This is a genomic window from Paenibacillus sp. SEL3 (genome assembly GCF_054602585.1).
Map to the genome: position 1 here is coordinate 5,990,172 of NZ_CM137725.1, position 115,343 is coordinate 6,105,514.

The 115,343-nt window shown below is 47.5% G+C and carries 37 protein-coding genes, 2 pseudogenes and 1 riboswitch (2 of these 40 cut by a window edge); of the genes and pseudogenes, 32 read left to right on the forward strand and 7 right to left on the reverse strand.

Annotated features, from left to right (window positions below):
• Both ACYCS5_RS27455 and ACYCS5_RS27460 read left to right on the forward strand, forming a co-directional pair.
• Nucleotides 1-4,438, forward strand: the 3' portion of a protein-coding gene (locus ACYCS5_RS27455) for an amino acid adenylation domain-containing protein (protein WP_340885378.1). 188 nt of this gene lie to the left of the window's left edge; 4,438 of the gene's 4,626 nt are visible here — the last part of the coding sequence; its start codon lies off the left edge, out of view; it ends in the stop codon at nt 4,436-4,438.
• A 32-nt stretch (nt 4,439-4,470) separates the two neighbouring features.
• A complete protein-coding gene (locus ACYCS5_RS27460; RefSeq protein WP_459760455.1) occupies nt 4,471-25,473 on the forward strand; it encodes a non-ribosomal peptide synthase/polyketide synthase in 21,003 nt (7,000 codons plus the stop codon).
• A 164-nt stretch (nt 25,474-25,637) separates the two neighbouring features.
• Here ACYCS5_RS27460 and ACYCS5_RS27465 read toward each other — a convergent pair whose 3' ends face one another.
• The gene (locus ACYCS5_RS27465) at nt 25,638-27,023 is read right to left on the reverse strand and encodes an MFS transporter (protein ID WP_459760456.1); all 1,386 of its coding nucleotides are present in this window, start codon (nt 27,021-27,023) and stop codon (nt 25,638-25,640) included.
• Between the two features lie 110 nt (nt 27,024-27,133).
• Here ACYCS5_RS27465 and ACYCS5_RS27470 point away from each other — a divergent pair, with 110 nt between their 5' ends.
• The gene (locus ACYCS5_RS27470; protein WP_029518469.1) at nt 27,134-28,021 is read left to right on the forward strand and encodes a LysR family transcriptional regulator; all 888 of its coding nucleotides are present in this window, start codon (nt 27,134-27,136) and stop codon (nt 28,019-28,021) included.
• Nucleotides 28,022-28,191: 170 nt separating this feature from the next.
• Here ACYCS5_RS27470 and ACYCS5_RS27475 read toward each other — a convergent pair whose 3' ends face one another.
• The gene (locus ACYCS5_RS27475) at nt 28,192-29,034 is read right to left on the reverse strand and encodes a helix-turn-helix transcriptional regulator (RefSeq protein ID WP_209950340.1); all 843 of its coding nucleotides are present in this window, start codon (nt 29,032-29,034) and stop codon (nt 28,192-28,194) included.
• A 149-nt stretch (nt 29,035-29,183) separates the two neighbouring features.
• Here ACYCS5_RS27475 and ACYCS5_RS27480 point away from each other — a divergent pair, with 149 nt between their 5' ends.
• Both ACYCS5_RS27480 and ACYCS5_RS27485 read left to right on the forward strand, forming a co-directional pair.
• The gene (locus ACYCS5_RS27480) at nt 29,184-31,244 is read left to right on the forward strand and encodes a beta-galactosidase (protein WP_340957674.1); all 2,061 of its coding nucleotides are present in this window, start codon (nt 29,184-29,186) and stop codon (nt 31,242-31,244) included.
• A gap of 217 nt (nt 31,245-31,461) precedes the next feature.
• Nucleotides 31,462-32,039 (forward strand): annotated as a pseudogene (locus ACYCS5_RS27485) (glycoside hydrolase family 2 TIM barrel-domain containing protein); the annotation flags it as partial.
• A 122-nt stretch (nt 32,040-32,161) separates the two neighbouring features.
• Here the strand turns inward: ACYCS5_RS27485 and ACYCS5_RS27490 are convergent.
• Nucleotides 32,162-32,503, reverse strand: coding sequence for a winged helix-turn-helix transcriptional regulator (locus tag ACYCS5_RS27490; protein ID WP_029518466.1), 342 nt, complete (start codon nt 32,501-32,503; stop codon nt 32,162-32,164).
• 106 nt (nt 32,504-32,609) lie between these two features.
• On the opposite strand from ACYCS5_RS27490, the gene ACYCS5_RS27495 reads away from it, so the two are divergent.
• The 3 genes from ACYCS5_RS27495 to ACYCS5_RS27505 all read left to right on the forward strand — a co-directional run bounded on the left by ACYCS5_RS27495 (nt 32,610) and on the right by ACYCS5_RS27505 (nt 36,997).
• Entirely contained in the window at nt 32,610-33,524 is a 915-nt protein-coding gene (locus tag ACYCS5_RS27495) for an arginase family protein (RefSeq protein ID WP_341040493.1), read from the forward strand.
• A 739-nt stretch (nt 33,525-34,263) separates the two neighbouring features.
• On the forward strand, nt 34,264-36,657 hold the full coding sequence (locus ACYCS5_RS27500) for a cellulase family glycosylhydrolase (RefSeq protein ID WP_459760457.1): 2,394 nt from the start codon (nt 34,264-34,266) through the stop codon (nt 36,655-36,657).
• A gap of 235 nt (nt 36,658-36,892) precedes the next feature.
• Nucleotides 36,893-36,997, forward strand: coding sequence for a DUF6254 family protein (locus ACYCS5_RS27505; protein ID WP_023988604.1), 105 nt, complete (start codon nt 36,893-36,895; stop codon nt 36,995-36,997).
• A gap of 459 nt (nt 36,998-37,456) precedes the next feature.
• On the opposite strand, the gene dapA is transcribed toward ACYCS5_RS27505, so the two are convergent.
• The gene (dapA, locus tag ACYCS5_RS27510; protein WP_340887089.1) at nt 37,457-38,338 is read right to left on the reverse strand and encodes a 4-hydroxy-tetrahydrodipicolinate synthase; all 882 of its coding nucleotides are present in this window, start codon (nt 38,336-38,338) and stop codon (nt 37,457-37,459) included.
• A gap of 111 nt (nt 38,339-38,449) precedes the next feature.
• Between dapA and ACYCS5_RS27515 the strand changes: the two genes are divergently transcribed.
• The 7 genes from ACYCS5_RS27515 to ACYCS5_RS27545 all read left to right on the forward strand — a co-directional run bounded on the left by ACYCS5_RS27515 (nt 38,450) and on the right by ACYCS5_RS27545 (nt 90,042).
• Nucleotides 38,450-39,322, forward strand: coding sequence for a LysR family transcriptional regulator (locus tag ACYCS5_RS27515; protein WP_340885394.1), 873 nt, complete (start codon nt 38,450-38,452; stop codon nt 39,320-39,322).
• A gap of 380 nt (nt 39,323-39,702) precedes the next feature.
• Complete coding sequence (locus ACYCS5_RS27520; RefSeq protein WP_340885396.1) at nt 39,703-40,725, forward strand: NADH:flavin oxidoreductase/NADH oxidase; 1,023 nt, start codon at nt 39,703-39,705, stop codon at nt 40,723-40,725.
• A 572-nt stretch (nt 40,726-41,297) separates the two neighbouring features.
• Nucleotides 41,298-41,708: a MarR family winged helix-turn-helix transcriptional regulator gene (locus ACYCS5_RS27525; protein WP_340885398.1), complete on the forward strand. Its 411-nt coding sequence runs from the start codon at nt 41,298-41,300 to the stop codon at nt 41,706-41,708.
• 73 nt (nt 41,709-41,781) lie between these two features.
• The gene (locus ACYCS5_RS27530; RefSeq protein ID WP_459760458.1) at nt 41,782-43,545 is read left to right on the forward strand and encodes an ABC transporter ATP-binding protein; all 1,764 of its coding nucleotides are present in this window, start codon (nt 41,782-41,784) and stop codon (nt 43,543-43,545) included.
• The gene (locus ACYCS5_RS27535) at nt 43,538-45,388 is read left to right on the forward strand and encodes an ABC transporter ATP-binding protein (RefSeq protein WP_459760459.1); all 1,851 of its coding nucleotides are present in this window, start codon (nt 43,538-43,540) and stop codon (nt 45,386-45,388) included. Before ACYCS5_RS27530 ends, ACYCS5_RS27535 begins: the two co-directional genes overlap by 8 nt.
• A 121-nt stretch (nt 45,389-45,509) precedes the next feature.
• Nucleotides 45,510-45,818: a hypothetical protein gene (locus ACYCS5_RS27540; RefSeq protein WP_039275163.1), complete on the forward strand. Its 309-nt coding sequence runs from the start codon at nt 45,510-45,512 to the stop codon at nt 45,816-45,818.
• A gap of 2,026 nt (nt 45,819-47,844) precedes the next feature.
• The gene (locus ACYCS5_RS27545; protein WP_459760460.1) at nt 47,845-90,042 is read left to right on the forward strand and encodes a non-ribosomal peptide synthase/polyketide synthase; all 42,198 of its coding nucleotides are present in this window, start codon (nt 47,845-47,847) and stop codon (nt 90,040-90,042) included.
• Between the two features lie 820 nt (nt 90,043-90,862).
• Here ACYCS5_RS27545 and ACYCS5_RS27550 read toward each other — a convergent pair.
• A complete protein-coding gene (locus tag ACYCS5_RS27550) occupies nt 90,863-91,525 on the reverse strand; it encodes a YczE/YyaS/YitT family protein (RefSeq protein ID WP_340885403.1) in 663 nt (220 codons plus the stop codon).
• Between the two features lie 114 nt (nt 91,526-91,639).
• On the opposite strand from ACYCS5_RS27550, the gene ACYCS5_RS27555 reads away from it, so the two are divergent.
• From ACYCS5_RS27555 to ACYCS5_RS27570, 4 genes are all read left to right on the forward strand, one after another.
• A complete protein-coding gene (locus ACYCS5_RS27555) occupies nt 91,640-92,092 on the forward strand; it encodes a MarR family winged helix-turn-helix transcriptional regulator (protein WP_340885407.1) in 453 nt (150 codons plus the stop codon).
• A 26-nt stretch (nt 92,093-92,118) separates the two neighbouring features.
• Nucleotides 92,119-92,637: a GNAT family N-acetyltransferase gene (locus ACYCS5_RS27560; RefSeq protein WP_340885411.1), complete on the forward strand. Its 519-nt coding sequence runs from the start codon at nt 92,119-92,121 to the stop codon at nt 92,635-92,637.
• A gap of 85 nt (nt 92,638-92,722) precedes the next feature.
• Nucleotides 92,723-92,819, forward strand: a riboswitch (guanidine-I (ykkC/yxkD leader).
• Nucleotides 92,820-92,914: 95 nt separating this feature from the next.
• The gene (locus tag ACYCS5_RS27565; RefSeq protein WP_340885412.1) at nt 92,915-93,256 is read left to right on the forward strand and encodes a DMT family transporter; all 342 of its coding nucleotides are present in this window, start codon (nt 92,915-92,917) and stop codon (nt 93,254-93,256) included.
• Nucleotides 93,257-93,259: 3 nt separating this feature from the next.
• Complete coding sequence (locus ACYCS5_RS27570; RefSeq protein WP_023988641.1) at nt 93,260-93,574, forward strand: DMT family transporter; 315 nt, start codon at nt 93,260-93,262, stop codon at nt 93,572-93,574.
• A gap of 149 nt (nt 93,575-93,723) precedes the next feature.
• Here the strand turns inward: ACYCS5_RS27570 and ACYCS5_RS27575 are convergent, their stop codons facing one another.
• Nucleotides 93,724-94,374 (reverse strand): helix-turn-helix domain-containing protein, encoded by a 651-nt coding sequence (locus tag ACYCS5_RS27575; RefSeq protein ID WP_340885413.1) that lies wholly within the window; start codon nt 94,372-94,374, stop codon nt 93,724-93,726.
• A 308-nt stretch (nt 94,375-94,682) separates the two neighbouring features.
• On the opposite strand from ACYCS5_RS27575, the gene ACYCS5_RS27580 reads away from it, so the two are divergent.
• On the forward strand, nt 94,683-94,907 hold the full coding sequence (locus tag ACYCS5_RS27580) for a hypothetical protein (RefSeq protein ID WP_340885416.1): 225 nt from the start codon (nt 94,683-94,685) through the stop codon (nt 94,905-94,907).
• Between the two features lie 324 nt (nt 94,908-95,231).
• Here the strand turns inward: ACYCS5_RS27580 and ACYCS5_RS27585 are convergent, their stop codons facing one another.
• A complete protein-coding gene (locus ACYCS5_RS27585) occupies nt 95,232-98,078 on the reverse strand; it encodes an alpha-amylase family glycosyl hydrolase (RefSeq protein WP_459760461.1) in 2,847 nt (948 codons plus the stop codon).
• Between the two features lie 537 nt (nt 98,079-98,615).
• On the opposite strand from ACYCS5_RS27585, the gene ACYCS5_RS27590 reads away from it, so the two are divergent.
• The 12 genes and pseudogenes from ACYCS5_RS27590 to ACYCS5_RS27645 all read left to right on the forward strand — a co-directional run.
• A complete protein-coding gene (locus ACYCS5_RS27590) occupies nt 98,616-100,712 on the forward strand; it encodes a starch-binding protein (RefSeq protein WP_459760462.1) in 2,097 nt (698 codons plus the stop codon).
• 207 nt (nt 100,713-100,919) lie between these two features.
• A pseudogene (locus ACYCS5_RS27595) lies at nt 100,920-101,036 on the forward strand (hypothetical protein); the annotation flags it as partial.
• Nucleotides 101,037-101,351: 315 nt separating this feature from the next.
• Nucleotides 101,352-104,048: a sensor histidine kinase KdpD gene (locus tag ACYCS5_RS27600; protein ID WP_340885423.1), complete on the forward strand. Its 2,697-nt coding sequence runs from the start codon at nt 101,352-101,354 to the stop codon at nt 104,046-104,048.
• Nucleotides 104,041-104,748, forward strand: coding sequence for a response regulator (locus tag ACYCS5_RS27605; RefSeq protein WP_029515325.1), 708 nt, complete (start codon nt 104,041-104,043; stop codon nt 104,746-104,748). The genes ACYCS5_RS27600 and ACYCS5_RS27605 overlap by 8 nt, the downstream gene beginning before the upstream one ends.
• Nucleotides 104,749-105,007: 259 nt before the next feature.
• Nucleotides 105,008-105,340 (forward strand): hypothetical protein, encoded by a 333-nt coding sequence (locus tag ACYCS5_RS27610; RefSeq protein WP_029515324.1) that lies wholly within the window; start codon nt 105,008-105,010, stop codon nt 105,338-105,340.
• Nucleotides 105,341-105,729: 389 nt separating this feature from the next.
• Entirely contained in the window at nt 105,730-107,436 is a 1,707-nt protein-coding gene (locus ACYCS5_RS27615; RefSeq protein ID WP_029515322.1) for a sensor histidine kinase, read from the forward strand.
• Between the two features lie 2 nt (nt 107,437-107,438).
• Nucleotides 107,439-108,845: a response regulator transcription factor gene (locus tag ACYCS5_RS27620; RefSeq protein ID WP_165150634.1), complete on the forward strand. Its 1,407-nt coding sequence runs from the start codon at nt 107,439-107,441 to the stop codon at nt 108,843-108,845.
• Between the two features lie 47 nt (nt 108,846-108,892).
• Nucleotides 108,893-110,551 carry an extracellular solute-binding protein gene (locus ACYCS5_RS27625; protein ID WP_459760463.1) on the forward strand — a complete coding sequence of 553 codons (1,659 nt, stop codon included), beginning with the start codon at nt 108,893-108,895 and terminating at the stop codon, nt 110,549-110,551.
• Nucleotides 110,552-110,874: 323 nt separating this feature from the next.
• Nucleotides 110,875-112,611 (forward strand): type 2 periplasmic-binding domain-containing protein, encoded by a 1,737-nt coding sequence (locus ACYCS5_RS27630; protein WP_340885428.1) that lies wholly within the window; start codon nt 110,875-110,877, stop codon nt 112,609-112,611.
• A 62-nt stretch (nt 112,612-112,673) separates the two neighbouring features.
• Entirely contained in the window at nt 112,674-113,588 is a 915-nt protein-coding gene (locus tag ACYCS5_RS27635; protein WP_039274897.1) for an ABC transporter permease, read from the forward strand.
• Between the two features lie 13 nt (nt 113,589-113,601).
• Nucleotides 113,602-114,495 carry a carbohydrate ABC transporter permease gene (locus tag ACYCS5_RS27640; RefSeq protein WP_029515317.1) on the forward strand — a complete coding sequence of 298 codons (894 nt, stop codon included), beginning with the start codon at nt 113,602-113,604 and terminating at the stop codon, nt 114,493-114,495.
• Between the two features lie 63 nt (nt 114,496-114,558).
• A protein-coding gene (locus ACYCS5_RS27645) for a glycoside hydrolase family 13 protein (RefSeq protein ID WP_029515316.1) crosses the window boundary here: on the forward strand, nt 114,559-115,343 show its 5' end (the start). Its footprint extends 853 nt past the window's final position; the window shows 785 of its 1,638 coding nt (coding positions 1-785); the start codon lies at nt 114,559-114,561; its stop codon lies beyond the right edge, outside the window.

Below are 115,343 nucleotides of genomic sequence, written 5' to 3' on the forward strand. Positions count from 1 at the left end.
ACTGCGCTCGAACATTTATCATAAATCCGCTTCTCGTTCGCGGCTGATTGTCTTTAAGAAGCGAAACACGGCGATTACTTACGAGAATATGACAGAGCTGACCGGAAAGGAGCAAGCCGATGCTATTCGTAGATTTATGGATGTGGACCGTAACACCCATTACGATTTGAGCAGGGATATGCTCATCCGGATGGCTGTACTTCAAACGGATAAAGATGCTTATACGTTACTTGTAAGTTTTCACCATATTATTATGGACGGCTGGTGTCTTGGCATCATAATGGACGAGTTGTTAACGGCCTATGAGGCTTATCGTACAGGCCGTCCCGTTCAATTGCCTGAACCACGACCTTACACCGGGTATGCCGACTGGCTTGAAGAACAGGATCAGGAGGCGGCCAAGGGCTACTGGAGTTCTGAATTACAAGGTTACGAACAAACGGCTGGACTTCCGATGCTAAAAACTCCAGCTACAACTCCTGAAAAAGGCGGCTATCTGCTGCAGGAATATAGAACGACGCTGACGGAAACAGAGACCAGCACTTTGCGGGCGATTGCTGAATGCAATGGGACCACGCTCAGCAGTCTTTTTCTGGCCGCCTGGGGAATTGTACTTGGTCGTTACAACGGAAGCAAAGACGTAGTTTTTGGCACGGTGGTATCTGGCCGCCCGTCGGAATTGGATGAAGTAGAGCGAATTGTCGGATTGTTCATTAATACCATTCCATTACGAATTAGATTAAATGAAGAAAAGAGTTTTGTTGAATTATTGCGCGATGTCCAGAGAGCCTCTGTCCAAGGAAGGAGGAACGGATACTGTTCACTTGCTGAAATCCAGTCGCAATCTGCACTCAAGCAACGCTTGCTTGATCATATCGTTGTATTCGAGAACTATCCGCTGGAAAACATGATCGGGAGACGGGACTGGCAAGACAAACTCGGATTCATTATTGAGGACGCTCGGTTATTCGAAGAAATACCGTATGACTTTAATATTGAGGTTGAAGATAAGAAGGCAATGAGTTTCATATTGTCCTATAACGGCAAGGTCTATAGCAGTGAAGCGATGAAGCATCTGGCCCATTATTTGAAGCATGTCTTCCTGCAAATTGCCAGTAATGCAGAGGTTTGCCTCCGTGACGTTCGGCTGTTAACAACCGAAGAAGAGGCTAATATGACGAAATTATGGAGCGGACCCGTTGTCCAGTTTCCTGCACTTACTTTTCACGGGATATTCGAAGCGCAGACGGAGCGTACACCAGAACAAGCGGCCGTCATATATGAAGATACGATGCTCACTTACAGACAACTTAATGATAGAGCAGACGCTCTTGCCCATCTTTTGCAGAAGCGTGGAATTACACGGGAGAGTCTGGTCGCTGTCATGGTTGACAGGTCTGTTGAGATGATAGTGGCGGTGCTGGGCATTATGAAAGCCGGAGCTGCCTATGTGCCAGTAGATCCCGTGTATCCAGAAGAACGTATTGAATATATGCTGCGTGACTGCGGAACGACGATTGTGCTTACGCAATCTCACCTGAAGGGCTGGCTGAAAACAATGGATTTTATGGGCGAGGTAGTCGATCTCGCTACCTTGCCACTCCAGTCCGAGATGGATTCGAACAAGCAGTATATCTCCACATATGAGCCCAGCTCTTTGGCGTATGTCATTTATACATCGGGTACCACAGGTAAGCCCAAAGGCGTTATGGTTGAACATCAACAATATGTCAACACCGCACTCGGTTACAGACACAGCCAAGGATTTAAAGATTTCCCTATTAAGCTACTGCAAATTGCCAGCATGTCGTTTGATGTGTTTGCATGCGATTTGGCCAAGGTATTTGTCAATGGAGGTACCTTGGTCATTTGTCCTGAAAACGTGAGAAATGATCCAGCTGCCTTGGCTACACTGTTGGAGCAGCAGGAGATTACTACGTTTGAGACGCCGCCTGTGCTTTTAGCTCTGCTATTGAATTACATCTATGAGCATGGTACAAATATCAGTTCTCTAAAGCTTCTTACTACTGGAGCAGATAGCTTGGCTGTTGCTGATTACCGTAAGATGTTGACCCGCTTTGGCAGCAAAATGCGGATTATTAATACGTATGGAGTTACCGAAGCCGCAATCGAATCTAGTTTTTATGAGGACGAGCTGGAAAAATTGCCTCTGTCCGGTATTGTCCCTATCGGCAGAGCTCTACCTAATCATAAGTTATATATTGTTGATGACAGGATGCGTCCGGTCCCTGTCGGTGTAACGGGCGAGCTGTGTATTGGTGGAGCTTCTGTAGCGCGGGGATATCTTAATAGGCCGGAGCTTTCGGCTGAGAAATTCGTGTCTGATCCGTTCTTGCCCGGTGGACGCTTGTATCGTACGGGGGATCTGGCACGCTGGCAGCCAGATGGGAATATTGATTTTATCGGGCGAGCTGACTACCAATATAAAATTCGCGGATACCGGATTGAGACTGGAGAAATCGAATCTATTTTGCTCGAAACGGAAGGAGTACGCCAGGCGGTTGTTGTTGATCGACTGGACACAGCGGGACAAAAGTATTTATGTGCCTATGTTGCAGGTGCAGCTGAGAAAGACATGCTGCGGGATAAACTGGCTCGGCAGTTACCAGTCTACATGGTTCCAGCCCAAATCATTGTATTGGAACAGTTGCCATTGACCCATAACGGGAAAATAGACCGATCCAATCTGCCCGAACCGGATGAAATAGCACCGTTGGATACCGTATATGAAGCACCACAGGATGAATTGGAAAAAACAATTGCTTTGATCTGGGAAGAAGTGATCGGTGTTAAACCAATTGGATTACACAACAACTTTTTCGAGCTTGGTGGGGACTCGATTAAAGCATTGCAAATTGCAATCCGCTTAAATGCCAAAGGCCTGAAAATGGAAGTAAAGGACTTATTCCGTTACCCTGAAATTCACCTGATAGCGCCGTTTATAAAAAAAATCACCCGTATCATTCCCCAAGGGATTGTAGAGGGTGAGGTAGAATTGACACCCATTCAACTCGATTTTTTTCAGCATCATCGGAGAGATCGTCACCATTATAATCAGGCGGTCATGCTGCAAAATGATGAAGGATGGAATGAATTATGGCTGAAAAACGCCATGGACAAGCTGGTAGCCCATCACGATGCATTACGGCTCATTTTTGTGGAAGAGGAAAAGGGAGCCTCCGCCTATAACAGGGGAGTGAACGAAGGTGAGTTCTTTACATTAACGAGCTATGATTTGACACAATCAAGCCAGCCTGAAGAAGAAATTCGACACATTGGTGATGAGCTGCAAAGCAGTTTGGATCTGCAACGAGGTCCTCTCATACGTTTGGCCTTATTCCATTTATCCGGTGAAGATCATCTGATGATCGTTATCCACCATCTTATTGTAGACGGTGTGTCATGGAGAATTTTACTGGAAGATTTGGGTACAGCCTATGATCAGGTAGCTCGGGGTGAGATGCCGAATCTGCCTGCCAAGACTGATGCTTACAAAGAGTGGGCTTCAGGACTGACTACTTACGCCGAAAGCGTACAGGTACGCCAAGAAATCAGCTACTGGAACCATGTAGATTCACGCAGGATGCGTCGATTGCCAAGGGATCATGAAATCGCGGTTAGCCTGATACAAGATCGACGCCTAGTGGAGGTGATACTCGGCAGGGATGAGACGGAAAAGCTGTTGAAGCATGTACATCATGCCTATCATACGGAAATGAATGATCTGTTGCTTACAGCCTTAGGTCTGGCTTTTTATGAATGGAGCGGTTATAACGAAATCCCGATTTTGCTGGAGGGGCACGGCAGGGAGGAGATCATTAAAGATTTGGACATCTCTCGTACAGTCGGCTGGTTTACCTCTCTGTATCCTTTTGTAATCGAGATCAACAGACCTGAGAACTTGGCCTATCAGATCAAAATGGTTAAAGATAAGCTGCGGCGGGTGCCTAATAAGGGCATCGGTTATGGTATTTTACGTTATTTGACCAAGGACCAGACTAATGCGGCTTCTCTGGTCGCAGCACCATTCCCGGAAATTAGCTTCAATTATTTGGGACAATTCGACGAAGAAAACAGCGCAGACATGCCTTGGCGTATTTCCAGATTAGCAGACTTAGCCAATGGTGAGAGAAGCCCGCGTGCGGAAAAGACGAATACATTTGACATTAACGGCATGATCACGAACGGAATCCTTCGGTTTGGATTTGAATATAACGGGCTTGAATATGGTGCAGCAACGGTAGAGCGATTAACGATCGGCTTTAAAAAACATCTATTAAATCTTATCCATCATTGTTGCACTAAGGATCAGGCGGAGCGCAGCCCTACGGATTTTACCTATAATCAATTGTCTATGGGGCAATTTGAACACATATCAAGCCGATTATCGGATAAGCTGGGAAATCTGTTGAAATAAAGAATATCCGCAAGTGGAAACTCAAATTCTGCATGGATAAAGGAAAGGTGAACGATTTGGCACAGGTAAATATTAAAGATATCTATCCGCTGTCCCCGATGCAGGAGGGAATGTTGTTTCATTCCATCCTCGACGCAAAATCAGAAGCTTACTTTGAGCAGACCGTTATTACCTTTAATGAAGTGCTGGATGTTCATCTGGTTCAGCAAAGCTTGCAGCAGCTCATGAACCGATATGACATATTCCGTACCATTTTTATGTATAAAGAAACAGAACGTCCGCTTCAAATTGTCCTGGAAGAACGTGATGCGTTGCCTGTTCATTTCGAGAATATCAGTGCTTTTCCCGCAGCTGAGAAAAGGGAGCATTTTACGGCCTTTTTAAAGGCAGAGCGCCAAGCTGGTTTCGATTTGGAAAAAGATGTTCCGATTCGGCTTGCCCTGTTTGAATGGGATGATGAGTCTTCCAGACTTGTCTGGAGTGTTCATCACATTATAATGGATGGTTGGTGCATGGGAACGGTGGCCCAGGAATTTTTTACTATGTATACTTCCCTTCGGTCTGGAGTGCCTGCGCAATTGGATACGGTATATCCGTACAGCAGTTTTATTCAGTGGCTGGAGCAACAGGACAAGGAAGAAGCGACAGCCTATTGGCAGGGGTATTTAAATGGGCTGGAAAATGAAACGATTTTACCGGGCTATAACCGTCCATTGAATCCAATCTTCGAGGCAGACCGTTACACATGCAAGCTGGGAAAAGAACTAACTCAAGGAATGGAGAGAATATCTAAACACTACCACACGACAGTCAGCACTGTATTTCAAACGGTATGGGGATTATTGCTTCAAATGTACAACAACAGCCGGGATGTTGTGTTCGGGTCTGTAGTATCCGGCAGACCAGATGAAGTTCCGGGAATTGAAAATATGGTTGGATTGTTCATTAACACAATACCAACACGCATAACCAGTTATGCGGACCAGAGTTTTTCGAATCTGCTTATATCTGTGCAGAACTCCCACATCGAGTCTGCTCAGTACTCTTATTCTTCCCTAGCAGATATTCAGAATCACACGGATTTGAAACAAAATTTAGTCCGTCATATTGTTGTTTTTGAGAACTATCCTTATTCAGAGGAGCTTATTCATGCGGAAAAAGGGCCTGATACACTTCAGGTTACCGACGTAGAGGATATTGTACAGACCAACTATGATTTTAATGTGATTGTCGTTCCTGGATCACAGTATGAAGTTACATTTAGTTACAATCGTCTGGTTTACGATGAAAATTGGATTAAGCTAATTGCAGCTCATCTTAAACGGGGACTGGAGCAGATTGTTCAACAGCCGGATCTACTGATTTCCGATTTGGAATTTCTGACGACAGAAGAGAAAAGTCAGGTTTTATCCGAATTTAGCGGAGTACAGATCTCATATCCTTCTAGTGATACCATCCATCTTTGTTTTGAAAAACAAGTAGAAAAGACACCGAAGACAACAGCAGTTGTCTGTGAGAACTCCAGTCTGACTTATGCTGAGCTGAATGAACGTGCTAACCGATTGGCTCGTACCCTGCGTAGTTACGGCACCACAACTGATCGGCTGGTTGGACTCATGACTGATCGTTCTATAGATATGGTGGTCGGCATCCTCGCTATTCTTAAAGCAGGAGGGGCATATGTACCCATTGATCCGTCATATCCAGAGGAACGTATCCGTTATATATTGGATGATTCCGGTGCAGACCTGCTTTTGACGCAAAGCCATCTTGTGGAAAAGGTCAAAGAGGCCGCCTTTGGAGGAAAAGTCCTAGTATTGGATGAAGATCCAACTGTGTATCACATGGAAGGATCAAATCTAGAGGCCGTATCAGGAGCGAATGATTTAGCCTACGTCATATATACTTCAGGTACGACAGGACAGCCTAAAGGTGTAATGCTGGAGCACCATGGATTGTGTAACCTAAAAACGTATTTTGATGAAACATTGCAGATAAGTCCGTCAGATCATGCCCTACTGTTTGCGAGCTACGCATTCGATGCTGCTTGCTGGGAAATATTTCAGGCGCTATTTTGTGGCGCGACACTTTACGTGCCTACTTCGGAAATCATACTGAACTACAACCAGTTTGAACAGTATATGGCGGATCATAAAATTACGGTGGCTGCATTACCTCCTACCTATGCCGTGTATCTAAATCCAGAACGAATGCCGGATCTGCGTATTCTGTTCACCGCTGGTTCGGCTTCCTCGATGGAGCTCGTAACCAAATGGAAGGATCAGGTCACCTATTTTAATGGCTATGGACCGACAGAAAACTCGGTAGCAACGTCCATTTGGCCAGTGTCGGAACACCCCGGAGCAATCGATACCGTTTCCATAGGACGTCCCGTGCCCAACCACCGGGTGTACATGATCGATGCTTTTGGTCATCTTTTACCTGCTGGAATAGCAGGAGAGTTATGTGTATCCGGCCCAGGATTGGCTCGCGGTTATCTGCACCGCCCGGATTTAACGGCTGAACAATTTGTGAACAATCCGTTTGCAGGCGGGGAAGCGGGCTATGAACGCATGTATCGGACAGGTGACCTGGCAAGATGGATGCCGGACGGCAACATTGAGTACCTAGGCCGGATCGACCAGCAGGTCAAAATTCGCGGTTACCGGATTGAACTGGGCGAAGTTGAGGCGGCTATGCTGAAGGCAGATCGCATGCAAGAGGTCATCGTACTGGCACATGCGAATAGCCAAAACCAACACGAGCTGGTTGCCTACTACGTGGCGGAACGCGAAGTGACGGGGAGCAAGCTTCGCAAGCAGCTGAGTGAAGAACTCCCGAATTATATGGTTCCCTCTCACTTTGTTCAGATGGAGCAAATGCCGCTCACACCCAACGGCAAAATCGACCGTAAGGCATTGCCTGCACCAGAACAGATTTCCCGTTCCACGCAGGAATATAGGGCTCCGCGGACAGCAGCGGAGCAGGCTCTGGCTAGTGTATGGGAGGCTGTGCTGGGCGGCGGTCCGGTCGGATTGACGGATCAATTTTTTGATCGGGGCGGGGACTCGATCAAGGCGATTCAGGTATCCTCACGCTTGCTGCAGGCAGGATACAAGCTGGATATCAAAGAGTTGTTTAAGTACCCTGAGGTTGCTGAGCTAGCTACGCACCTGCGTGTGTCGGATACCCAATTAGCTGATCAGGAAGAGGTTAGCGGAGCTGTGCTGCTGACGCCGATTCAGCAGTGGTTTGTGGAGCAAGGACAGCCTGTGCCGGACCACTTTAATCAGGCGGTTATGCTTCACCGGGAGCAGGGATTCGAGGAAGAGCCGCTACGTCAGGCATTGACGCAGTTGGGGGTGTATCATGATGCGTTGCGGATGGTGTTCCGCAAGGCGGAGCAAGGCTGGGAAGCGTGGAACCGCAGAGCGGAGGAAGGGGCGCTGTATGATCTGGAAGTGGCCGATTTCAAAGACGTGCCGATCGGTCCCGTATTGGGTCAAGTTATAGAAGCCCGGGCCAGTACTATTCAGAGTAGCATCCGACTGGATGAAGGACCTCTGCTGAAAGTGGGCCTGTTCCACTGCGCTGATGGGGACCATCTGCTACTGGCTATTCATCATATGGTGGTAGACGGCGTATCGTGGCGGATACTACTGGAGGATTTGTCGAATGCCTATGAGCAGGCTGTACGTGGAGAAGTCATACAGCTCCCGGCCAAAACAGACTCTTTTCGGGTCTGGTCGGAACGGTTGTCAGCCTATGCCGACAGTCCTGAGATGGAAAGTGAGTACGCATACTGGGAGCAATTGAATGAATTGGAAGTATACGAGTCTTTAAGGCTTACAGAATTGCTGGATTCTAAAAAACCATTGACCATAAATAACACAGCTACTTTGAGCTTGAAATTCACGAAAGAAGAGACTGATCAACTGCTAAAGCAGGCCCATCGCGCGTACAACACAGAAGTGAACGATCTGCTGCTGACGGCGCTCGGCATGACGTTAAGCACTTGGACTGGCAGTGAGCAGGTTGCAATTCTTCTGGAAGGCCATGGCCGTGAAGATATCATGAAGGATACGGATATTTCACGAACAGTTGGCTGGTTCACGAGCCAATATCCGGTACTGCTGCGGATTAACGGGAAAGATCATATATCCGGACACATCAAACGGATGAAGGAGATGTTGCGCAGCATTCCACATAAAGGAATTGGGTACGGCATTTGGAGATATCTCAGTCAGAACGTAGTATCTAGAGGGGCATACGCCGAGCCACAGATTAGCTTTAATTATTTGGGCGAATTTGATCAGACGCTGCGGCACAGCGAAACGCGCATGTCACCGTACTCCAGTGGAGCAGATGTTAACGAACAGACGAGAATGCCGTGTTCCCTGGATGTGGGGGGCATTGTAACGGATGAAATGCTTGAGTTGGATATTCGTTATAACACAAAAGTATTACAGGAAGATAATGTAATGAAACTAGCCAGGGGACTCAAGCAGAACGTGCTGGAAGTGATCCGCCACTGTATATCACGGGAGCGTTCTGAATTGACGCCGAGTGATGTGCTGCTTCCGGGTCTAAGCCTGGAAACATTAGACCGGATGGTGGAGCAGATTCAGCCTGACGGAGAGCTTGAGAATATATACCCTATGACGCCGATGCAAAAAGGCATGCTGTTTCACAACATGCTGGATTCCCAGTCGAGCGCCTATGTAGAGCAGTCCACCTTTGAACTGAAGGGAACGCTGGATCTCGCTGCATTCTCTGCCAGTCTGGACTTGCTGGTACAGCGTCATTCAGCACTGCGAACCAACTTCCGGAGCGATTTGCAGGACGAGCCGCTGCAAGTGGTGTACCGGAATAAACGCGGAGAGCTGTACGTAGAGGATATACGTGAGAAGGAGAAGGTGGCGCAGGAGCAATATATCGAGGAATTTGCGCGTCGGGATAAGCAGAAGGGGTTTGATCTGGCAAAGGATACGCTGATGCGGGTATCCATCTTGCGTACATCAGACGATGCATACCATTTTGTATGGAGCTTCCACCACATCATTATGGATGGTTGGTGCTTGTCACTGGTCACCAATGAGGTCTTTGAAGGATATACCGCCCTTACAGAAGGGAAGCCACCGCAATTACCTGTGGTAACACCATATAGCCGATACATCGAATGGCTAGAGGGGCAGAACCGTCAGGAAGCTGCGGAGTATTGGAACGGTTACCTGCAGGGCCATGAGGAGACTACAGTTTTGCCCCAGGCCAAAACAGGGAAAGCGAAGGGATATGAGGCTGAATATCTGGAATTTGATTTAGGTATAGACCTGACGGCGCAACTTCAGCAGCTGGCAAAGCAGGAACAGGTGACGATAAATACGCTGATGCAAACAGCCTGGGGTGTGTTGCTGCAAAAGTATAATCGCACAGAGGATGTTGTTTTCGGTAGTGTGGTATCGGGACGTCCAGCAGACATTGCCGGAGTAGAGCAAATGATCGGACTTTTCATTAATACCATCCCAGTCCGTGTTCAAGGTAAACCAACAACTGCATTTACTGAATTAATGAAGGAAACTCAGCGACAGGCGCTTTCTGCCAATGCCTATGACACGTTCCCGCTGTATGAAATTCAGGCACTGACCGAGCAGAAGCAGGATCTAATCAAGCACATTATGATATTCGAAAATTATCCGGTGGAGCAGCAGGTAGAGCAGCTGGGAAGTGATGGGCAGAATGCATTCACAATTTTAAACGCGGTGGCTACAGAGCAAACCAACTACGATCTGAACGTCGTCGTGATGCCGGGAAAAGGCATAAATATTCGTTTTATGTATAACGCATTGAACTTTGATCAAACCGGCATTGAGCGTCTGCATGGTCATTTTGCTCGTCTGCTGGAGCAAATTTCGTTCAACCCGCATGTTTGCGTTGAAGAACTGGAATTGGTGACAACGGCGGAAAGACAACAGATTACAGGCGAGTTTAACGACACGGCTTCTGTATATCCGCGCAATCAGACGATCCAAAAGCTGTTTGAGGAGCAGGCTGCGCGTACGCCTGATCATATTGCTGTAGCTTTGGGGCATCAATCTCTAACCTATCGGGAACTGAATGAGAAGGCTAACCGAATAGCGCATACACTACAGACTGCTGGAGTGAAGGCCAATGAGCCTGTCGGCATTCTAACGGAGCGTTCGTTGGATATGATTAGCGGAACGTTGGCTATTTTGAAGGCTGGAGGCGCGTATGTGCCGATAGATCCTCAATATCCGGAGGACCGTATCCGCTATATGCTGGAGGACTCGGGAGCCAAACTGCTGCTGACTCAACAAGATTTACTGGAACGTTGCTATTTTGATGGACAGATTGTCAATCTGAATGATGATACGTCCTACAGTCCAGATACTTCCAATTTGGGAATAGATGGATCAGGCGATCATGCTGCTTATGTCATCTATACCTCGGGATCAACAGGCAAGCCTAAGGGCGTCGTTGTTGAGCATCAAAGTGTCGTGCGCTTGGTGCGTAATACGGATTATGTGCCGTTCGATGAATCGATCCGAATGTTGCAGACTTGCGCGTTTGTATTTGATGTGTCTACGTTTGAAATTTGGGGGGCGCTACTGAACGGCGGTGAGCTTGTACTCGTGCATAAGGATAATCTTTTGGACGTAGATAAGCTCAAGGAGACCATACGGGACCATCGCATTACTATGATGTGGCTGACTACACCGCTATTTAATCAGCTTTCGCAGCAGGACAGTAAATTGTTCGGAGATGTGAAGTATTTGCTGGTCGGAGGTGATGTGCTGTCTGCACCGCATATCAACCGGGTGCTGCGTGATAATCCGGACATGAATATCATTAACGGCTATGGACCAACGGAAAATACTACTTTTTCGACGACTTATCATATTAAGGAAGAACAGCTTGATTCTGTGCCGATCGGGCGTCCTATCCGCAATTCGACGGCGTATGTGGTCGATTCGGCGTTTAACCTGCAGCCGATTGGAGCATGGGGTGAGCTGGTTGTTGGCGGAGACGGAGTCGCACGCGGTTACCTGAACCGTCCTGATTTGACGGCTGAGAGATTCCTTGCCAATCCGTGGGTGGACGGAGATCGCCTGTACTGCACGGGAGACCTTGTTCGCTGGCGTGAAGATGGTACATTGGAATACGCTGGACGGATGGATCAACAAGTTAAAATTCGAGGCTACCGAATTGAGCTGGGCGAGGTCGAGTCGGCTATGCTGAAAATAGATCGTATCCAAGAGGTCAGCGTACTGGCCCATGCGACAAACCAAAACCAACACGAACTGGTTGCCTACTACGTGGCAGAACGGGAAGTGACAGGGAGTGAGCTTCGCAAGCAGCTGAGTGAAGAACTCCCGAATTATATGGTTCCCTCGCACTTTGTTCAGATGGAGCGAATGCCGCTCACACCCAACGGCAAAATCGACCGTAAGGCATTGCCGGCACCGGAACAGATTTCCCGTTCTACGCAGGAATATAGTGCTCCACAGACGGCAGAGGAGCAGGTTCTGGCTCGTGTGTGGGAGGCAGTACTGGGCGGCGGTCCGGTCGGACTGACGGATCAATTTTTTGATCGGGGCGGGGATTCGATCAAGGCGATTCAGGTGTCCTCACGCCTGCTGCAGGCAGGATACAAGCTGGATATCAAAGACTTGTTTAAGTACCCTGAGGTTGCCGAGCTAGCTACACACCTGCGTGTGTCGGATACCCAATTAGCTGATCAGGAAGAGGTCGACGGAGTTGTGCTGCTGACGCCGATTCAGCAGTGGTTCGTGGAGCAAGGACAGCCTGTGCCGGACCACTTTAATCAGGCAGTTATGCTTCAGCGGGAGCAAGGATTCGAGGAAGAGTCGCTACGCCAGGCATTGACGCAGTTGGTGGTGCACCATGATGCGTTGCGGATGGTGTTCCGCCAGACGGATCAAGGCTGGAAAGCGTGGAACCGCGGAGTGAAGGAAGGGAAGCTGTATGATCTAGAAGTGGTCGAGTTCAAAGACGTGCCAATCGGTCCCACATTGGGTCAAGCTATAGAAGCCAGTGCCAACACTATTCAGAGTAGCATCCGACTGGATGAAGGACCTTTGCTGAAAGTGGGTCTGTTCCACTGCGCTGATGGGGACCATCTGCTACTGGCTATTCATCATATGGTGGTAGATGGCGTATCGTGGCGGGTACTGTTGGAAGATTTGTCGAATGCCTATGAGCAGGCTGTACGTGGAGAAGTCATACAGCTCCCGGCCAAAACAGACTCCTTCCGGGTGTGGTCGGAGCGGTTGTCAGCCTATGCCGACAGCCCTGAGATGGAAAGTGAGCACGCATACTGGAAGCAAGTGAACGAATCGGCGGCATACGATTCGTCCCAACTTCCAGCGTCCCAAGAGCATAGTGGTAGGTCTATGCAGCAAGACATGGGTATCGTAAATGTGAGGCTTACGAAGGAAGAGACTGATCAACTACTGAAGCAAGCCCACCGCGCGTACAACACAGAAGTGAATGATCTGTTGTTGACGGCACTCGGCAAGACGCTAAGCGCTTGGACTGGCAGTGAGCAGGTTGCGATTCTTCTCGAAGGCCATGGCCGGGAAGATATCATGAAGGATACGGATATATCACGAACGGTCGGCTGGTTTACAAGCCAATACCCAGTGCTACTGCGGATTAACCAGGAAGAAGATATCTCCGGGCACATTAAACGGATGAAGGAGATGCTGCGCAACATTCCACATAAAGGAATTGGATACGGCATCTGGAGATATCTCAGCCAGAATGGACCGTCCGGGGCAACATATGCCGAGCCACAGATAAGCTTTAATTATTTGGGGGAATTTGATCAGACACTGCAGCATAGCGGCATGCATTTTTCTCCATATTCCAGCGGAGCCAGTACTCATGAACTGACCCAAATGTCCTGTGTTATGGACGTGGGAGGACTCGTTACAGATGGCATGCTGGAATTAAGTATTCAATACAACATTAAGGCACTCCAACAAAATGCTGCTGAGCAACTAGCAGAGCAATTCAAGCAGAACGTGCTGGAAGTAGTTCAGCATTGTGCATCTCGGGAGCACTCCGAATTGACGCCGAGTGATGTACTGCTTTCGGGCTTAAGCCTTGAAGAACTGGACCGGATGGTGGAGCACCTTCAGCCTGACGGAGAGCTGGAGAATGTGTACCCCATGACGCCGATGCAAAAAGGCATGCTGTTTCACAACTTGCTGGATTCTGGGTCGAGCGCCTATGTGGAGCAGTCCACCTTTAAACTGAAGGGAACGCTGGATCTCGCTGTATTCGCCGCCAGTCTGGATTTACTGGTGCAGCGTCATTCAGCACTGCGGACCAACTTCCGTAGTGATTTGCAGGACGAGCCCTTGCAATTGGTGTACCGGAATAAACGCGGAGAGCTGTACGTAGAGGATATACGTGAGAAGGAGAAGTCGGCGCAAGAGCAGTATATCGAGGAGTTCACGCGTGGAGATCAGCGGAGGGGCTTTGATCTGGCCAAGGATGCACTGATGCGTGTATCTATCTTGCGTACATCAGATGATTCATACCATTTTGTATGGAGCTTCCACCACATCATCATGGATGGCTGGTGTTTGTCGCTGGTTACCAACGAAGTCTTTGGAGGATATACCGCCCTAGCAGAAGGGAAACAACCGCAATTGCCTGTGGTGACACCATACAGCCGATACATCGAATGGCTGGAGGGGCAGAACCATCAGGAAGCAGCGGAGTATTGGAGCGGTTACCTGTGGGGCTATGAGGAAACGGCAGTCTTGCCGCAGGCCAAAACAGGGAAGACCCAGGGATATGAGGCCGAATATCTGGAATTTGATTTAGGTATAGACCTGACAAGGGCCTTGCTGCAACTAGCAAAGCAAGAACAGGTAACGATAAATACGCTGATGCAAACGGCCTGGGGTGTTTTATTACAAAAGTATAATCGCACAGAGGATGTTGTTTTCGGGAGCGTGGTTTCTGGACGCCCAGCGGACATTGCCGGAGTAGAGCAGATGATTGGACTATTCATTAACACGGTCCCCGTCCGTATTCAAGGCGGACAAGCAACTGCATTTACAGAGCTGATGAAGCAAACTCAGCGACAGGCGCTTGCTTCGGGAACGTACGAAACGTTCCCACTCTATGAGATTCAGGCACAGGCTGAGCAAAAAGTGGAACTGATTAATCATATTATGGTATTTGAGAACTATCCGATGGATGAACAAATTGAGCAATTAGGTGAAAGGGAAGAAGCTGATTTTAAAATAACCGGAGTAGATGCAGTTGAGCAGACGAATTATGATTTTAACATCGTGGTGTTACCGGGAGAGACGCTACGGGTTCATTTTGGTTACAATGCCCAGGTATATGATTACGAAAGGGTAGAACAGATTCAGGGGCATCTACTGCAACTGCTGGAGCAAATCAAGGTGAATCCAGCTGGCCGGATTTGCGAGCTGGATATATTAACCGCGCAAGAACGCGAGCAAATGCTGGGTGCTTGGTGTGACACGACAGCAGCATATCCACGTGAGCAGACGATTCACGGGTTGTTTGAGGAGCAGGTCAAGCAGACACCGGAGCAGGTAGCGGTATATTTTGAAGGAGCGCAGGTAACCTACCATGAATTAAATGAGCGAGCGAACCGTCTGGCGCGTACTTTACGCAGTAACGGTGTGATGGCAGACGGCCTAGTCGGCCTGATGACAGAGCGATCGATTGACATGATTGTCGGCATCATGGGTATTTTGAAGGCAGGGGGCGCCTACATTCCGATCGATCCGACTTATCCGGAGAACCGCATCCGTTATATGCTGGACGATTCAGGTACGGAACTGCTGTTAACGCAGCAGCATTTGGTTGAAAAGGTGGAATTTAGGGGCAAGGTACTGCTGCTGGATGCAGAAATGGGTGAAGGCAGTGCGGATGCAAGTACGGCTGAGGCAAAAGGAAAAGCCATATCTGCATATCACAGGGATGGTTCGAATTTGGAAGCCACATCCGGTCCTCATAACCTAGCGTATGTAATCTATACGTCTGGAACGACAGGCCAGCCTAAGGGAGTCATGCTTGAGCATCATGGTCTCTGCAATCTGCATACGTACTTCAGGGAGACGTTGAGGATCAGCGGCTCGGATCGTGTCGTATCGTTTGCCAGTTATTCCTTTGATGCTTCGATCTGGGAAATGCTTCAGGCGCTCTTCAACGGGGCCACTTTATGCATCCCGACATCAGAAACCATTCTCAACTATGACAAGTTTGAGCAGTATATGGTGGATCATCACATTACAATTGCAACGCTGCCCCCAACTTATGCTATATACTTGAGCCCAGAGCGAATGCCGGAATTACGCATCCTGTTCACGGCCGGATCGGCGACTAGCACTGAACTGGTCAGCAAATGGAGAGACGGTGTGACCTATATTAACGCCTATGGTCCAACGGAAAATTCCATAGCAACGTCTGTCTGGCCTGTACCTGGAGGTCCCAAAGCAGGGGTGTCCATCTCAATCGGACGTCCTGTACCGAATCACCGCGTGTACATGGTCGATGCACATGGACAGCTTTCACCGTCTGGGGTCCCCGGTGAACTGTGCGTATCTGGCCCAGGACTGGCACGCGGTTACTTGAACCGTCCGGAATTAACGACAGACCATTTTGTGACCAATCCGTTTGCAGATGGGGAAGCGGGCTATGAACGCATGTACCGGACAGGCGACCTGGCGAGATGGATGCCGGACGGCAACATTGAGTACCTGGGACGGATCGACCAGCAGGTCAAAATTCGTGGTTACCGGATTGAGCTGGGCGAAGTTGAGGCGGCTATGCTGAAGGCAGATCGCATGCAAGAGGTCATCGTACTGGCACATGCAAATAGCCAAAACCAACACGAACTCGTTGCTTATTATGTAGCGGAACGGGAAGTGACGGGGAGCGAGCTTCGCAAGATGTTAAATGAAGAACTCCTGAATTATATGGTCCCTTCACATTTCATTCAATTGCAGAACGTACCTCTTACACCAAACGGTAAAATTGATCGTAAGGCGCTACCGATGCCAGAAGGTCGTTTGACTGACCATGTTGCACCGCGAACATGGATGGAAATAAAATTGGCAGACATCTGGCAGGATGTACTGGGACTACCACAAGTAGGCATCGACGAAAATTTCTTTGAAATTGGCGGTCATTCGCTGCGGGCAACGACACTGACTTCTAGAGTTCGCAAAGATTTAAACAAACCGATGGATCTGCAAAACATATTTGATGCACCGACGATCGAGCAATTGGCGGCCTTGCTTGAAGAACAGGTTCAAATCACATATGCATCCATACCGGTGGCGGAAGAACGTGACACTTACCCGCTTTCTTTCGCACAGACACGGATGTATGTGCTTCACCAGCTGGATCCGGATGGAATAAGCTATAACACCACATCAGCACTGAGAATAATCGGTCCGATAGATATGAAGCAGGTGGAAGAGGCATTCCATCAATTAATTTCACGTCACGTGGCCCTCCGGACAAGCTTTGAACTGGTAAATGGTGTGCCGATGCAGCGGGTTCACGAAACGATTCACTTTGAGTTGGAATATGCCACAATATCAGAACTGCGGACAGAATCCAATGAACTTATGCTTGAGAATTTAGCAGAAGAACATGCCCGTTCCTTTGTTCGTCCATTTGACTTGAAGATCGCTCCGTTACTACGTGTAAAGCTGGTCAAATTGGGATTGGACGAAGAAGGACAGGAGCCGCAGCACTTATTGATGCTTGATATGCACCATATCGTTTCAGACGGGGTATCCATTGAAATATTGGCTGGTGATTTTGCCCGCTTATATAGCGGTGAAGTATTATCTCCGCTGCGTATTCAATATACAGACTATGCTGTGTGGCAGCATAGCAAAACTCAGCAGGAGCGAATAAAGAGTCAGGGAGAGTACTGGCTGAATAGATTTAGTGGCGATTTGCCTCAACTGGATTTGCCAACTGATTTTGAGCGTCCGGCAATACGATGTACGGAAGGTGACGCTGTTGAATTTGAAATGGGACAGGAATTGACTCAGTGTTTAAAAGAACTGGCGGTGCATACGGATTCTACGCTGTACATGGTACTTATGGCTGCATACACAGCATTGCTGCATTATTACACAGGGCAGGAAGACATCATTGTGGGTACTCCGATTGCAGGTAGACCACATGCTGACCTGGAGCCTATACTCGGTATGTTTGTCGGCACGCTCGCATTACGTAATCATCCTCACGCTGAACAAACGTTTTATAACTGTATTGAGGACGCCAAGACGTGTGCACTGCAAGCATATGCGCATCAGGATTATCCGTTTGAGGAGCTGGTGGAAAAGCTCGACCTGAAACGAGATATGAGCCGTAATCCGTTGTTCGACACGATGTTTGTATTGCAGAATGTGGAGAAAAAGGAAGTGAAGTTGGACAAGTTGTTCTTCCGCTCTTTTGGGATAGAGCAGGTTTCTGCGAAATTCGACCTGACGCTTGAAGTCAGTGAGGAGGAAGCATCTATCCAGCTCCAATTTCTGTATGCTACATCTTTGTTTAAACGGGAAACGGTAGAAAGCATGGCAAGGCATTTTGTACAGTTGGTCAAAACCGTTGTAGCCGATCCGAATACAAAACTGGGCGAAATGACGCTGATTTCGGAAGAAGACAAAGGGATTCTAAAAAAACATAGGGACACCCTAAAGACTTCTCGCTACTGGAGTACTCTGCTCGAAGGTTATGAAGAAGCACCTCAATTGCCATATGCCAATCTGATGGGGCGCAGTCCATATCAGACAGAGCATCTGGAGATTAATTTGGATGTTGAACGAACGGTGGCACTGCAGCGAATTGCACTGAATGAGCAGGTGACGACAAATACGCTGCTGCAGACAGCCTGGGGAATTTTATTGCAAAAGTATAACGGTACAGATGATGTGGCGTTCGCTTGCTCCATATCAAGTCCTTTGACAGATATGTTGGAACCGAGGCATTCAATTGGACTGGGTAACCACACCTTGCCAGTTCGCATTCGAACTGAAGCAGGAGCGAACTTTAGCGGGTTGATGAGAAAAGTGCAGCAGCAAACCGATGAATCTGCGGTATATGGACATTTGCCAATGTCCGAAATAGTTACAACGAAAGTGAAACAGCTGGCACTTTTTAGTCACAGAATGGTTTTTGAAACTACTTTGGAAGAGGCCAATACTGAGCAAGAAAGCTACGATTTAAGCATCATAGTACTTCAGGGAGATACGCTACGAATTGATTTTTCCTACAATGCCCAGGTATTTGATCATCAGAGTGTGTCGCAGATTCAAGGGCATTTACTGCAGGTGCTGGATCAAATTATAGCGAATCCGGATAGTTTAATTGAGACAATGGATCTGTTGACTAAGCAGGAGCGGGAGCACATCATCCAGGTGTGGGGAAATACCACGGCAGAGTACCAGCGTGAACAAACAATTCACGGACTGTTCGAGGAACAGGTTTTGCAGACTTCGGATCAGACAGCGGTATATTTTGAAGGTCAACAATTGACCTACCATGAATTGAACGAGCGCGCAAACCGTCTGGCCCGTACTTTACGCAGCTATGGTGTGAAAGCCGATAGTCTGGTTAGTCTGATGACAGAGCGTTCCGTAGATATGATTGTGGGCATATTGGGAATTTTGAAGGCGGGGGGAGCATATATCCCGATAGATCCAACCTATCCCGAGGAACGCATCCGCTACATGCTGGACGACTCAGGTACGGAACTGTTGTTAACGCAACAGCACCTGACGGAAAAGGCACAGTTTGGAGGCAAGGTGTTGGTGCTTGACGCTGAACAGGACGGAGTTGCTTCCGATAAAAGAAAAGCGGATATACGCGGGGAAATGCTGTCCGTATATCATCAGAACGGTTCGAATCTGGAGGCTGTATCGGGTCCAAACGATCTAGCATATGTCATCTATACGTCCGGGACGACGGGTCAGCCTAAGGGAGTAATGCTTGAGCATCATGGTCTTAGCAATCTTAAAACCTACTTCGAGCAAAAGTTGAGTATTGGCTTGTCCGATCGGGTGGTCATGTTTGCCAGTTATTCGTTTGATACATCATGCTCGGAAATAATCCAGTCCTTACTATGTGGAGCGACATTGTATATACCTTCCTCCGAGACTATTTTGAATTATGAACGTTTCGAGCAGTACATGGCCGCCTGCAGAATTACAATTGCAACGCTGCCGCCAAACTACGCTGTATACCTGAACCCGGATTGCATGCCTGATTTGCGTGTTCTGCTTACAGCAGGATCAGCCTCTACCGCAGAACTGGTGTCCAAATGGAAGGATCGGGTGGATTATTACAATGCGTATGGTCCTTCCGAGAATTCCGTCGCAACGTCTCTTTGGCCAGTATCGGAAGAAAATTCCCAGTTAGGTGGAATCATATCCATCGGTCGGCCAGTATCTAATCACCGCGTGTATATGGTAGACACACACGGAAATCTTTCACCTGCAGGAGTCCCTGGTGAGCTGTGTGTATCCGGCCCGGGGCTGGCACGCGGCTATCTGCACCGTCCAGAGCTGACAAAAGAAAAATTCGTAGCCAATCTGTTTGCAGCAGAGGAAGTTGGCTATGAGCGAATGTACCGTACAGGTGACTTGGCACGATGGTTGCCAGATGGGAACATTGAATATTTGGGTAGGATTGACCATCAGGTCAAAATCCGCGGGTATCGGATTGAACTCGGTGAGATTGAAGCGCAAATTATCAAGGTGGACGGTGTTAAAGAATCTATTGTCATGGCTCGTGCAGATCAGCAGGGAGACTATCATTTGGTCGCTTACTACGTAGCTGAAAAAGAAATCAGCGGCAGTATGATGTTGAATTTGCTGAATGAGAAATTGCCGAACTATATGGTACCGTCGTATTTTATACAACTGCAGAACATGCCGCTGACACCGAACGGAAAAATTGATCGCAAGGCACTATCGGCATTCGAGGAACACGCTGATTTGACTGCAGAATATGCAGCGCCGCGCACAGCCATGGAGGTGAAGTTAGCACAAATCTGGAGAGAGATACTCGACATTCCGTCCGTTGGAATTCATCATAATTTCTTTGCCATTGGCGGACATTCACTTCGTGCGACTGCATTGGCCGCAAAAATTCACAAAGAACTGAATATTGAGTTACCATTGCGTTATGTATTTGACTTTCCAACAATTGAGCAAATGGCGCAGGCTGTTCATGAATTGTCTCCAAATCCATTCGCAGCGATTCCAGTTGCCGAATTGAGAGACAGTTATCCGGCATCTATAACTCAAAATAGACTATACGTTTTGAGCAGCATGAATAACTACAATATGTCTGCCATGCTTTTGATGGAAGGAGAACTGAATTTTTTAAGATTAGAAAGAGCGCTTAAGCAATTAATTCAGCGTCATGATACATTGCGAACCTCTTTTGAATTCGTAGATGATAAATTGGTACAACGGATTCACGACCATGTCGATTTCAATTTGGAGGTTATGCAGGGACATGGTGAGAACGAAGCAAGAGCAATGATGAGACAATTTATCAGACCTTTTGATCTTGGGAAGGCACCGTTACTTCGAGCTGCTCTGTTGCAAGAATCTCCACAGCGCCATTGGTTTATGTTTGACATGCATCATGTGATTTCAGATGGTGTATCCATGAGTTTATTGCTGAACGAGCTGCCCGCACTGTATGAAGAAAAAACGTTGCCGGCCTTGCGAATTCAATACAAGGATTATGCGGTATGGCAGCAAGGAGACATTGGTAGCTCATGGATGGAAAAACAAGAAGAATACTGGCTCAAGCAAATGAGCGGCGACATTCCGATTTTGGGTATCCCAGTCGACTTTGAAAGACCTGCAACACGTAGCACTTCGGGCAGCACCGTTTCCTTTGCAATTTCACCTCAGAACGTGGACAGTTTGAAACAAATCAGTTTGCAGGCGGGAGCTACCTTATTCATGGTATTACTTGCGGCCTACAAGACCCTATTGTTCAAGTACAGCGGTCAGGAGGATATCGTTGTTGGAACACCTATTGCAGGTAGACAGCATCACGATTTGCAGCCTGTCGTCGGCATGTTTGTCAACACGCTTGCATTGCGGAGCTTTCCTGAAGGGGACAAGTCATTTTACGAATATGTTCAGGAAGTAAAGGACCAGGTGCTTGATGCCTTTGAGCATCAGGATTATCCGTTTGAATTGCTGGTGGAGAAGCTGAATGTACAAAGGGACCTGAGCCGAAATCCGTTATTCGACACTCTTTTTGAGCTAGATAACATGGACTCTGGTACGACGGAATTCCAAGACTTGCAGGTTACTCTGTGCCCAGGCGAACAGAATATGGCAAAATTCGATTTGACACTTACGGCCATGGAAAGCTCTGAAGGTTTGGTTTTCAGCTTCACATATGCCGACAGCCTGTACAAGAGAAGCACGATTAAACGAATGGCCGATCACTTCATCCAGTTGATTAAAGCTGTTGTAGATGAACCACAGACAAAGCTATCTGAAATTGAGATCATTACGCCACAGGAAATCGAAATGATATTGGATGTTTGGGGAAATACCACGGTGAATTACCCATGTGAAAAAACCATTCATCAATTATTCGAAGAACAGGTAGAGAAGACTCCAGATCAAGTAGCTGTAGTTTTTGGTGGTAGCCAGATCACATATAACGAATTAAATGTGCGTGCAAACCAGTTGGCTCGCGTGCTAAGAGCAGAAGGAGTTCAGGCGGATCAATTGGTCGGAATGATTATGGAGCGCTCTATCGAAATGATTGTAGGGATTTTTGGTATTTTAAAAGCTGGTGGGGGATATGTACCTATCGACCCTGAGTTTCCGCAGGAACGTATGCTCTATATGTTACAAGACAGCCATATTAAGCTTATGGTTGCCATGCCAGAAATGGCCGCGAAGGTACCGTCGGATGTGCTGGTCATTTCACCTGATAGTCACAGGCTATCCGCAGAAGACTGTTCCAACTTGGCTGAAGTTTGTGACCCTGGCCATTTGGCTTATGTGATGTATACCTCAGGTACGACGGGCAAACCCAAAGGAGTGATGATTCAACACTCTAATGTCGTGAATATGACAACCGCATTTAGAGAACAAGTATATAAGAAGTACAAATCGCCAATGCGGATGGCATGGCTATCGCCGTATGTATTTGATGCATCAGTGAAACAAATTTTCCCATGCCTGCTTCTCGGGCATGCGCTTCACGTGGTGCCGAGAGAGATTAGCACCAATGGTCATCGTTTGGCTGACTATTTCAGATCCCAACGGATTGATTTTACTGATGGTACACCGGCACACATGCATATGTTGACGGAAATGCAAGACTCCGTTGCAGACCTGAATGTACAGCATTTTATTTTTGGAGCAGAGGCGCTGCCCGGTCATCTCGTTAAAACATTTTTGAGCACCCGACCCGGATATCGTCCGCAAATAACTAATGTTTATGGTCCTACCGAATGCTGTGTAGACACAACTGCATACGACATTGACGGGGAAACGATGACAGCTTGGACACATACGGTGCCGATTGGCAAGCCAATGGCTAACCAGCACGTATATATTATGGATATGAATCGAAAGTTGGTTCCGATAGGAATTGCAGGCGAGATCTACATCGGTGGTGATGGAGTAGGGCGAGGTTATATGGGAAATCGTGAGCTGACTGATGAGAAATTTATAGCAGACCCCTTCAAACCAGGAAAACGTATGTACCGCACAGGAGATTTGGCGCGATGGATGGCAGACGGAAATATTGAATATTTAGGCAGGACGGATCATCAGGTAAAAATTCGGGGTTACCGAATTGAACTTGGAGAAGTGGAAGCGCAAATAATGAACCTGCCTGCGATCCGTAAAGCGGTGGTTATTGCTCGTGAGAATGAATCAGGACAAAAAGATTTATGTGCTTATTTTGTGGCTGATAGCGATCTGACCATTCAGGAACTTAAAACAGCGTTGGTTCCAAATCTTCCGATGTACATGCTGCCAAGCTATTTTGTTCAATTGGAGAAGATGCCGTTGACGACTAACGGAAAAATTGATCGTAAATCGCTTCCTGCGCCGGACGGAGACATTCAAACAGGTGTTGAATATGCAGCCCCGCGAAACGGCATGGAACAGCATATGGTAGATATTTGGAAGCGAAATCTGGGTGTCAGTATGGTTGGCATTGATGATAACTATTTTGATTTAGGCGGACACTCCCTGAAAGCCATTCAATTGGTTTCACAGGCTCAGGCTGTTGGCATTGAAATAGGGATTAATCAGGTGTTTCAATATCAGACTATTCGCCAAATATCAGAGTATTTGCGAGCAGGCACTTCGATGTCGGGTATGTTAACACGTGATATTGCCGAGGCAATCGACATCATCGAAGAGGCTTATGACGTACATGCTCATTTCCAATCAACAGCTGTTGAAGGGCGAGATCAATTAACGTTGCACATAGATCCTTTCGATTCTATACAAGCAGAGGCCCTGAAGAAAGTCATTTTGGCACGCCTTCATCCTAACCTTCATCCACATCATTTGCTTCCTTTTGAAGCAGCTGCTCAAGTACCTGACTGTGAAAAGCTATACACAGATACGATGGTAGACGATGAAGCTGTGAAGCGGCATGCTGAGGAGTGGCTGGAACATCTGCTGCGGATGAATGACCAATGGAACAGCACGATGCTGGCAGGAGAGCCTTTACAACGCTATGCGCTTGCTCCCGCTCAGCATTATCATTTGGAGCATCCGCAATCCTCAGGAGGTGTCATTCCTTTTGATAGTTACCTGCTGGATGTAGAACGGTTATCTGCAATCATGCAACGCCTGATAGAGCGGCATGAACTCTTTAGAAGTGTGTTGGTCCAAACGGATGTCGGATGGGAATGGGAAATGTTGTCCATGAAGGAGCGCATGGATATTCCAATGATAGATTTATCGAACTACGGTGCAGAGATGCAAAATCGTATACTCTCACATATACTGCCTGCATTCTTTATGAACCCTTATGAAACAACCGGAAACTTGTTATATCGTATTGCGCTTGTTCGCCTCAATTTACGGGATCATTTGCTGTTGCTCCCTTGCTCACATCTCATCTATGATGGCATGAGCGGTGAGGTCGTTAAGAGTGAGTTGTACCGTGCATATGATGACATGAGCAATGTAAAAGGGCAACTAGCAGGAAGCTACCGTGATTATGTGAGTCAGGTTCGCAAAGGACCTCAGGGCATGGGCGATCAAGAGATTGTCGACAAATTTCGCTTGTCCGCATTTGCTGCTGCTTCGGATGCTGTAGTTCTCGCAATTGATGAGCGCAACCATACAACGGGTACAGATGTGACAGTAGAACTTGCAAATTGGAATGACTCCAACGCGGTCGGACACATGTGGGACTTGGCTATATGCCTGGCTAACCGCTTTTTCCGCAGATATTTGCAAGTGGACGAGATGCCTATTCTTCTCACTAATTATGGCCGGGCATACGAGGACAAGCAGTATTTTGATATTATAGGTGAATTTATAGACCAAATCCCTGTACTGCTTACAGATGCGGGTGAACATGGGCATGAGATCAGAAATAGTATGCAGTTGGCCGTATCGCATAATTTGAATTTTCTAAATCTCATATACAATGATGAAATGGCATCGTTGTATCCGCAGTCTAACCAGTATCTGAAGCATAGCCTGAATAAGCTACCTATTGTGTTCAATTACCTTGGAGAAGCGTCGGATAAATATCAGCTGTTTAAAAATATCGAGCCAGAAGAGAGGGACATCTATCGGGATTCAATCATTTTCTTTACTGTTCAGCATGTGGAGAACGTATTGCAAATCTCGTTAGAACTTCCTTTTGAAGAAAATCCAGAAACCGTTAAAGCGATGCTGGAAACAGAGCTAGCGAACTTACTAGTAACAGACGGAGATGGGATAATGTCCACCTGATTTTCACTTTAGGCATTAAAAACAAGCTCCGAGTTCAAAATAGGGAAACTGCCCAAAGCTTTCAGATGGCTTTGGGGCAATCTAAACAAACCACAAAAGCCGCAAGTCTCCAATAACCCCGGAGATTTACGGCTTTTGTGGTTTGAATTATGAACTTGGTGAACCTATGACTCATGCAATTGCGCTGACTTCTGGTGCCGCCGACTTATGAATACCAAAGACAATGCAATTACCGTGAGGATAATCCCAAGCATTTGAAATCCCTTGAAGCTAAATGTACCTCCCATTACGATAGCTATCAATAATGAAGAGATAATGGTTCCCAGATATCTTGATGTGCTAAATAATCCGGATGCTACACCGATTATTTCTTTTGGAGAACTTTGGAACAGGGCTGCTTGCATACCTACATTGTTCAAACCATTGCTAATACCGAATGCAGCTAGAGCCAAACACACGCTGATAACCGGTGAATTTGGATTCAATGTCACGAGCCACACTGACCCCAATGTCATCAGAATTGCGGATACCAGCAATGCCGGTCTGGGTCCTGATTTATCGATCCATTGTCCTGCAATGGGAGAAGTAATTAGCGAGCACAAGCCTAAGCTTAGCATGAGAATGCCTGTTTGGAACTCGCTGACATGACGTACCATTTGCAAGTAGGACGGAAGCCCGAAAAAGAGCGAGTAATATAGTACGTTAACGAGCATGAATTCGACATTAATCCAAATCATCGCAGGGTAACTGGCGAATGTGCGTAAAGGAATGAAGGGTGATGTCGCTTTTAACTCATGTCGTACGAATGCCCCCAGCGCAACGAAGCCTATCAGCCCGACAATGACATTTCCTAATGAAATATGCCCAGATGATTTTGCCGAGAGTAACCCAACGAGCAGGGCAACCAGACCCAATGTGAAGAGCAGAATCCCTGTTGCATCAATCAAATCAAACCATTTACGAAAAGACATGTTGCGTGCTACGGATGTTGGCAGTTCGTCCTTAGGAATATTCCTCCAAGCCAATACAAAGCTGGCCACCACAAACGGAATATTGATGAAAAAGATAGCAGGCCAATTCCACCAATGAATCAACACCCCGCCAATAAAGGGGCCAATTGCTGCTGCTCCAGATAGGAATATGGACAAAACAGACAACGCAGTTGCTTGTTTCTCTGTAATATGAATTCGAACAATAGCCATTCCAACTCCAACCATCATGCTTGTTCCGATGGATTGCACAATGCGGAACATGATGAGCCACCCGAAATTTAGTGATAATGGAGCTAATAATGATGCAATGAAGGCTACAACAAGCCCGGTAAGGAATATCTTCCTACGACCAAATAAATCGCTGGCCTTACCCATGACAGGTTGAGCGATGCTACTTGCAATGTAGAAAGAAAAAATAATCCAGGAAACACCTGTAAAGTCAAGATGGAACACATTTTGTAGACTTGGAATAGCAACTGAAACCATCGAAGAATTTAATGGGTTCAATAGTATCCCTAGACCAACTGAAATCATTAACCACCAGCTGCGAACGCTCATTTCTGGTCCCCCCATAGCGAATTAATGTCATCGTACTTGTAATCGATTATTTATTCCAACGCATTTGATGTTATAATCTCATTGACTTGAGGGAATGAATGGAGGGCATAATGGAACTTCTTCAACTGCAATATTTTCTGACGGTAGCTCGTTTGGAACATGTGACCGAAGCTGCACGAAGTCTGCACGTTACTCAATCGTCGCTGAGCAAAACGATTCAGCGTCTGGAGGAAGATCTGGGGGTTCCTCTATTCGATCGAACAGGGAGGAAACTGCGATTGAATGAGTTCGGAAGCAGATTCCTTCACCGTGCAGAGAGGGCTTTATTTGAATTGGAGCAGGGGAAGCAGGAGCTTAGTGATTTATCCAGCCCGGAACATGGCACTCTCGAATTGGCGGTGACCACCGCTAGCACATTACCCAATATCCTGCGAGAGTTTCGGAAAAAGCGACCCTATATTCAATTTCATGTGCAAATGCTGACTACGCAGGAAATGGTAACGCTTCTTCATAGAGGCGAGGTCGATTTTTGCTTGTCCTCACCTCCAATAGAGGGAGATGACATCGAATGCCAAATCGTGTTTATCGACCCAATCCTTGTAGCTGTTCCAAAGGGGCATCGGTTGGCAGATCGAAGCAGTGTAACGTTGAAAGATCTAAGGGATGAATGGTTTGTCGGTGTAAAGAGAGGCTACGGTACTCGCGATTTAGTGGACTCTGTATGCAAATCGGAAGGTTTCGTACCTAAATATGTGTATGAGGGGGATGAACCTGCAAGGCTTAGTACGCTTGTGGAAGCTGAAATTGGCATAGCCTTCATACCAAGCACGGCAAGGAATTCACGGGAACATCTTAAATATCTCCAAGTAGAAAATCACGAATTGGTACGGGAGATCGCTTTATTATGGCACAGAAGTCGGTATATTTCGCGGGCTGCTCTGGAATTCCGTGAGGTAGTTGTAGAATATTTCGGAGCGATATCCAAACAGACAATATAATCCCATAATATAAGCGAAATAAAAAATACATTAACAGAAGCGGTAGCGTAGGACATGTTAATCAAACGTCCTAAGCGGCCGCTTATTCTTTATTCAACTACAAAATTTGTGTTTTCGATTTGTACGCTGCCTACACACCTGCCTAGCTATTAAAGGAGTTCTTGCATTGACTAACCCATCCTTCTTAGCTGACGAAACTGCTCCGGTGTGATACCTGTTTGCTCCCGAAACCTCTTGATAAAATAGCTGCTTTGATGAAAACCAGATTCCAGTGCAATCTGCTTTACAGTGAGTGCCGTGGATACAAGGAGCTGTTTAGCCAGCGTTATTCGGCATTGGAGTAAATATTGAGCTGGGGTACTGCCCATGATCTGATGGAAGAGCCGGCTAAAATGAAAGGAGCTATAACCTGACGTCGCAGCCATTGTCTTCAAATCGAGCATGTTCTGACATTGCATACGAATATATTCCGCCGTATGACGAATCCTCTCATGGACGGTGCCGCCGGGAGAGGTCCCGAAAATTTGGTTGGAATGGTGGACGATCTCCAGAAGAATTTCATAAAGCAGGGAAGAGATCCGTACATCATAGTCGTGACGGTAAGCTTGGGCAAGTTGCAACATTTCTTCCATCAGCGGTTTTAAACGTTCTGGCCGGTGGAGCGAGAACAGATACGGTTCGTGCATGCTTCGGCCTTGTAATAGCGAATCTACATCTTGCCCGTCAAAATGAATCCATCGGACATCCCAGGGATCCTCGGGTTTAGTTCGATATTGCTGTGTCGTATGCTTGCCGAAAAGAAAGCCCATGCCAGGAGTAAGCTCGATTTCCTTCCCATCATGCACAATAGCGCCTTTGCCTGCAAAAATGATATGTAAATTGTATTCTATCAGTAATCCTGCATTCCTTCGCTCCCCATGATTGGGGAAATTCTTGTAATGCCCTAACGATTCGGGAAACAGTATACCTTTATTTAGAATGGGTGAAGGAAGATAACAATCTATTTTAATCATGTATCCATCTCCTTGAGTAAGTTAGCAAAAAAGTAATTCATTTAGCAAAATCGAGTTATTCTAATCCTTTTATTCCTATATTACAATAGATACAATTATAAGAGAATCACATTTTTGTACTATCACTTCTACTGAAGGAGAATTGGAGCATGCCGAAATCCTTATCTTTAGATCGCTTTCATTTGGGAGCTTGTTATTATCCTGAACACTGGGACGAATCGTTGTGGTCGGACGATCTCATAAGAATGAAGGAACTGGGCTTCAGCATCATTCGGATTGGAGAATTTGCTTGGTCGATCTTCGAGCCGGAGGAAGGAAAGTTCGAATTCACGCTGTTTGACCGTTTCTTGGAGCAGGCAGACGCGAACGGGATTCAAGTGATCATGGGCACACCAACAGCTACGCCACCAGCATGGCTTACTTATAAGTATCCCGAGGTGCTGAACGTATCCATGGAGGGGGTCACGTTCCAACATGGTCAGCGTCGGCATTATAACTACAGTAGTCCCATTTATTTAGAGCTTTGCGCACGTATTACAAGAGCGATGGCACAACATTACAAAGATCATCCGGCCATCATTGGGTGGCAAATTGATAATGAGCTGAACTGCGAGATAAACGTCTTCTATGCCGAGGCAGATCATCAGGCTTTCCGGCGCTGGCTAGAGGCAAAATACGGTACATTGGAGCAGCTCAACAAGGCCTGGGGTGCTGTATTCTGGAATCAAACTTATGACAGCTGGAAGCAGGTTCATCTAACTCGTCCAACCGTATCCGGGTCAACAAATCCTCATCAGGCTTTGGACGAGAAACGATTTATATCCGATAACACCATTTCGTTTGCCAAGCTACAAGTGGACATACTTCGGTCAGTGGCGCCTAATCAGTGGGTGACAACCAACGGTGTGTTCGGGCATTTGGATAGCCATAGGATGACGGATCAACTACTTGATTTTTTCTCGTACGATTCTTACCCTCAATTCAGTACCATTTATCCGGACCAAGGGGAGAAGCCATTGCTGGATCGCAAGTGGGGGCTTTCTTTAAGTAACGTCAGAGGGATGTCACCAAATTTCTGCGTGATGGAGCAGCAATCCGGTCCGGGAGGATGGGTGAACAGGATGGAGATGCCATCCCCGCGTCCGGGGCAGATGCGATTGTGGACCTACCAAAGCATTGCTCACGGGGCAGACATGATTTTGTATTTCCGCTGGAGAACGGCAACGTTTGGTACAGAAATGTACTGGCATGGAATTAATGATTATCACAATCAGCCGAATCGTCGGGTCGCAGAAGCAGGCCGCGTCGGAAAGGAGCTGCAAAAGGTTGGAGGACGGATTCTTGGCAAACGCTACGTGGCAGAAGTTGCTCTACTTCGCGATTATGATAACGAGTGGGATGGCGAGTTGGATAAATGGTATGGTCCCTTGACAAAGCAAAGTGAGCTCGGCTGGTACAAGGCACTGCAGTATGGACATATACCTTCGGATATGGTTACAATCCGTCCGGGTATGGAATCAGAGCAGCTGCGGGAACTGGGAAATTACAAGGTGTTGGTATACACGCATCCGGCGATCCTAAGAGACAGTACAGCAGCTATGTTGCAGAAGTATGTAGAGGATGGGGGCATCCTGATCTTCGGTTGCCGCACCGGTTATAAGAACGAGTTTGGTCACTGCCGTATGCAGCTACTCCCAGGGCCTGCAGCCGAAATGAGTGGCGTTCATGTAGAGGACTTTACGATGGTAAATGGGACGGCATCACCTGTATCGGTGCGGTTTAAGGAACAAGCCCTTGATTTTTGGGCTCCAGACTTCAACGACATTTTGAATGTTCATGCTGATACGGTAGAAGTACTTGCAGAGTACGCATCAAGCTACTATGAAGGAAAACCGGCCTTGACCGTCAATCGTGTTGGCGAGGGACTGGTCTACTATTGGGGCGCAGCTTTTGACTTACCGATAGCGGCTGAGCTTCTAAGACAGCTGCCGGTGGCATCTCCGCTTGCGGGGTGGTGCCAAGCTCCTTCGACGGTAGAAGTTGCTATTCGTGCGGATGTACAAGAAGAGCTGGTATTTCTATTGAATTACAGCGGAGAAACGGCTCAGGTTAAACTGAGTGTGGAGACGGAAGATCTCCTTTCCGGTAGCAAGCTTACGGGTACCGTACCATTGGAACCGTATGGAGTATGGGTATTAAAGAAAGTTTAAAATAAAAAGAGCATCAGCCGCTGATCTTAATCCGAAGATCAGTGGCTTTTTATTGTATTAAGCAAGGGAATAACATGTTGTTTTTGTGTACAAGGTTCGGCTCAATAATCGCTGTCTTTCCTATGGGTTCTTGAACCAGAGAAATCGAACATGATCGGTATTTAATACAAAATTAATATTTTAATACAAAATTAATAATTTAATACAATATTATTGACGCTTTTTATATTGGTGTGATGTGAAAGGCATGCTCGTCTGGTCGGAAATGGCGTCGACCTTTGAGTTCAATGATCAGGCGGTTAGCCGCTTTACGAAGGAATGGCTGGAAATCGTACCGCAGCAGTACAATCATCCAAGTATCATAACTTGGGTCCCGTTCAATGAATCGTGGGGCATATCGACCATTGAACATGATGTAAGGCAGCAGCAGTTCACGCAAACCATTTATCATCTGACGAAGACGATTGATCCGTATCGTCCGGTGGTTACCAATGACGGATGGGAGCATAGGGTCTCGGATATTTTTAACTCTTCATGATTATGTGGAAACGGGCGAAGAGTTTTTGGGGCGATATCAGGAAAAGGAAAGCATCGTAAACAACAGCATTTCCTTTATTCAGTCGAAGCTTCTATCGAACGTTTCCGTGCAATCACCGGAGCAATTAAAGCGACCCCCCTATCTCTCGGGCTATTGCTATACACAGGTAACCGATGTACAGCAGGAAGTCAATGTTGACGGAAGACCGAAAACCGAAGGTTCCGCTTGAAGTGATTCGGGAAATAAATCTGGCTTGAAGCGATAATTAAGATAATAGAATTTGCAGAACGGCTGTATGCTGTCTCTTCCGTTGGAGAATAAGGAATACGGCATCTTCAGCATACTTTTCGCATATAGGCTTTTTAGTAGAAAACTGGATTTAACTATTTTGATTTTTTGTTCCCCACTCACATAATCCTTCCAAAACAGGTAATAGCGTTTCTGCTTTATCTGTGAGACTGTACTCGACTTTAGGAGGAATTTGAGGATATTCTTTTCGATTTACCAGACCATCCGCTTCCAATTCTTTTAGTTGTGAACTCAATGTTTTATAAGTAATAGCCCCTATCTGTCTTTTCAGATCATTAAAGCGAACGGTCCGGTTTTCGGCTAGGAGATAAATAATAACCATTTTCCATTTACCACCAATCAATGAAACTGTATAACCAAAAGGTGTATCTTGAATATTTTTAACTTTACCTTTAAATTCAGCCATACTCATGGTTACAATATCCTTTCGGGTAGTACCTATCAAAATAGTGCGTACTACGTTTTTATTTGTGTTCAGTTTATACTAACCTTACTTTTGAAGTAAAGGAGAGAATAACATGACTAAAAAAACAATACGCCTGTTAATGCCACAATGGCAAGGGGGAAACAATCCTAATTACTCTTTTGGAGCCGAACTGCTTGCTTGGCTAGCTCCGGATAATGATCAACCCCTTATTCATGTTCCAGTTCAAGCTTATGATGGAACTCCACTTGAAAACGAAAACGGTATGAATGGGAGAACACAGCTACTTGAACAATTAGAGGCTGCTCAGCATATCATTGATGCTCATAAGCCAGATCGCATTGTAATGTTTGGTGGTGACTGCTTAGTGGAACAAGCTCCATTTGCCTATTTAAACGAACGATATGGTGGGGAATTAGGTTTAATTTGGATCGATGCTCACAGTGATTTAGTTAGATATGTAGGCTATGATAACGGACATACATTACCGCTCGGAAATCTGTTGGGAGAAGGAGATGAGGAATTCGCAAAGCATGTGAAAATCCCTCTAAAACCAGAAAATGTTTTTATCGCAGGATTAGCAACTCCTACAGAGCAAGAAATAGAAGTGATTTCAGAAGCGTTTCAAAGACTAGGTATAGCACCAACAGAACCAGATACAGAAGTGATTCAAAGACTAGGGATTAGAACTGCAGAAGCTCAAGAGTTAACAAACAGTACTGAATCTATAAAAGAGTGGATTAAAGAAAGTGGCATTAAGCATCTGGCTATTCACCTTGATTTAGATGTGCTTGACCCAAAAGCATTTCGTTCTTTATTATTCGCCAACCCTGAAGCACCTTATAATTATTCTCCTGCGGGAACAATGCAAATGCCCCAACTACTTAATCTGATTAGAGAACTATCTGAAGAAACAGATGTAGTTGGCTTAGGTATAACGGAGCATATGCCGTGGGATTCTATTAATTTAAAAAATCTGCTTGGAGAGATACCTATATTAAATAACTAAGTTCATACACGGATTATAAGAGAACAATGATCTGCTTACAGTTTGTCTGGTTCTACTCCGCTTGTACTTTTCGGAAGCTGCACATTAGGCGAATATCCCCTATAATGGATCTTAAAACTAATTACAGAAGCGTCTTATTATGTAAAAGTACGTTGAAATCGGTTACCCAATAAAGTCGCCATTTTGGCGGCTTTTTTGTTTTGGATAAAATTTATAGTAAGCCTTCAAAGGTGCCTATAATCTTTATAATGATGGTTTGACACTGAATTAGTGGGAAATGTGGGAAGGCGGTTCACTTGCTTCATTTGCTGAATAATTGATCATTAGCTCATAGTCTCTTTAAAAAACGTTTCTTTTAGGGAGTTACAATAACAGCTATTAAATAATTTGCATGATTCAGGCGCATTGTTATGAGTTTTTCAAATAGATTTTAAAACTTTTTATTAATCAAGGAATAGTGCTGGAGGACAAAAATATATATGCTTTAGGTCGCTTTGATGAATTTTATCTCTGGAGGACGATATAGAAAATCAATCGAAGCGAAATAAGTGATGTAACTCTAAATGAAAGCGGTTAAAGGAGGAGCCTTTATTAAGCCTTTGGGATGAAGATTTGAATAGAAAACTATGAAGGGAGGGTCGACCTAGAAAAGACAATTTAGGTAAATTAGTGAACTTCAAGATGAATAATACAGGACTAATCAAGCAGTTGTTTATTTATATGAATTGGAGGTTTTGAGATGAAAAAAACCATAACATGTTTGATTTTGTTTGGTCTGCTTATTAGTCTGTTGCCGATCAAAAATGTGAGCGCTTCCGAAAACCTTGTTCTGACCAAATCGGCAACTGCAAGCTCCGTCGAAGATTCGACTAAGGCGGCTGATTTTGCGATTGACGGGAATTCACTAACTAGATGGTCTTCACAATATTCAGATCCACAGTGGATAAGTGTAGATCTCGGCAATACTACCGAAATCAATGGGGTTACGCTTAACTGGGAAGCCGCTTATGCGAAGTCCTTCCAAGTTCAAACATCAACGGATAATGATCATTGGACTACCGTCTATTCCACTACGACTGGAGAGGGAGGAATCGAGAAGATATCTTTCGAAGCAACAAACGCAAGGTATGTAAGAATGAACGGCATCGAAAGGGCTACTAGCTACGGATATTCTCTCTGGGAATTCGAAGTGCATTCAGCCGACGAACCGGAGGATAACACACCTCCAACAGCGCCCTCCGGTCTGACTAGTTCCTCTATATCTGATACGACGGTAAGCTTAGAGTGGACGGAATCTACAGACAATGTAGGTGTTGCCGAATACGACATCTACAACGGATCAAAGCTGATAGGCTCCAGTGCGTCAACGTCCTTTATCGTTACTGGCTTAACAGCTAACATGGCGTACAGCTTTTATGTGAAAGCCAGAGATGCTGCTGGGAACGCGTCGGCTGCAAGCAATGTGATAGATGTGAACACTAGCGCATCCGACACAAGTATTGTTTCAGGTGAAATTTATAAACTAACAGCACAACATAGCGGAAAAAACCTAGAGGTAGCAGGAAACTCCACTGCCGATGGAGCCAAGGTGCAGCAGTGGACGGACAGCGGCAGACCCCAGCAGAAATGGAAAGTGATCGACGTTGGCGATGGATACTATAAACTGATTGTGCAATCCAGCGGTAAAGCATTAACAGTAGCTGGAGGTTCTCTCGAAGATGGTGCTAATGTGCAGCAATGGACAGACAACGACTTATCTAATCAAAAGTGGAAGATTATTAGCGTCGGCGGCGGATATTATAAGTTGCTCGTTAAATCTAGCGGTAAAGCGCTGGATGTAATCGGGGGTTATACTAATGATGGGGCAAATGTACAGCAATGGGTGGATAACGGAAATGATCAGCAGAAATGGAAGTTTACGCTTGTCGAATCAACCGCTGATACGTCAGCACCAACGGCACCAGCGAACCTGAAAAGCTTTTCCAAAACAAACACTTCGGTAAGTCTTGTATGGGATGCTTCAACAGACGATGTAGGGGTTACCAGCTACGATGTGTATAATGGAACAACCTTGGTCGATTCAACCGACACGACAAGTTATACGGTGACAGGACTTACCGCCAATACAACGTATAGCTTCACAGTAAAAGCCAGGGATGCAACAGGGAATGTTTCAACAGCAAGCAATATCATAAATGTGACGACAAATGCTACCTCTGAGAATACAGGCTTTTATATTAACGGAACAACGCTGTACGATGCCAACGGAAATCCGTTCGTAATGAGAGGAATCAATCACGCTTATACATGGTATAAGGGTCAAGAGTCAGCAGCGATCCCTGCCATTGCGAGAACGGGAGCGAACACCATCAGAATCGTACTGTCGGATGGTCAGCAATGGACAAAAGACAATCTGTCTGAGCTACAGAATTTAATCACTTTGTCAGAGCAAAACAAATTGGTTGTTGTCCTTGAAGTACATGATGGTACAGGGTCTGATAGCGCTACTGTATTGAATAATATTGCGAATTACTGGATTGAAATGAAGGGTGCACTCATTGGAAAAGAAAGCACCGTTATCCTCAATATTGCGAACGAATGGTATGGAACATGGGATGGCGGAGGCTGGGCGCAAGGCTATAAGTCTGTTATACCCAAGCTTAGAAATGCCGGCATCAAAAACACAATCATGGTTGACGGAGCAGGATGGGGACAGTATCCGCAATCTATTTTTGACTACGGAACAGAAGTCTTTAATGCAGATCCGCTTAAAAATACGATGTTCTCTATTCATATGTATGAATATGCCGGTGGAAATGCTGCTACAGTAAAAAGCAACATGGATAATGTACTGAATAAAAACCTGGCTCTTGTGATTGGCGAATTCGGCATCAAGCATACGAGTGGTGATGTTGATGAGGCTACCATTATGAGTTACGCTGAGCAAAAGGGGGTAGGTTATCTAGCATGGTCTTGGAAAGGAAACAGCGCGGGTCTCGATTATTTGGATATGGCTACTGACTGGGAAGGAACAAGTTTTACGGAACAAGGTCGTATTATTATTGAAGGTCCCAATGGTATTAGGGCGACATCGAAATTAAGCACAGTTTATAGTGGTTCAGCCGACAAATAGCCTTCTACTGCTCCTTCCAATCTTGCGGGCGCAGTTATATGTACTAAATCCTCTTATCGGCCGATTCCACATGCAGCTACATTTCTCGCTTCCAAGAAGGCTAGTTGGCTTATCCAGATTACACCTTGAGTTATTCCAAAAATCCAGCGAATTTAGTTTTATGAATGAACAGAGCTGAGAAATGACAACTTAAGAAAGTAGTATACATCACAATTTCCAAAGGAGGATCTCTGTTATGGCTCACCAGAAGAAAAGGAAAGAAGCAGCCTGGAAGTCACGAAAGCAAGAACAGCATCCCCATGGTAAAGTCAAATCGCTCAAGGAGTTGTCCAGCGAATAGGATTGACGAGTATACTGCTTAAAAGAGAAGAGCTGTCGATGAAATTCATCGGCAGCTTCTTTTTGCAATAATTTCGCTTACACAAAGAATTCCCTTAATGCTGCAACTGGATTTACTAGCAACCATTCAGCTATTGCTTGTAAGCTTTTCAGATTGAGGGACTTGCAAAAAGTGTATCTTGATGACAGACAGTTAGGATTGGGTGGGGATCAAGCAACGCAATGATCTTTCGGACATTTTAAGCTCGATAGAAGACATGTCTTCAAACATCAAATTGCTATGTGCTACATTCATCTTCACCAATTTTAGACCAGTAACTTATAGCGTTCTAGTATAGAAGGTATCTTCTTAAATTCGTTTTTCAGAAGGGTGCCAGTTCCGGCTAAAAATTGAAGCATCTCCTGACTAGGAGATGCTTCTTCTACGTTATGATTGGGTAGTCTGAGATAAGCTGATTTATCAGGATACGATTGAATTCAGGAGACCCTGCTTCACCTGATCCGACAGTGGCATAAGTGGCAGGCGCAATTGCTCGGCGGCAATAATTTCTTGCTGGGTAAGCCACCACTTGATCGCGGCCGGGGCTGGCTCTGCAAATACATGCTGGATCAGCGGTTCCAGTAGCTTAAAACTGTCTCGCGATCCGTTCATGTCGCCAGCTACAAAACGTTGGTACGTATCCACATACTTCTGGATATTGAGATGAGCGGATGCAAGCATACCGCCGGCAGCTCCCTGACATAGCATGGCATGGAAATAGGCATCCTCTCCGCAGAGGACAGGCTTGGTCTCGTACTGGGTCAATTTTAAGAGCAGATCAAGACCGCCCGTGCTGTCCTTGAGCCCAATTACGCCATCCAGGTCCAGCACCTTGCGTATGGTATCTATTGTCATGCGACTGCCCGTACGAACCGGAATCTCATATACAAGCACAGGCAGGCCTACACGAGATACGACACGGAAATGCTCCAAGATCCCTTCCTGCGTCGGTCGGTTGTAATACGGAGTGACCACCATAGCTGCATCCGCTCCTAATTCAGCCGCCATTTCCGTCCGATGCACCGTTGAATAGGTATCGTTCGTTCCAGTGCCAATGACGATCGGAATGGTTTTGTTCATGCTCTTCAGAACATCCTGCGTCACCTGTACCATTTGCTTCACTTCATCCCAGGATACGGTTGGCGACTCTCCTGTCGTACCGTTAACAACCAGACCCTGAATGTCATGGCCTGCAAGATAGGTAACATACTTCCGGTACGAATCGATGTCCAACTTATAGTCACGCGTAAAAGGTGTAATCAGCGGTATGAAAATCCCATGAATATGTTGTTCGTTCATCATCATCAGTTATCCCTTCCCGTTGAATTAAATCTAATGTAACATAGGAGACAGCATCGGAGTTATCTATAATAAGCGATGATTCTAATCAAAATTTTCGATGGGGTGGCCAGAATGGATTTCATTTATCTTCAGACATTTCGGGAAGTTGCTATTCGTGAAAGCTTTACGAGAGCAGCAGAAGTGCTCGGTTACGCACAATCCAGCGTCACGACCCAGATTCAGAAGCTGGAGAAAACGTATCAAGTCAAATTGTTCGAACGCTACAGCAACAACAAGATTCGTCTTACCTCTGCCGGGGAAGAACTGTTCAAGCTTGCTGGACAAATGCTGGAGCTTTTCGAGCAATCGAAAGAAAAATTGGCCAAGCAGGGCGGCGGCTCTATGACGATCGGTACTATGGATTCCATCGCTTCGTATTTTCTGCCGCCGTTTATGCAGGCAACTCGCAAAGAATACCCTGATCTGAACATACGATTGCATACGGATCGCGAAGAGATGATTTTGCACCAGGTCAGGGAAGGGGAGGCCGATGTTGGACTGATCCTCGCGGACGATTCAAGCAATCCGGCCTTGCAGTGGATTACGATTCGAGAAGAACCGCTTGTGCTGATTGTCCATCCGAACCATCCGCTTATCGCTAAAGAGCGGATCGGCCTGGATGATCTGGTGGGTGCGGAGTGGATCATGCCCGAGCATACGTGCAACTACAGACAACTGCTGGAGAGAGTGCTTCGAGCAAATGGAATCACCTATCGCGTAAGCCTGGAGCTGGGTAATCCGGAAGCGATCAAACGGAGCATCAAGACTGGAGAGGGTATATCCATTCTACCTCTAATGGCTGCGCTGGAGGAGATTGAACGGGAAGAGCTGAAGGTGTTACCCTTTGAGCATGCCGAGCTCAAGCTGGAAATTCAGCTTGTTCTTCATCCCAAGAAGTGGGTGTCCAACGCATTGAGCTTTTTTATGGAGAGCATGAGAATGTAGATTTTCCTCCATATCAAAAATTAATATACAGTACGAGCGCTTCCTAGTGGAAACCAGAAGCGCTCACAGTTTATTCAAATCATCCACGTATTTTTTTGAAAAATAAGCAATCAAAATGTGCATTAATTAATTTGAAAAGCGGGATCACTATGAAGAATAGCGTATGGCTCCGATGACTACGTGGTCAGGCAATGCCGGTTTTACGATATAGACGAAGAAGTAGCTTACTATAACAAACGAGTAAATGACGTAATCTTACTTTGAAGAGTCTGAAATCATGCTTAGAGTTGACAAATGAAACAAACATGTTAGTATATATGCGTGTGCATGCATTTTGTTGTTGTATTTCCTAATATAACTCAGAGAGGAGTCTTTCTCACATGAAAGATTTATTTAGTCCCTATACAATTAAAGGTTTGGAATTGAAAAATCGCGTAGTTATGCCTCCAATGTGCCAATACTCGGTTGACCAAAAGGACGGGGTTGCCACAGATTGGCATTATATGCACTACGTTAGCCGTGCAGTAGGCGGAGCTGGTTTTATCATAATTGAAATGACAGATGTAGAGCCGGATGGTCGTATCTCCGATTTTGATCTTGGTTTATGGTCAGATGAGCAGATTCCTGCTCTCAAACGGATTGTAGATGCTTGTCATAGCTACGGTGCCAAAGTGGGAATCCAGATCGCGCATGCCGGACGCAAGGCGGAAGATGCTGAAGTTCCTGTAGCACCATCTGCTATTGCATTTGATGAAAATTCAAAACAACCTCGCGCGCTTACAACAGAAGAGGTTAAAGGACTGGTTGAGAAATTTCGTGCTGCTGTAGCTCGCGCTGTCAAGGCTGGATTCGACAGCATTGAAATTCATGGTGCACACGGCTATTTGATTCATCAATTTCATTCGCCGCTTACGAATAAACGGGAAGATGAATATGGTAAAGACCTTACCCTTTTTGCTCGGGAAATCATCCAGGCAGCGAAGGGTGAAATGCCAGAAGATATGCCGCTCTTGATGCGTATTTCTGCCAAAGAATACGTAGAAGGTGGATATGGTATTAAGGAAAGCATTGCTTTTGCCAAGGAATATCAAAAGGCAGGAGTAGATATGTTTGATATTTCATCTGGCGGTGAGGGACCTATAGCTGCATGGGGCAGACCAGGAACTCACGCAGCGTATCAAGTCCCCTTAGCAAAAGAGATCAAAGAAGCTTTGGATATTCCGGTGATGGCCGTTGGAAGACTAGAAGATCCAATATTGGCGAATGCAGTTATCGGAAATGAAGAGGCCGATCTGGTTGCTGTGGGTAGAGGGATGTTGAGAAATCCTTATTGGTCACTGGAAGCCGCATCAAAATTGAAAAAAGAAACTGCAATCCCTACACAGTATACTACAGGGTTCTAAGACTGAGCTCTTGCTAATCATAATTGGCCTGTCAAAGTTAAAAATGGTGAACCGCTAGCTATATTTGACCAGGAAAAGATTTTAAGACCGAATGCAACGATAAAAGACTTTGAAATGGAAATGGTCGATTAAGCGAAAAAAGTACGTCCTTTAGACCTTCTATAAAGTACTCTATCAAGGTACTCTACAGAAGGTCTAATTCAATGAACTATGCGACCACAGAGAGCATGTCAGAGGAAGATACATAAGATGAGATTCGGTTTTAGCTATTAGGTGTTGTGATATGTGGCACTATAAGATGGTTATTCATACCATGGACGTTACAATGCAATGTAGCTTCCAATGTTAGACGTGAAGGTTGGTAAAAGCCCTGCAAACTACTCCTCGAGTTTTTGGCATGTCCATTGAACTTTTTGTGTGGAAAATTTGGTGAAAATACAAGCTGGTTGCGGACGTTTTTTTGTATTCCATATTTTCTCTAATTGACTTTGTAACCCGACATTATTATTATCTTATACTATAAGATTAATTATCTCATACTATAAGGTATTAGCGAGAAGGTGTTGTGACCATTGGATTATAAAGCACTAGCGACAGAACTATTCGAGTATATCGTCAAATCGCGGAAACCAGCATTAGAGGAACGAGGGCACTTCTCACGTGGCGAAATGGGGATTCTCATTTGTCTGAATTTCAATAAGGACGGAGTTACCTCTGGCCACTTGAGCGAATACTTGTCCGTCAGTACGGGACGGGTAGCAACGGCACTGAAGAGCCTAGAGAAGAAAGGACTAGTTGTACGACGTACTGATGTCAATGACAAACGTAAGGTGATTGTATTCATTACGGATACAGGTAAGCAATTTATGATTGATAGGCATAAGGAAGGAATCGCATGGACCGAGAATGTTCTTCGAAAGTTAGACGAACAGGATGCCAAAGAACTGATCCGGCTCATTAAGCTTATTGTCTCTAGAAGCTGAATTTCTATGCAGACGCAGGAGCACCATACTTCACCAGACATCAAAGACTATCAGATAAAAGGAGAGCAACGGAATGCTAAAGATATTCAAATATCTCAAAAAAAATGAATGGATGCTCGTGCTTTGCAGCCTGGCTTTCATCGTTGTGCAGGTATGGCTTGATCTGAAGCTACCTGATTATATGGCGGAAATTACGACCAAGCTGCAAACAGAAGGAACACCTATGTCCGAACTGCTGATTCCCGGCAGTTACATGTTGTTTTGTGCCGTCGGCAGTATGATTGCATCTATTATTGTCGGCTATTTTGCGGCAAAGGTCGCGGCAGGGTTGGCCATGCGTCTGCGTGCGATGGTCTTTGACAAGGCCTTATCTTTTTCCATGGAAGAGATGAACAACTTTTCAACAGCCAGCCTTATCACCCGCTCTACGAACGATGTTACCCAAATTCAAACGGTGGTTGCGCTGGGGCTGCAGGTGATCATCAAGGCGCCGATTCTGGCCGTGTGGGCCATTGCAAAAATTGCGGATAAAAACTGGCAGTGGACCGCCTCTACAGGAGTGGCTGTGGCTGTCCTGATCCTGATGCTGAGTGTCATTGTTATTTTCGCTCTTCCGAGTTTCCAAAAAATCCAACGTCTCACCGATAATCTGAACAGAGTAACACGTGAGCATCTGACCGGGCTTCGGGTGGTGCGCGCTTATAATGCAGATCAGTATCAGGAGGAGAAGTTCGGGCAGGCTAATGCCGAATTGACGAATACAAACCTGTTTGCGAACCGGTTAATGGCAATGGTTGGCCCGGGTATGACCTTTATTATGTCGGGTCTGAGTGTCTCGATCTATTGGGTTGGCACTTACCTGATTAACGGAGCGGCCGTGCCGGACCGCATTACGCTATTCTCTAATATGGTCGTATTCTCCTCTTATGCGGTGCAGGTGGTCATGGCCTTTATGATGGTAAGTATGATTTTCTTCCTGATGCCTCGAGCTTCGATTTCTGCCAAACGGATCATGGAGGTTTTGAATACCGAATCCAGTATCGTTAACGGGCATGAGACGACTGGAGAAGAAAGCGTTATGGGGCAAGTGGAATTCCGTAATGTCAGCTTCAAATATCCGGACGCGGAGGAGGCCGTGCTTCGCAATATTAGCTTTACGGCGAAACGAGGCGAGACGGTTGCCTTTATTGGCGCTACAGGCAGCGGCAAAACCAGCGTGATCAATCTAATTCCCCGCTTCTATGATGTGACCGAGGGAGAGGTACTCGTGGACGGTGTGAATGTCAGGAACTATAATCAGCAGGCACTCCATAACAAAATCGGATATGTTCCCCAGAGAGCTGTACTGTTCAACGGTTCGGTGGTATCCAACGTTTCGTATGGTGATAACGGAAGAGCAGGAGCTTCAGAGAAACTCGTCAAAGAAGCCGTTGGTATTGCTCAAGGAACGGAGTTTGTTGAAAAAATGGATGGTCAGTATCAGGGTAGAATTTCGCAAGGTGGAGCGAACGTGTCCGGTGGTCAAAAGCAACGGCTGTCGATTGCGCGTGCCATCTACCGACAGCCGGAAATTTATATTTTCGATGATTCCTTCTCGGCACTAGATTACAGAACAGATCGGATTCTGCGCTCCGCTCTCAAAAAAGAAACCGGCCACGCTACGACACTTATCGTTGGTCAGCGCATAGGCACTATCAAAGACGCTGACCGAATTATCGTGCTGGACCAGGGGGAGATTGTAGGGAGTGGCACGCATGAAGAGCTGATGACGAACTGCAGCACCTATCAGGAGATCGCATATTCGCAGCTTTCGAAGGAGGAACTCATACATGGATAAGAATGAACACACCGTCGACAGCCAGCAAATGAAAATGAATCAGCCAGGTCCCATGGGCAAAGGTCCCGCGGGGGGCAGGGGTGGTGGTGAAAAAGCAAATAATTTTAAAAAGACCATCAGCCAGCTTGCATCCTACAGCAAGGCCTATGTGCCTATGATTATACTCGCTATGGTACTGGCCCTGGTCGGCTCTACCCTCAACGTGATTGGCCCAGATAAGCTCAGTGATATTGCCAACCTGATTCAGGAAGGAATCGTAACCGGGATTGATGTAAGTGCTGTTCAGAAGATTGTTTTTGTATTAGCGCTTTTATATGGATTTGGTCTTATTTTTAACTATTTTCAGGGCTTCATTACAGCAACCGTCTCACAGCGTCTTACAAAGAAGATGCGAACAGAGCTGTCTCGAAAAATCGATCATATGCCTTTGAAGTATTTTGACTCTACGAGTTACGGTAATGTGCTTAGCCGCGTAACCAACGATGTCGATACCATCGGACAAACGCTAAACAACAGTCTCGGCACGCTTGTCAGTGCGCTGGCCACTTTCGTGGGAGCCTTGATTATGATGCTTTATACGAACTGGATCATGACCGTTACCGGAATTGTAGCTACGCTGATCGGCTTTAGCCTGATGAGCGTGATTATGAAGCATTCACAGAAATACTTTGTAGCACAGCAAGCGGAGCTTGGCCAGATCAACGGTCATATCGAAGAAACCTATGCTGGTCATAACGTAGTCAAGGTCTATAACGGGGAACAAGCAGCTAAGGAAGTGTTTCATGGCATTAACAGCCGCTTATATACAAATGCATGGAAGTCCCAGTTCATGTCTGGTCTGATGATGCCAGTCATGATGTTCATTGGAAATTTTGGTTATGTCGCGGTCTGTGTTGTGGGAGCTTTGCTGGTCAACCAACAGACTATAACCATCGGAACTATTGTCGCCTTCATGGTGTATATTCGTCTGTTTACACAGCCCTTGTCGCAGCTGGCACAGGCTGCAACCAATCTGCAATCGGCTGCCGCTGCCAGTGAACGTGTATTCGAATTTCTGGGTGAAGAAGAATTGGTAGATGAGCGTCACAAGACCACGAAGCTGGAAACCGCCAAAGGGGACGTTGAATTCAAACATGTTCGTTTCGGTTATAACGAAGACCATATGATTATCAAAGACTTCTCTATGAAAGCTGAAGCTGGTCAGAAAATTGCCATTGTCGGTCCGACAGGCGCTGGTAAGACCACGCTCGTGAATTTACTCATGCGGTTTTATGAGCTGAACGATGGAGAAATCTACATTGACGGAACTCCGATCAGCCAATTAACGCGTGAGAATATTCATGAATTATTCTGTATGGTGCTTCAGGATACCTGGCTGTTCGAAGGAACGATTCGTGACAATATCGTCTTTTCCAAAGATCATGTTACTGATGAGCAGGTAGAAGCTGCATGTAGAGCGGTGGGACTGCACAGTTTCATTAAAACACTGCCGCAGGGATATGATACAGTTCTGGATGACAAAGCCAATCTCTCTGCGGGTCAAAAGCAATTGATTACCATTGCAAGGGCGATGATTGAAGATTCACCTATGCTCATTCTGGATGAGGCCACAAGCTCGGTCGATACGCGTACGGAATTGCTGATTCAACAAGCGATGGACCAGCTGACTGTGGGGAAAACCTCCTTTGTGATTGCTCACCGACTTTCGACGATCAAGAATGCGGATCTGATTCTGGTCATGAAGGACGGTGACATTATCGAAATGGGTAACCATGAGGAATTGCTAGCAAAAGGCGGCTTCTATGCCGATCTATACAACAGTCAGTTTGAACATGCGTCCTAAAAAGTAACTGCTTGAAAGTATAATGAATATCCATATAGTTCCAACTTAATTAACATCATCATGTGGACATTATAAGGTATAAGAGCCAGAATTTCTTAATCATAATTGTGGAGGCAGATCAATGAACCAGCGTTTTCGAATCACCCGTTCCATGCAGGAAAATCCTGTGGAGCAATCCATTTCCCTGGAGGAGTGCAAAGATTACTTTGCATCCCAGCCAGACTTTTCGTATTCACGGGAGCTTATCATACAAGGTGCTGAGAGCACCATGTCGATCGAGGGAGATTTTTTCATGTGGAAATATGCTGACGTAGAAATACCTTTTCGTCATTACATGGGGGATGTGTACGTGGCTATTTCCAATGAGGCTGTCGTGCCTAAGATGATTGAAATTGCAACAGATTTACAAGCAGATGTAGTGGATGGGTGAAGAACGATTCTTATTGCAGCAAAGTAGGCGTAGAAGCCAAGCTCTGATTATCCGGTTCAGTTCTCGCACCAGTTTGAATCGGTTAATGTGGACAGCCGCGGGAATCCCTTGTCATCTAAAAGACGTGATATACGATTGCTTGTCTGGATATCTGGTGAGTGGTTGCAAAGGATTTGTTCCATGTCTGATCACAGGGCAGAAGCTCAATCGGTTGTGATGAGCTCGGCAACAAAAACGATTCGATTCGTACACAGTATACATCACACAACAAATGTTTCTGGTACGTTCGCTGTGGCAGTATTCACTTCATTCTTAAGGGTCAAGTCGCCAAAACATAAAAATAGCAAGTCTCTTGCAACATGGAGACTTGCTATTTTTATGTTTTCGGTTCATTGAATTTTGCGAAAAAAAATAGTTCCATAGTTATGATTTTTCTAAAAATTTATACTTTTAAAGGAAGATCAAAACGTTTCTATTAAATAAAAAGCAAAGTTTCTAGCTAAAATTAGAGAAAAATTTAATCTGAACTGAAATTTCAGAAGAAAATTAAAGAAAATTTTGCATGTGAATTAGTTCAAAAGAGCTATGAAAAGTCACTATCTATTTAAAAAATGAAGAGTTATTAATTTTGAATCACTTCAGCTTGATGTGAATAAATTCCATTATATAGGTGATTAAAGAATATTGCTGAAAAAGTTGAAATTTGTCGGATGATGTCAGAATTGATTTGTTACATTTGTGTTAATGATGTGTAACGTAAAATTTGTTTTGATACAAGGGTTTTGGACTTTTTTGCAAGTCTACGTCATTTTGATTTTATCAATTTATAAAATCAAAAATTTTGTCTTAAATCACGTTAACGGGTCATGATCGGTATTCAATTTAATAAAAAAGTGAAATTCTTGTATTTGAAGATATAAAAATAATAGAATAATATGGGTTATTTATGGATTTCATGCAATCTATCAATTTGGAACTTTTGTCCCATGCTAATCGGTTTTAAAGTTTGTATATTTAAAATAGCTAGAAAGTATTGGGAGGAAAAAAGGGATATAAGGATTTATTGTGAAATTTTGGGCAATAAGAGGATTTGAGAAATTTATATGGCGACTCCGATCATGTCTTAGTTTTTAAAAATCGTGATCTATCTGACTGAGAAGATCCAGTTATTTTCGCCCGATATGAGGACTTTGCTTAATGGCTTGCAGAACATAGAAGTTGTTCAACAGAAGCTCCATGGACATCAAGCAGGACAACATGCCCTCACTGCTTCCCGAAATGGCTTCATAAGTACATAAGCTGTTCTCTTTTTTAGACAATGTATGGGGGCACTGATTGTAATTGAAACAGCATGGCAGTTGTATAGGCCAAACTGTAAGATTCCCTGTCCATAGCATCATATCCAGTAAATCCGTCCCACATCTCCCGTATTGCAAAAGACAACTTCATTATTTTTAAGGTATGTGAAACGTATCCTTAGCAGCCTGGGAACCCCGTTGGCCCGTCCGATGACCATCATTTTTCATCCATGTACAAAATCAGGAAGTCATAAGCGCAGTCGTGAATCACGCTCCTAACCACGCTGCAGCAGCTCATGTATCTCACAGCATCGATACCCTCCAGCCAAGATTCGACAGCACACATCATGATACACTACGTTGTTAATATTGTGGCAACCATTCTACAACCCACCACCAAGATGTACTCTCAGCATAATTCAAAAATATTCTCATTCCATGCACATTTTCATACATCCAGAGTCAGAGTTATTTGCTATGTCCGCACAACTAAAAAAGCTTGCACTGCGAAAGTGTGAGCGATGAAAAAGAAGATGCGCTTGTTTCGATTCAAATTCAGCTCTTTGAAGGCACCCATATCTCAATGGTATATCAGGAGTGATCGCTTTTGCCGACTACCATTGGCAATTTAATGCCGGAGAAAAGACACGCATGACTAGTTCCTTGACAAGGGCGGTCATTTATGAGGAGTTACTTTACCTCTATCTATTTCGCGAGGAGAGATACGTATGACTCAGCACAATGTTCAACTGTTTGCATTAAGCCAACCACAGCAACGTATTTGGTACACGGAGCTTGTGTATCCCAATCGCAACACGTCCACGATTATTACCACTGTTAAAATCAAGGGAACGGTTCGAATAAATGCATTGCAGCAGGCAATGAACCGGGTGATTGCACAAAACGATTCTTTTCGTATCAAAATCACGGCTCGGGATGGCATCCCCTATCAATATGTGGAACCGTTTGCTGCTCAAAGCATAGAAACGCTTCAGGTTACCCCGGAGGAAGCTGAGCTATGGGTCAGCCATCACAACGCACAGCCGTTCCCCTTACTGGATTCGCAGCTGTATCGGTTTACTATTTTGCAGCTGGGGGCAGAAGACACCTGGTTTAGTTTCAAGATGCATCATATTATTTCGGATGGCGTTACCATGGAGCAGGCCATTAATGAAATTACGGGGAATTATATGAATATTGTGCATGGTACAGGTTCAGATGCGCCGGCCCCAGCGAACTCATATCTCGATTTTATTCAGACGGAGCAAAGCTATGAGCAATCGGACCGCTATCAAAAGGATAAGATGTACTGGACGGAGAAATTTGCCAATTTGCCGGAGGTTACAGGTTTAAAATCGTACAATCCGCTCACAGTAAGCACGGCTGCACGCCGGGAGACCTATACACTGGAGCACGAATTATATCGTGGTGTCACGGCTTTTTGCGAGGCGCATAACATCAGTATTTTTACATTTTTCCTGGCTGCTCTGTATATTTATTTACATAAAACGACAGGTGAACAAGATTTAACGGTTGGTACATTGTATGCTAACCGTACGTTGAAGAAGGAAAAAAATACAATGGGCATGTTCGTCAGCACTGTGGCTACACGTTTGCAAGTTGAGCCGGAATCCGAGCTGCTTACTTTCCTACAGGGTGTTGGCAAGGAGCAGTCGTCCATTTTGCGGCATCAGCGTTATCCGTATAACAAAATCATACAGGATTTGCGTGAACAACAAAGCGGCACGGATATTGGCCGCCTGTTTGGCGTTACCATTCAGTACCGTACGCTGAGCTTCTCTCGTTTTGATGAAGCTGTTCAGCAGGTGCATACCGATTTCTGCGGAGATACAGTGAGTGACTTTGATATTGCCATGATTGATATGCTGGATGACGATAAACTTGTATTGCAACTGGATTATCGGACCGAGCTGTTCAGCGAGCAGGAAATCGCCCGAATTATTCGTCAATTCTTGAGTGTGGTTGAGCATATGGTGAAAGGGCCACAGCAGCGGATTCAGGAGTTGTCACTGATGAGTGACAAAGAGCGGGCACAAATTATGAATGTATTTAATGCGACCACAGTTCCCTTTCCAGACGATGTGGGGATTCATGAGTTATTCGAGAAACAGGCAGAATGCACACCAGATCAGACAGCGGTTATGTTTGGAAGTCAGAGTCTGACTTATCGGGAACTGAATGAACGGTCGAACTCATTGGCACGAATGCTTCAAGCACAGGGAGTAGGACCTGACAAGCTGGTCGGCCTGATGATGCAGCGCTCCGTGGAAATGATCGTAGGCCTGCTGGCTGTTCTAAAAGCAGGCGGTGCTTATGTGCCGATCGATCCTGAATTTCCGTCATCTCGTATTCAATACATGCTGGAAGACAGCAAGGCTGCAGTGCTTCTGACCAGTCGTGATCTGTTGGAAGAGCATCATTGCAATGCCAATGCAATATTTCTTGAGGATGCAGCATTGTATCAGGGAGAAAGCAACAACCTGGAGACGATTGCTCGCCCAGAGCATTTGGCTTACGTCATCTATACCTCTGGATCGACCGGAAATCCAAAAGGAGTTATGCTCCAGCATCGTTCGGTACTGAACTTTATTACCGGGATGCATGAAATCATTGACTTTGAAGCTGGCAAAACCATTTTGTCACTCACGACCATTTCATTCGATATTTTCGTCTTGGAAACCATCTTGCCACTGTTGGCCGGAATGACGGTTGTGCTTGGCGACCATCAGCATCAGGTGGACCCTCAGGCGCTGGGTGAGTTGATTGCTCATCATTCTATAGACATGTTGCAAATGACACCATCCCGGCTACAGATGCTGCTGGATCATGAAGCTGGTTCCCACGCGCTGCGAGGCGTGAAGGAAATCATGGTGGGAGGTGAAGCCCTTCCGTCCAAGCTGCTCGCAGCACTGCAAGAAATAAATGGTCCCCGTATTTATAACATGTACGGACCTACAGAAACGACGGTTTGGTCGACCGTACAGGAACTGACTCATGCTCAAGAAATTAATATAGGACGTCCGATCGCGAATACCCAAATCTATATCATGAATGCGAGCGGGGAATTGCAGCCAGTCGGTATGCCGGGCGAGTTATGTATTGCGGGGGAAGGATTGGCCCGTGGGTATTGGAATCTCGAAGATCTGACGGCAGAGAAATTTGTGGAAAATCCGTTTGCCGGAGGCAAAGAGGGCTATGAACGGATGTACCGTACAGGCGATTTGGCGAGATGGACACTGGATGGCAATATTGAATATTTGGGACGAATGGATCACCAGGTTAAAATCCGTGGCTACCGGATCGAACTGGGCGAGATCGAATCGCAGCTATTGCAGGTGGAGTCGGTACGAGAAGCGGCTGTCGTGGCCCGTGCGGACGAAACAACGGGTCAAAAACAAATGGTGGCGTACTATGTGGCCAGTCAAGAAATGGAAGCCAGTGAACTGAGAAGTGAGCTGGGGCGGGAGCTACCAAGCTATATGGTGCCGTCGTATTTCATTCAGTTAGAGCAGATGCCGTTGACACCGAACGGTAAAATCGACCGCAAGTCCCTGCCAGCACCGGAAGGCAGTCAGCAAAGCGGAGCGGAATATGAAGCGCCCCATACCGCGCCGGAACGGGTACTCGTGGCGATCTGGCAGTCTGCCTTGGGCGTACCAACTGTAGGTATTTTGGACAATTTCTTTGATCTGGGCGGCGATTCCATCAAGGCGATTCAAATCGTATCCCGTGCGTTCCAGGCAGGCTACAAGCTGGATATGAAGGATCTGCTTCGCTGTCCAACCATCGCAGCATTGGCACCGTTTATGGTAAGTCGTATGGCAGATCAGGGAGAAGTGAGCGGGGAAACGGCATTGCTTCCGATCCATCATTGGTTCTTTGAACAGGAGCATGTAGACGCGCATCACTTTAATCAGGCGGTTATGCTGCACCGGGAGCAGGGCTTTGACGAAGCTGCTTTGCATCAGGCGCTAATCCAGTTGACCGAGCATCACGATGCACTACGGATGGTATTCAGGAAGACCGAGCAAGGCTACCAAGCGTGGAACCGCGGAATACAGGAAGGCGAGCTGTATCATCTGGACGTGCTAGACTTTAGGGCTTTGACGGATGAAGCCATTCTGAGCGCGACGATTGAGGCGAAAGCAACTGAAATTCAAAACAAAATGAATCTATCCGAAGGACCGCTGGTAAAGCTGGGTCTGTTCCGTTGCAACGATGCAGACCATTTGCTGGTGGCGATCCACCATTTGGTGGTTGATGATGTGTCTTGGCGTATTTTGCTGGAGGATTTGGCAACCGGCTATGAGCAGGCTTTACGGGGCGAGTCTGTCCGGTTGCCGAATAAGACGGATTCCTTCCGTCTGTGGGCAGACCAGCTATCCGCTTATGTGAGCAGTGCAGCGTTGGAGAAGGAGCGTGCGTATTGGGAACAAATTGAGCAAGTAGGGAAGAGCCAGGCATCCTTGCCTAAAGATTACACTCGTAAATCTCAGACCAAGCCACAGCTTCGCGATGATCGGACACTGACCGTAGCGTGGACGGTAGAAGAAACGGAACAATTCCTGAAACAAGCTCATCGGGCCTACAATACAGAAGCAAACGACCTGCTGCTGACAGCTCTGGGCACCGCAATCCAGGAGTGGGCAGGCATCCGTCAGGTGCTTGTAAATCTGGAGGGTCATGGACGGGAAGCCATTTTGCCGGATATGGATATCACGCGTACGGTCGGTTGGCTTACCAGCCAATTCCCGGTTGTACTCGATATGGGCGAGGATCGGAATGTGGGACGACGTGTCAAGAGCGTCAAGGAAGGGCTGCGTCGTGTGCCGCATAAAGGGATTGGATACGGGATTTTAAGATATCTTGCTGGCTGGGAAGGAGAAGCAGCTTTAGTTGTCGAGCCGGAAATCAGTTTTAACTATCTCGGACAATTCGATCAGGATTTAAAGCATAATGCATTCCGCATGTCTCCTTATTCCATCGGAGCTTCCATGAGTGACACGTTGACCAAGCGGTATGCTCTGGATATCAACGGCATGATCACGGACGGTGCACTGGAGCTGACAATCAGCTACAGCAACAAAATGTTTATGAAAAAATCAATCAAAAAGCTGGCTGATCTGCTTCAAGAGAGCTTGCGTGAGGTATTGGCTCACTGTGTGGGCAAAGAGTTGCCGGAGCTGACGCCAAGCGACTTGTCCTTCCAAGGACTGACGGCTGGAGAGCTGGATCATATTGTAGAGCAGACGGCTGCTGCGGGAGAACTGGAAAACATTTATTCGCTCACACCCATGCAAAAAGGCATCCTGTTCTACGGCCTAATGGAGCCGAAATCCGGGGCGTACTTTGAGCAGGCGACATTTGATCTGCAAGGCAGCTTTCAAGTGGAGGCTTTTGCCGAAAGCTTAAATCAACTAGTAGATCGCCATCAAATATTCAGAACGAATTTTTATAGCGGCTGGAATGAGCAGCCTTTACAGGTGGTGTACCGTCACAAGCACGCCGGGTTCCGTTTTGAAGATGTACGTTCGATGGAACAAGGTGAGCAGGACGCATACATTGCTGATTTTGCTGAGCGCGACAAAGCCGAAGGCTTTCATTTCAGCTCAGGCGAGCTGATGCGGGTGTCTGTTTTGCGTACAGGCGAGGAGTCGTACCATTTTGTGTGGAGCTTCCATCATATTTTGATGGACGGCTGGTGCTTGTTCCTGGTTGTCGGGGAAGCCTTCAACACGTATTTTGCCATCCTCGAAGACCGCAAACCGGAGTTAGCCTCAGTAACGCCTTACAGCGAATATATTGAATGGCTGGAGCGGCAGGATAACATGGAGCCTGAGCGGTTCTGGAGTGACTATTTTGCTGGTTTTGAGCAGCAAACAGTGCTGCCTCAGGCGAAGCAACTGGACGGTCACGCCAAGGGATATGAAGGGGATAAGCTTTCGTTTACACTGGGCCACGAAGTGACCAAGCAGATGAACAAGCTGGTCAAGCAGCAGCAGGTAACGGTTAATACACTGCTACAAGCGGCGTGGGGCGTTGTGCTGCAACGGTATAACAACAGTAGGGATGTTGTATTTGGCAGTGTCGTATCCGGCAGATCAGCGGATATTCCGGGCATCGATAAAATGATTGGTTTGTTCATTAATACGGTTCCTGTACGGATTCACAGTGAGAAAGATATGACGGTTGCTGCGTTAATGAAGCAGATACAGGAGCAGGCACTGGCTTCCCGTGCCTATGAAACCTATCCGTTGTATGAAATTCAGGCCCTGACTGAGCAGAAACAGGACCTGGTGAACCATATTATGGTGTTTGAAAACTATCCGGTGGAACAGCGTATGGAGCACATGGGGAGCCGTGACACGAACGGTTTTACGATTGTTAATGCTTCAATGTCAGAGCAAACGAATTATGATTTTAACATTACGGTTGTGCCAGGCGATGAAATAGACATTCATTTGGAATTCAACGCGCTGGTGTTTGAACGTGCAGCTGTCGAGCAAATCCGCGAGCATTTGCTGCATATGATTGAAGAAGCGATTAACCGACCAGATGCGCTGGTAGATGAGTTAGAGCTGGTGACTGCTGCGGAAAAAGCAAAAATCATCGATGGTTTTGGATCCGTGGGCGTATCTGCATGGAGTGACGAAAAAGAATCTGAATTGTTGTTCCATGCCTATGTGGAAGAACAAGCGCAGCTTGTGCCGGATCATGTGGCAGTGATATACGAGGAGCGGCAGCTTACGTACCGCGAGCTGAACGAGCGTGGGAATCAACTTGCTCGTAGATTGCGGAATGAAGGCATTGGGCGTGAATCCATTGTTGGTATTTTGAGCGAGCGATCGGTGGACATGATGGTCGGCGTACTGGCGGTGTGGAAGGCCGGCGGTGCATACGTGCCGTTAGATGCAGATTATCCGTCCGAACGGATCCGCTTTATGCTCGAGGACAGCGGCGCTACGGTACTACTGACCCAAACAGATTTGCAGGAGCGTGCCCAAGCATGGCTGGAGGAAAGCCGACAGGTCTTGGCCGGTGGGCAGTTTGAGGGAGAGTTGGAGACAGCGGCTGGCGCTGAAACGATGGAAAGAGACAGCCTGAGTGAAGGCGTAAGTTTTAAATTAGATTCGAGTTCTGACAACGAAGAAGCATCCGAACCGGCAACAGGGCTGCGTCTGCGTACTGTACTGGCACTGGACGATGAGTCGCTGTACACCGGGGATGCCACGGATGTTGAACCTATCAACGAGCCGCAGGATCTGGCGTATGTGATCTACACCTCCGGGACAACGGGACGTCCGAAGGGCGTCATGATCGAGCATCACAGTTTGGTAAACACAGCTTCGGCATACCGCCGGGATTACCGTCTGAACCAGTTCCCAGTACGCCTGTTACAACTGGCAAGTTTCTCCTTCGACGTGTTCGTCGGCGATATCGCACGGGCACTTTATAACGGTGGCACGATGGTCATCTGTCCGAAAGATGATCGCATTGATCCAAGCCGTCTGTATGGCTGGATTCACGATTATCAGATTACGGTGTTCGAATCCACACCGGCTTTAATCGTACCGTTTATGCAGCATGTGCATGAACAGGGCCTTGACATGAGCAGTCTGGAATTGCTGATCACCAGCTCGGACAGTTGTAGCGTGACGGATTATCGGGTGCTGCAAGAACGGTTTGGTGCGGATATCCGCATTATGAACAGCTATGGCGTCACGGAAGCGGCGATTGACTCCAGCTTCTACGACGAAGAACTGTCAAAACTGCCAAGTAGCGGCAGTGTGCCGATTGGTCAGGCATGGCTGAACGCACGCTTCTACATCGTGGACAGCCAGCTGAATCCGGTGCCGATCGGCGTACTGGGCGAGCTGTGCATTGGTGGAGCCGGGGTAGCACGAGGCTACCTGAACCGTGCAGATCTGACGGCCGAGAAGTTTGTAGCGAATCCGTATGTAGCCGGTGAACGATTGTACCGCACAGGTGACCTGGCGCGGTGGATGTCAGACGGCAATGTGGACTTTATCGGGCGGATGGACTATCAGGTCAAAATCCGGGGCTACCGGATTGAGCTGGGCGAGATTGAAACGGCAATCCAGCGGGTGCCGGGTGTGCGTCAAGCCGTAGTCATCGACCGGACGGATGAGCGTGGGCACAAGTATTTGTGCGGATACATCACGGGAGAAACCGAGCTGCAGATCGAGGAAGTACAAGCAGCACTGGAAGCAGCACTGCCAGCACATATGGTACCTGCACGCTTGATGCGTCTGGAGACCTTACCATTGACCCACAACGGCAAAATCGACCGCAAGGCCTTACCGGAACCGGAAGGAAGCATTCATACCTGTGCAGCTTATGTGGCACCGCGAACTACGGTGGAACAAGTATTAGCTTCGGTGTGGGCTGGGGTGCTGGGCGCAGAAGCCGTAGGTACGCAGGATAACTTCTTTGAACTGGGCGGCGATTCGATCAAAGCACTGCAAGTATCGTCCCGATTGTTGCAAGCAGGCTATCGATTGAACATGAAGGATCTGTTCAGCAATCCGACGGTAGCGTCACTCAGTCCTTTGCTTCGTACAGACGGCAAGATGGCCAGTCAGGATGAGGCCGTAGGCAAGGTAGAGCTGACACCCATTCAGCGGTGGTTCTTCGAGCAGCAGCCGGCTGACCTGCACCACAGCAACCAGGCGATGATGCTGTATCGAGCTGGGCGCTTTGACGTCGACGCGCTACGCCGTACGATGGAACGCTTGGTCCAGCATCATGACGCATTGCGCACGGTATTCCGTGAGACAGAGCAAGGCTATGCCGCTTGGAACCGCAGTGTAGAGGAAGGCGAGCTATACACACTGGACATTGTAGATTTTAGCGGCGTTGAAGACGAATCCACCGCTGTAGAAGCCAAGGCGAGTGAAATTCAAGCGAGCATTTATTTGAGCGAGGGTCCGCTTGTGAAGCTTGGTTTGTTCCACTGCGCTGAGGGCGACCATTTGCTAATCGTCATTCATCATTTGGTTGTGGACGGTGTATCGTGGCGTATTTTGCTGGAGGATTTGGCATCCGGTTATGAGCAGGCTATTGCAGGCAAAACAGGCACAGCTATCCGACTACCGCATAAAACAGATTCGTTCCAGACTTGGGCCGAGCAGCTGTCGGCCTATGCGAATAGCGCGACGATGGAGCGGGAGCTTGCTTACTGGCAGCATATCGAACAAGCAGAAGCCAGTCTTGCGAAGCCTTTGCCAAAGGATTTTGCGAATGACAATGCACTGCTTGGGGACAGTGAGGTTGTGACGGTCCGCTGGACGAAGCAGGAAACCGAGCAGTTGCTCAAACAAGCTCATCGCGCATACAACACGGAAATGAATGACCTGCTGCTGGCTGCGCTCGGAAAAGCCGTATATGACTGGTCTGGTTCCGAACGAGTGCTGGTCAACCTGGAGGGCCATGGACGGGAAGCCATTGTACCGGATGTGGATATTACGCGGACGGTCGGCTGGTTTACGAGCCAGTTCCCGGTTGTACTCGATGGAAGTCTGGGACAAGGGGGGAATACGGCTCGTCTGATCAAACGGATTAAGGAAGGGCTGCGTCATATTCCGCAGAAAGGCATCGGCTATGGTATTTTACGATACCTGTCGGATACGAATGTTCTGGAGAAAGCAGGCGTGCAGTTAAAGGCTCAGCCTGAGATCAGTTTTAACTATTTGGGCCAATTCGATCAGGATTATAAAGGCAATGATCTGGAGCCTTCCTCCTATTCCATCGGTGTGCCTGTCAGCATGAATGCGGCTATGGATTTTGCGCTGGATATCAATGGAGTCATCGAGGATGGTGAGTTGGTGTTCACGATTCGCTACGGTACTACGCAATTCCGCCAAGAAACGATTGCACGGCTGGGTGAGCTGCTGGCATCCAGCTTGCGTGAAGTCATTCATCATTGTGTCGCCCAAGAGAGAACGGTATTGACCCCAAGTGATGTGCTGTTAAACCATGTAACGCTAGACGAGCTAGAGCAATTGGTGGAGGATACACAAGATCTGGGCGAACTGGAAAATGTATATGCTTTGACGCCGATGCAAAAGGGCATGCTCTTCTTCAGCCTGATGGATGAGAATTCGGCGGCGTATTTTGAGCAGGCCACCTTTGAATTGAACGGGCGTTTTGATGTGGTTACTTTCGGCAAGAGCTTGGATCTGCTCGTACAGCGTCATGAGGCATTGCGGACGAACTTTATCAGTTCATGGAAGGATGAGCCTGTACAGGTCGTTTTCCACAACCGCAGCGGAGAGTTGTACTATGAAGACCTGCGCGGACTGAAAAAAGAAGAACGTAAAGCGCGTGTGGAGGCATTTACCCTTGCTGATAAAGCGAAAGGATTCCGTCTGGCGGAGGACGCACTCCTTCGTATCTCGATTCTACAAACCGGGGATGAAACGTATCACTTTATTTGGAGCTTCCATCACATTTTGATGGATGGCTGGTGCTTGTCCTTTATGACACAGGAGGTATTTGGTAGCTATCTGGCACTGCGCGCGGGTCATGAGCCAGCACTGGAGCCTGTCACGCCGTTCAGTCGATTTATTGAATGGCTGGAACGTCAAGACCGTGAGGCAGCCTTGCAATACTGGCGTGGGTATCTGGCGGACTATGAGCAGCAAATTACGCTTCCCCAGCAAAAAACACAGCCTAAATCGATGCACACCGGGGAATATATCGCTGAAGATCTGGATTGCGAATTCCAACCAGAGCTGGTTGCCCAGATCGAACAAGTGGCGAAGCAAAATCAGGTCACGATCAATACGCTGATTCAAACCGTATGGGGCGTTCTGTTGCAAAAATATAACAACAGTACGGATGTCGTGTTCGGCAGCGTTGTGTCCGGTCGTCCAGGGGATATTCCAGGTGTGGAGCACATGATCGGGCTATTTATTAATACAATTCCAGTGCGTGTGCAGTCTGAACCAGGTGAAAGTTTTGTCGAGCTGATGAGACGAACACAGCGGCAGGCGCTGGCTTCCAATGGTTATGATGCGTTCCCGCTGTATGAAATTCAAGCACTGACCGAGCAGAAGCAGGATTTGATCAATCATATTATGATATTTGAAAATTATCCGGTGGAGCAGCAGGTAGAGCAGCTGGGCAGTGAAGGACAGGAACCATTTACAATTTCGAACGTGGTGTCTACAGAGGCAACCAACTATGATCTGAACGTCGTCGTGATGCCGGGAGAAGGCATCAAGATTCGTTTTATGTATAACACGCTCAGCTTTGATCAAGCAGGTATTGAGCGCTTGTATGGACATTTTGCACGTTTGCTGGAGCAAATTTCGCTCAACCTGCATGTTCGGGTGGAAGAGCTGGAACTACTCACAGCAGCAGAAAAACAAAAGATTACAGCGGCCTTTAATGACACCGCTTGTGCATTTCCGTCCCATCAGACGATCCATCAGCTGTTTGAGGAGCAGGTGGAGTGTACGCCGGATCAGGTGGCATTGGTGTTTGAACATCAGCGTCTGACGTATCAGGAGCTGAATGAACGGGCGAATTCATTGGCTCGAATGCTTCAAGCCCAGGGAGTAGGACCAGACAAGCTGGTCGGTCTGATGGTACAGCGCTCCGTGGAAATGATCGTAGGTCTGCTGGCCGTGCTAAAAGCAGGCGGTGCTTATGTGCCGATTGATCCCGAATTTCCATCCTCTCGTATTGCATACATGCTGGAAGACAGCGAGGCCGCAGTGCTTCTGACCCGTCGTGAACTGGCAGAAGAACACCATTGCCATGCCAATACCCTGTTTCTTGAGGATGCCGCATTGTATCAGGGAGAAAGTAGCAACCTGGAGACGATTGCCCGCCCAGAGCATTTGGCTTATGTCATCTATACGTCGGGTTCGACTGGAAATCCGAAAGGAGTTATGCTCCAGCATCGCTCGGTCCTCAACTTTATTACAGGGATGCGCGAAGCCATTGATTTTGAAGCGAGCCGAACCATGTTGTCACTCACGACCATTTCATTCGATATTTTCGTATTGGAAACCATTCTCCCCCTGTTGGGCGGAATGACGGTGGTGCTTGGCGACAGCCAGCATCAGGTGAATCCTCAGGCGCTGGGTGAGTTGATTACTCAACATTCGATTGAGATGTTGCAAATGACCCCATCCCGGTTACAAATGCTGTTGGGTCATGAAGCAGGCTCGCGCGCGCTGCAAAGCGTGAAGGCAATTATGGTCGGGGGCGAAGCCCTTCCGTCCAAGCTGCTCGCGGCACTGCAAGCAATAAACGGTCCCCGTATTTATAACATGTACGGACCTACAGAAACGACGGTGTGGTCAGCCGTACAGGAACTGACCCATGCCCAAGAAATTAATATAGGACGTCCGATTGCGAATACCCAAATCTATATCATGAATGCGAATGGGGAATTGCAGCCCGTCGGCGTGCCGGGCGAGTTATGTATTGCCGGGGAAGGATTGGCCCGTGGATATTGGAAACGTGAAGAACTGACGGCTGAGAAATTTGTAAATAATCCGTTTGCTGGTGGCAAGGCAGGCCATGAGCGGATGTATCGTACAGGCGATTTGGCAAGATGGATGCCGGACGGCAACATTGAATATTTGGGGCGAATGGACCATCAGGTGAAAATCCGGGGCTACCGGATCGAACTGGGTGAGATCGAATCGCAGCTGTTGCAGGTCGAGTCGGTACGAGAAGCGGTCATCATGGCTCGGGCGGACGAAACTGACCAAAAACAACTAGTAGCGTACTACGTCGCGAGTCAAGAGCTTGGAGCCGGTGAACTGAGACATGAGCTGGGACAAGAACTGCCAAGCTATATGATGCCGTCGTATTTCATCTGGTTGGAGCAGATGCCGCTGACACCGAACGGTAAAATCGACCGCAAGTCCCTGCCAGCACCGGAAGGCAATCTGCACAGCGGTGCGGATTATGTAGAGCCGCGCACTGCACCGGAACGAGCGCTTGTAGCGGTCTGGCAGTCCGTCCTGGGTGTGCCAACCGTCGGTATGTTGGACAATTTCTTTGATCTGGGTGGCGATTCGATCAAGGCGATTCAAATCGTATCCCGTGCGTTCCAGGTAGGCTACAAGCTGGACATGAAGGATTTGTTCCGCTATCCCATCGTCGCAACCCTGGCACCGCATATGCACGAGGTCAGTCGTATGGCAGATCAGGGAGAAGTAAGCGGAGAAACGGCATTGCTTCCGATCCAGCACGAGTTCTTTGCGCAGGAGCAAGTAGACGTGCATCACTTTAATCAGGCGGTGATGCTGCACCGGGAGCAGGGGTTTGACGAGTCGGCTCTGCGTCAGGCGCTTGGCAAGCTGACAAAGCATCATGATGCTTTGCGAATGGTGTTCAGCAAGACCGCGCAAGGCTATCAAGCATGGAATCGCGGAATACAGGAAGGCGAGCTGTATCAGCTGGACGTGCTGGACTTTAGGGATATAACGGATGAAGCCATGCTCGGCGTGGCAATGGAGGCGAAAGCTACCGAAATTCAAAGCAGTATCCAACTGCAAGAAGGGCCGCTGTTTAAAGCAGGTTTGTTCCACTGTGTAGATGGCGATCATTTGCTGATGGTGATTCACCATTTGGTGGTGGACGGGGTATCCTGGCGTATCTTGTTTGAGGATTTGGCTACTGCCTATGAACAGGCCATCCATGAAGAGGTGCTTCAGTTACCGGACAAAACGGATTCCTTCCGATCCTGGTCACAAAAACTTTCCGAGTATGCGAATAGCGCAGCCATGGACAGTGAACACGCCTACTGGGAACAATGGAACGCAGCTGCTTTGGCTGACCAAGTTCGTTTACCTGAGGATCAAGCACAGGCTGACTCATTTACTTTGGCTGACACAGATACAGTGGTCGTCAAGCTTACGAAAGAAGAGACAGAAAGACTATTGAAGCAAGCACACCGCGCATATAACACGGAAGTGAACGATCTGTTGCTGACGGCTTTGGGCATGATGCTGTATACGTGGACGGGTCATGAACGCAGTCTGATTCATTTAGAGGGACACGGACGTGAGAACATTTTGCCGGATACGGACATTTCTCGTACCATAGGCTGGTTTACGAGTCCATATCCGATATGGCTGGACATCGGTCGTGATCAGGCTTTGTCGGAACGCATCAAACAGGTCAAAGAGAGTCTGCGTGATATTCCGAATCAAGGAATGGGCTACGGAATTTGGAGATATTTGAGTGAATCTGGCCAAGCCATGGCTCAGCAAGCAGATGCACTGCATCTCGCTCAACATCAAGCTTTTGCCGAGCCGCAAGTGAGCTTCAATTACCTCGGACAGCTGGATCAGGACTTGCAAAACAGCGATATCCGTATGTCTCCTTACTCGATGGGATCGGCCGTTAGTGACCGGACGAAAATGAAATATGCGCTCGATGTGAGCGGGATCGTAACGAACGGCATCCTGGAACTGGACATTCGGTATAACAGCAAAGCCTTCCGTAAGGACACCGTCCAAATGCTGGCTAATCTGTTGAAATCCAATCTGCTTGAGATTATCGAGCATTGTGTCACACGAGATCGGATCGAATTAACTCCAAGTGATGTACTGTTCAAAGGTCTGACCCTGGAGCAATTAGATACGATTAAGGAGCAGACCCAGACGGTTGGGGAATTGGAAAATGTATATCCGTTAACCCCCATGCAAAAGGGGATGCTGTTCCACAGTTTGATGAATGCAGAAACAGGCGTGTATTTTGAGCAGGCGACCTTTGATCTGGAGGGCCACTTGGAGCCATCTATATTCGAGGAAAGCTTGAAGCTGCTGGTTAGTCGACATGCGATATTACGGACGAATTTCTATAGTGGCTGGCATGGTCAACCGTTGCAGATTGTCTATCGTCATAAAAATCCGAGCTTCTTTTATGAGGATGTCAGAGGGTGTGAACAGGCTGTAGCTGAATTTGTGGCCCAGGACAAAGCTCGAGGCTTTGATTTAAGCAAGGATGCGCTCATGCGTGTAGCTGTCTTCCGCACGGGTGATCGCTCATACCGTTTTGTATGGAGCTTCCATCATATTGTGATGGACGGCTGGTGCCTGTCCCTGATGACGGACGAAGTGTTTGGTGCCTATGCTGCCTTGCTGGAGAATAAGCAGCCAGAGCTCGCACCTGTCAAGCCGTATAGTGACTATATCGAATGGTTGCAAGATCAGGATGCACAGGAAGCGACCCGTTATTGGAGTGAGTATTTGGCAGGCTTTGAGCAGCAAACCTTGTTGCCTGGTGAGAATGCGCAAGCTTCTGTAGCCGCACGGGATGAAGAACCAGACGGAAGTGGTGGAAGTTCAAATTCTGGCTATGTTTCGGAAAAGCTGCCATTTATGTTGGGTAAAGAACGGAGTGCCGCATTAAACCAAATGGCCAAGCAACAACATGTCACGATTAACACCTTGCTGCAAAGTGTGTGGGGCGTTATTTTACAGCAATACAATAATAATCAGGATGTTGTGTTTGGTGGTGTGGTATCCGGTCGTCCGGCAGACATTCCAGGTGTGGAGAACATGATTGGATTGTTTATCAATACGATTCCGGTACGCATATGCAGTGCACCGGATGCTACATTTGCTGAAGTATTGCAGCGCACACAGGAACAGGCTCTGACCTCCAGTGTCTATGACACGTTCCCGCTGTACGATATTCAGGCACGGACTGAACAAAAACAAGACCTGATTCATCACATCATGGTCTTTGAAAACTACCCGATTGGGCAGCAGATGAAGCAGATGGGCGGTTCCGGCGAGACAAAGGCACAAACAGGCTTCTCGATTGCCAATGTGGCACTTGCCGAGCAAACCAACTACGATTTTAACCTGATTGTTGTGCCTGACGAGGATATCTCTATCCTGCTTGAATACAATGCTCTGGTGTATAACCGGTCTGCTATGGAGCGTATCCAGGGCCATATCGACCATGTCATCAGGCAAATTGTGGACAATCCGAATATCCGTGTGAATGAGCTGGAATTGGTAACACCAGAAGAACAGGCACAGATCGTTCAGGTTTGGGGGGATACGGCGGTAGCCTATCCACAGGATCAGACGCTAAGTGCGTTGTTCGAGCAGCAGGCCACGAACACGCCGGATCAGGTGGCAGTGTTGTGCGGATCGGAATCGTTGACCTACGCGGAGTTGAATGAGCGAGCGAACCGTTTGGCTCGGACGCTGCGTGCGGAAGGTGTTGAACCGGATCAACCAGTCGGTATTCTGGTCCGCCGTTCGCTGGAGATGATCGTAGGCATCTACGCGATCCTCAAGGCAGGCGGAGCCTATGTGCCAATCGATCCGGAATATCCGGCCGACCGCATCCGCTTTATGCTGGAGGACTCGGGCGCGAAGCTGGTGCTGACGCAATCGCATCTGGCGGAGCAAGCATCGCTGAGTTTCAACGGCCAGGTGCTGGTACTGGACCGCGAGAACATCTATCACGAAGATGGCTCGAATCTGGAGCCTCTGGCGGGGCCGCACCATGTTGCGTACGTCATCTATACCTCTGGCTCCACCGGAAAACCGAAGGGTGTGATGGTGGAGCACCATTCCGTGCTGAACCGGATTTTGTGGATGCATGATCGTTACGGCTTGAGTGCGGAAGATACGATCCTACAAAAGACCGCTTTCACCTTCGACGTGTCAGTGTGGGAGCTGTTCTGGTGGTCGATGGTCGGCTCGAAGGTAAGCCTGTTGTCCGTGGGCGGGGAAAAGAACCCGGAAGAGATCATCGACACGATTGCCCGCGATGGCGTAACCACGATGCACTTTGTACCCGCTATGCTGCATGCGTTTCTGGAGTACGTGGAGCAGCAGCCTCGGGAAGTGATGCAAGCGAAGCTGGGCACGCTGCGCCATGTCTTTGTCAGTGGTGAAGCTTTACCGCCACAGCATGTGGCCCGGTTCCAACGACACGTGTCGAGCCTGACCGGAGCGAAGCTGATCAACCTGTATGGACCAACCGAAGCGACGGTGGACGTATCGTACTTTGATTGCGAGCCGGATGGGGAATATACAGTCATTCCCATCGGGAAACCGATTCAAAACATTCGTCTGTACATCGTGAAGGAAGGCACGGAGCAATTGCAGCCGATCGGGGTTGCAGGGGAGCTGTGCATCGGTGGTGTCGGTGTGGCACGAGGTTATCTGAACCGTCCGGAGTTGACGACCGAGAAATTTGTAACTGATCCGTTTTCGGGTGGTGAAGCAGGCTATGAACGGATGTATCGCACCGGCGATTTGGCGAGATGGATGCCGGACGGCAACATTGAATATCTGGGCCGGATCGACCATCAGGTGAAAATCCGGGGCTACCGGATTGAGCTGGGCGAGGTGGAATCGCAGCTGCTCCAAGTGGAATCGGTACGCGAAGCCGTCGTCATGGCTCGTGCGGATGAAACGGGACAAAAACAAATGGTGGCCTACTATGTCGCTGGGCAAGAGATCGGTGCCAGCGAGCTGAGAAGTGAGCTAGGCCGGGAGCTGCCAAGCTACATGGTGCCATCGTACTTTGTACAGCTGGAGCAGATGCCGCTGAGTCCAAATGGCAAAATTGACCGCAAGGCCTTGCCGGCACCGGAAGGCAGCCTGCAAACTGGAGCTGATTATGCAGAGCCGCGTACGGCGCAAGAACGCGCACTGGTAGCGGTCTGGCAGTCGGTACTGGGGCTGCAGACAGTCGGTATTTTGGACAATTTCTTTGATCTAGGCGGCGATTCCATCAAAGCCATCCAAATCGCATCGCGTACGTTCCAGGCCGGTTATAAGCTGGACATGAAGGATTTGTTCCAGTATCCAACGGTTGCAACACTGGCACCGCATATGCATGAGGTCAGCCGTATGGCAGATCAAGGAGAAGTGAGCGGGGAAACCGCGTTGCTACCGATCCAGCATTGGTTCTTTGCGCAGGAGCGCGAGCGTCCGCAGCACTTTAATCAGGCGGTCATGCTCTATCGTGCCGAGGGCTTTGATGAGACGGCAGTTCGCCAAGTCATGGATCACATCGTGAAGCATCATGATGCGCTTCGTACGGTTTTCCGTCAGGATTCCTCTGGTTATACGGCTTGGACACGCGGTGTAGATGAAGGCGCGTTGTATACGCTGGAAACCGAAGACTACCGTGAACAAGTAGCCTATGCGGAAGCGCTGGAAGCGAAGGCAAATGAAATTCAAAGCAGCATTCACCTGTCCGAAGGACCGCTGGTGAAGCTGGGATTGTTCCACATAGCCGAGGGCGATCATTTGCTCATAGCTATTCACCATTTGGTGATAGACGGGGTGTCGTGGCGGATTCTGTTTGAGGATTTCTCTACTGGCTACGAGCAAGCGAGCAAAGGCGAGCCTGTACGATTGCCCTATAAAACAGATTCCTTCCAAGCATGGGCACGGGAGTTGTCGTCTTACGCCAACCGTCCTGAGGCTGCATCGGATGAAGTTTATTGGAAGCAGCTGGAACAGGCCAAAGCGGAAGCCGCACCGCTGCCTAAGGATTTTACCTACGAGGGCTCCTTAAACGCAGACAGCGAAGTGCTGACGGTAGAGTGGACCGAAGCTGAAACGCAGCAACTGTTAAAGCAGGTCCATCGCGCCTACAACACCGAGGTCAATGATTTGCTGCTGACCGCGCTGGGACTGGCGGTGCACAATTGGACAGGCGCAGGACAGGTACTGGTGAATCTGGAGGGCCATGGCCGGGAAGCGATCCTGCAAGAGGTGGATATTACACGTACCGTAGGTTGGTTTACGAGCTTGTATCCAGTGCTGCTGGAGACCGGCAAGGAAATGACACTGGCTCAGCGGATTAAAGAAACGAAGGAAGGTCTGCGCCGGATTCCACATAAAGGGCTGACCTATGGAACTTGGCGCTACTTGTCTCCTACGTCTGCATCGGATGAAGCGCATACGATTGCAGCAGAACCGGAAATCAGCTTTAACTATTTGGGTCAGGTCGATCAGGATCTACAAAACAGTGGAATCGCATTGTCACCCTATAGTGCAGGGGAGACAGAGGATGCACATTCACCGCTGCAATATACGCTGGATTTAAACGCGATGATCTCGGAAGGCACGCTGCGCTTGACGATTGCTTACAGCCGTAAGCAGTATCGTAAAGAAACGCTGGAACGTGTGGCAGGACTGCTTCAATCCGCTTTGCAAGAGGTGATTACGCATTGCGTCGCTCAGGAACAGCCGGAACTGACCCCGAGTGATGTATCCTTCAAAGGTCTGACGACTAGAGAACTGGAACAAATTGCAAAACAGGCGGCACATACCGGTGATTTGGAAAATGTATACGCACTGACGCCGATGCAAAAGGGGATGCTCTTTTATAATCTGATGGATTCGCAATCAGGAGCTTATTTTGAACAGGCCTCCTTTGATCTGCGAGGACATTTTAATATCGCTGCATTTGCGGCCAGTTTGGATGTTTTAATGCAGCGGCATACGGTACTGCGCACGAACTTCTACAGCGGCTGGCAGGATGAACCGCTTCAGGTTGTGTACCGCAATAAGCGCAGTGAACTGTATGTGGAAGATTTAAGGGACATGGAGGACGAGCAGCAAAACGAATACATGCTCGAATTTACGCGTAAAGACAAGCAAAGAGGCTTTGACCTAGCACAAGACGCCTTGATGCGTGTCGCTGTGTTGCGCACAGGTGAGGAGACGTACCGTTTTGTATGGAGTTTCCATCATATCGTGATGGATGGCTGGTGCTTGTCGCTGGTGACAAACGAAGTGTTTGCGAGCTATTTTGCGATCCTGGCCCATAAACAACCGGAACTGGCCCCTGTAACGCCGTACAGTCAATATATCGAATGGCTGGAGCAGCAGGATCGTCAGGCCGCATCAAGCTACTGGAGCAAGGTTCTGGAAGGATATGAGGAGCAGTCTCGTTTGCCACAGGCTAAAATTCAGGGCAAAACGGGGTATCAGTCGGAGCGTTTAGATTTTGATTTGGGCGCGGATCTCACAGCTGGTATTCAGCGTATAGCCAAGCGTTATCAGGTGACGATCAATACGTTGATGCAGACCGTTTGGGGTATTTTGCTGCAAAAATATAATGGCACCGATGATGTCGTGTTTGGCAGCGTGGTATCTGGACGTCCGGCAGACATTCCGAATGTGGAGCACATCATTGGTCTGTTTATCAATACGATTCCGGTGCGTATCCGCAGTCAAGTGGACAGTTTATTCTCCGATGTGATGAAGCAAACCCAGGAGCAATCGATTGCTTCCCATACCTATGATACGTATCCGTTGTATGAAATTCAGGGACTGTCGGAGCTTAAGCAGGATTTGATCAATCATATTCTTATTTTTGAGAACTATCCGGTCGAGGAACAAATCGAGCAATTAGGCAGCGGTGATGAGTCCAGCTTCACGATCACCGGAGCCGAGTCTGTCGAGCAGACCAACTATGACTTTAACCTGGTGGTACTGCCCGGGAACACCATTCACATGAGCTTTGGCTATAATGCCCTGGCCTTTGAACGGGAAAGTGTAGAGCAAGTCCGAGGCCATCTGGTGCAACTGCTGGAGCAGGTGACAGCGAATCCGGACATCCGTGTACATGAGCTGGATATGTTAAGCGAGCAGGAGCGCGAGCAAATTCTCAGCGCATGGGGCAATACTGCGACCGAGTATCCAAGCGAGCAAACGATCCACGGCTTATTCGAGGCGCAAACGGCGCAGACACCGGAGCAGACAGCATTGTTCTTTGAAGGAGAAACGCTGACTTATCGTGAGCTGAATGAACGCGCCAATCGCCTGGCTCGTACCTTGCGCAGTCAAGGCGTGACGAAAGATCGTTTGGTGGGTCTGATGACCGAGCGGTCGGTGGACATGATCGTGGGCATTTTCGGGATTTTAAAAGCCGGAGGCGCCTATGTTCCTATCGATCCAACCTATCCGGAGGAACGTATCCGCTATATGCTGGATGACTCGGGAGCGAAGCTGCTATTGACACAAAGTCATCTGGTGGACAAAGCAGTTATCGATGGTCAAGTGCTGGTATTGGATGGAGTGCAAACGGTGTATCACGAGGATGGTTCTAACCTGGAGCCGGGGTCCGGCCCGAATGATTTGGCGTATGTGATTTATACGTCAGGTACAACCGGGCAGCCAAAGGGCGTTATGCTGGAGCATCACGGGCTGTGCAATCTGAAAACGTATTTTGATCAGACGCTTCGAATCCGCACGTCGGATCATGCGTTGCTGTTCGCTAGCTATTCGTTTGATGCGGCTTGCTGGGAAATCTTCCAAGCGCTGTTCTGCGGAGCCACGTTATATGTGCCAACGACAGAGACGATTTTGAACTACGAGCGGTTTGAGCAATATATGGCGGATCACCAAATCACCGTGGCCGCTTTGCCGCCGACCTATGCGGTGTATCTGGAGCCAGAGCGGATGCCACACCTGCGTATTCTGTTCACTGCGGGTTCAGCATCTTCCACCGAACTGGTATACAAGTGGAAGGATCAAGTGGCGTACTACAACGGCTACGGTCCAACCGAAAACTCGGTCGCGACGTCGATCTGGCCGGTATCCGAGGATGAGAGAGCTGGACAACTCATTTCCATCGGACGGCCTGTGCCGAATCACCGGGTATACATGGTGGATGGGCATGGACATTTGGCTCCGGTAGGCGTAGCAGGTGAACTGTGCGTGTCTGGTCCAGGTCTGGCGCGTGGATATCTGGATCGTCCAGAGCTGACGGCGGAGAAATTTGTAGCGAACCCGTTTGCGGCTGGTGAAGCCGGCTATGAACGAATGTACCGTACGGGTGACTTGGCGAGATGGATGCCAGATGGCAACATCGAATATTTGGGCCGGATTGACCATCAAGTAAAAATCCGGGGCTACCGGATCGAACTGGGCGAGGTCGAGGCACAAATTTTGAAAGTGGAAGACGTGCAAGAGGTTATCGTCCTGGCCCAAGCGGACGAGCAGGGGCAAAACCAACTGGTGGCGTACTATGTCGCTGAAAGAGACGTAAGCGCTGGGGAGCTGCGCAGCTTACTGGGTGAGGAGCTGCCCAACTACATGATGCCTTCGTACTTCATCCAGCTGAAGCAGATGCCGCTGACACCCAACGGTAAAATCGACCGCAAGGCCCTGCCGGCACCGGAGGACAGCCTGCAAAGCGGAGCGGATTATGTAGAACCACGTACAGCGCTGGAGCAGACGTTAGTGTCCATTTGGCAGGCTGTATTAGGAGCGAAGAGCGTCGGGATTTTGGATAATTTCTTTGATCTGGGCGGCGATTCGATCAAAGCGATCCAGGTATCGTCCCGCTTGCTGCAAGCGGGCTACAAGCTGGAGATGAAGGATTTGTTCCAATATCCGTCCATTTCACTGCTGAGCAGTCATGTACACAAAGTTAGCCGCACAGCCGATCAGCGGGTGGTTTCGGGAGCAGTTAAATTGAGCCCAATACAGCAATGGTTCTTTGGACAATCCTCAGCAGAGCCACATTATTTTAACCAATCGGTGATGCTGTATAGAGCACAAGGATTCGATGAAGCCGCATTGCATCAAACGGTGACCCAGGTGACGGAGCATCATGATGCATTGCGTATGGTCTTCCGTCAGACCGAACAGGGCTATGAAGCGTGGAATCGCGGTTTGAACGAAGGCGAGCTGTATCATCTGGACGTTGTTGATTTGACAGGCGTCGAAGACACGGCAGAGGTGGTGATGGCGATTGAAACGAAAGCCAATGCCATCCAAAGTTCCATTCGTCTGGACGAAGGACCGCTGGTGAAGCTGGGACTTTTCCGCTGCATGGATGGAGATCATTTACTGATTGCGATCCACCATTTGGTCGTAGACGGGATTTCATGGCGGATTGTGTTTGAGGATTTTGCCACTGGGTATGAGCAGGCCGTGCGGGGAGAAGCGATTCGCTTGCCATATAAAACGGACTCTTTCTCTGCTTGGGCAGAACGTTTGTCTCAATATGCGAATAGCCCGGCGATCGAAAATGAACGCGAATATTGGCAGCATCTTGCCCAAATGGAAATTGCATCGTTGCCTAAGGATCAAGAAAGAGCGGAGGGACAACATTCTCTAATCAGAGACACTGCGACGGTGAGCGTAGCTTGGAGCGAACAGGAAACCCGGCTGCTGCTGCAGGAATCACATCGGGCGTATAACACAGAGGTCAATGATCTGCTGTTAACCGCACTCGGCACCGCGTTATATAACTGGAGCGGTCAGGAGCGTGTGCTGGTCAATCTGGAGGGCCATGGCCGGGAAGCCATTGTTCCAGATATCGACATCACACGTACCGTGGGCTGGTTTACGAGCCAATATCCGGTGCTGCTTGATGTGGATGGGAAGGCAGAAGTAGGGCAGCGAATCAAGCGGGTGAAGGAAGACCTGCGCCATGTACCGTATAAGGGCATTGGCTACGGCATTTTGAAATATATGTCTCAGCATGATGTCCATCCTTCCTTGACCTTGCAGCCTGAAATTAGCTTTAACTATTTGGGACAGTTTGATCAGGACTTGGAAAATGGGGATATCAGGCTGTCTTCGCATCCAGGTGGAGAGCCGATGAGTGATCATACCGTTCTGGAGCAGCCGCTGAATGTGAACGGCATGATTACAGCAGGCGGGCTGACACTGGACATTCGCTATGACAGTAAGGTATATCAACAGCAAAATGTAGAGAACTTTGCGCAGTTGCTGCAGGAAAGCCTGCAGGAAGTGATCGCGCATTGTGCCTCCCAAGAGCGGAGCGAACTAACCCCAAGCGATGTCTTGTTCAAAGGCTTGTCGTTGGAACAACTGGAGCAATTGATGGAGCAAACGGCTTCTGTGGGCGAACTGGAAAATGTGTATGCTCTTTCGCCGATGCAGAAGGGGATGCTGTTCCATAGTCTGATGGAGCCGGACTCAGGTGCATACTTCCAGCAAGCGTCGTTTGATCAAAAAGGCAGCTTTGATGTTGAAATTTTCCGCAAGAGTCTAGATGTACTGACACAGCGTCATGAAGCACTGCGGACGAATTTCCATCGATTTGAAACAGGACATGGTCCGGAGCCATTGCAAATCGTGTTCCGTCACAAAGATAGCGATCTGTCCTTCAAGGATATACGCGAAATGCAGGAAGCGGAGCAACAGGCGTATATCCAGACGTTTAAGCAGGAAGACCAGGCTAGAGGCTTTGATCTCGGTACGGATGCACTTATGCGCGTACAGGTATTGCAAACCGATGAAGAAACGTATCATTTGGTCTGGAGCTTCCATCACATTGTCATGGATGGCTGGTGCTTATCGCTCGTTACAGGCGAAGTGTTTGGTACGTACTTTGCGCTGCTGGAGCAGAAACAGCCGGAGCTTGCTCATATCACACCATATGGCCAATATATCGAATGGCTAGAGCGTCAGGATGAACGTGCGGCACAAGAGTATTGGAGCAGCTATTTGGCTGGCTTTGAACAGCAAACCTTGTTACCTGGATTGGATACTTCATCGAAAGACCAAGCGGCTAATACTGTATTCGCTACAGCAAACGAAACCAGGGAATATGTTTCTGAAAAAATAACGGTAGATCTGGATCCAGCGTGGAGCGAAGCGATGTACCGGATTGCAAAGCAGCAGCAGGTCACGATTAATACGCTGATGCAGAGCGTGTGGGGCCTTATTTTGCAGAAATATAACAACAATGAGGATGTTGTATTCGGCAGTGTGGTATCTGGACGTCCGACGGATATTGCGGGTGTAGAGCATATGATCGGTCTGTTCATTAATACGATCCCAGTGCGGATTCAAAGTGAACAGAATGCCACGTTTGTGGACATCATGCGGAAAACGCAGGAGCAGGCACTGGCCTCAGGAGCCTATGACAGCTTCCCGCTGTATGAAATTCAGGCGCTGACCGAGCAGAAGCAGCATCTGATTAACCACATTATGGTATTTGAGAACTATCCAGTAGAGGAGCAAGTTGAGCAGCTTGGCGAAGTTCGTCCATCCGCTTTTGAAATTACGAATGTAGAGGTTGTTGAACAAACGAATTATGATCTGGACTTGATTGTGATGCCAGATGAAACCTTCCGTATCATGTTTAGATATAACGCCAATGTATACGATCGGTCTACGATCGAGCGGATGCAGGGACATGTACTGCATGTCATCGAGCAAATAATTGACAATCCGCATATCCGTGTGAATGAGCTGGAATTGGTGACACCGGAAGAGCGGGCACAGACCGTTCAGGTCTGGGGGGATACGGCGGTAGCCTATCCGCAGGATCAAACGCTAAGCGCACTGTTCGAGCAGCAGGTAGCGAACACGCCGGAGCAAGTGGCGGTGTTGTGTGGAGCGGTATCGTTGACCTACGCGGAGCTGAACGAGCGAGCCAACCGTCTCGCACGCACCTTGCGTGCGCAAGGGGTTAAACCGGATCAGCCTGTGGGCATTCTGGTTCACCGTTCATTGGACATGATTGTAGGCATCTATGCGATTCTCAAGGCCGGCGGAGCCTATGTGCCGATTGATCCGGAATATCCGGCTGATCGTATCCGCTTTATGCTGGAGGACTCGGGAGCGAAGCTGGTGCTGACGCAATCGCATCTGGCGGAGCAAGCATCGCTGAGTTTCGACGGCCAGGTGCTGGTGCTGGATCGTCAGGAGCAGGCTGGCCAAGACATTTACCACGAAGACGGTTCGAATCTGGAGCCACTGGCCGGACCGCACCATGTCGCCTATGTCATTTATACGTCCGGCTCCACGGGAAAACCGAAGGGCGTTATGGTTGAGCACCATTCCGTTCTGAACCGGATTTTGTGGATGCATGATCGGTACGGCTTGAGTGCGGAAGATACGATCCTGCAAAAGACGGCCTTCACCTTCGACGTGTCGGTGTGGGAGCTGTTCTGGTGGTCGCTGGTCGGCTCGAAGGTGAGCCTGTTGTCCGTGGGCGGGGAAAAGAACCCGGAAGAGATCGTGGACACGATTGCCCGCGACGGAGTGAGCACGATGCACTTTGTACCTGCCATGCTGCATGCGTTCCTGGAGTATGTGGAGCAGCAGCCACGGGAAGTAATGCAAGCGAAACTGGCAACGCTGCGTCATGTCTTTGCCAGTGGTGAAGCCTTGCCGCCACAGCATGTGGCTCGCTTCCAACGGCTCGTGTCGAGCCTGACCGGAGCGAAGCTGATCAACCTGTACGGTCCAACCGAAGCGACGGTGGACGTATCGTACTTTGATTGCGAGCCGACGGAAGAATATGCAGTCATTCCGATCGGAAAACCGATTCAAAACATTCGCCTGTACATCGTGAAGGAAGGCACGGAGCAATTGCAGCCGATTGGGGTTGCAGGGGAGTTGTGCATCGGTGGTGTCGGTGTGGCACGTGGGTATCTGAACCGTCCGGAGCTGACGGCCGAGAAATTTGTGAAAGATCCGTTTGCCGGCGGGGAAGCCGGGTATGAGCGGATGTACCGCACCGGCGATTTGGCGAGATGGATGCCGGACGGCAACATTGAATATTTGGGCCGGATCGACCATCAGGTGAAAATCCGGGGGTACCGGATTGAGCTCGGCGAGGTCGAAACGCAGCTGCTCCAAGTAGCGTCCGTGCGAGAAGCGGTTGTCATGGCTCGTGCAGACGAAACGGGACAAAAACAAATGGTGGCCTACTATGTTGCTGGACAAGAGATCGGTGCCAGCGAGCTGAGAAGTGAGCTGGGCCGGGAACTGCCAAGCTACATGGTGCCGTCCTACTTTGTACAACTGGAACAAATGCCGCTGAGTCCAAATGGAAAAATTGACCGCAAGGCCCTACCAGCACCGGAAGGCAGCCTGCAAAGCGGAGCCGATTATGTCGCACCGCGGACGTGGGTGGAAGTGAAGCTGGCGCAAATTTGGCAGGATGTGCTGGGCCTGGCGCAGGTCGGCGTGAAGGAAAATTTCTTTGAGATTGGTGGACACTCGCTGCGGGCGACGACACTGGCCTCGAAGATTCACAAGGAGTTGAACAAGCCGCTTCCCCTGCGCAGTATTTTTGAAGCACCCACGATTGAACAACTGGCAGCCGTTCTGGAAGGTCTGGATCAAGTGGTGTACGCGTCCATTCCGGTAACAGAAGAACGCAGCTTCTACCCGTTATCTTCAGCACAAAAACGACTGTATGTACTGCATCAGTTTGATCCAAGTGATGTGAACTACAACATGCCGTCAGTGCTGCAAGTGAGCGGTCCGCTGGATGTGAAACGAGTAGAAGACGTGTTCCGTCAACTAATCGATCGTCATGCAACCTTGCGTACCCGCTTTGAGCTGGTAGACAATGAGCCGATGCAATGGATTGAGGATACCGTGCCATTCGAGGTGGAATATACGAAGGTACAGGTAGAGAGTGTGATTACGGATACGGATCAGGACACAGCTACAGGAATGGATACAACTACAGCTACGTACACGAGGATTAGCCAGGAAGCACAAGAACGGGTACGGCAGTTTATCCGTCCGTTTGATCTAAAAGCTGCACCGCTGCTGCGGGTAGGCTTGGTGGATCTGGGTGTCCAAGGAGTAGAGCAAGAATCCCAGCATTTACTCATGCTCGACATGCACCATATCGTTTCGGATGGCGTGTCGATGGAGGTACTGACCGATGAGTTTGTCCGCTTGTATGGCGGTGAAGAACTGTCGCCATTGCGGATTCAGTACAAGGATTATGCCGTATGGCAGCAAAGCGAAACCCATCAGGAGTGGATGCAGCGTCAGGAAGCGTACTGGCTGGGCACCTTCCGGGGCGGAGTGCCTGTACTGGATCTGTCAACCGACTTTGCCCGTCCGGCGGTGCAGAGTACGGCAGGGGATACGATCGAGTTTGCACTGGGGCGTGAGGTTAGTGAACGCCTGAAAGAACTGGCTTCGCAAACAGGCGCTACCCTGTATATGGTGCTGCTGGCGGCGTACACTACGCTCTTGCACAAATATACAGGCCAAGAGGACATTGTTGTCGGCACGCCGATTGCAGGACGACCGCATGCGGAGCTCAGTAATCTGGTGGGTATCTTCATTAACACGCTGGCGATTCGCAATTATCCGTCCAGCGACAAAACGTTCCTGGATTATCTGCAAGAGGTGAAGGAGCATGCGCTCAGTGCTTATGAGCATCAGGACTATCCTTTTGAAGAACTGGTTGAACAGCTGAATTTGACAAGAGATACGAGCCGAAATGCGCTGTTTGACACGATGTTTGAGTTGAAAACCTTGGAGCAACAGGAGTTACTGCTGGAAGGTTTGACCTTGAGCTCCTATCCACTGGAAAATCATACGGCCAAGTTTGATCTGACTTTAGATGCAGTGGAGCAGCCAGAAGGCATTCTGTGCAGTCTAGAATATAGCACGGCGTTGTACAAGCCTGAGACCATGACGCGATTGGCACAGCATTTTGCGGAAATCGTTCGAGCTATTGCATACCATCCACAACAGCCCCTGGCAACTTTGAATATGGTAACCGTTGAGGAAAAGGAGCAACTCATCTACGGTTTTGGAGAAGTGGGAGTAACGGGCGGTGCCGCAGTTGAAGCAGGAGCCCTGTTCCATACCTTTGTGGAAGAACAGGCTCAGCTTGTACCAGATCACGTGGCGGTGGTGTACGAGGAGCAACAGCTGACGTACCGGAAACTGAACGAGCGCGCGAACCAATTGGCGCGGAGATTGCGGAATGAAGGCGTTGGACGCGAGTCGATTGTCGGCATTTTGAGTGAACGCTCGGTAGACATGCTGGTCGGCGTACTGGCGGTGTGGAAAGCGGGAGGCGCCTATGTGCCGCTGGATGCAGACTATCCGTCTGAACGGATTCGTTTCATGCTGGAGGACAGTGGTGCGACGGTATTGTTGACCCAAATCGGCTTACAGGAGCAAGCACAGATATGGCTTGGGGAAAGCCGACAGGCCTTGGCCGGAGGGCAGACTGAGGGTGAGTTGGAAACAGCGGCTGGTGCTGAAACGATGGAAAGAGACAGCCTAAATGAAAACTTAGGCTCAAAATCAGATTCGAAGTCTGACAGCGAAGCAGCATCCGAACCGGCAACAGGGCTGCGTCTGCATACCGTATTGGCATTGGACGATGAGTCACTGTACACCGGAGATACGACAGACGTCGATCACATCAACGAACCGCACGATTTGGCGTATGTGATCTATACATCCGGGACAACCGGACGGCCGAAGGGCGTCATGATCGAGCATCACAGCTTGGTGAATACGGCTGCGGCGTATCGCAGGGATTATCGCCTGAACCAATTCCCAGTCCGACTGCTGCAACTGGCGAGCTTCTCTTTCGACGTATTCGTCGGGGATATCGCGCGGACGCTCTATAACGGCGGCACGATGGTCATTTGTCCGAAAGACGACCGGATTGATTTCAGCCGTCTGCACGGATGGATTCGCGATGTCCAGATTACCGTGTTCGAATCGACTCCGGCCCTGATCGTACCGTTTATGCAGCATGTGCATGAACAGGGGCTGGACATGAGCAGTCTGGAGCTGCTGATCACGAGCTCGGATAGTTGCAGCGTGACGGACTACCGAGTGCTGCAAGAGCGGTTTGGTGCGGATATCCGCATTATGAACAGCTACGGCGTCACCGAAGCGGCGATTGACTCCAGCTTCTACGACGAAGAGCTGTCGAAGCTGCCAAGCAGCGGCCATGTGCCGATTGGTCAGGCGTGGCTGAACGCACGCTTCTACATTGTGGACAGCCAGCTGAATCCGGTGCCGATCGGCGTACTGGGTGAGCTGTGCATTGGCGGAGCCGGGGTGGCACGAGGCTACCTGAATCGTGCAGACCTGACAGCCGAGAAATTCGTAGCGAATCCGTATGTACCAGGTGAACGGTTGTACCGTACAGGCGATTTGGCGCGATGGATGCCGGACGGCAATGTAGACTTTATCGGCCGGATGGATGATCAAGTCAAAATCCGGGGCTTCCGGATTGAACTGGGCGAGGTGGAAGCGCAGCTGCTGACCGTGGACGGCATTCAGAAAGCCATCGTCACCGCCTGGGAAAACGAAGACGGAGACAAGGATCTGTGTGCGTATGTCGTAGCCTCGGAGGCGCTGAATTTGCCGGATCTGCGCAGCACACTCCAGCCCAAACTGCCGGGCTATATGATCCCGACCTATGTCGTACAACTGGATCGTTTCCCGCTGACACCGAACGGAAAAATTGACCGCAAAGCGTTGCCTGCGCCAGAAGCGCGCCTCGAAGGAGGCACGGCGTACGTGGCACCGCGCACACCGCTGGAAGAGCAGTTGGTACGTATTTGGCAAAGCGTTCTGAATCATCATCAAATAGGCATCCAGGATAACTTCTTTGAAGTGGGAGGACATTCTCTGCGCGCTACCACCCTGATGGCGAAAATCCATCAGGAGCTGAATCACAAGCTGGCGTTGCGAGATATTTTCCAATATCCGACGATTGAGCAACTGGTGCAGTTGATGGGTGAAGATCAGACCCAGCAAACGTATGTATCTATTCCTGTGGTGGAGGAGCGTGAATATTATCCTGTTTCCTCGGCGCAAAAACGGATGTACGTGCTGAGTCACCTGGAAGGTGGAGAGGTTAGCTACAACATGCCAGGAGCGTTGATTATCGAAGGTTCCTTGGATAAAATGCGACTGGAACAAGCCTTCCGCCAGCTGATTGCCCGTCATGAAGCCCTGCGAACCCGATTCGAGATGGTGGATGGTGAGGTGATTCAACGGATTGAATCGGGCGTCGCATTCAGCGTGGAGCATGTGCAGGCAAGCGAAGAAGAGACCCAGCAGTATGCCCAAGACTTTGTACGCGCATTTGATCTCGCACAAGCACCATTGCTGCGGGTTCAGCTGGTGGAAACCGGACCGGAGCGTCACGTCATGCTCTATGACATGCACCATATTATTTCGGATGGCGTCACGGAAGGAATTATCGTGCAGGAGTTCTCTCAATTGTATGAAGGCAAGGAACTGCCGCCACTCCGTATTCAGTACAAGGACTATGCGGTTTGGCAGCATGCAGATATGCAAAGTGAGCGGCTTCGTGAGCAGGAAAGCTATTGGCTAAACACGATGGCTGGTGACATTCCAGCGCTGGATATGCCAACGGATTTTGCAAGACCAGTCGTACAGCGTCTGGAAGGAGCGCGATTGGAATTTGCGATCAGCCTGGAGGACAGCGAACAGTTGAAACAGCTGTCCGCGCAAACCGGCTCCACCTTGTACATGGTATTGCTGGCCGCGTATAGCACGCTTTTGCATAAATATTCGGGACAGGAAGACATTATCGTCGGCACGCCGATTGCCGGAAGACCGCATGCGGAGCTGGAGGGCTTGGTAGGCGTATTCCTCAACACGCTGGCGATCCGCAATTATCCGGCTGGTGACAAAACGTTCCTAGATTACTTGCAAGAGGTCAAAGAGCATGCGCTCAGTGCTTACGAACATCAGGAATATCCTTTTGAAGAGCTGGTTGAAAAGCTGAATTTAACGCGGGATACGAGCCGGAATGCGCTGTTTGACACGATGTTTGAGTTGAAAACATTTGAGCAGCAGGAGTTCGAGCTGGAAGGTCTGACCTTTAAAACGTATCCGACAGACAATCATACGGCCAAATTTGATCTGACCTTGGATGCCGTGGAGCAGCCGGAAGGCATTCTGTGCAGTCTGGAATACAGCACGGCGCTGTACAAGCCTGAGACCATCGCGCGATTGGCACAGCATTTTACCGAACTTGTACGTGCGATTACTCTTCATCCGCAGCAGCCACTGGCAGCTTTGGATATGGTAACTGTCGAGGAGAAGGCACAAATCATCTACGGCTTTGGAGATGTGGGAGTATCGGATGTTACTGCTGAAGCAGGAGGCTTATTCCATACTTATGTAGAAGAACAGACCCAGCTTATACCAGATCATGTGGCGGTGGTGTACGAGGAACAACAACTGACGTACCGCACACTGAACGAGCGTGCGAACCAATTAGCCCGTAGACTGCGAAATGAAGGCATTGGACGCGAGTCGATTGTTGGCATTTTGAGTGAACGTTCGGTCGACATGCTGGTTGGCGTACTGGCGGTGTGGAAGGCAGGAGGCGCCTATGTGCCGCTGGATGCAGATTATCCGTCCGAACGTATTCGTTTCATGCTGGAGGACAGTGGTGCGACGGTACTGTTGACCCAAATCGGCTTGCAGGAGCGTGCACAGGCATGGCTCGAGGAAAGCCAACCTACATCCGAACCCGCAACAGGGCTGCGTCTGCACACCGTACTGGCACTGGACGATGAGTCGCTGTACACCGGAGATACCTCAGACGTCAATCACATCAACGAACCGCAGGATCTGGCGTATGTGATCTACACGTCGGGGACAACAGGACGTCCGAAGGGCGTCATGATCGAGCATCGCAGCTTGGTGAATACCGCCGCGGCGTATCGTCGGGATTATCGCCTGAACCAGTTCCCGGTACGTTTGCTGCAGCTGGCAAGCTTCTCCTTCGACGTGTTCGTCGGCGATATTGCCCGGACGCTCTATAACGGCGGAACGATGGTTATCTGTCCGAAAGACGACCGGATTGACCCGAGCCGTCTGTATGGCTGGATTCGTGACTACCAGATTACCGTGTTCGAATCGACTCCAGCCCTGATCGTACCGTTCATGCAGCATGTATATGAGCAGGGACTGGACATGAGCAGTCTGGAATTGCTGATTACCAGCTCGGATAGCTGCAGCGTGACGGATTACCGGGTGCTGCAAGAACGGTTTGGCGCGAATATCCGCATTATGAACAGCTACGGCGTTACGGAAGCGGCGATCGACTCTAGCTTCTACGACGAAGAACTGTTGAAGCTGCCGGACAGTGGCAGTGTACCGATTGGTCAGGCGTGGCTGAATGCACGGTTTTACATCTTGGACAGCCAGCTATATCCGGTGCCGATCGGCGTACTGGGCGAGTTGTGCATCGGTGGAATTGGGGTAGCACGGGGATACCTGAACCGTGCGGACCTGACGGCCGAGAAATTCGTAGCCAATCCGTTCGTGCCAGGTGAACGATTATACCGCACAGGTGACTTGGCGCGATGGATGCCGGACGGCAATGTGGACTTTATCGGCCGGATGGACTATCAAGTGAAAATCCGGGGCTATCGGATCGAGCTGGGCGAGATCGAAACGGCGATCCAGCGGGTGCCGGGTGTACGTCAAGCGGTAGTCATCGACCGGACGGATGAGCGTGGACACAAGTACTTGTGCGGATACATCACAGGAGAAGCTGAGCTGCGGATCGAGGAGGTACAGGCCGAACTGGAAGCCGGACTGCCAGCGCACATGGTGCCTGCACGTTTGATGCGACTGGAGACGATCCCGCTGACCAGCAACGGTAAAATCGACCGTAAGGCCTTGCCGGAACCGGAAGGAAGCATCCATACGGGTGCAGCCTATGTGGCACCGCGTACCACGGTGGAGCAAGTACTGGCTGCGGTATGGGCCGGGGTGCTCGGCGTGGAAGCGGTAGGCACGCAGGATAACTTCTTTGAACTGGGTGGCGATTCGATCAAGGCCTTGCAAGTATCCTCCCGATTGCTGCAAGCAGGTTATCGACTGGAGATGAAAGACCTGTTCAGTCATCCAACCGTGTCTGCCTTGGCACTGAAAGTTCAATCGGTGACCCGATTGGCGGATCAGAGCGAAGTGGTGGGCGCTGTGAAGCTGACACCTGTTCAACACTGGTTCTTTGAGCAAAACCTGACGGATGCTCATCATCATAACCAGTCCATCATGCTGCATAGCAAGGACGGTTTTGATGAACCGGCCCTGCGCACGGCGATGGATCAAATCGTTAGCCATCACGACGCACTGCGGATCGTTTTCCGTCCTACGGAGCACGGATATGAAGCCTGGAACCGCGCAATTGGGGAGGGCGAGCTGTATACGCTGGAACGTATAGACCTCAGCCATGAGACTGAGGTGTCAGCGGCGATCGAGGCTAAAGTGAATGAAATTCAGGCGGGTATTCAGTTAAGCGAAGGACCGCTGGTGAAACTGGGGCTGTTCCATTGCCCAGATGGTGATCATTTGCTGATGGCGATTCATCACTTGGTGGTGGATACCGTATCTTGGCGCATTTTGTTCGAGGATATTACAACCGCCTACGAGCAGGCATTGAACGGACAAACGGCTCGCCTTCCGCACAAAACGGATTCGTTCCGCACCTGGGCGGATGGGCAGTCTCAATATGCGAATAGTCCGGCCATGGCGGCAGAACTCGCATTCTGGCAGGAAATGGAACAGGGCGTATATCAGCCGCTTCCAAAAGACGAGTCCCCTTCTCATTCCTTGAATAGGGACAGCGAGAACATGACAGTTACGTGGACAGCTCAGGAAACGGAGCAGCTGTTAAAACAGGTGCATCGTGCCTACAACACGGAGATGAATGATTTACTGCTTACCGCCTTAGGACTGACTATTCATCGCTGGGCGGGCCTGGAACGAGTGCTCGTGAGCCTGGAAGGCCATGGGCGGGAATCCATTCTGCCAGAACTGGATATTACGCGCACCGTGGGCTGGTTTACGACCCAATTCCCGGTGGTGCTGGATATGAGCGTGGGGCAAGACCTTTCACAGCGCATCAAACAGGTGAAAGAAGGACTCCGCCGCATTCCGCAAAAGGGCATTGGCTACGGGATGTTGAGATACCTGTCCGCAGCATGTGAGCCAGAGCGTTTTGTGACCGAACCTGAAATCAGCTTTAACTATTTGGGACAATTTGATCAAGATATGCAAAGTCAGTCCTTTGGCGTATCTCCTTACTCTAGCGGTGCAGAGCTTAGCGCCCATGCAGCCAGAACGCACACGCTGGATATGAACGGACTGATTTCGGAAGGCAAGCTGCAATTGACAATCAGCTACAGCAAGCAGGAATATCGCCATGAAACGATGGAGCAGTTAGCTGAACAGTTCAGAACCAGCTTGCAGGAAATCATTGCGCATTGTGTAGGCCGCAAACAGCAAGAGCTGACGCCAAGCGATGTCATGCTTAAACATGTAACGATGGCCGAGCTGGATCAATTGGTAGAACGGACTCGTGACATCGGGGAACTGGAAAATGTCTATGCGTTGACGCCGATGCAAAAAGGCATGTTGTTCCATAGTCTGATGGATGCAGCATCCGGGGCTTATTTTGAACAAACGACCTTTGATTTGCACGGACGTTTCCAAGCGGATATTTTCCAGGATAGCTTGAATCATTTGGCGCAGCGGCATGAGATCTTTAGAGCTAATTTCATCAGCGGTTGGCAGGATGAGCCTGTGCAGGTGATTTTCCGCCGCAAGGAGGTTGGTTTCAGATGTGAAGATTTGCGTCATCTGAATGAGCAGGAGCGTGACGCGTATGTGCAGGAATTTATTCGCAAGGACAAGGCAGCCGGATTCGATTTGTCCCGGGATGCGTTGATGCGCGTGGCGATTTTACGAACAGGTGATGAGGATTATTATTTTGTGTGGAGCTCTCATCACATCTTGATGGATGGCTGGTGTGTGGCTTTAGTCACAGATGAGGTGTTTGAGGCTTATTTTGCAGCCGTGGAGCATAGACAGCCGAAGCTTGCCCCCGTGACTCCATACAGTCAGTATATTGAGTGGCTTGAAGCACAGGATGAAGCAGCAGCAGCTTCCTACTGGAAGGATTATTTGCTCGGCTATGATCAGCAAACTTCGATTCCGACCGGAAAAGTAGGCGTGAAAGCGGGCGATGCCCAATTTGAGCATATCCTGTGCGATCTGGGCAAAGACTTGACCGGGCGTATGGAAATGGTGGCCAAGCAGCATCACGTGACCCCGAATACATTGCTGCAAACAGCTTGGGGATTGCTGCTCCAAAAGTACAACGGTAGTGACGACGCTGTTTTTGGCGGTGTAGTGTCTGGTCGTCCAGCGGATATTTCGGGGATCGAAAACATGGTGGGCTTGTTCATTAACACCATTCCAATACGTATCCGCAGTGGGGCTGACGATACCTTTGCCGACCTGATCAGAACGAATCAGAAACAGGCGCTGACTTCTCAAGATTATGAAACGTATCCGCTGTATGAAATTCAAGCCTTGACCGAGCAAAAGCAAGACCTGATCAACCACATTATCGTGTTTGAAAACTATCCGGTGGAGGAGCAGGTCGAGCAACTTGGGGAAGGTGCAGCGTCGGATTTTGAAATTCGCAATGCCGGCATGATTGAACAAACCAACTATGATTTCAATCTGGTCGTTATGCCGCAGGAAGCGATGAAAATCCGATTTGAATACAATGCGAAGTTATATGATCGGGAAGCCGTTGAACGGACTCAGGGCCATCTGATACAGCTGTTGGAGCAGGTGGTAGCGAAGCCGGACATTCGGGTGCAGGAGCTGGATATGGTAAGTGAGCAGGAGCGTGAACAAATTCTCACCGTATGGGGCAATACAGCTGCTGAGTATCCAAGCGAGCAAACGATTCATGGCTTGTTCGAGACACAAACGGCGCAGACACCGGAACAGCCAGCGTTGTTCTTCGAAGGAGAGCAATTGACCTATCGCGAGCTGAATGAACGCGCCAATCGTCTGGCTCGTACCTTGCGTAGTCAAGGCGTGACGAAGGATCGATTGGTGGGTCTGATGACCGAGCGTTCGGTAGACTTGATCGTGGGGATCTTAGGCATTTTGAAAGCTGGGGGCGCATATGTCCCCATCGATCCGACCTATCCGGAGGAGCGTATCCGCTACATGCTGGACGACTCGGGAGTAGAGCTGTTGTTAACGCAAAGCCATCTGGTGGACAAAGTAGCTTTTGATGGTCAGGTACTGGTGCTGAATGGAGCACAAAGTGTGTATCACGAGGATGGTTCCAATCTGGAGCCGTTGTCTGGTCCGAACGATCTGGCCTATGTCATTTATACGTCAGGTACGACGGGGCAGCCGAAGGGTGTCATGGTAGAGCATCGTAATGTCGTACGTTTGGTGAAAAATACAAACTACGCGCAGTTGGATGCTGACACGTGCATTTTGCAGACAGGGGCTATTGTTTTCGACGCATCCACCTTCGAAATTTGGGGCGCTCTATTAAACGGTGGACAGCTGGTGCTAGTGAGTCAGGATATCATTTTGGACGTGCTCAAGCTTAAGGAAGCAGTGCGCAGTCACGGTATTACCACGATGTTTCTGACCACACCGCTCTTTAACCAGTTGTCTCAGCAGGATTTGGCGCTGTTCGAGGGGATACGGGAACTGCTGGTCGGCGGTGATGTGATGTCCGTACCACATATGAACCGGGTGCTGGAGGCCCATCCGTCCCTGCGAATCAGTAACATCTATGGCCCGACTGAAAATACGACTTTTTCCACAGTGCATGCGATCACCGGTGTGCAATCGGAATCGGTGCCAATTGGTAGACCGATCCATAATTCAACAGCGTACGTCGTGGACCGTTCGATGCGGCTTCAACCCGTCGGGGTATGGGGTGAACTGCTGGTAGGCGGTGACGGGGTGGCACGTGGATACCGCAACCGTCCGGACCTGACATCCGAAAGGTTCATTGATAGCCCGTTCCGTAGCGGAGAACGCTGCTATCGCACAGGTGACACGGTACGCTTAAATGTGGACGGTACGCTTGAATATAAGGGGCGGATCGATTCGCAGGTGAAAATTCGGGGCTACCGGATCGAACTGGGCGAGGTAGAAACGCAGCTGTTGAAGCTGGAGGCAGTGCGAGAAGCTGTGGTCATCGCACGGGAAGATGAGCAAGGGCAGAAGCAGCTCTGCGCTTATGTGGTCGCCGATGAGGAAGTTGTCGCAAGTGAGCTACGCAGCGATTTGAGCCAGAAGCTGCCGGGTTACATGATCCCTTCCTATCTGGTACAGCTGGAACAAATGCCGCTGACACCGAACGGTAAAATCGACCGCAAGGCTCTACCAGCACCAGAAGACAGCCTGCAAAGCGTAGCCGACTATGTCGCACCGCGGACGTGGGTGGAAGTGAAGTTGGCGCAAATCTGGCAGGATGTGCTGGGCCTGGCGCAGGTCGGCGTGAAGGAAAACTTCTTCGAGATTGGTGGACATTCACTGCGGGCGACGACGCTCGCCTCGAGGATTCACAAGGAGCTGAACAAGCCGCTTCCACTACGCAGTATTTTTGAAGCACCAACGATTGAGCAATTGGCAGTCGTACTGGAATATCTGGATCAAGTAACATATGCGTCCATTCCAGTAACGGAAGAACGCAACTTCTACCCGTTATCGTCGGCGCAAAAACGACTGTATGTGCTGCATCAGTTCGACCCGAATGATGTGAACTATAACATGCCGTCAGTGCTGCAAGTGAGTGGTCCGCTGGACGTGAAGCGAGTGGAGGACGTGTTCCGTCAACTGGTCGCCCGCCATGCAACTTTGCGTACCCGCTTTGAGCTGGTGGACAGTGAGCCGGTGCAATGGATTGAGGACACCGTGCCGTTCGAGGTGGAGTATACAAAGGTACAGGTAGAGGGTGCGACTACGGATACAGACCAGGACACAACCACGGATGCGGACACGATGGTCAGCCAGGAAGTACAAGAACGGGTGCGGCAGTTTGTACGACCGTTCGATCTGAAAGCTGCTCCGCTGCTGCGAGTAGGCTTGGTAGATTTGGGCGTACAAGGAACCGAGCAGGAACCGCAGCATTTACTCATGCTCGATATGCACCACATCGTTTCGGATGGCGTGTCCATGGGTGTACTGACCGATGAATTTGTCCGCTTGTACGACGGTGAAGAGCTATTACCATTGCGGATACAATACAAGGATTATGCGGTATGGCAGCAAAGCGAAGCCCATCAAGAGTGGATGCAACGTCAGGAAGCGTACTGGCTGGGCGCCTTCCAGGGTGAGCTGCCAGTGCTGGATGTACCTACGGACTTTGCCCGTCCGGCGGTGCGAAGTACGGCAGGCGATACGGTGGTGTTCGGACTGGAACGTGAAGTCAGCGAACGGCTGAAAGAACTGGCGGCGTACACAGGCTCCACGCTGTATATGGTGCTGCTGGCAGCGTACACTGCACTCCTACACCAATACAGCGGGCAAGAAGATATCGTAGTCGGCACACCAATTGCCGGACGGCCGCATGCCGATCTGGAGCCGATGATTGGGATGTTCGTCGGAACGCTGGCATTGCGGAACTATCCGACGTCAGAGCAAAGCTTCCGAAGCTATGTGGAGGATGTGAAGACGCGTGCCCTGCAAGCTTACGAGCACCAGGACTATCCGTTTGAGGAGCTAGTGGAAAAGCTGAACGTGAAGCGGGATATGAGCCGCCATCCGCTGTTCGATACGATGTTTACGCTGCAAACGACTGAGGAAGGCGAACTGCAACTGGCAAACCTGAGCTTCCGTCCATACGGCCTGGAACAAACGCCAGTCAAGTTTGATTTGATGATGGAAGCTAGAGAGGAAGAGGCAGGCATCCAGTTTGGATTGCAGTATGCAACTGCGTTGTACGAGCGCGAAACGGTAGAACGGATGACGCGTCACTTTGTTCGCTTGGTCGAAGCCGTGGCGGCGAATCCGGATGCGAAGCTGGGAGAGCTGGAGTTGATTACGGCGGAAGAAACCGAGCAGATTCTGAAGGTGTTCAATGATCCGAATGCACATAGCGTGCGTTGTGCTGAACACAGACAGGTGCAAGGTCATTCGCTCAGCGAACGCTTTGAAGAGCAAGCTGAGCGCAACCCTGAGCGGATAGCCGTTGTGTCTGGGGCCACCGCGCTGACCTACACTGAGCTGAATGAGCGTGCGAACCAATTGGCTCGTGTGTTACGAGCCAAAGGGGTCGAAGCAGATCAACCGGTGGGCGTATTGCTGGAACGTTCTGCGGATATTCTGGTGAGCATTCTGGGGGTACTGAAGGCCGGAGGCGCGTATGTGCCGATGGATACGATGTATCCGCAGGAGCGCATCGACTACATGCTCCAAGACAGTGGGACCAAGGTCGTGATTACAAGCAGAGTTGCCCATCTGTCGCTTAGCTTGCCATCCACAGTTCGAGCTGTAGTCTTGGATGACGAGAACGTTCAAGCTCAACTGGGAGCACAGGATGCGAGCAACCTGATCCCTGTCGCCGGCCCGCATAACCTGGCCTATATGATTTACACGTCAGGCACCACCGGTCAGCCGAAAGGGGTCATGATCGAGCAGGGCAGTGTTAGCAATCTGGTAGATGCTTTACGGGAGCGAGTATACAGCCGCTACGAACAGCCGCTTCATGTCGCATGGCTGTCAGCATTTGTATTTGACGCTTCGGTGAAGCAAATCTTTGCCAGCTTGCTGTTAGGCCACACTCTGCATGTGGTGTCCCGTGACGTCAGTCTGAGCGGAGAGCATTTGATCGCCTACTACCGTATGCACCGGATCGACCTGTCGGACGGCACACCTGCGCATCTGCATATTTTAAACGAAAGCGTCAGCGTGACCGAAGCGCCGGATGTGAAGCATTACCTGATCGGAGGCGAAGCCTTATCCGTGCAGCTGGTCCATGTGTTCCTACACAAGTGGGTCGGGTATCGTCCGGTCATTACGAACGTGTATGGTCCGACCGAAACGACGGTAGATGCGACGGCTTATACGATTGAAGATGTAGAGTCCCTGCATGTACTGCTGGAAAAAGGAGAGCATACGGTATCCATCGGAACGCCGATCGCGAACCAGTCGGTGTACATCCTGAACAGCCAGCAACAGCTGGTGCCGATCGGTATCGCGGGTGAGCTCTATATCGGGGGTGCAGGTATCGCACGGGGATACCTCAACCTGCCGGAACTGACGGCTGAGAAGTTTATTCCGAATCCGTTCGCTGATGCGACGGCCGCTGATCAAGCGGACAGCACTTTCGCAAACCGGATGTACCGAACGGGCGACCTGGCACGGTGGTTGCCAGACGGCAGCATTGAGTATTTGGGCCGGATTGACCATCAGGTGAAAATCCGGGGTTACCGGATCGAGCTGGGCGAAGTGGAAGCGCAGCTGCTGACCGTGGATGGCATTCAGAAAGCCGTGGTCACAGCATGGGAAAACGAAGACGGACACAAGGACCTGTGTGCCTACATCATAGCTTCAGCGTCCCTGAGTTTGCCGGAGCTGCGCAATGCGCTGCAGCCGAAGCTGCCGGATTACATGATCCCGACGTATGTGGTACAACTGGATCGTTTCCCGCTGACACCGAACGGGAAAATCGACCGCAAGGCGCTGCCGGCGCCGGAAGCACGCCTCGAAGGAGGCCTGGAGTACGTTGCACCGCGGACGCCGCTGGAAGCCAAGCTAGCCCAAATCTGGCAGGATGTCTTGAAGCTGTCCAGCGTAGGAGTCACCGACTCATTCTTTGACGTGGGTGGGCACTCCCTGCGGGCAACGACGCTGGTGGCCAAAATCCATCAGGAACTGGACAGCCGGATTACGCTGCGTGAGGTGTTCCAACACTTTACGATTGAGCAGCAAGCCCAGCTCATCGCAACGCACGGCACAGACACCTATACGGTGATTCCTGCGGCGGCGCAACAGGCGTACTACCCGGTTTCCTCGGCTCAAAAAAGACTGTACATTTTGAGCCATCTGGAAGGTGGGGATCTCAGCTACAATATGCCGGGTGTATTAACCGTGGAGGGGCCGCTTCAGGTCGATCGGCTGGAGGATGCGTTCCGTCAGTTAATAGCCCGCCATGAAACGCTGCGGACTTCTTTTGAAATGGTGGAAGGCGAGGTCGTTCAGCGGGTGTACGATCAAGTGGAGTTTGCAGTAGAGCACCTGCAGGCCAGGGAGTCCGAAGCCGATGCCTATATCGAGTCCTTTGTGCGCAGCTTTGACCTTCGTCAGGCACCACTGCTGCGTGTCCGTCTTCTTCAAACCGGACCAGAGCGCCATCTCCTGATGTACGATATGCACCATATTATTTCAGACGGTGTATCGTCGAACAATATCGTGCAGGAGCTGGTACAACTGTACGAAGGGCAGGAATTGGAGCCGCTGCAAATTCAGTACAAGGACTACGCCGTGTGGCAGCAGCAGGAGATGCAGCGTGAATCATACCAACGCCGGGAACACTTCTGGCTGGAGCATTTAGCCGGAGAATTGCCGGTACTGGATTTGCCAATTGCTTATCCTAGACCTGCTGTTCGCAGCTTCGAGGGTGCGATGTATGAATTTACAGTGGACGCGAATGTATCCGAGCAACTGCACCGAATTGCGGCACAGACCGGAAGTACACTGTACATGGTACTGTTGAGCGCCTACACCGTTCTGCTGTCCAAATACAGCGGTCAGGACGATTTGATCATCGGTACGCCGGTAGCAGGCCGCTTGTTGCCTGAGCTGGAGCCACTGATCGGAATGTTCGTCAACACGCTAGCCATCCGGCATCAGCCGAGGGGCAACCAAACGTTCCACAGCTACTTGCAGGAAGCCAGAGATCGTACGCTGCAAGCCTTCGAGCATCAGGATTATCCACTGGAAGAGTTGGTGGAAAAGCTGGATGTAACACGGGATGCAAGCCGTAACCCGTTATTCGACACCATGTTTGTACTGGAAAACACAGAGTCGCCGGAAGCGCAGCTTGAAACGTTGTCCTTCAGCCCGTATGTTCGGGAGCATCGTATTTCCAAATTCGATTTGACTTTGTCTATGAGTGATGAAGATGGGGAGATGAAGGGTTCGTTTGAATATTGCACGAAGCTATTTGGGGCTGACGCTATTGAGAGATTAACCAGAGATTTGATAGCGATCCTGTCCCAGATTGGAATCGATCCAGATTTGCTGTTAAGCGATATTCAGGTGAACTCGGACGAGCAGCCGGAAGGCTTCTCACCGGATTCCATCGACTTTGTTTTCTAAAATGCAATGATTTCACTTTGCGAGTGCAGAGGGTGGCGGCTTGTCCGACTGCCCTTGCCTGCAAAGTATTCTTTTTCCGACACAATGATCATCTACTAACATTAAAAAAATAGCAAAAACAATTCCATTTGAAAATTTAAGTATTATAAAACAATTCGTCGAGTTTAGGTTGATTATGCACATTATATATTAGGGGAAGAGTATAAGATGGATTAGCTCCATTTTATGCTCCGAATTGTTTAGATTATTTAAAAGGTACCACTTTGAATAAGCTCAATGAACTCTAACAAAAGAAGACCCGCGTTTCAATAACGCGGGTCTTCTTTTGTTAGAAATTGCTGGTTTGATTCATATGCAGTTTAAAGACCAATTTGATTAAACCATCATTTTAATTACGATAATTCCAATCAATGCAAGAATTAAGCCGAATATCTCTTGACGACTCATTTTTTCTTTTAGATAGAATTGAGACACGTTCTAAAAGTGTCCCTTCATTTTTTTGATTTTTTGTTTTGCTCATTAAAAGTTACATCTGTTGAAGAAGGAACTTGTCTAATCTTAATTACAAAGGCTATAAAACAAGATGGCCAGTATGCCCCATTGCCAGTCTTGATACTGTCCTACTTGCAGATCTCGCTTGTATCTAACGACGCTAAGAGAGGATAATGATGCAGAATCCGACTAGCTGCACTAAAACGGCGTCTCTTCCCAAAACAAAGCAGCTAGGCAGGATAACAAGCACAGGCGTTAGTCCCGAAAAAATGCTATGACTGAAGCTCGACCAAGAGAAACTTAAGATCGAAACAAAGAGATATGAGCATCAAGCTTCAGTCTCAACTTGGATATTACATCTTTTATCTTTCTCATGATTTGGTGATGTAGCAGAGTGTGTTAATATGCGGTCAAGTATTTTTTTAGTAAATGGCATAAAGTAATTGAGTATTAGCCCCCCTAAACAAACGGTTAACAAGGTTCCAATGCCAATGGGTCCGTTTAAAAGGACTGCTATGATCAAGAATATAAGGTAGATGAATGTTCTCGAAAAAAATAGATTTGTTTTAGTTAATTCCTTTATGATTAATGTTAATCGATCAACTGGAATGGGTGCAAAATTTGTCTGTAAATATGTTGCAGTTCCTAATCCTACAACAACTAAACCAATTCCAAAACAAACAACTTTGCTGTACCATAGTTCAGGTGTTATCAAATTGTGCAGTAAAAAAAGCCACATATCAATACCAATACCCGTTATAAATGCTGTTAACAACCCCAAAACTTCTGGTGTTTGTCTTTTTAAAAGCGAATTACAACCTATCAATATTATAGCTATTATGATTTCCCAACTTCCCACAGTAAGCCCCACATTTATAGACAGTCCTACTAAAAGTGCATCAAAAGGTGAAGCCCCAAGGTCTGATTGTATAGTGAACGAAATTCCAAGGGATAATATAAAAATTCCTAATACGAAAAAAATATATTTCAATTTACTCGACCTCTTTAATATATTTTTTTGTTGCAAATGCAATAAAAATAAGGTAAATTCAATATATATCATTTTTATTGCATTTGCAACAAAACAGGGGTAAAGGAGTCCATTATGAAGGAAGTACTTCGTGAAATTGGAATGATCGCAAGAGCATTAGATTCTATAAGCAATATTGAATTCAAAGAATATGACCTTACAAAAGGACAATATTTATACCTTGTACGAATATGTGAAAACCCAGGAATCATTCAAGAAAAGTTAGTTGAGATGATAAAAGTAGATCGAACAACCGCATCTCGTGCTATAAAAAAACTTGTTATTAACGGATTTATTGAAAAGGAAGAGGATCAGCATAACAAAAAAATTAATAAACTCTTTCCAACAGAAAAAGGGAATAAAGTCTATCCTTTTATAAAAAGAGAACATGATTATTCGGATAATGTTGCATTAGCGGGATTTTCGGAAAGTGAAGTAAACACCATTTTTAATCTTCTTCAAAGAGTAAGAAAAAATATAGGTGATGAATGGGAATTTGTAAAAAAAGGGAACAAGAGAAATTATTGATTTACATGAAGGAGCGATAATTTAAAGTGACTGTAAAAATAATAAAGTGCAGCCGTGAAGATCTACAAATACTCCAAAAAATAAGTATTGAAACATTCAACGATACTTTTAAGGATCTGAATTCACCTGAAAATATGAAGGCCTATCTGGAAAGAGCATTTAACTTTAAACAGTTGGAGGAGGAATTGTCCAACGTCTCTTCAGAATTCTTTTTCATCTATTTCAATGAAGAACTTGCTGGATATTTAAAGGTAAATATGAACAATGCCCAATCCGAAAAAATGGGTAATGAGTCGCTCGAAATTGAGAGGGTTTATATAAAAAACAGATCTCAAAAACATGGGCTTGGTAAATATCTGCTAAATAAAGCTATGGGAATTGCAATGGAACATAATAAAAAGAAAATCTGGCTCGGTGTATGGGAAAAAAATGAAAACGCCATTGCTTTTTATAAGAAAATGGGGTTTGTTCAAACTGGCGCACACTCTTTTTATATGGGTGATGAAGAACAAATTGATTTCATAATGACCAAAACAATGATATAAGTTTAGGGAGATATACGAATTTTTATTGATTTTATATTGTGTTTTATTCACTAATATGTATAATGTTAACTATAAAATTGAATTCAAAAATGTTTTCTAGGGTTCCGCGATAATATCGGCTGGTCCGAGAGAAAACTCACAGTCGTCGTACTGTGCCACGGAGGGATAAAAGCCTGGGAGAAAAACTGCTGTATGCAGTATTCTCTCAGGCTTTTTTTTATTGCTGCTATAAATTCATACTACATTTGCAGCATTATCTAAAAGGAGGAAGCACAGAATGAACAAGACATGGTTATCTGTTGTAGTTGCGGCATTATTCGAAGTTGGATGGGTCATCGGCCTGAAACATGCCAGCGGCTGGTTAGAGTGGGGGGGCACTTTAGTTGCCATTTTAGTAAGTTTCATACTCATGATTATGACTTCCCGTACGCTTCCGGTAGGTACGGTGTATGCAGTATTTGTCGGATTGGGAACGGCCGGCACTGTATTAGCAGAAATTTTGTTGTTTGGTGCTGAGGTACAGGGATCTAAATTGTTGCTAATTGGGGTGCTTCTGCTCGGAGTTGTAGGGCTCAAAATACAGAGCAAAGAGAAGAAACAAGGAAAAGAGGTGCACTGACGTATGAACTGGGTATTTCTTATTTTGGCAGGCGTATTTGAGATGATGGGAGTTCTCATGATTAATAAACTCCATAAAGACCGGAATTTCCTGTCTGCTTTTTACTTGCTTGCAGGCTTTGGATTGAGCTTTTTGTTTCTATCCCTGGCCATGGAAACACTACCAATGGGAACGGCCTACGCTGTCTGGACCGGTATTGGAGCTTCTGGAGGAGCCATATTGGGCATGATCTTCTACAGTGAGCCGCGTAATACCGCGAGAATTCTGTTCATCGCGATGGTACTCGGTTCAGCAGTTGGCCTAAAGCTGGTAAGCTGAATAATGATGGAATTAGAAAAACTGCTGCTCATCTTAGAACAGCAGCGAACTATCTGAATGCTTATGGTAGCTAGAAAAGACCAGCGTGCAGACAAAGTATCGACAAGAAATTTTGTCTGCATGTTTTTTTGCATATTCTTAGCCTTCTATCACTGATCTTGAGGATCGCCGCGTTGTGTTTTCAGTTTTAGAAAATGAAGAGTCATTTGAAGCTTCAGGTGAATATCACCATCGCTTAGATCAATCTCGAAAAGTTCACGTATCCTGTTGATTCGATAGAACAAAGTATTTCTATGAATAAAAAATGTTTTAGCAGCAAGATTTGGAGTGTCCACATATTGAAGATAGGCTTCAAGGGTGGGCAGTAAACTTGTTTTGTGGCCATTGTCATAAGCAATTAACTTTTGGATAACTGGATGGCAGAAGTCAGCGAGATCGTTCTGTTCCGATATGATCTTTCCAATATGCTCGAAGAGATAGTCCTCATACATATACACTGACTTGTTTGAATTAAGTTGGAAACCAATCTCGACGGCGGTTAGGCATTGCTTATAATATTTTCGCAAAAAAGTTAAATGACTAAAGCAGTCACTCAGCGAAGCAGTTAGATCGTTTACTTGGAGAAATTCCAGAAATCGTTTGTCTTCAGCAATGATTTTACAGGATGAATCAACGAGGGAAATGAGAAATACAATGCGTCCCTGATATACGATCCAGCGGCTATCCGGTAGCAATTGGATCATATGCTGTGCAACTAACTGAACTTTCCCGTCAAAAAAGCTGTTCTTCAGGTCTGTCAAGGTCATCACTCTTAGGTAGGTGTAAGCGTCCAGTCCAGATGAGCCAGTCGCATTGCGATGACATTAGCATCATTGAGCTCGCCTGTGAGCAGTTCGGAAAGCAAAAAGCTATGCATCATTCCTTGACTACAATTATAAAAGTCGTTCTTTTGCAATTCTACCGAAACCAGCTCACAAAGAAATTGCACTCAGTTCAAAATCAATATCTGTAAATTTACGATCCAGTTCCATAACACTGACCTGCGCGAATTCTATACCATGTACGTACACCAAAGCTGTTATCCAACAGTCGTTGGTCTCGGGATCGCGTGAATAATAAACTGCATTTCACCGAAGGTCAGCGTGTTACTGTTCCAACAGGGGTTTCCTTATTTCCCAAGGAGCTGCCCACGCCTCCCCGAAGCTGGGTAGAACGCGTCTATAATATTACGTACTGGGAGAAAGCGAATAAAGGCGGTCATTTCGCCGCTATGGAAAATCCTAAATTGTTTGCCGACCATCTAAATCATTTTTTTCATACATTAAGCGTCTGATAGCCTCTATCCTTCGGGGAGCAATGCAGGGGGGATAAACAACAACGGAATGGACAAGAGAGCAGGGTACGTGCTCACGCTTTATCAGTTCTAGGGGCGGGATAACCGCTAATACTTGATGGTTGTTGGTCATTAAATATACGGAAGAATTTACGCACATAGAAGCTGTCGTTGGGGCATCTTGGTTCACTCCCATCCATTAAAAATTTAGTTCAGAGCAATATCCTGACTCTCTCTCTTAGATATACTTTTTAATTGGAAGCAACCTTAGCACAGTGCAATACCGAACTGAGGTTGCTTCAGTTATCTAAGACATACTACCGTTTACTTCAGATAGGTTCCCGTTTCTCCAATTCCACCTCTACCATTCAATACATATACCCTTGCATTTCCTTTGCCGGAGCATGTCAGGGTAATCTTGCCATCAGTAACGGTTTTGGAATCACCGGTCACCGCATCCACATAGGTTCCGTTCGGAATTCCGGTAAACGTGGCGTTTCCTGAAATCGTGACCAATGCAAAGCTGTCAATGCCTTTGGCACTGTCGGTATATCTTCTCTTAAACGCCAGATTGCCCGACACATTCTCTGTGGAATACTGGCCTTTTTGCAAGGCGGGAACAGCTCTTCTGATTAAATTAAGCTGTCTGATATGTTTCGCCAGAGGATGGTTGAGCGATTCCGCAAGCGTGCCAGTAGCATTTGTGTATTTGCCATAATCTTGTACCGTAACATTGCCTTCCACGTGATCGCCGAAATATGCTCGTCCCGTTTTGCTTAGCGGTGCGTTTGGACCTGTATCAATAGTTGCCCCTTTTTGAAACTCGATTTCGGAGCCGTAGAAGATAGCGGGTATTCCGCGGAAGGTGAACATCAGATCGAGATTCTCAGCCCAAGTGTCCTGTGTGCCCGCGAATCTTTGATTTTCCGGAGCCTGGTCAGGAGCATAGTCATGCGAGTCGACATAGGTTACATTCCACGTAGCATCATTATAGTATTGGTCGCCACTTCTCATATTGAATGCTTCATGCGCGGTCTTGAATGCCCAATGCATTGGAAAATCAATCACATCCATGCCCGATTTCATCGAATAGTCAGGCGTATGATAGGTATTTCCGTTTAAGAGAGCATTGTTCGAGGTTGGCTGTCCTGCTGTAGTAGAGTTGTCCGTCCACTCTTGTTCAACTGACGCTTTATTGGAGGCGTAGTCATTCTTTCCATCGCCCGGATACGATTTCGAGCTTTTCCAAGTATAGAATGGCGTCGAGATCGCCGGAATTCCACTGTTCCAAACATCTCTGTAACGTGTGGCTACTTCTCCAAAAATATAGAAATCCGAGCCGCCTCTTGTTTTCCAGGCAGGAATATAGTATTTATTGAAAATATACCGGCTCACATGCTTCACCGTATCGACACGGAAAGCGTCAACACCCATGTCAATATAGTGATTGTAGGTATCAATTAAATATTTGTTAACTGCAGGGTTTTCCGTGTTCAAATCCACGCAATCTCCCGCTATCTGACCAGTCTGAACCGTATAGGATTCCCAGGAAAGACTTTTCTCTGTATGGTAAATGTTATTGTTCGTTCCCTCGTTCTTCATTAAGGCGAGCCTTGCCTGATACTGCTGATCGGGTGTCATAGTATCATAGTTTGGTGGCAGCTTATCCGTAGTTTTCACCAAGTTGTTAGCAGTATCCGGTTTAGCCGGATCTTTCTTGAACATGGGGTACAGATTCTCTTCACCGAAATTACCCGTATGATTGACGACGATGTCCTGAATAACCTTCAGCCCTTTGGCATGGGCTGCATTGATCAAATCCTGATAAGAAGCTCCCGCCGATTCATACCGTGGGTCTACTTTGGCAAAATTTAAAGCATGGTAACCATGGTAATCATAACCGCTGGCATTTTGCACAACAGGTGTAATCCAGATGGCGCTGAATCCGAGGGCTTTGATATAATCGAGCTTTTGAATCAGCCCCTTAAAGTCTCCTCTCCAAGCCGGGTCCGAATCTGGATTGCGCGCCTTTCCATCATCCCATGCGTGCACGTTGTTGCTCGGATCACCGTCATAGAACCGAGAAGTAATCACGAAATAGATGGTGTCTTCCCGAAAATCCTTCTTATTTCCAATATTATAAACAAAGCTCTGCTTGGTTTGATTACCAGCGCCGTCTATAACGAGAAATTTTAATGTCGTAGTCTTGGAGATAAGAATAGACGGTCCAGTCAATCCGGTCAGTGCGTTGCCGAGAATATAGACTTTTGAGCTTGTGGTTGGTTCTGTACCATCCTCCGTATAGTATGCCTTGGTCGTTGCCGCCTTGTTATCTTTCAGGTTAAAGGATACAGTCACCGAGGAATCAGAATGCCCGGCAGGCAAATTCGCTGTGATTGTCGGAGCTTGCAGATCTGCATTCAGGTCAATTACATAATCAAAAGAGGATGCATTTCCAGTTTGACCGATTGAGTTGATACCGAAGGCCTTAATGGTCAAAGAGGAAGCAACTTGGATTGGAGAGGTATACAAGGTCGAGGATGTCGTAGGTGTCGAACCATCTATCGTATAGTAAATCTTATCGTCACTGTTGGTGCTGGAAAGCGTCACCGTTTGGGACGAATCATATGTTTTGGGTACAGGAGAGGAGGAAATCGCCGGAATTTTAGGCATTTCCGGGCTGACATCATACCATGTGTTATCTGTGTAATACCAGCCCTCTTTCACACTGCGGGACAAGTCGGCCGTTTGTTTGCCGCTACTGTCATTGAAAATGAGGCTTGAGCCTGTGGCATCGGCAATGGTGTAGCTGTACCAGTCATTTCCATCCGACTTCATCAGGATTCCCGGCCACGCCCCGCTTATCGGAACGGTTGCCGGATTCAGATTCCAGTAATGGATTCGAATCGCTGAATTCCAGCTTGAAGGTTTCTTAAAGTGAACCGTTAACCCAGTTTGAGTTGATTTAGTTGTTGTGGTAGGTGCATACGTTGCGGTAACGGTAGACGTGATCGAAGCGGTTGTCGATGGAAGAGCAGTCGCTGTGGAATTCGTGTAGGTGGCTGTATAATCGTTGTTACTCGAAGCTACGCCGGGTAAGCCGAAGAAGTTGAAGCAAAGCGATAAAATAATCAACCAAGAAATAAAACGCCCAGTTTTTTTTCTTAGCAAGTTAACAACCTCCTGATAATATTTAGTGGAATGGATTTTGCAACCGGTTGCATTAAAAGTAAAAAAAAGAAAGGCATTTATTTGGATAAAATAGATTCATTGATCGCCTCCTCCATGGTATGTAGGGAAATAAATCATTGTACGCGCTTACAAAAGAAAATATGAAAAAAACATCCACAGGGCACTATGCCAATGATTTTTCCTTTTATGATTATATCAACCATACTTTTACTAGTCAATGCAATTGCAGGGACATTATTCAAATCTAAGAAAACCAGTTCGTAATTGAAGTCAACGTCCAAAAAGTCTTGAAGGCACAGTGAATAATAATGAGGGGGAAAAAAGGCCGTTGGAAATTTATCTTTAATATAAGCATTGACAAATTGTCAAATAAATGAAATCATGTCGTTGAGCTCAATTATGTGCAAACGATTGCCCTTTTTGGAAGCGTATACATGTTGTTTTGCCCTCTTTTATTTACTCCTAATCTCTCAAGAGAGGTTGGTTGTAAAATAAAATTTAAAAGGAGAGTTTAGTATGAGGAGGAAGACAAGCCCCATCTTGAGGCGTACCTGGAGTATCGTTCTCTTTGTCGTATTGTTGTTGCAAACGAATGGCTTTACTCCCGAAGCACAGGCGAATGCCGATGTTCGGCAGTTAGGAGGTTCGGATGCGAAGCTATCGGCTGTCGCAAACTACGAACTCCCGGAAAGAACGAAGGATGGTCTTATTTTTCATGCGTGGAACTGGTCTTTTGACAACATCACCAGGAACCTTCCGGAACTGGCTCAGGCGGGATTTAAAGCGGTGCAAACTTCGCCAATCCAAGCCAGCAAGGAAGGGTTGACAGAAGGCAGCAAGTGGTGGATTTTGTACCAGCCCATCAACTTTAAAATCGGCAACTCTCAATTGGGAAGCAGGGATGATTTCAGACAGCTTTGCCAGGAAGCGGATAAATACGGCATAAGTATCATTGTTGATGTTGTCGCCAATCATACGGGGAATGCGGGCGGTGGAAATCAGCAGTATCAGCCGGCGCATAATGTTGATTCGGCAATCAAGAATAACAGCTATTTCTGGCATGAGGCTAGAGGTGTGGAAAACTGGAATGACCGTTGGCAAGTCACACAGTGGGGAATTGGTCTGCCCGACCTCAACACGTCTAATCAGGAATTGCAAGATATCATTATCGGCTTCCTGAATGACGCCATTTCCTTGGGCGCCGACGGCTTCAGATTCGACGCCGCCAAGCATATTGAGTTACCCAACGATCCGGGGGGCTCCAACTTCTGGCCCCGGGTACTGGGTTCGTTAAACAATAAAGATAGACTGTTTAATTACGGAGAAGTGCTTCAAGGTGGAGCTGACAACTTTGCCGGCTATGCCAATTACCTCAGCTTGGCCGCCTCCAGCTATGGGGACAGTGTCAGAAGCGCCGTTGGTTATCACGGTGGCATCAATGTTGATGCGGCCAAATCTTTTAACGCTAATAATGTAAGCCCCTCCAAATTAGTTACCTGGGTCGAATCGCATGACACTTATGCCAACGACAACAGCGAATCGACGGGGTTGAACGATTGGCAAATCAAAATGGGATGGGCAATCATCGCCTCCCGGGCGGAGACGACCTCTCTGTTCTTCAACAGACCGACAGGAGGTGGGAAATTTGCGAATCGGCTCGGCGATGCGGGGAATACGCTCTGGAAGGACCCGGACGTCGTTGCCATTAACAAGTTCCACAATGCTATGGTAGGTCAAGACGAATACATTAGGACGCAAGGGAATCAAATTATGCAGGTTGAACGCGGAACCAAAGGCATGACGATTGTGAATCTTGGAGGCAATGCTCAAATCAACTCCCCTACCAGACTGGAGGACGGCGTTTACCAGAACAAGGCCAATGGCGGTGGATCGTTTACGGTGTCGAACGGCAGAATTACCGGCCATCTGGACGGAGGCAGGATCGCCGTACTGTATAGCGCAGCGCAACAAACTCCGTCAGTATCCGTCGATCCTGGGGAAGGAGCCTTTTTCACAGATTCTGTTAACGTGAGAATGAACTATTCCAATGCAGACTCGGCAACGTACACTTTGAACGGGGGGCCGGTGACTCCGTTCAGTTCGGGAGATATGGTCAGCATTGGCGCTGGAACTCCAATCGGATCGACGTTTGTTCTGAAAATAGTCGCCGCGAATTTGTCTGGTCAAACAGAGAAGATGTTCAGGTATACGAAGGAGGAACCGCGCTCGGGCATGACCGTTCATTTCTACAAGCCTTCCGGCTGGGGAGTACCGAACATCTACTACTACGATGATTCCGTGACTCCGCTCAGGGAAGGCTCAGCTTGGCCGGGCGTGGCCATGCAGAATGAAGGCAACGGCTGGTATGTGTATAGAGCCCCGGACTGGACGCAGGCGAAGGTCATATTCAACTCAAGTGGAAATCAGATACCCGGATCGCAAATGCCTGGATATGCCGTAAGTGGCGAGAGATGGATCAAGGAAGGACGGATTACTCCGCAAAATCCCGATGGGACAAAACCGACGGTTACGATCGATAAACCGGAAGGAACATTCCAAGGGGATAGTCAGGAAATCACGCTCAATTACACCGATGTCGACAGTGGTACTTAGAGACTGAACGGCGGTTTTTTACTAACGATAGGCACGGGCGATCTGCCCGGTGCCCGCTATACGCTGAAAGTGACAGCAAGCAACGCTATAGGGAAAACGAACAATAGCTATACTTTCGCCAAAGCACAAAGCCCAAGCGAGAAGATGTTGACTTCCAAGAAAGAAAATACAGCTGGGTCGGGAGGTCCAGGGGAGCGGCTTGTATGAATGGCTTTTGGGAAACCTATCTCATTGCATGAATTCTTTTACCCGCTAATGCAAGGTTGCGGCTCGGTCGTTTTGGAATGCAATATTGAGCTTGGCGGTTCAGATCAGCATTTGTCGAGGGACAAGAACATAGTCCTATTAAAAGTCGCTATTTTGGCGGCTTTTTTTGTTGTATAGGCTTTTCAAAAAAACTGAAACTTATTTAAGTTCGCACTTAGCCAGCTTTAGAAAGTTTTTTATATTATTTTGCTGCTATCCTTCCACTGAGAAAGCTAGTATAGAATCAGGATTTTGAGGCTTCTTTAAGGATGTTATTACATAAGAACGGATCTTAATACAATCTTAATGCTGTAGGCAAATTCGTAATACGGTACTGATTTTGCCCATGATATACTAAGGATTGAGAGATATATAATAGAGGGTGGGCACAGGATGGCAGCAAAACAGAACGATGCCGAGTCCATATTTGATCAAATTACTGACTTGCCGCTAAGGAAAAGAAGAGGAAGATTGAAGGTTTATGTTGGATATGCACCAGGTGTTGGGAAGACCTGTGCGATGCTTAGCGACGCCCACGAAGAGCGAAAAGAGGGTATAGATATCGTAGTTGGATATATTGAACATTATGCCCGGCCATACACTGCGGCGCTGTTGGAAGGACTTGAACTTCTTCCTTACATCAAAATTTCAAATAAAGAATCCTCAACTAAGGAATTTGATCTGGACCAAGCGCTCCAGAGAAGCCCTGACCTTATATTATTGGACGATTTGGCCCATACCAACGCGGCAGGATGCCGACATAAAAAAAGATATCAAGATGTCGAGGAGCTTCTTCGCGCAGGAATTCATGTATATACGACGATGAATGTTCAACAGCTCGAAAGCCTAACGGATATTGTTTACTCCATTACTGGCATTTCCGTTGACGAACGCATACCGGACAGTGTATTTGACAGTGCTGATCAGGTGGAATTAGTCGATATTGAACCGGATGATTTAATAGGACGTTTGAATAGGGGAAAGATTTATCCTGAGGGGGAGAATACACAGGCTCATTTATTTACCAAGGAGAAGCTGACGGCTCTACGTGAAATTGCTTTGCGTAATACAGCAAGTCAGTTAAACCGAATTGCGGAGCAAATCAGTGAGCAGGCGATAACAAATGAATCTGATACGAAAGAACATATTCTGGTCTGCCTGTCTTCGGCTGCTTCCAATAAGAAAGTGATCCGAACAGCAGCAAGAATGGCGGCAGCTTTTCATGGTCATTTCACCGCGTTGTTTGTGGAAACACCAGAAGCGAGAGAATTGACATCAAAAAATAAAGCGGAGTTAAGGGAAAACCTTAGGCTGGCTGAGCAAATGGGTGCACAAATCGCAACGATGTATGGAGACGATATTCCAGGACAGATTGCCGAATATGTCAAAACAATCCATGTATCGAAAATTGTCCTAGGACGCTCCCCTTACAAGAGGAGAGGGCTTGCAAAATCCAATGTAATGGATAAACTAACGGCCTTGCTTCCTAATATTGAAATCTATATTATCCCCTATACTCAGTCCTTCTTATATAAAAGATTGCCTTTTTACGAAAAATACCCAATGCTGTCGTTGGCAGATACTATCAAGACCATTGTTATCTTGGCTGTGTGCACAATTATTGGCTTGTGGTTTAAGTATTTGGAATTCCGAGAAGCTAACATTATCACCGTGTACATTCTAGGGGTATTGTTAAATGCAATTGTGACCAAGGGCAGAATGTATAGCGCCATTTCTTCGGTTATGAGTGTACTTGTGTTTAATTATTTCTTTACCGAGCCTTATTATTCTTTACAGGCTTATGATTCAGGCTATCCGGTCACCTTTCTGGTCATGCTGGCTGCTTCTTTCATGACGAGTACACTAACTATGCGAGTAAGAGAGCAGGCTCGGCAATCCGCTCAAAAAGCTTACCGTACCGAGGTGCTTCTGGAAACAAGCCGGAAATTGCAACAGGCCAAAGACTCTCCGGCTATTATTAATGAAATGGCGCATCAAATGGTGAAGTTGTTGGACAGAATGGTCATTTTCTATTCAGTTGACCAAGGGGTACTGTTGGCGCCGCAGTTTTTTCCAAAGAAAGAATCTGCAGTTGATCCAGGGGTCTACACAGGAGGCTACGAACGTGCAGTTGCAGAGTGGGTATATAAAAACAACAAGCGTGCAGGAGCTACGACGGATACTTTTTTTGGCGCTAAGTGTCTATATCATGCGGTGCGTGGAGGAGATCAGGTTCTTGCGGTGGCAGCTATTGTAATGGATGAGGAAGAACCTTTAGAAGTTTTTGAAAATAGCCTAATGCTTGCCATGCTGGGAGAATGCGCGCTGGCGCTGGAGAAAGAAAAACTGAACGAAAGACAACAAGAGATCTCCATGCAAATCCAGCAGGAGCAACTCCGTGCCAGTCTGCTTCGGTCCATTTCTCATGATTTACGCACTCCTCTTACCAGCATCTCAGGCAATGCGGGGATTCTTCTTGGAAACTCAGAGGTACTAAACGAGGAACAAAAAAAAGGCCTATATACGGATATATATGACGATTCCATGTGGCTGATCAATTTAGTAGAAAATTTGCTGTCCATTAGTCGAATCGAAGGTGGTACTCTAAATCTTAATTTTCAGGCAGAATTAATGGAGGAAGTCATTTCGGAGGCTCTGCTTCATGTGAATCGCAACAGTGTGAAGCATGTCATTCAGACGGAATTGGATGATGAATTGATGATGGCTCGAATGGACTCCCGACTTATTGTTCAGGTATTGATCAATATGATTGATAATGCAATCAAATATACCCAAGATGGCTCTCACATCACGATTTCCGCAAGACACGAAAGACATATAGTCGTTGTAGAAATCTCAGATGATGGCCCCGGTATTTCTTCAGAAGAAGTCAAGGTCAGACTGTTTGAGATGTTTTATACGGCAGACAACATTCATGGGGACGGACGCCGTGGATTAGGGCTGGGGCTTTCTCTGTGCAAATCAATTGTGAATGCTCATGGAGGTACTATTGGTGTTAAGGATAATGTCCCTAAAGGGACGGCTTTTTATTTTACCCTGCAAGCTGAGGAAGTGAATGTTCATGAATAAACCTTTTATCCTTGTTGTGGAGGACGATAAACCCATCCGCAAGCTGATTACGACAACCCTAGAGACACAGGGTTATAAATACCATACGGCTGAAACAGGGGAAGCATCGATTTTAGAAGCAGTATCCAAGCAGCCGGACCTAATGATTCTGGATTTGGGGCTGCCGGATATGGACGGTGTAGATATCATAAAAAAGCTTCGTGCATGGTCGAATATGCCTATTATCGTGGTCAGCGCACGCAGCGAAGATCGGGATAAAATAGATGCGCTGGATGCTGGAGCGGACGATTATCTAACAAAGCCCTTCAGTGTAGAAGAACTGCTGGCCAGACTTCGAGTCAGTTTACGAAGAATTCGAAATGACAGTGATAAGCTCCTGAAGGATGCTTCCAGCTTTATTAATGGAAATTTGAGAATTGATTATGCAGCAGGATGCGTATGGATTGGTGAAGAAGAAATTCATCTGACCCCAAGCGAATATAAACTGCTTTGCCTGCTGGCAAAACATGTAGGCAAAGTACTGACCCATAATTTTATTCTGCATGAAATCTGGGGCAGCCACAGCTATGACATTCCTGCCCTGCGTGTGTTTATGGCAACGCTGAGAAAAAAAATAGAAAAAACATCATCACAAACTAAGTTTATTCAAACACATATCGGAGTTGGTTATCGTATGCTTCAGGTTGGAGATGATGGCTAGGTAATCATATTATAATGATGTAATTAGAGATCATGCTCTTTTGGAGCATGGTCTCTTTATTTTTCATCTGTCATCTAAATCTTAAGGTGATCTTTATACCTATATGAAAACCCTAATCCTAAACTAATGGTGAAAATGTTACGCTGAATTCGGAAGTAGAGAGGATAAAGAGGTTTGGCATGTGAGATGGGCACTCCCATGTTCGTCTGTTTCATCGGCTAAGCTGTCAACTGAGTGGAAAGGGAAAGAGGTATGGGGAATGAATGAAATTTTAACAATTGCGGGTCTGATCTCAATTGTGCTGGCGGTGCTGTATTTCGTTAAAAAAATATATGATTTTATCGATTTGCAGAAGGTGACACGGAAGGATATCTATGAGAACTATGATATCTATAAAGCAGCTCAGAAGTTTGCTCTCGGTACACCCGTCGATGAGATCAGAGAAATCCTGACAAACAGCTATGAGTTAGACGATAACCAGGTTGAAGAGACAATGCTTTTGGCTCTTCCTCATCGGCACGATACCGATGGTGGTTATCTTGCCTTTATCAAGGCTGTAAATCGGGTGCTGGAACAAGAGGTTTACAGCTAAACGTTAGTTAAGAAGGAAAAATATGAATCGTTAGGCCGCGTTACTGGTGTTTGCTCCCAATTTGGCCAGAGAACAATTTCTACAAGTGCTTAGTGAAGGAGAGAAATTATTTGTTGCTGTATGCAAAGAGGAAGAGAGAATAAGTTCTATGAATTCCATGAAAGCGTTTGACATATTTGAATATCAATCTATAATTATGAACAGAATTGGACCTCCCCGAGATGGAGGTATCCTGATTTTTTCAATCTGAATCGGATTAAGATGTCGCCAATTTTCAAATAGGTCGCTGCCTATGAGGAAGACGATAATTGATAGAGCTGTTGTTCATAAACAGCAAGCTTCATAACCAGGAGCTTGCTCTTTCATTTACCTAAGGAGAATGGGTCGGAATGACACTTAAAAAAAGAATCTTTTTATTGTTTTTTCTCAGCGCGTTTATTCCCTTTATCAGTATATTTGCAATTTCTTACTATACTATTGATTCCATTTTTGCGAATAAAATCAATGATGGAATTAGGAGCAATCTACAGCAGGTAACTTCATCACTGGAAAATTCAATTACCAATCTGAATCATGTTACTCAGCAATTATCCTATAGTGGTACATTAGGCAAAAAACTGGATGAAGTCTTGAAGCCTTCCTCCAATATATTTGAATTGATTGAGGCTAGAGATGAATTAAAGAATGAGTTAAATGTCGTAACGTTTACTAATCCGAATATAGGTCTGACCTTATACTATTTCCAGAAAGAAGGCACTACACAGTTCGCTAACTTTCCCATCAAAGATCGTTTTTCTCCCGAGTCTTTGCCTGTGCTTTCCAAATCATATGGCATTGCGTACTATGGTCCCCATATGAGTATGAACCGATTTGATGATCAGCTTGTTTTATCTGCTATGCGAAAGGTACAGCTGCCTCAAAGGGACGATGTATATATTTACATCGAATCCGGCTTTCGTCTTACACAGGATATACTGGGTTACAATCAATACAAAGGAGCTTTATCGCATTTAATCCTGAATGGTGAGGGCAACATTGTTTACAGTGAAATTCCAGAAGCGATGAAGGTCGGAGAGAATTTTTCCAGCATATCGAAAGGTACTGCAAAAGATGGAATATCCCGTGATTACCATTGGTTTAAGGAGGACTCCAGTCAGAATTGGAGCGTCATATCGGTAATTTCGCAGGCTAAGTATCAACAGGAGAAAAACCAGTGGTTGCTTCAAATATTACTGGTCGCTTTATTTTTTCTCGGCTTTACCGTATTTCTGGCTTGGCTTCTGTGGAAGATGGTTTACAAACCACTCGGTCTGTTCCATTCGGAAATTAACGGAATGTCTCAGAATCCACAAAAGGCAGGCAGCCAGACCCGCACTCAAATTCCCGAGTTTGATTTTCTGTTGGGGGAATTCTCAAATATGCAGCATCAAATCGGCGACCTGTTCAAGGAAGTGCAGCAGAAAGAGAAGATTCGTGCAGATTTGGAAGTGGAAAAATTGTTATATCAGATCAATCCTCACTTTCTGATGAATACGCTGGATACTGTGCACTGGCTGGCCGTCATGAACGGACAAGGGGAGATTGACAAGTTGGTGCAATCCTTAAACAAGCTGTTGTATTACAATTTGGGTAAATTAGGGCAAGTATCCACGATGGAAGAGGAAATTGATGCGCTAAGACAGTACCTAATCTTGCAGCAAATTCGATATGACTTTGAATTTGACGTACGTATTTCAGCGGATGATCAAGTGCTTCAAATACCTGTGCCTCGTTTTATTTTGCAACCGTTGGTTGAAAATTCACTTTATCATGGACTGAGTGACGAAGGTTTTATTCAAATTGAAGTTACACTTGCCAAAACGCTGAATATTTTAATACAGGATAATGGAGCAGGCATGACCGAGGAAGCGATTCAAAGACTTCTGAATAATCGTATAACTGAACATAAAAAAGTAGGGATGGGCATTGGACTCAATTATGTCCACCGCATGTTGAGGGCACAGTACGGAGATCAAGCACAACTGGTGATCGAAAGTGAATTGGGTACAGGGACAAGTATACTGCTCATACTTCCTATCAAAGGAGAAGATGTCTGAGGATGATTAAGGTATTGATAGTGGATGACGATAAATTAGTACGAAAAGGAATAAGCTCTGCGATGCCGTGGAACGAGTTCAATATGGAGGTTGTAGGAGAAGCAAGTAACGGGTTGAAAGCACTGGATTTTCTGAAAGCCCAACCGGTCGATCTGATGTTGACGGATCTCGCGATGCCGGTGATGTCAGGTATTGAACTGATGCGAGCTGCAAGGCAGCTCTATCCAGAACTACATATTGTCGTATTAACACTGCATCAAGATTTCGATTATATCCAGGAAGCGCTCAGACTTGGAGCCATCGACTATATAGCCAAAGTTCAGCTCGAGAAGGAGCAATTCGAACACGTGCTGCATCGAATACATGCTCGGATTGACGAGCTGGCGAATACAAGACGAAAGCTGCCTCTGCTAAGTGAGACCAATGTCCATTATCGCCATGTGTATGCACTTGTTTCACTGGATCGCAAGTCAGGACAGAGCTGGCCGATTGAACTGACATCCAATGTAGACGAGATCCGATGGGAGGTTGAACGGAACTGTTGGATGTGGACGGCACCCATGGACGTAGAGGATCAGCTGTTCCATAAACTGAAGGAATCCCTGGATCAAGTTCCCCAAGGCGCCTTGCTGGTTATATCCGATGTACAAGACCGAACATGGTCGCAAATCCAAAACTGGATTATGAATTATACAGAAACGTCCTTATTCTATGCATACAACCCTTATGATCCTGTCATTGCCGTTTCGATGGATGTGGAGGACTCTTTTCCAATAGAACCGAAGGATGAAGACATGGATCGTATTAAGCAAAGTTGGTTCCTATCACCATGGACCCACAACGATAGTTACTACAACCAACTGATTGAACAGCTCAAATCACTAAGACTGCATAAAGGCCAGCTGATGGGATTGCTATACTCTATAGTTATGGAATGGAATCACCTTTTTGCCCAGACTACGCTGGGTAGAATCTCAATGATCCATTCTTTTCAATCCTGGTACGAGGTAGAAGAGTGGATCAAGCAGACCTCTGAGGGCATTCGTAAGTCAGATGAACAGACTTCGTATTCACAGGAAATTGTAGACGCCGTGAAAAAAGCGATTATGATCATGCACAATGATTTGGACCAAGCTTTTACAGCTTCAGGTCTGTCCCAGCAACTGAACATCAGCCGAAGCTATTTCAGTCAATGCTTCAAGGATCTGATGGGGAAAACCTTTAATGAGTACTCCCGATTTATACGAATAGAGAAGTCTAAAGAGTATTTATTGAATACAAACAACACGATTTTCTGGATTGCGGAGCGAGTGGGTTATACGGATGAAAAATATTTCAGCCGAATTTTTCGCGAATTGACAGGTCTGCTACCAAGCGAATATCGACACCTCGGCAGAGGGGATAAATAGCGTACTCTCCCAGATGACCAATAAACCGGGCGAAAGAGGGGAAAGCGATGATTAAGAAGATGGCTGCATGTGTTCTTGTCGTCAGCTTAATTGCAGTGACCGTATATTTCAGCAAACCATACTTCCGGGAATCGCCAATGGGACCAACGAAAACAATCTCGGACACTGCCGCTGCCGATCCATTTGGGAAATATGAACATCCCGTTTCCATCCGACTGGGATATGCGGTAGACCCAACAGGCGCGGATCTCTCTGGAGGAGAAACACTTGAGAAGAATATATGGAAAACGGTGATTAAACAAAACCTTAACATTGATGTCCAGGTATTATGGCAGGTATCGAAGGAAAATCTGAGTCAGAAAATCGACCTGGCTATCGCCAGCAATGATCTGCCGGATGCCATGATTGTAAATCAGCTGCAGCTGAACGAGATGATCAAGGCTGGTGAAATTGAAGATCTAACCGAGGCATACAATAGCAGCGCATCACCGGAAATAAAAAAAATTATTGATAGCACAAACGGATTGGCTATGGAACAAGTGACCTTCGCTGGCAAGATAATGGCTGTTCCTTCTGTGACAGCGGAAGACTTCAGCATGATCTGGATTCGACAGGATTGGCTGGACCGTCTTGGACTGAAACCGCCGAAAACGGTAGATGATCTGGAAGCTATCGCCAAGGCCTTTGTGGAGAATGACCCAGATGGAAACAGTAAGCGGGATACGATTGGCCTTGCTTCAAGCACTGGACTGTATAACGATTTCAACAACAGTGCTTTTTCTTTTGATCTAACGCCAATCTTCGCAGCATATGGATCTTTTCCGGGATATTGGCTGAGCAAAGATGGAAAACCTGTATACGGTTCGGTTCTACCGGAAACGAAGGACGCCTTGGTCAAACTGCGTGAAATGTACGCCAAAGGCCTTCTCGATCCAGAACTGGGTCTCCGCAAAGAAGCGGAAGAAACAGTTATTAACGGTCAGGCGGGGATGTTCTTTCAAGGTTTTTATGCTGGGTACTGGCCCCTTCCGAGCGCTTGGCAGAACGAGCCGGAGGCGAACTGGCAAGCATACGCACTCCCACTGGATGCAAACGGTGCATACCATGTGAAGGTGGATAATCCGTCAAGTTCATTCTTGGTGGTACGAAAAGGATATGCTCATCCCGAAGCGATCATAAAAATTAACAATCTGTACCTTCGTGATGAGTTCAAGTACGGTACGCGTTTTATGCTGGGCCGCAATTTCTTAGCTCCGACAGATGAAGCACGATTTGAAACAAAGGCCGCGCAGGATATTCTGATGGGAACCAAAACACCCGCCGATTTCAAGGACAAGTCTGAATACAAATTGCTGGAAAATTTGGTTTCGACAATAAAACAAACCAAATTGAAGCCTTATGATCAATATGGTATTTCCTATTGGAATGAACACAGCAACAGCTTTATGCGGGGTTATTCGCTTCTAGTAGGCGGAAGAAATTTTTTCGATCCAAACATCCATAAAGTTCGAAGCCTTACCTATATACGAACTCCAACGATGGAGAAGGCTTGGGGTGAACTATCAAAACTGGAACATGATACATTTTTAAAAATTATTTTAGGCGCTGAACCGACCGATTCATTTGATCAATTTGTCGAGGAATGGAAGAAACAAGGGGGCGATCAAGTGACTGTGGAGGTGACTGCACTCCATAACCATCGCTGAAGACCATCATGAATGTGATACGATAAATTCTATAAGACACTTTTATAATTCCATTAATCAAGCCGACGATTCCTGTTTCAGGAGCTGCCGGTTTTTTTGTTCTTCACTTTGATTAGTAAGTAAGGATAGACAAATGTATGTCGGTAGGTAGGATAAATGCTTACAAGCCAACTTTGGCTTTTTGATCCCGAATGAAACCGCATACATTTCTCTATCCAAACAGACGTTCAATCCCTATCTCGATTTGTCTTCTCCGAGCTTTATAATGAAAGCGCAAACAACAATGATAGAGAAATATTCAGAACGAAGGGGAATCGAATGTGATGAGAACTAAATGGTTCATAAAAAGCAAATTGTTGACGAGACGTCTGGCTGCGCTGTCGATGTCTGCCCTGGTGATTTCAACCCTTGCAGCCTGTGGGGGCTCCTCCAACCCTCCCACTGCGGAGGAAGCGGGCAAGTATGAGGCAACACCGGGAGACCCATTCAGTGCCTATAAAGACGAAATAACCGTAACGATGGGGCGTGTGACTACAGCCAACCCGAAACTGCCGGCTGGAGATACGTATGAGAACAACGCGTATACTCGGCTGGTCAAAGAAAAGTTTAACGCTAAGATTAAAGACCAATTTGAAGCCAACGGAGAAGATTACAGCCGTCAGGTTTCTCTCGCCATCGCCTCTGGAGAACTGCCTGACATGATGCGTGTTGATTCCAAGGATGAACTCAAAGAACTGGTTGATAATGATCTGATTGAAGATATGACGGAAATTTACAAGCAGTATGCCACAGATAACATCAAGAACATATACGACTCTTATGAGGGCCGTGCATTGGACAGTGCGACGATAGATGGACGTTTAATGGGACTTCCGGCTACTTCCCTAGATTCCGCGCCAACCATGGTCTGGGTTCGTCAGGATTGGCTGGATCTACTGGGAATCCAACTTGACGCAGACGGAGACGGGGCCATCAAACTGGATGATGTGGAGAAAACGGCCGAGGAATTCTTGAAAAGAGATCCTGGACAATCCGGGAAACCGGTAGGTATTCCCTTTGTGAACACCCTGAATACAAGTGACTATAATGGTTCTGCCTATACCATGCTCGGAGTTGCCTCCACCAAGGGTGCATTCCCTCAATACTGGTTGAAGGGGAAGGACGGCAGCATTGTTTATGGCTCGACAACTAAGGAAACCAAGCAGATGTTAGGCGTCATGGCAGATTGGTTCAAGAGAGGCCTCATCGACCCGCAATTTGGAACACGCACATTTGATGATATTACGGCACTGTACACCAACGGCCAAAGCGGTATTGCTTTTGGACCATGGCATATTCCTGACTGGGGTCTGAGCAGCGTGAAGCAGATGGATAAGAATGCGAAATTCACGGCTTACACTTTGGAGGATGCAGACGGAAAGGTAAACGTGGCACACGCCAATCCAGCTAATCAGTTTATCGTTGTGAGAAAAGGATATGAACACCCGGAACTCGCCGTTAAAATAGTAAACCTTTTCTACGATAAATTGGCAAATGATAAAAATGTGGAAACATCTATGCCAGAAGCCGCCAAGTATCAAGAGAACGGCGTAGACGGTTCTACCAGACCTTTTAATATTGAAGTCAACTCGGCTACCTCGCTGCTGGATGATTACTCTGACATTGTTCGCGGGATTAAAGGGGAGATTAGTTTGGATCAGGTCCGGACGACAGAATCAAAGAACAATATTAAAAGTATTCAAGCCTACTTGAGCGATATGGATACGGATAACGTAACAGCCTGGGCGAAATATCACTCGCGTATCAACGGAGTGGGACTCATCGACAAACTGACACGGGAAAACAAATTCGTTTGGATGACACCCGCTTTCTCTGGCACTACACCAAGCATGAAACAGACATGGGCTAATCTGACTAAGATGGAGCAGGAATCTTTCATCAAAATCGTGACTGGTGCAGAATCTCTGGATTACTTCGATACTTTCGTTAGCAATTGGAAGAAACAAGGTGGTGACCAGGTAATTCAGGAAATTGAAGACGAGGCTGCATCCGAAAAATAAACAATCATGAACTGCTAGAAGGGCTGCGATAAGCAGCCTTTCTTCAGGAAAGGGGTCCATCCATGAAACAGGGAAATGAGAGAGCAAAAGGTCGGTTGGGCACGGGTGCCATGTATCATTTGATGATGCTTCCGGGGATTTTATTTTTACTGGTATTCAGCTATGTTCCGATGGTCGGTGTCATTACGGCGTTTCAGGATTATATACCAGCCAAGGGGATGTTTGGCTCCAAATTTGTAGGGCTGAAGCATTTTATTTATATGTTTAAGCTGCCGGACATCGCACAGGTTTTTAGTAATACGTTGGTGATTGCCATTGCCAAGATTCTATTGGGAACAATGATGGCTATCATTTTTTCCATCTTGTTAAATGAGATCCGCATCAAATTCGTTAAAAAATCCGTACAGACAATTGTTTATTTGCCACACTTTTTATCCTGGGTAGTTCTAGCATCCGTGGTTGTTAACATGTTCAGTTTGGATGGAATTGTGAATCAAATTTTGGCTTTTTTCGGTCTGGAGAATATTAATTTTCTCGGCAGCAACACCTGGTTCCAGCCGCTGATTATTGGGACAGACGTGTGGAAGGAGTTCGGTTACAGTTCCATCGTCTATTTGGCTGCAATTACTTCGATTGATCCGGGTCTGTATGAAGCGGCAGGAATGGATGGAGCCAGCTGGTGGAGAAAAGTATGGCATATTACATTGCCAGGTATGCTGCCTATTATCCTGCTCATGGGAGTGATGAGTCTGACCAATATTTTGAGTGCCGGCTTCGATCAAATTTATAATCTGTATAATCCGGTTGTCTATGAGTCGGGAGATATTCTGGATACTTATGTATATCGGATTGGACTCGTTGGGCGACAGTATAGCTTCGGTACGGCTGTTGGCCTGTTCAAGTCAGTGATCGGTATTGTTTTGCTATTGTCCGCCAACCATTTGGCCAAGAAATACACCGACCGAAAAATATTCTAAGGAGGCAAAGCCTATGTCATATTCTGTAAGCCTAAAAGATCGAATTGGCCGGTTTGTCATCAATGCCATCGTCATATTTCTGGCATTGATCTGCCTTCTTCCGTTATGGAATATCGTTGCGATTTCATTCAGCAGCAGCGAGGCCGTGTCAGCTAATGCTGTAGGTCTCGTACCGGTCAATTTTACAACAGCAGCGTATACGAAAATTATCGATGATGCTCAGTTCTGGCGTTCCTTTGGCATATCTGTTCTACGTGTTGTGCTCACACTTATTCTCAACATGATTCTTATTATTTTAATGGCATACCCGCTCTCCAAGTCGAAAAGGGAATTTAGGGGTAGAAACATTTATATGAATGTCATGATTTTTGCCATGCTGTTCAGCGGCGGGATGATCCCGAGTTATCTACTGATCAAAAACCTCGATATGCTTAATACAATTTGGTCGCTTGTTCTACCGGGAGCTGTCCCTATATTCAGTGTCATCCTTGTCATGAACTTCTTCTCTGCTGTACCTAAGGCGCTAGAAGAAGCAGCATTCATCGATGGGGCGAATCCGCTCCAGGTCCTGTTCAAAGTGTATGTTCCCGTGTCCATCCCTGCGCTGGCGACGGTAGCACTATTCAGTATCGTGGGAACGTGGAATGATTTCTTTAGCGGTTTGATCTATATGACCCAAGTCAGCAATTATCCGCTAATGACTTATATTCAGTCCCTTAACGTGAATATTGCCGAACTTCTTCAATCCGGCACCAACTCAGCACAACTCAGCAACCTGACTGAAATTTCAAACAAAAATCTAAATGCGGCAAAAATCGTAGTCGCTGTCATCCCGCTACTGCTCATTTATCCGCTGCTTCAAAAATATTTTGTGACTGGAATTGTTGTAGGATCGGTAAAAGAGTAATTGTATGATGTGACTTGATTAAGATAAAAATACTATTTGTGATTGGAAGGGTTGTAATGAACAATGGAAAATAAAAATTGGTGGAAAGAAATCGTTGTATACCAGATATATCCACGGAGTTTTCAAGATAGTAATGGTGATGGAATCGGCGATTTGAAAGGAATTGTTTCCCGTCTAGACTATTTGCAGCAACTCGGTGTCGGTGCAATTTGGCTATCACCAGTTTGTAAATCCCCTCAGGATGATTTTGGTTATGATATTTCGGACTATCGGGATATTGATCCGATGTTCGGGTCTTTGGATGATATGGGGATGTTAATTCATGAGGCTGGGAAACGTGACATTCGAATCATAATGGATTTGGTGTTAAACCATACTTCCGATGAGCATCCATGGTTTCAAGAAGCAAAAAAAAGTAAAGAAAATCCGTACCATGACTACTATGTCTGGAGAGATGGCGTTGAAGGAATGCCACCAAACGATTTGGGTTCCATCTTTGGTGGTTCAGCATGGGAATGGGTACCCGAGATAGGACAATACTATTTACATCTTTTTTCTGTAAAACAGCCGGATCTCAACTGGGAAAACCCAAAAGTCCGACAAGAGATTTACGAAATGATCAATTGGTGGATAAGCAAGGGTGTAGGCGGTTTTCGACTTGACGTAATTGACTTAATCGGAAAAGAGCCAGATTTGAAAATTACCAGCAACGGGCCGAATCTGCATAAGTATATCAGGGAACTCAGCAAGGAGACGTTTCAAAAAGCTGGAGACCTGCTGACGGTTGGAGAAACATGGGGCGCTACGCCAGAGATCGCCAAATTGTATAGCAACCCGGACGGCAGTGA

Excerpts from the sequence above, each read along its gene's own strand:
- ACYCS5_RS27460 (WP_459760455.1), top strand. The coding sequence starts at position 4,471 with ATGGATAAAGGAAAGGTGAACGATTTGGCACAGGTAAATATTAAAGAT.
- ACYCS5_RS27465 (WP_459760456.1), bottom strand. The coding sequence starts at position 27,023 with ATGAGCGTTCGCAGCTGGTGGTTAATGATTTCAGTTGGTCTAGGGATA.
- ACYCS5_RS27470 (WP_029518469.1), top strand. The coding sequence starts at position 27,134 with ATGGAACTTCTTCAACTGCAATATTTTCTGACGGTAGCTCGTTTGGAA.
- ACYCS5_RS27475 (WP_209950340.1), bottom strand. The coding sequence starts at position 29,034 with ATGATTAAAATAGATTGTTATCTTCCTTCACCCATTCTAAATAAAGGT.
- ACYCS5_RS27480 (WP_340957674.1), top strand. The coding sequence starts at position 29,184 with ATGCCGAAATCCTTATCTTTAGATCGCTTTCATTTGGGAGCTTGTTAT.
- ACYCS5_RS27490 (WP_029518466.1), bottom strand. The coding sequence starts at position 32,503 with ATGAGTATGGCTGAATTTAAAGGTAAAGTTAAAAATATTCAAGATACA.
- ACYCS5_RS27495 (WP_341040493.1), top strand. The coding sequence starts at position 32,610 with ATGACTAAAAAAACAATACGCCTGTTAATGCCACAATGGCAAGGGGGA.
- ACYCS5_RS27500 (WP_459760457.1), top strand. The coding sequence starts at position 34,264 with ATGAAAAAAACCATAACATGTTTGATTTTGTTTGGTCTGCTTATTAGT.
- ACYCS5_RS27505 (WP_023988604.1), top strand. The coding sequence starts at position 36,893 with ATGGCTCACCAGAAGAAAAGGAAAGAAGCAGCCTGGAAGTCACGAAAG.
- dapA (WP_340887089.1), bottom strand. The coding sequence starts at position 38,338 with ATGATGAACGAACAACATATTCATGGGATTTTCATACCGCTGATTACA.
- ACYCS5_RS27515 (WP_340885394.1), top strand. The coding sequence starts at position 38,450 with ATGGATTTCATTTATCTTCAGACATTTCGGGAAGTTGCTATTCGTGAA.
- ACYCS5_RS27520 (WP_340885396.1), top strand. The coding sequence starts at position 39,703 with ATGAAAGATTTATTTAGTCCCTATACAATTAAAGGTTTGGAATTGAAA.
- ACYCS5_RS27530 (WP_459760458.1), top strand. The coding sequence starts at position 41,782 with ATGCTAAAGATATTCAAATATCTCAAAAAAAATGAATGGATGCTCGTG.
- ACYCS5_RS27535 (WP_459760459.1), top strand. The coding sequence starts at position 43,538 with ATGGATAAGAATGAACACACCGTCGACAGCCAGCAAATGAAAATGAAT.
- ACYCS5_RS27540 (WP_039275163.1), top strand. The coding sequence starts at position 45,510 with ATGAACCAGCGTTTTCGAATCACCCGTTCCATGCAGGAAAATCCTGTG.
- ACYCS5_RS27545 (WP_459760460.1), top strand. The coding sequence starts at position 47,845 with ATGACTCAGCACAATGTTCAACTGTTTGCATTAAGCCAACCACAGCAA.
- ACYCS5_RS27555 (WP_340885407.1), top strand. The coding sequence starts at position 91,640 with ATGAAGGAAGTACTTCGTGAAATTGGAATGATCGCAAGAGCATTAGAT.
- ACYCS5_RS27565 (WP_340885412.1), top strand. The coding sequence starts at position 92,915 with ATGAACAAGACATGGTTATCTGTTGTAGTTGCGGCATTATTCGAAGTT.
- ACYCS5_RS27570 (WP_023988641.1), top strand. The coding sequence starts at position 93,260 with ATGAACTGGGTATTTCTTATTTTGGCAGGCGTATTTGAGATGATGGGA.
- ACYCS5_RS27590 (WP_459760462.1), top strand. The coding sequence starts at position 98,616 with ATGAGGAGGAAGACAAGCCCCATCTTGAGGCGTACCTGGAGTATCGTT.
- ACYCS5_RS27600 (WP_340885423.1), top strand. The coding sequence starts at position 101,352 with ATGGCAGCAAAACAGAACGATGCCGAGTCCATATTTGATCAAATTACT.
- ACYCS5_RS27605 (WP_029515325.1), top strand. The coding sequence starts at position 104,041 with ATGAATAAACCTTTTATCCTTGTTGTGGAGGACGATAAACCCATCCGC.
- ACYCS5_RS27610 (WP_029515324.1), top strand. The coding sequence starts at position 105,008 with ATGAATGAAATTTTAACAATTGCGGGTCTGATCTCAATTGTGCTGGCG.
- ACYCS5_RS27615 (WP_029515322.1), top strand. The coding sequence starts at position 105,730 with ATGACACTTAAAAAAAGAATCTTTTTATTGTTTTTTCTCAGCGCGTTT.
- ACYCS5_RS27620 (WP_165150634.1), top strand. The coding sequence starts at position 107,439 with ATGATTAAGGTATTGATAGTGGATGACGATAAATTAGTACGAAAAGGA.
- ACYCS5_RS27625 (WP_459760463.1), top strand. The coding sequence starts at position 108,893 with ATGATTAAGAAGATGGCTGCATGTGTTCTTGTCGTCAGCTTAATTGCA.
- ACYCS5_RS27630 (WP_340885428.1), top strand. The coding sequence starts at position 110,875 with ATGAGAACTAAATGGTTCATAAAAAGCAAATTGTTGACGAGACGTCTG.
- ACYCS5_RS27635 (WP_039274897.1), top strand. The coding sequence starts at position 112,674 with ATGAAACAGGGAAATGAGAGAGCAAAAGGTCGGTTGGGCACGGGTGCC.
- ACYCS5_RS27640 (WP_029515317.1), top strand. The coding sequence starts at position 113,602 with ATGTCATATTCTGTAAGCCTAAAAGATCGAATTGGCCGGTTTGTCATC.